The sequence below is a fragment of the Corallococcus sp. CA054B genome (assembly GCF_003611625.1).
Classification (GTDB): Bacteria; Myxococcota; Myxococcia; order Myxococcales; family Myxococcaceae; genus Corallococcus; species Corallococcus coralloides.
Genome location: NZ_RAVY01000004.1, coordinates 1 through 108,611, shown reverse-complemented (window position 1 = coordinate 108,611; position 108,611 = coordinate 1). Strand labels below are relative to the sequence as shown.

General features: G+C 68.8%; 120 protein-coding genes. 74 read left to right on the top strand and 46 right to left on the bottom strand.

Features of this window, described 5'->3' with window-relative positions:
• The first annotated feature begins 7 nt into the window (after positions 1–7).
• A complete protein-coding gene (locus D7V80_RS02085; RefSeq protein ID WP_120564408.1) occupies positions 8–394 on the top strand; it encodes a RidA family protein in 387 nt (128 codons plus the stop codon).
• A gap of 96 nt (positions 395–490) precedes the next feature.
• Here the strand turns inward: D7V80_RS02085 and D7V80_RS02080 are convergent, their stop codons facing one another.
• Positions 491–2,449, bottom strand: a complete 1,959-nt coding sequence (locus D7V80_RS02080) for a thioredoxin domain-containing protein (protein ID WP_120586546.1) — start codon at positions 2,447–2,449, stop codon at positions 491–493.
• Positions 2,450–2,700: 251 nt separating this feature from the next.
• On the opposite strand from D7V80_RS02080, the gene D7V80_RS02075 reads away from it, so the two are divergent.
• Positions 2,701–2,931, top strand: a complete 231-nt coding sequence (locus tag D7V80_RS02075) for a sulfurtransferase TusA family protein (RefSeq protein ID WP_120586541.1) — start codon at positions 2,701–2,703, stop codon at positions 2,929–2,931.
• Between the two features lie 19 nt (positions 2,932–2,950).
• Here D7V80_RS02075 and D7V80_RS02070 read toward each other — a convergent pair whose 3' ends face one another.
• Entirely contained in the window at positions 2,951–3,862 is a 912-nt protein-coding gene (locus D7V80_RS02070) for an ABC transporter ATP-binding protein (protein ID WP_120586540.1), read from the bottom strand.
• Positions 3,859–4,692 (bottom strand): ABC transporter permease subunit, encoded by an 834-nt coding sequence (locus D7V80_RS02065; RefSeq protein WP_233585071.1) that lies wholly within the window; start codon positions 4,690–4,692, stop codon positions 3,859–3,861. The genes D7V80_RS02070 and D7V80_RS02065 overlap by 4 nt, the downstream gene beginning before the upstream one ends.
• 203 nt (positions 4,693–4,895) lie before the next feature.
• On the opposite strand from D7V80_RS02065, the gene D7V80_RS02060 reads away from it, so the two are divergent.
• The gene (locus D7V80_RS02060; RefSeq protein ID WP_120586538.1) at positions 4,896–6,434 is read left to right on the top strand and encodes a penicillin-binding transpeptidase domain-containing protein; all 1,539 of its coding nucleotides are present in this window, start codon (positions 4,896–4,898) and stop codon (positions 6,432–6,434) included.
• A gap of 10 nt (positions 6,435–6,444) precedes the next feature.
• Here D7V80_RS02060 and D7V80_RS02055 read toward each other — a convergent pair whose 3' ends face one another.
• Positions 6,445–7,638 carry a DUF4388 domain-containing protein gene (locus D7V80_RS02055; RefSeq protein ID WP_014395778.1) on the bottom strand — a complete coding sequence of 398 codons (1,194 nt, stop codon included), beginning with the start codon at positions 7,636–7,638 and terminating at the stop codon, positions 6,445–6,447.
• A gap of 21 nt (positions 7,639–7,659) precedes the next feature.
• Here D7V80_RS02055 and D7V80_RS02050 point away from each other — a divergent pair, with 21 nt between their 5' ends.
• The 4 genes from D7V80_RS02050 to D7V80_RS02035 all read left to right on the top strand — a co-directional run bounded on the left by D7V80_RS02050 (position 7,660) and on the right by D7V80_RS02035 (position 11,633).
• The gene (locus tag D7V80_RS02050) at positions 7,660–7,938 is read left to right on the top strand and encodes a glutaredoxin family protein (protein ID WP_120586537.1); all 279 of its coding nucleotides are present in this window, start codon (positions 7,660–7,662) and stop codon (positions 7,936–7,938) included.
• Between the two features lie 120 nt (positions 7,939–8,058).
• Positions 8,059–9,012 (top strand): diguanylate cyclase domain-containing protein, encoded by a 954-nt coding sequence (locus tag D7V80_RS02045; RefSeq protein ID WP_199738335.1) that lies wholly within the window; start codon positions 8,059–8,061, stop codon positions 9,010–9,012.
• 46 nt (positions 9,013–9,058) lie between these two features.
• Positions 9,059–10,717 carry a sigma-54 dependent transcriptional regulator gene (locus D7V80_RS02040; protein ID WP_120586535.1) on the top strand — a complete coding sequence of 553 codons (1,659 nt, stop codon included), beginning with the start codon at positions 9,059–9,061 and terminating at the stop codon, positions 10,715–10,717.
• A 112-nt stretch (positions 10,718–10,829) separates the two neighbouring features.
• Positions 10,830–11,633: an NAD-dependent epimerase/dehydratase family protein gene (locus D7V80_RS02035; protein ID WP_120586534.1), complete on the top strand. Its 804-nt coding sequence runs from the start codon at positions 10,830–10,832 to the stop codon at positions 11,631–11,633.
• Positions 11,634–11,636: 3 nt separating this feature from the next.
• Here the strand turns inward: D7V80_RS02035 and D7V80_RS02030 are convergent, their stop codons facing one another.
• Positions 11,637–13,244 carry a sodium:proton antiporter gene (locus tag D7V80_RS02030; RefSeq protein ID WP_120586533.1) on the bottom strand — a complete coding sequence of 536 codons (1,608 nt, stop codon included), beginning with the start codon at positions 13,242–13,244 and terminating at the stop codon, positions 11,637–11,639.
• Between the two features lie 259 nt (positions 13,245–13,503).
• On the opposite strand from D7V80_RS02030, the gene D7V80_RS02025 reads away from it, so the two are divergent.
• Both D7V80_RS02025 and D7V80_RS02020 read left to right on the top strand, forming a co-directional pair.
• A complete protein-coding gene (locus tag D7V80_RS02025) occupies positions 13,504–14,070 on the top strand; it encodes a tetratricopeptide repeat protein (protein WP_014395784.1) in 567 nt (188 codons plus the stop codon).
• Between the two features lie 95 nt (positions 14,071–14,165).
• Positions 14,166–15,302 carry a 3-deoxy-7-phosphoheptulonate synthase gene (locus tag D7V80_RS02020; RefSeq protein WP_120586532.1) on the top strand — a complete coding sequence of 379 codons (1,137 nt, stop codon included), beginning with the start codon at positions 14,166–14,168 and terminating at the stop codon, positions 15,300–15,302.
• On the opposite strand, the gene D7V80_RS02015 is transcribed toward D7V80_RS02020, so the two are convergent.
• The 5 genes from D7V80_RS02015 to D7V80_RS01995 are packed head-to-tail and all read right to left on the bottom strand — an operon-like array spanning position 15,292 to position 19,283.
• A complete protein-coding gene (locus D7V80_RS02015; RefSeq protein ID WP_120586531.1) occupies positions 15,292–16,125 on the bottom strand; it encodes a prephenate dehydratase in 834 nt (277 codons plus the stop codon). The two genes, D7V80_RS02020 and D7V80_RS02015, sit on opposite strands and share 11 nt — an antisense overlap.
• Positions 16,118–17,257: a bifunctional chorismate mutase/prephenate dehydratase gene (locus D7V80_RS02010; protein ID WP_120586530.1), complete on the bottom strand. Its 1,140-nt coding sequence runs from the start codon at positions 17,255–17,257 to the stop codon at positions 16,118–16,120. The genes D7V80_RS02015 and D7V80_RS02010 overlap by 8 nt, the downstream gene beginning before the upstream one ends.
• Positions 17,258–17,297: 40 nt before the next feature.
• Positions 17,298–17,888, bottom strand: coding sequence for a DUF4291 domain-containing protein (locus D7V80_RS02005; protein ID WP_120586529.1), 591 nt, complete (start codon positions 17,886–17,888; stop codon positions 17,298–17,300).
• Positions 17,885–18,367, bottom strand: a complete 483-nt coding sequence (locus D7V80_RS02000; protein ID WP_120586528.1) for an EVE domain-containing protein — start codon at positions 18,365–18,367, stop codon at positions 17,885–17,887. Before D7V80_RS02000 ends, D7V80_RS02005 begins: the two co-directional genes overlap by 4 nt.
• Positions 18,368–18,383: 16 nt before the next feature.
• Complete coding sequence (locus D7V80_RS01995; protein ID WP_120586527.1) at positions 18,384–19,283, bottom strand: hypothetical protein; 900 nt, start codon at positions 19,281–19,283, stop codon at positions 18,384–18,386.
• Positions 19,284–19,812: 529 nt separating this feature from the next.
• Here D7V80_RS01995 and D7V80_RS41300 point away from each other — a divergent pair.
• Both D7V80_RS41300 and D7V80_RS41295 read left to right on the top strand, forming a co-directional pair.
• Positions 19,813–21,009, top strand: a complete 1,197-nt coding sequence (locus D7V80_RS41300; RefSeq protein ID WP_147446960.1) for a hypothetical protein — start codon at positions 19,813–19,815, stop codon at positions 21,007–21,009.
• Between the two features lie 47 nt (positions 21,010–21,056).
• On the top strand, positions 21,057–21,563 hold the full coding sequence (locus D7V80_RS41295) for a hypothetical protein (RefSeq protein ID WP_147446959.1): 507 nt from the start codon (positions 21,057–21,059) through the stop codon (positions 21,561–21,563).
• A 122-nt stretch (positions 21,564–21,685) separates the two neighbouring features.
• Here D7V80_RS41295 and D7V80_RS01990 read toward each other — a convergent pair whose 3' ends face one another.
• On the bottom strand, positions 21,686–22,549 hold the full coding sequence (locus D7V80_RS01990) for a hypothetical protein (protein ID WP_120586526.1): 864 nt from the start codon (positions 22,547–22,549) through the stop codon (positions 21,686–21,688).
• A 66-nt stretch (positions 22,550–22,615) separates the two neighbouring features.
• On the bottom strand, positions 22,616–23,605 hold the full coding sequence (locus D7V80_RS01985; RefSeq protein ID WP_158616532.1) for a WD40 repeat domain-containing protein: 990 nt from the start codon (positions 23,603–23,605) through the stop codon (positions 22,616–22,618).
• 33 nt (positions 23,606–23,638) lie between these two features.
• Between D7V80_RS01985 and D7V80_RS01980 the strand changes: the two genes are divergently transcribed.
• Positions 23,639–24,454 carry a tetratricopeptide repeat protein gene (locus D7V80_RS01980; protein ID WP_158616531.1) on the top strand — a complete coding sequence of 272 codons (816 nt, stop codon included), beginning with the start codon at positions 23,639–23,641 and terminating at the stop codon, positions 24,452–24,454.
• Here the strand turns inward: D7V80_RS01980 and D7V80_RS01975 are convergent, their stop codons facing one another.
• The gene (locus tag D7V80_RS01975; RefSeq protein ID WP_120586523.1) at positions 24,455–26,488 is read right to left on the bottom strand and encodes an amylo-alpha-1,6-glucosidase; all 2,034 of its coding nucleotides are present in this window, start codon (positions 26,486–26,488) and stop codon (positions 24,455–24,457) included.
• 290 nt (positions 26,489–26,778) lie between these two features.
• On the opposite strand from D7V80_RS01975, the gene D7V80_RS01970 reads away from it, so the two are divergent.
• A complete protein-coding gene (locus tag D7V80_RS01970; RefSeq protein ID WP_120586522.1) occupies positions 26,779–28,335 on the top strand; it encodes a phosphatidylserine/phosphatidylglycerophosphate/cardiolipin synthase family protein in 1,557 nt (518 codons plus the stop codon).
• A gap of 141 nt (positions 28,336–28,476) precedes the next feature.
• Here the strand turns inward: D7V80_RS01970 and D7V80_RS01965 are convergent, their stop codons facing one another.
• The gene (locus D7V80_RS01965; protein ID WP_014395799.1) at positions 28,477–28,668 is read right to left on the bottom strand and encodes a hypothetical protein; all 192 of its coding nucleotides are present in this window, start codon (positions 28,666–28,668) and stop codon (positions 28,477–28,479) included.
• Between the two features lie 407 nt (positions 28,669–29,075).
• Between D7V80_RS01965 and D7V80_RS01960 the strand changes: the two genes are divergently transcribed.
• The 10 genes from D7V80_RS01960 to D7V80_RS01915 all read left to right on the top strand — a co-directional run bounded on the left by D7V80_RS01960 (position 29,076) and on the right by D7V80_RS01915 (position 40,362).
• Positions 29,076–29,645: a polysaccharide biosynthesis/export family protein gene (locus D7V80_RS01960; protein ID WP_120586521.1), complete on the top strand. Its 570-nt coding sequence runs from the start codon at positions 29,076–29,078 to the stop codon at positions 29,643–29,645.
• Between the two features lie 80 nt (positions 29,646–29,725).
• Positions 29,726–30,874 (top strand): hypothetical protein, encoded by a 1,149-nt coding sequence (locus tag D7V80_RS01955; RefSeq protein ID WP_233585068.1) that lies wholly within the window; start codon positions 29,726–29,728, stop codon positions 30,872–30,874.
• A gap of 37 nt (positions 30,875–30,911) precedes the next feature.
• On the top strand, positions 30,912–32,321 hold the full coding sequence (locus tag D7V80_RS01950) for a Wzz/FepE/Etk N-terminal domain-containing protein (RefSeq protein ID WP_120586545.1): 1,410 nt from the start codon (positions 30,912–30,914) through the stop codon (positions 32,319–32,321).
• Between the two features lie 36 nt (positions 32,322–32,357).
• On the top strand, positions 32,358–33,095 hold the full coding sequence (locus D7V80_RS01945; RefSeq protein WP_014395803.1) for a CpsD/CapB family tyrosine-protein kinase: 738 nt from the start codon (positions 32,358–32,360) through the stop codon (positions 33,093–33,095).
• 109 nt (positions 33,096–33,204) lie between these two features.
• On the top strand, positions 33,205–34,572 hold the full coding sequence (gene exoE, locus D7V80_RS01940; protein ID WP_120586519.1) for a polyisoprenyl-phosphate hexose-1-phosphate transferase ExoE: 1,368 nt from the start codon (positions 33,205–33,207) through the stop codon (positions 34,570–34,572).
• A 119-nt stretch (positions 34,573–34,691) separates the two neighbouring features.
• Complete coding sequence (gene yvcK / locus D7V80_RS01935; protein ID WP_370452440.1) at positions 34,692–35,765, top strand: uridine diphosphate-N-acetylglucosamine-binding protein YvcK; 1,074 nt, start codon at positions 34,692–34,694, stop codon at positions 35,763–35,765.
• 36 nt (positions 35,766–35,801) lie between these two features.
• The gene (locus tag D7V80_RS01930) at positions 35,802–36,920 is read left to right on the top strand and encodes a GNAT family N-acetyltransferase (RefSeq protein WP_120586517.1); all 1,119 of its coding nucleotides are present in this window, start codon (positions 35,802–35,804) and stop codon (positions 36,918–36,920) included.
• A complete protein-coding gene (locus tag D7V80_RS01925) occupies positions 36,908–38,086 on the top strand; it encodes a DegT/DnrJ/EryC1/StrS family aminotransferase (RefSeq protein ID WP_014395807.1) in 1,179 nt (392 codons plus the stop codon). Before D7V80_RS01930 ends, D7V80_RS01925 begins: the two co-directional genes overlap by 13 nt.
• A gap of 80 nt (positions 38,087–38,166) precedes the next feature.
• Positions 38,167–39,363: a GNAT family N-acetyltransferase gene (locus tag D7V80_RS01920; protein ID WP_120586516.1), complete on the top strand. Its 1,197-nt coding sequence runs from the start codon at positions 38,167–38,169 to the stop codon at positions 39,361–39,363.
• 36 nt (positions 39,364–39,399) lie between these two features.
• On the top strand, positions 39,400–40,362 hold the full coding sequence (locus D7V80_RS01915; RefSeq protein WP_120586515.1) for a D-2-hydroxyacid dehydrogenase family protein: 963 nt from the start codon (positions 39,400–39,402) through the stop codon (positions 40,360–40,362).
• A 3-nt stretch (positions 40,363–40,365) separates the two neighbouring features.
• Here the strand turns inward: D7V80_RS01915 and D7V80_RS01910 are convergent, their stop codons facing one another.
• From D7V80_RS01910 to ccmA, 12 genes are all read right to left on the bottom strand, one after another.
• The gene (locus D7V80_RS01910; protein ID WP_120586514.1) at positions 40,366–40,920 is read right to left on the bottom strand and encodes a hypothetical protein; all 555 of its coding nucleotides are present in this window, start codon (positions 40,918–40,920) and stop codon (positions 40,366–40,368) included.
• A 3-nt stretch (positions 40,921–40,923) separates the two neighbouring features.
• Positions 40,924–41,433 (bottom strand): hypothetical protein, encoded by a 510-nt coding sequence (locus tag D7V80_RS01905; RefSeq protein WP_120586513.1) that lies wholly within the window; start codon positions 41,431–41,433, stop codon positions 40,924–40,926.
• 44 nt (positions 41,434–41,477) lie between these two features.
• Positions 41,478–42,437 carry a tetratricopeptide repeat protein gene (locus D7V80_RS01900; protein ID WP_120586512.1) on the bottom strand — a complete coding sequence of 320 codons (960 nt, stop codon included), beginning with the start codon at positions 42,435–42,437 and terminating at the stop codon, positions 41,478–41,480.
• A 3-nt stretch (positions 42,438–42,440) separates the two neighbouring features.
• Entirely contained in the window at positions 42,441–42,944 is a 504-nt protein-coding gene (locus tag D7V80_RS01895; RefSeq protein ID WP_120578278.1) for a cytochrome c-type biogenesis protein, read from the bottom strand.
• A 114-nt stretch (positions 42,945–43,058) separates the two neighbouring features.
• On the bottom strand, positions 43,059–44,294 hold the full coding sequence (locus D7V80_RS01890; protein ID WP_147446958.1) for a zinc ribbon domain-containing protein: 1,236 nt from the start codon (positions 44,292–44,294) through the stop codon (positions 43,059–43,061).
• Between the two features lie 156 nt (positions 44,295–44,450).
• Complete coding sequence (locus D7V80_RS01885) at positions 44,451–45,011, bottom strand: redoxin domain-containing protein (protein ID WP_120586510.1); 561 nt, start codon at positions 45,009–45,011, stop codon at positions 44,451–44,453.
• A complete protein-coding gene (locus tag D7V80_RS01880) occupies positions 45,008–47,032 on the bottom strand; it encodes a heme lyase CcmF/NrfE family subunit (RefSeq protein WP_120586509.1) in 2,025 nt (674 codons plus the stop codon). Before D7V80_RS01880 ends, D7V80_RS01885 begins: the two co-directional genes overlap by 4 nt.
• On the bottom strand, positions 47,029–47,523 hold the full coding sequence (locus D7V80_RS01875; RefSeq protein WP_014395816.1) for a cytochrome c maturation protein CcmE: 495 nt from the start codon (positions 47,521–47,523) through the stop codon (positions 47,029–47,031). Before D7V80_RS01875 ends, D7V80_RS01880 begins: the two co-directional genes overlap by 4 nt.
• 4 nt (positions 47,524–47,527) lie before the next feature.
• Positions 47,528–47,698 carry a hypothetical protein gene (locus D7V80_RS42110; protein WP_014395817.1) on the bottom strand — a complete coding sequence of 57 codons (171 nt, stop codon included), beginning with the start codon at positions 47,696–47,698 and terminating at the stop codon, positions 47,528–47,530.
• A gap of 2 nt (positions 47,699–47,700) precedes the next feature.
• Positions 47,701–48,414: a cytochrome c biogenesis protein CcsA gene (ccsA, locus tag D7V80_RS01870; protein ID WP_120586508.1), complete on the bottom strand. Its 714-nt coding sequence runs from the start codon at positions 48,412–48,414 to the stop codon at positions 47,701–47,703.
• 3 nt (positions 48,415–48,417) lie between these two features.
• On the bottom strand, positions 48,418–49,122 hold the full coding sequence (locus D7V80_RS01865; protein ID WP_120586507.1) for a heme exporter protein CcmB: 705 nt from the start codon (positions 49,120–49,122) through the stop codon (positions 48,418–48,420).
• Positions 49,119–49,784, bottom strand: a complete 666-nt coding sequence (gene ccmA / locus D7V80_RS01860; protein ID WP_014395820.1) for a heme ABC exporter ATP-binding protein CcmA — start codon at positions 49,782–49,784, stop codon at positions 49,119–49,121. Before ccmA ends, D7V80_RS01865 begins: the two co-directional genes overlap by 4 nt.
• Positions 49,785–50,194: 410 nt before the next feature.
• Here ccmA and exoL point away from each other — a divergent pair, with 410 nt between their 5' ends.
• The 5 genes from exoL (at position 50,195) to exoP (ending at position 55,982) form a co-directional block, all read left to right on the top strand.
• Entirely contained in the window at positions 50,195–51,448 is a 1,254-nt protein-coding gene (gene exoL / locus D7V80_RS01855; RefSeq protein ID WP_370452439.1) for a spore coat polysaccharide deacetylase ExoL, read from the top strand.
• Positions 51,445–52,962 carry a lipopolysaccharide biosynthesis protein gene (locus D7V80_RS01850; protein WP_120586505.1) on the top strand — a complete coding sequence of 506 codons (1,518 nt, stop codon included), beginning with the start codon at positions 51,445–51,447 and terminating at the stop codon, positions 52,960–52,962. Before exoL ends, D7V80_RS01850 begins: the two co-directional genes overlap by 4 nt.
• A gap of 103 nt (positions 52,963–53,065) precedes the next feature.
• Positions 53,066–53,596: a serine O-acetyltransferase gene (locus tag D7V80_RS43565; RefSeq protein WP_014395823.1), complete on the top strand. Its 531-nt coding sequence runs from the start codon at positions 53,066–53,068 to the stop codon at positions 53,594–53,596.
• A 34-nt stretch (positions 53,597–53,630) separates the two neighbouring features.
• Complete coding sequence (locus D7V80_RS01840; RefSeq protein ID WP_120586504.1) at positions 53,631–54,692, top strand: glycosyltransferase family 4 protein; 1,062 nt, start codon at positions 53,631–53,633, stop codon at positions 54,690–54,692.
• Positions 54,693–54,779: 87 nt separating this feature from the next.
• Complete coding sequence (exoP, locus tag D7V80_RS01835; RefSeq protein WP_120564455.1) at positions 54,780–55,982, top strand: spore coat polysaccharide biosynthesis glycosyltransferase ExoP; 1,203 nt, start codon at positions 54,780–54,782, stop codon at positions 55,980–55,982.
• Between the two features lie 65 nt (positions 55,983–56,047).
• Here exoP and D7V80_RS01830 read toward each other — a convergent pair whose 3' ends face one another.
• From D7V80_RS01830 to thiS, 6 genes are read right to left on the bottom strand one after another with little or no spacing between them, the layout of a single operon-like run.
• Complete coding sequence (locus tag D7V80_RS01830; protein WP_199738334.1) at positions 56,048–57,232, bottom strand: DUF4350 domain-containing protein; 1,185 nt, start codon at positions 57,230–57,232, stop codon at positions 56,048–56,050.
• Positions 57,229–58,113 (bottom strand): DUF4129 domain-containing protein, encoded by an 885-nt coding sequence (locus D7V80_RS01825; RefSeq protein WP_120586503.1) that lies wholly within the window; start codon positions 58,111–58,113, stop codon positions 57,229–57,231. Before D7V80_RS01825 ends, D7V80_RS01830 begins: the two co-directional genes overlap by 4 nt.
• A 6-nt stretch (positions 58,114–58,119) precedes the next feature.
• Positions 58,120–59,163 carry a hypothetical protein gene (locus D7V80_RS01820; RefSeq protein ID WP_120586502.1) on the bottom strand — a complete coding sequence of 348 codons (1,044 nt, stop codon included), beginning with the start codon at positions 59,161–59,163 and terminating at the stop codon, positions 58,120–58,122.
• 22 nt (positions 59,164–59,185) lie between these two features.
• Positions 59,186–59,800 carry a thiamine phosphate synthase gene (locus D7V80_RS01815; RefSeq protein ID WP_120586501.1) on the bottom strand — a complete coding sequence of 205 codons (615 nt, stop codon included), beginning with the start codon at positions 59,798–59,800 and terminating at the stop codon, positions 59,186–59,188.
• A gap of 2 nt (positions 59,801–59,802) precedes the next feature.
• Complete coding sequence (locus D7V80_RS01810; RefSeq protein ID WP_120586500.1) at positions 59,803–60,588, bottom strand: thiazole synthase; 786 nt, start codon at positions 60,586–60,588, stop codon at positions 59,803–59,805.
• A gap of 26 nt (positions 60,589–60,614) precedes the next feature.
• Positions 60,615–60,818, bottom strand: a complete 204-nt coding sequence (thiS, locus tag D7V80_RS01805) for a sulfur carrier protein ThiS (protein ID WP_120530083.1) — start codon at positions 60,816–60,818, stop codon at positions 60,615–60,617.
• A gap of 337 nt (positions 60,819–61,155) precedes the next feature.
• Between thiS and D7V80_RS01800 the strand changes: the two genes are divergently transcribed.
• From D7V80_RS01800 to D7V80_RS01785, 4 genes are all read left to right on the top strand, one after another.
• Positions 61,156–61,740 carry a hypothetical protein gene (locus D7V80_RS01800; protein WP_233585067.1) on the top strand — a complete coding sequence of 195 codons (585 nt, stop codon included), beginning with the start codon at positions 61,156–61,158 and terminating at the stop codon, positions 61,738–61,740.
• A gap of 219 nt (positions 61,741–61,959) precedes the next feature.
• Positions 61,960–63,093 carry a serine/threonine-protein kinase gene (locus D7V80_RS01795; RefSeq protein ID WP_120586498.1) on the top strand — a complete coding sequence of 378 codons (1,134 nt, stop codon included), beginning with the start codon at positions 61,960–61,962 and terminating at the stop codon, positions 63,091–63,093.
• Between the two features lie 64 nt (positions 63,094–63,157).
• Positions 63,158–64,165 carry a dipeptidase gene (locus D7V80_RS01790; protein WP_120586497.1) on the top strand — a complete coding sequence of 336 codons (1,008 nt, stop codon included), beginning with the start codon at positions 63,158–63,160 and terminating at the stop codon, positions 64,163–64,165.
• A gap of 36 nt (positions 64,166–64,201) precedes the next feature.
• Positions 64,202–64,582 (top strand): hypothetical protein, encoded by a 381-nt coding sequence (locus tag D7V80_RS01785; protein ID WP_120586496.1) that lies wholly within the window; start codon positions 64,202–64,204, stop codon positions 64,580–64,582.
• A gap of 11 nt (positions 64,583–64,593) precedes the next feature.
• Here the strand turns inward: D7V80_RS01785 and D7V80_RS01780 are convergent, their stop codons facing one another.
• From D7V80_RS01780 to D7V80_RS01765, 4 genes are read right to left on the bottom strand one after another with little or no spacing between them, the layout of a single operon-like run.
• Positions 64,594–64,953 carry a carboxymuconolactone decarboxylase family protein gene (locus D7V80_RS01780; protein WP_120586495.1) on the bottom strand — a complete coding sequence of 120 codons (360 nt, stop codon included), beginning with the start codon at positions 64,951–64,953 and terminating at the stop codon, positions 64,594–64,596.
• A 30-nt stretch (positions 64,954–64,983) separates the two neighbouring features.
• Positions 64,984–65,253, bottom strand: a complete 270-nt coding sequence (locus tag D7V80_RS01775) for a peroxidase (RefSeq protein WP_120580313.1) — start codon at positions 65,251–65,253, stop codon at positions 64,984–64,986.
• A 38-nt stretch (positions 65,254–65,291) separates the two neighbouring features.
• Positions 65,292–66,077, bottom strand: a complete 786-nt coding sequence (locus D7V80_RS01770; RefSeq protein ID WP_120586494.1) for an alpha/beta fold hydrolase — start codon at positions 66,075–66,077, stop codon at positions 65,292–65,294.
• A gap of 35 nt (positions 66,078–66,112) precedes the next feature.
• The gene (locus D7V80_RS01765) at positions 66,113–67,054 is read right to left on the bottom strand and encodes a magnesium transporter CorA family protein (RefSeq protein ID WP_120586493.1); all 942 of its coding nucleotides are present in this window, start codon (positions 67,052–67,054) and stop codon (positions 66,113–66,115) included.
• Between the two features lie 88 nt (positions 67,055–67,142).
• On the opposite strand from D7V80_RS01765, the gene D7V80_RS01760 reads away from it, so the two are divergent.
• Genes D7V80_RS01760 through D7V80_RS01750 form a run of 3 tightly spaced genes read left to right on the top strand, consistent with a single transcriptional unit; the run spans position 67,143 to position 70,320 of the window.
• The gene (locus D7V80_RS01760; RefSeq protein WP_120586492.1) at positions 67,143–68,285 is read left to right on the top strand and encodes a hypothetical protein; all 1,143 of its coding nucleotides are present in this window, start codon (positions 67,143–67,145) and stop codon (positions 68,283–68,285) included.
• Positions 68,282–69,127: an HAD-IIB family hydrolase gene (locus tag D7V80_RS01755; protein WP_120586491.1), complete on the top strand. Its 846-nt coding sequence runs from the start codon at positions 68,282–68,284 to the stop codon at positions 69,125–69,127. Before D7V80_RS01760 ends, D7V80_RS01755 begins: the two co-directional genes overlap by 4 nt.
• Complete coding sequence (locus tag D7V80_RS01750; RefSeq protein ID WP_120586490.1) at positions 69,124–70,320, top strand: class I SAM-dependent rRNA methyltransferase; 1,197 nt, start codon at positions 69,124–69,126, stop codon at positions 70,318–70,320. Before D7V80_RS01755 ends, D7V80_RS01750 begins: the two co-directional genes overlap by 4 nt.
• Positions 70,321–70,385: 65 nt before the next feature.
• Here the strand turns inward: D7V80_RS01750 and D7V80_RS01745 are convergent, their stop codons facing one another.
• From D7V80_RS01745 to D7V80_RS01735, 3 genes are all read right to left on the bottom strand, one after another.
• A complete protein-coding gene (locus tag D7V80_RS01745; RefSeq protein WP_193352564.1) occupies positions 70,386–70,808 on the bottom strand; it encodes a hypothetical protein in 423 nt (140 codons plus the stop codon).
• 80 nt (positions 70,809–70,888) lie between these two features.
• The gene (locus D7V80_RS01740; protein ID WP_120586489.1) at positions 70,889–71,317 is read right to left on the bottom strand and encodes a hypothetical protein; all 429 of its coding nucleotides are present in this window, start codon (positions 71,315–71,317) and stop codon (positions 70,889–70,891) included.
• Positions 71,318–71,353: 36 nt separating this feature from the next.
• On the bottom strand, positions 71,354–72,295 hold the full coding sequence (locus D7V80_RS01735; protein WP_014395845.1) for a hypothetical protein: 942 nt from the start codon (positions 72,293–72,295) through the stop codon (positions 71,354–71,356).
• A gap of 202 nt (positions 72,296–72,497) precedes the next feature.
• Here D7V80_RS01735 and D7V80_RS01730 point away from each other — a divergent pair, with 202 nt between their 5' ends.
• The 3 genes from D7V80_RS01730 (at position 72,498) to D7V80_RS01720 (ending at position 75,318) form a co-directional block, all read left to right on the top strand.
• On the top strand, positions 72,498–73,133 hold the full coding sequence (locus D7V80_RS01730; protein WP_120586488.1) for a serine aminopeptidase domain-containing protein: 636 nt from the start codon (positions 72,498–72,500) through the stop codon (positions 73,131–73,133).
• A gap of 158 nt (positions 73,134–73,291) precedes the next feature.
• Positions 73,292–75,106, top strand: a complete 1,815-nt coding sequence (locus D7V80_RS01725) for a S8 family serine peptidase (protein WP_120586487.1) — start codon at positions 73,292–73,294, stop codon at positions 75,104–75,106.
• Positions 75,103–75,318 carry a DUF5818 domain-containing protein gene (locus tag D7V80_RS01720; RefSeq protein ID WP_120586486.1) on the top strand — a complete coding sequence of 72 codons (216 nt, stop codon included), beginning with the start codon at positions 75,103–75,105 and terminating at the stop codon, positions 75,316–75,318. The genes D7V80_RS01725 and D7V80_RS01720 overlap by 4 nt, the downstream gene beginning before the upstream one ends.
• A gap of 36 nt (positions 75,319–75,354) precedes the next feature.
• Here the strand turns inward: D7V80_RS01720 and D7V80_RS01715 are convergent, their stop codons facing one another.
• The 6 genes from D7V80_RS01715 to dnaJ all read right to left on the bottom strand — a co-directional run bounded on the left by D7V80_RS01715 (position 75,355) and on the right by dnaJ (position 84,830).
• Entirely contained in the window at positions 75,355–76,551 is a 1,197-nt protein-coding gene (locus D7V80_RS01715; protein WP_233585065.1) for a type II CAAX endopeptidase family protein, read from the bottom strand.
• 82 nt (positions 76,552–76,633) lie between these two features.
• Complete coding sequence (locus D7V80_RS01710) at positions 76,634–79,189, bottom strand: 1-acyl-sn-glycerol-3-phosphate acyltransferase (protein ID WP_120586485.1); 2,556 nt, start codon at positions 79,187–79,189, stop codon at positions 76,634–76,636.
• A gap of 14 nt (positions 79,190–79,203) precedes the next feature.
• Positions 79,204–80,925, bottom strand: a complete 1,722-nt coding sequence (argS, locus tag D7V80_RS01705) for an arginine--tRNA ligase (RefSeq protein WP_120586484.1) — start codon at positions 80,923–80,925, stop codon at positions 79,204–79,206.
• 74 nt (positions 80,926–80,999) lie between these two features.
• A complete protein-coding gene (locus tag D7V80_RS01700; protein ID WP_120586483.1) occupies positions 81,000–82,700 on the bottom strand; it encodes a hybrid sensor histidine kinase/response regulator in 1,701 nt (566 codons plus the stop codon).
• Between the two features lie 138 nt (positions 82,701–82,838).
• Entirely contained in the window at positions 82,839–83,567 is a 729-nt protein-coding gene (locus tag D7V80_RS01695; RefSeq protein ID WP_120586482.1) for a HEAT repeat domain-containing protein, read from the bottom strand.
• A gap of 81 nt (positions 83,568–83,648) precedes the next feature.
• On the bottom strand, positions 83,649–84,830 hold the full coding sequence (gene dnaJ / locus D7V80_RS01690; protein ID WP_014395854.1) for a molecular chaperone DnaJ: 1,182 nt from the start codon (positions 84,828–84,830) through the stop codon (positions 83,649–83,651).
• A 121-nt stretch (positions 84,831–84,951) separates the two neighbouring features.
• Here dnaJ and D7V80_RS01685 point away from each other — a divergent pair, with 121 nt between their 5' ends.
• From D7V80_RS01685 to rplQ, 36 genes are all read left to right on the top strand, one after another.
• On the top strand, positions 84,952–85,686 hold the full coding sequence (locus tag D7V80_RS01685; protein WP_120586481.1) for a hypothetical protein: 735 nt from the start codon (positions 84,952–84,954) through the stop codon (positions 85,684–85,686).
• Positions 85,683–86,177: a ribosomal protein S18-alanine N-acetyltransferase gene (gene rimI, locus D7V80_RS01680; RefSeq protein WP_014395856.1), complete on the top strand. Its 495-nt coding sequence runs from the start codon at positions 85,683–85,685 to the stop codon at positions 86,175–86,177. The genes D7V80_RS01685 and rimI overlap by 4 nt, the downstream gene beginning before the upstream one ends.
• Positions 86,178–86,398: 221 nt before the next feature.
• Complete coding sequence (gene rpsL, locus D7V80_RS01675) at positions 86,399–86,770, top strand: 30S ribosomal protein S12 (protein ID WP_014395857.1); 372 nt, start codon at positions 86,399–86,401, stop codon at positions 86,768–86,770.
• A 171-nt stretch (positions 86,771–86,941) separates the two neighbouring features.
• The gene (rpsG, locus tag D7V80_RS01670; RefSeq protein ID WP_014395858.1) at positions 86,942–87,412 is read left to right on the top strand and encodes a 30S ribosomal protein S7; all 471 of its coding nucleotides are present in this window, start codon (positions 86,942–86,944) and stop codon (positions 87,410–87,412) included.
• Between the two features lie 109 nt (positions 87,413–87,521).
• Complete coding sequence (gene fusA / locus D7V80_RS01665) at positions 87,522–89,603, top strand: elongation factor G (protein WP_120586480.1); 2,082 nt, start codon at positions 87,522–87,524, stop codon at positions 89,601–89,603.
• A gap of 139 nt (positions 89,604–89,742) precedes the next feature.
• A complete protein-coding gene (tuf, locus tag D7V80_RS01660) occupies positions 89,743–90,933 on the top strand; it encodes an elongation factor Tu (protein WP_120586479.1) in 1,191 nt (396 codons plus the stop codon).
• A 195-nt stretch (positions 90,934–91,128) separates the two neighbouring features.
• On the top strand, positions 91,129–91,437 hold the full coding sequence (rpsJ, locus tag D7V80_RS01655; protein WP_002633608.1) for a 30S ribosomal protein S10: 309 nt from the start codon (positions 91,129–91,131) through the stop codon (positions 91,435–91,437).
• A 51-nt stretch (positions 91,438–91,488) separates the two neighbouring features.
• On the top strand, positions 91,489–92,112 hold the full coding sequence (gene rplD / locus D7V80_RS01650) for a 50S ribosomal protein L4 (protein ID WP_120586478.1): 624 nt from the start codon (positions 91,489–91,491) through the stop codon (positions 92,110–92,112).
• Positions 92,109–92,402 carry a 50S ribosomal protein L23 gene (locus D7V80_RS01645; RefSeq protein WP_120523548.1) on the top strand — a complete coding sequence of 98 codons (294 nt, stop codon included), beginning with the start codon at positions 92,109–92,111 and terminating at the stop codon, positions 92,400–92,402. Before rplD ends, D7V80_RS01645 begins: the two co-directional genes overlap by 4 nt.
• Positions 92,403–92,439: 37 nt before the next feature.
• The gene (gene rplB / locus D7V80_RS01640; protein WP_120586477.1) at positions 92,440–93,285 is read left to right on the top strand and encodes a 50S ribosomal protein L2; all 846 of its coding nucleotides are present in this window, start codon (positions 92,440–92,442) and stop codon (positions 93,283–93,285) included.
• 13 nt (positions 93,286–93,298) lie between these two features.
• The gene (gene rpsS / locus D7V80_RS01635) at positions 93,299–93,586 is read left to right on the top strand and encodes a 30S ribosomal protein S19 (protein WP_014395864.1); all 288 of its coding nucleotides are present in this window, start codon (positions 93,299–93,301) and stop codon (positions 93,584–93,586) included.
• Between the two features lie 35 nt (positions 93,587–93,621).
• Positions 93,622–93,966: a 50S ribosomal protein L22 gene (rplV, locus tag D7V80_RS01630; protein WP_014395865.1), complete on the top strand. Its 345-nt coding sequence runs from the start codon at positions 93,622–93,624 to the stop codon at positions 93,964–93,966.
• A gap of 41 nt (positions 93,967–94,007) precedes the next feature.
• On the top strand, positions 94,008–94,670 hold the full coding sequence (gene rpsC / locus D7V80_RS01625) for a 30S ribosomal protein S3 (RefSeq protein WP_120586476.1): 663 nt from the start codon (positions 94,008–94,010) through the stop codon (positions 94,668–94,670).
• 64 nt (positions 94,671–94,734) lie between these two features.
• Positions 94,735–95,154, top strand: a complete 420-nt coding sequence (gene rplP / locus D7V80_RS01620; protein ID WP_014395867.1) for a 50S ribosomal protein L16 — start codon at positions 94,735–94,737, stop codon at positions 95,152–95,154.
• A gap of 74 nt (positions 95,155–95,228) precedes the next feature.
• On the top strand, positions 95,229–95,435 hold the full coding sequence (gene rpmC, locus D7V80_RS01615; RefSeq protein WP_014395868.1) for a 50S ribosomal protein L29: 207 nt from the start codon (positions 95,229–95,231) through the stop codon (positions 95,433–95,435).
• Positions 95,436–95,518: 83 nt separating this feature from the next.
• On the top strand, positions 95,519–95,845 hold the full coding sequence (gene rpsQ, locus D7V80_RS01610; protein WP_169821648.1) for a 30S ribosomal protein S17: 327 nt from the start codon (positions 95,519–95,521) through the stop codon (positions 95,843–95,845).
• A 65-nt stretch (positions 95,846–95,910) separates the two neighbouring features.
• Complete coding sequence (rplN, locus tag D7V80_RS01605; RefSeq protein WP_014395870.1) at positions 95,911–96,279, top strand: 50S ribosomal protein L14; 369 nt, start codon at positions 95,911–95,913, stop codon at positions 96,277–96,279.
• A gap of 42 nt (positions 96,280–96,321) precedes the next feature.
• Positions 96,322–96,651 (top strand): 50S ribosomal protein L24, encoded by a 330-nt coding sequence (gene rplX, locus D7V80_RS01600; RefSeq protein WP_014395871.1) that lies wholly within the window; start codon positions 96,322–96,324, stop codon positions 96,649–96,651.
• A gap of 176 nt (positions 96,652–96,827) precedes the next feature.
• Positions 96,828–97,481, top strand: a complete 654-nt coding sequence (gene rplE / locus D7V80_RS01595) for a 50S ribosomal protein L5 (RefSeq protein WP_014395872.1) — start codon at positions 96,828–96,830, stop codon at positions 97,479–97,481.
• Between the two features lie 24 nt (positions 97,482–97,505).
• Positions 97,506–97,691 carry a type Z 30S ribosomal protein S14 gene (locus tag D7V80_RS01590; RefSeq protein WP_014395873.1) on the top strand — a complete coding sequence of 62 codons (186 nt, stop codon included), beginning with the start codon at positions 97,506–97,508 and terminating at the stop codon, positions 97,689–97,691.
• Between the two features lie 168 nt (positions 97,692–97,859).
• A complete protein-coding gene (gene rpsH / locus D7V80_RS01585; protein ID WP_014395874.1) occupies positions 97,860–98,258 on the top strand; it encodes a 30S ribosomal protein S8 in 399 nt (132 codons plus the stop codon).
• Between the two features lie 64 nt (positions 98,259–98,322).
• Entirely contained in the window at positions 98,323–98,889 is a 567-nt protein-coding gene (rplF, locus tag D7V80_RS01580) for a 50S ribosomal protein L6 (RefSeq protein WP_014395875.1), read from the top strand.
• Between the two features lie 108 nt (positions 98,890–98,997).
• The gene (gene rplR, locus D7V80_RS01575) at positions 98,998–99,354 is read left to right on the top strand and encodes a 50S ribosomal protein L18 (RefSeq protein WP_014395876.1); all 357 of its coding nucleotides are present in this window, start codon (positions 98,998–99,000) and stop codon (positions 99,352–99,354) included.
• A 22-nt stretch (positions 99,355–99,376) separates the two neighbouring features.
• Positions 99,377–99,898 (top strand): 30S ribosomal protein S5, encoded by a 522-nt coding sequence (rpsE, locus tag D7V80_RS01570; protein ID WP_014395877.1) that lies wholly within the window; start codon positions 99,377–99,379, stop codon positions 99,896–99,898.
• Positions 99,899–99,900: 2 nt separating this feature from the next.
• The gene (rpmD, locus tag D7V80_RS01565; protein ID WP_120586475.1) at positions 99,901–100,170 is read left to right on the top strand and encodes a 50S ribosomal protein L30; all 270 of its coding nucleotides are present in this window, start codon (positions 99,901–99,903) and stop codon (positions 100,168–100,170) included.
• 16 nt (positions 100,171–100,186) lie between these two features.
• On the top strand, positions 100,187–100,714 hold the full coding sequence (rplO, locus tag D7V80_RS01560) for a 50S ribosomal protein L15 (protein ID WP_014395879.1): 528 nt from the start codon (positions 100,187–100,189) through the stop codon (positions 100,712–100,714).
• 131 nt (positions 100,715–100,845) lie between these two features.
• Positions 100,846–102,192: a preprotein translocase subunit SecY gene (gene secY, locus D7V80_RS01555; RefSeq protein WP_120586474.1), complete on the top strand. Its 1,347-nt coding sequence runs from the start codon at positions 100,846–100,848 to the stop codon at positions 102,190–102,192.
• Positions 102,193–102,282: 90 nt separating this feature from the next.
• Positions 102,283–102,933, top strand: a complete 651-nt coding sequence (locus tag D7V80_RS01550) for an adenylate kinase (RefSeq protein WP_120586473.1) — start codon at positions 102,283–102,285, stop codon at positions 102,931–102,933.
• 99 nt (positions 102,934–103,032) lie between these two features.
• On the top strand, positions 103,033–103,791 hold the full coding sequence (gene map / locus D7V80_RS01545; RefSeq protein WP_120586472.1) for a type I methionyl aminopeptidase: 759 nt from the start codon (positions 103,033–103,035) through the stop codon (positions 103,789–103,791).
• 150 nt (positions 103,792–103,941) lie between these two features.
• Entirely contained in the window at positions 103,942–104,160 is a 219-nt protein-coding gene (infA, locus tag D7V80_RS01540) for a translation initiation factor IF-1 (protein WP_002614803.1), read from the top strand.
• A 70-nt stretch (positions 104,161–104,230) separates the two neighbouring features.
• Positions 104,231–104,347, top strand: coding sequence for a 50S ribosomal protein L36 (gene rpmJ / locus D7V80_RS01535; RefSeq protein WP_043321360.1), 117 nt, complete (start codon positions 104,231–104,233; stop codon positions 104,345–104,347).
• 55 nt (positions 104,348–104,402) lie between these two features.
• Complete coding sequence (gene rpsM / locus D7V80_RS01530; RefSeq protein WP_014395883.1) at positions 104,403–104,786, top strand: 30S ribosomal protein S13; 384 nt, start codon at positions 104,403–104,405, stop codon at positions 104,784–104,786.
• Positions 104,787–104,861: 75 nt separating this feature from the next.
• Entirely contained in the window at positions 104,862–105,302 is a 441-nt protein-coding gene (gene rpsK / locus D7V80_RS01525; RefSeq protein ID WP_014395884.1) for a 30S ribosomal protein S11, read from the top strand.
• Positions 105,303–105,371: 69 nt separating this feature from the next.
• Positions 105,372–105,998, top strand: a complete 627-nt coding sequence (gene rpsD / locus D7V80_RS01520) for a 30S ribosomal protein S4 (RefSeq protein WP_120574782.1) — start codon at positions 105,372–105,374, stop codon at positions 105,996–105,998.
• Positions 105,999–106,241: 243 nt separating this feature from the next.
• On the top strand, positions 106,242–107,264 hold the full coding sequence (locus D7V80_RS01515; protein ID WP_014395886.1) for a DNA-directed RNA polymerase subunit alpha: 1,023 nt from the start codon (positions 106,242–106,244) through the stop codon (positions 107,262–107,264).
• A 191-nt stretch (positions 107,265–107,455) separates the two neighbouring features.
• Positions 107,456–107,875, top strand: coding sequence for a 50S ribosomal protein L17 (rplQ, locus tag D7V80_RS01510; RefSeq protein WP_014395887.1), 420 nt, complete (start codon positions 107,456–107,458; stop codon positions 107,873–107,875).
• A 132-nt stretch (positions 107,876–108,007) separates the two neighbouring features.
• Here rplQ and D7V80_RS01505 read toward each other — a convergent pair.
• On the bottom strand, positions 108,008–108,611 hold a 604-nt coding region (locus D7V80_RS01505), incomplete at its 5' end, for a hypothetical protein (RefSeq protein WP_233585064.1).

Genomic DNA, 108,611 nt, shown 5'->3' with positions numbered 1-108,611 from the left:
GTGCTGCATGGCGCGCAAGGCAATCCACTCCGACGACGCCCCCAAGGCGATTGGCCCCTACTCCCAGGCCGTGCAGGTGGACGCCGGGAAGATGACGTTCCTGTCCGGCCAGATTCCCCTGGACCCGAAGACGATGGAGCTGGTCCCCGGTGACGTCGTCGCGCAGGCCGAGCAGGTGATGAAGAACCTGCAGGCCGTGCTCGCCGCCAGCGGCCTGGACTTCAGCCACGTCGTGCGCTGCACCATCTTCCTCACCAACCTGGGTGACTTCGCCAAGGTGAACGAGGTGTACGCCCGCGCCTTCTCCGGCTCTCCGCCGGCCCGCGCCACCGTGCAGGTGTCCGCGCTGCCGCGCGGCTCCCAGGTGGAGATCGACGCCATCGCCGTCTCCTGAAGAAGCCGCACCCCGGCAAGTCGCTGGAAACACGAAGGCCGCCGGTTCCCGCTGTGGGAGCCGACGGCCTTGGTGCTTTTCAGGAGCGGGGGAGGGCTACTTCGCTTCCGCCGCCATCGCCACGCCGGCCTTCTTCAGCTCCTCGTCGATGACCTTCTTGAAGGCATCGAAGGGCTGCGCACCGACCAGCGTGCGGCCGTTGATGAAGAACGTCGGGGTGCCGTTGGCGCCCTTGGCGGAGCCGTCCGCCATGTCCGACTCGATCTGCTTGTCGAACTTGCCCGAGTCCAGGTCCGCCTTGAACTTGTTCACGTTCAGGCCCAGCTCCTGGGCGTACTTCTCCAGGCTGGCGCGGTCCAGGGCGCGCTGGTTGGCGAAGAGCTTGTCGTGCATCTCCCAGAACTTGCCCTGCTCGTGGGCGGCCATGGAGGCCACGGCGGCGAGCTTCGCGTTCTGGTGGAAGGGCAGGGGCTGGTGCTTGAAGGCGAACTTGACCTTGCCCTTGTAGGCCTTCTCCACCTGCTCGATGGTCGGCACGGCGCGGCTGCAGAACGGGCACTCGAAGTCGGACCAGGCGACGATGGTGACGGGCGCGTTCTTCGGGCCGCGCACCGGGGCATCGCCCACTTCCACCTTCTGCACGGCCGGCTCGGCGGGCGCCGCGGGGGCGGCCGGAGCGGCGTTCACGTTGTCCTGGTTCAGCTTGGCGTAGAGGTCCTCCGCCTTGGTGCCGGCGGCGAGCGCCTTGTCGGCCTTGGCGATCTCCTGGTCGATGAGGGGCTTGAAGGCCTCGAAGGGCTGCGCGCCGGAGAGGAAGCGGCCGTTGATGAAGAAGGCCGGGGTGCCGTTGGCGCCCACCGCGCTGCCCGCGGCGGAGTCCGCGTCCACCTTCGCGGCGATCTTGCTCGACTCCAGGTCGGCCTTGAACTTGTTCATGTTCAGGCCCAGCTCCTGGGCGTACTTCTCCAGGCTGGCGCGGTCCAGGGCGCGCTGGTTGGCGAAGAGCTTGTCGTGCATCTCCCAGAACTTGCCCTGCTCGTGGGCGGCCATGGAGGCGGCGGCGGCGATCTTCGCGTGCGGGTGCATGGGCAGCGGCTGGTGGCGGAACACCACGCGCACGTCCTTGCCGTAGGTCTCCTTGATCTTGTTGAGCGTCGGCACCGCGCGGCTGCAGAACGGGCACTCGAAGTCCGACCACTCGACGATGGTCACCTTCGCGGTGGCCGGGCCGAAGGAGGGGGAGTCCGCGGGGATCTCGATCTTCTTCGCGGCGGCGGGGGGCTCCCCCTGCTGCTGGCCGGCCTTGGCCGGGGCGCGCTCGACGCCCTTCTCGATGGTGCGCGCGTACACCTGCGACGGCGCGACGCCGCTCTTCACCAGGGCCTCGGCCTTGGCGAGCTCCTCGTCGATGAGGGCCTTGAAGTTGTCGATGGGCTGCGCGCCGGAGAGGAAGCGGCCGTTGATGAAGAAGGCCGGGGTGCCGCTGGCGCCCATCTGCTGGGCCAGGGCCTGATCCTTGTCGATGGTGGCGCCCAGGCGGTCGTTCGCCATGTCCGCCTTCCACTTCGCCACGTCCAGGCCGATCTGCTTGGCGTAGCCCTCCAGGCTCTCCCCATCCAGCTTCTTGTTGTTGGCGAAGAGCAGGTTGTGCATGTCCCAGTACTTGCCCTGCTCACCGGCCGCGAGCGCCGCGAGGGCCGCGGGCCTGGCGTGCGGGTGGAAGGACAGCGGGTTCTGGCGCATCACGACGCGCAGCTTGCTGCCGTAGTCCTTCAGGAGCTGCTCGACGGTGTTGTGCGCGCGGCTGCAGAACGGGCACTCGTAGTCGGAGAACTCCACGATGGTGACGAGCGCGTTGACGCTGCCCTTCGTCGGGGCGCCGTCGACGGGCACCTTGAAGACGGTGGGGTCCACGGCGCGCGCGCCGGGCTTGTTGGCCGCCTGCGCGGCGGGGGGCGTATTGCCGGTGGTGGGCTTCGAGCCGGTGGCGGCACGGCCGCCAACGAACCCGAGCACCAGGCCGACCAGCAGGGCCACGATGACATTGGGCTTCATGGGTTGGGAATGCTCCTGCGCCATAGGTCCGACTCCGGGCCCCAAGCGGGTGTCTGGGTAGGGAAAGGGCGGGGTACTTAACAGAGGGAATTCCAGACACGCAAGCCGCGATGACCGCCTGCGTCCGCCTGATATCCAGAGGCCTCGAAGGGGCGGACAACGACGCTGGGGACACCAAAATTCCCTCTCAGCGCGCGTGTCGTGTCGCTTTGGCAGGCGGGGTTCCAGGCCCCGTGACAGGATGCGCGTGAATGGAAGCCGGTGTGCGCGTGGATACGTCCGGGGCCCTCTGCCCGGTGCCCATCCTGGAGATTGCCAAGGCGATGCGCCGCCTTGCGCCCGGGACGCTGGTGGAGCTCGTCTCCACCGACCGCGGGCTGGAGGCGGACCTGCCCGCGTGGTGCGACGCGACGGGCAACGAGCTCGTCCGCATGGAGCGCCGGGGTTCCCACTACGTGGGCTGGGTGCGCAAGGCGGGGTGAGCGTCCGTGGGGCGCGGGCCTACAGCAGCTGAAGGACGCGGTCCTCCAGGCGGCGGCCGCGGCTGACGCCGAGGATGAGCACCTGGTGCTGGAGGAGGTGGCCGACGGTGCGGCTGATGACCTCCTCGGCCTTGTGGGCCTGGCCGTCGAAGCGCACGCGCAGCACGTCCGTTCCCTCCATGCGTGCGTCGGTGACGCCGGGCAGGGAGGTGATTTCGGGAATGATGACGTCGCCCCGGGCAATCTGGACGCGGAACTCGGCGCCCTGGCCGGTGAGCTCCGACATGGTGCCGGCCTGTGCGAGCGAGCCCTTGTCGAGGATGGCGGCGGCGTCGCACAGCTCCTCCAGCTCCTGGAGGTTGTGGCTGGAGACGACCACCGTCTGCGTGCCCTTCATGTCCTTGATGACCTGGCGCACCTGCGCGGCGATGCGCGGATCCAGGCCGGCGGTGGGCTCGTCCAGGAGGACGAGCGGTGGGCGGCCCATCAGGGCCTGGGCCATGGCGGCCCGCTTGGCCATGCCGTGGCTGAGCGCCTGCGTCTGGACCTTCCAGGCCTCCATCAGGCCCACCTTCTCCAGGGCGCCGCGGGCCTCGTGTTCCGGCTGGGGCAGGTCCGACAGGCGGGCCCAGTACATGAGCAGCGCGCCCACCTCCCAGCCAGGGGGCAGCACCGCGTCCTGGGGCAGCGCGCCCACGCGGCCCTTGAGGGCGCCGGGCGAGGTGGGGGTCACGCCCATCACCTGGAGCGAGCCCTCGGACGGGTAGAGGTAGCCGCACATCATGGAGAAGGTGGTCGTCTTGCCGGCGCCGTTGGGGCCGATGAGGCCGAAGACGTCGCCCTGCCGCACCTGGAGGCTCACCGCGTTGACGGCGACCTTGGGGCCGAAGCGCTTGGAGACGTTGTTCAGCTGGATGGCCAGGTCGCTCACAGGTCCCTCGCGCGCAGGACGCCGTAGGCGCCGAAGAGGAAGATGGCGGCGAAGGCCGCGTAGGCCGCGCCGCTCATGGCGAACTCGGCGAGCTTCGGGTGCAGCAGGTTTCCCGAGTAGTACGACGGGGACAGGTAGCGCAGGAAGCGCAGCACGTTCTCATCGCTCACGGCGCGTCCCACGGAGTCCATCAGCCAGAAGACGAAGAGCAGGATGAAGTTGAAGACGAGGCTCACCGCGGGGACGCGGAAGAGGCTGGAGCACAGGGTGGTGAGCGCGACGTAGGCCAGCGAGAAGACGATGGTGGCGCTCCAGAACTTCAGGAGGTTGAGCACCAGCACCCCGAAGGCGAAGTCGTCGTTGATGATGCGCGCGTAGATGAAGATGGCCAGGTCGATGACCAGCACCAGCCCCACGAGCAGCGTGGCCTGGGAGAGGAACTTGCCCAACAACACCGACGAGCGGCGCGCGCGGACCGTGAGGTAGCGCATGGAGCGCGGACCCACTTCGCCGCTCACCTGGTCGAAGCCCATCAGCGCGATGTAGGCGGGCAGGAAGAAGAGGCTGATCTTGAAGACGATGAGCACCACGATGGGCACCTTCGCCAGCGCCTCCATCATCGCGGCGTCGTTGCTGGCGAGGAAGCCCAGCACCCCCTGGTGCATCTGCTCCGCGGCCTGCGTGGCCATCTCCGAGTCCCCGCCGGATTCGGCGAGCTTCGCGTTCACCTGGGTCTGCAGCTCCCGGGTGACGAAGCCCACCACGAGCAGCACCAGCGCGGAGAACATGCTGTAGAGCCCGAGCAGCACGATGGCCCGGCCGCTCTTCATGGCCCGACGCAGCTCGGCTCCCCAGATCACCAATGTCTCTTTGAGTCCGTCCAAGGTGCACAGGACCCTACCGGACCTCCAGGCACCTTCCCAGGTTTCTGGCGGACGAAGGCAGCAGTCGAGGAGGCAAGCCGTGGACAGCGCGCCCTCAGCGACTAGGATCCGGCGGCCTGCTCCCTGCCTCCCAAGGAGAGCCCCGAAGCATGACGATGCGCCGTCTCCTCGCCGCCCTACCGCTGTTCCCCCTCACGCTGCTCCTGGGCGCCTCCGCGCCCGGGCCGGACGTGAACACCGCGCCGTCGCCCGCCGCCCCGTCGGATGCCCAGGCCCTGGCGCAGTCGGTGACCGCCCTGGGAACGGACGCGGGGCCCGTGGGCGCCCGCGCGCTGGTGGAGAAGGTGGAGGCCGAGCAGCGCGCCCAGGCCGCTGCTCCGGACGCGGGGGCCGCCGCGAGCGTCGCGCAGGCTCCGGGCGCTCCAGACTCCGGGACTGCCGGTGAAGCCGCGGCGGAGACTCCGCCCGAGGACTCGCGCCCGGTGGATGCCCGCGCGCTGGCGGAGGCGCTGGCCGCGAAGGACGCCGCCGCGCTGGAGCCCGGGATGGTGCCGCCGATGCCGGTGCCCTCGCGGGAGAAGGCGCCGCCGTTCGGCAAGCTCCAGGGCCTGCCGCGCGCGCAGGACCTGGTGGCCCGCGCGAAGCTGGAGGGCAACAAGCTGGTGGTGAAGGGCGGCAAGAGCGCGCCGGATCAGGTGCTCACCATCGACCCCGGCCTCCAGGCGTCGCTCACGAAGATCATGCAGAACTACCAGGTGCCCTACGGCGCCGCGGTGGTGCTGGAGCCCTCCACCGGCCGCGTCCTCGCGATGGCGGAGCACTCGGAGGCGAAGCCGGAATTGCGCGGGCTGCCCATCCGCGCGGTCTACCCGGCCGCGAGCATCTTCAAGATCGTCACCGGCAGCGCACTCCTGGAGGCCGGCGTGTCGCCCGACACCGAGTCCTGCTTCCACGGCGGCAAGCGCCGCCTCAACGAGCGGCAGCTGGAGGACACCGAGCGCGACGGCGCCTGCTATTCGCTGGCGCTGGCCATGGGCAAGAGCGCCAACGTCATCTTCGCCAAGCTGACCAGCAAGCACCTGACCGCGGACTCCCTCAAGCGCATGGCGGCACGCCTGCGCTTCAACCGGGAGATCCCCTTCGCCCAGCCGCTGGACGTGTCGCTCGCGTACATCCCGGAGGACGGCTTCGCGCTCGCGAACACCGGCGCGGGCTTTGGCGACGTGTACCTGTCCCCGCTGCACGGCGCGCTGCTGGCGTCCGTGGCCGCCAACGAGGGCCGCTGGGTGGACCCCGTGCTGGTGGAGCCGGAGCCCTTCATGCCCCTGCCGGAGCCGGAGCCCGTGCTCACGCCCGCCGCCGCGCACGAGCTCACGCGGATGCTGGAGGAGACCGTCACCCACGGCACCGCGCGTGGCGTCTTCCGCGAGCGCGGCTTCCAGGTGAAGGACGCCGTGGGCAAGACGGGCACGCTCGCGGACCGCGAGCCCTTCCGCGACTACTCGTGGTTCGTGGGCTTCGCGCCCAAGGACAACCCGCGCGTGGCCGTGGCCGCCCTCATCGTGAATGATCCGAAGTGGCGCATCCGCGGCTCCTACCTCGGCCGCGAGGCCCTGCGCCTGGCGCTGGAGCGCATCCCCGCGCCGGTGGAGCTGACGGCCCCCGCGGGCGCCGCCGGTAAGCACTGAGGCGCAAACGTCAGGACAGCGGACGCGCGGTGAGCTTCACCAGCCCCGTGTCCACGAAGCCCTGGAAGAACTTCAGGGCCTCCAGCTCCTGGAGCGGTGACACGTGCACGATGGCGGCCACGTCCCGCCGCCCGTCGATGCGCGACAGCAGGTAGCGCTCCGGTGACGTGAGCGGCAGCGTCTTCAGGTGCGCGGGCGTCACCATCAGCGCCGGCACGCGCGAGGGCTCCATCAGCGCCTTGCGCAGCTCCGTGAGCAGCCTGCCTTCCGCGTCGCGCAGCAGCTTCGTGGTGTGCTCGGTCGGCGCGATTTCGTGCGCGCGCCGGGCCAGCGCCTCGCCGTCGCGCAGGTTGCCCGCGTCCAGGAAGAGCTGGGCGGCCTGGAGCACCTCGTCGGAGGAGGACTCGGAGCCGATGACGCCGCCCGAGTCCAGGTCGTCCTCGTCCTCCTCCACCACCACGACGGTGTGCGCGCCGGGCTCCGGGGAGGGCAGGGGCGCCTCGTCCGACACGCGCAGCGCGTCCTGGCGGTAGAGCGCGTACAGCCGCTGATAGAGGAAGAAGTCGGTGGCGTGCAGCGCCAGCGCCATGCCGTCGATGCTGAGGCCTTCCTTCGCGAGCTGCACGATGCGCTCGTCCATGCTGCCGGCCTTGCGGTCCGTCAGCTTGCGCTCGTCCACCTCCAGGCGCACGCGGCCGGAGGGGAACACCGCGCGGATGGCCTGCCACGCCGTCTCGCGGAACTCGCCCTCGCGGTGCACGTCCAGCAGGTCCACGCTGACGTCCAGGCCCTCCAGCTCCGGCGCGACGTCCGTGGGGCGGAAGTCGAAGCCGCCTTCCTCCCAGGTGAAGGCGTCCAGCAGCATCTCCCGGAACTTGTGGGAGAGCACCGTGCGCACGGTGGCTTCCGACACCGTGCCCGTCATGATCAGGATCTTCCCCAGCAGGATGTGCGTCTCCGCCTGCGTGGAGAACGCGCGCTCCAGCTGATCCTCCGTCAGGTGACCCTGGTTGATCAGGAACTGGCCGAAGTACTCGCGGGGCTGGTTGGAGCTGGCGGTGATGACGTGGCCGTCGCGCAGCAAGAGCTGCTTGCGCACGTCTCCCCGCTCCACGTTCAGGGTGCCGGTGGCCCGGCGATTCCCGAGGTGGACGACCAGGTCCTTGAGGGGCATCGTCGAAAAATCACCACACACGCCGCGCATCGAGCGCCCATCCTGCAACGCATGCGAGTCGATATCTACTCGAAACCCCGGTGTTCCCTCTGTGAGAAGGCCCTCGCCGTGGTCGTCGAAGTGCAGGGCCGGTTGCCGTTCGAGCTCTACGTCACCGACATCCTCCAGAGCCCGGACCTCTTCGAAACCTGGCGTTACGACATCCCCGTGGTCCTCATCGACGGGGTGCCCGCCTTCAAGCACCGCGTCGACGCGGAGACCCTGGAAGTCCGGATCCGCGAGGTGATGAATGGCATACCCATTGCTAAAACCGTGGGCCAGGATGGGTAACGAAGTGCCCTTCCCTAAGAAATCCGGGGGGATACGAAGGGCGCAGAAGTGACGGGGCTGTAAATCTGGGCAGGCAGGCAGGGTGGTGGGGAAGAAAATGCTGGAAGGGAGGGCACGGCGGTGGGTGTGAAGCGCAATCGAGCGGGAAAGTCGGGCCAGCCTCCTACAGTGCTGCTGGTGGAGCCTCGCGCGGAGGACCTGGAGCGCACCCGGGCGCTCCTGGGGGAGTCCGGCTTCCGCGTGGTGCCCCTGACGCGCTTCGACGCGGCGGTGCCCCTGTTCGAGGTGATCCGCCCGGACGCGGTGCTGCTGGCCGCGCAGCCGCCGGACTTCGCGGCGATCCAGACGGCGCGGCGCCTGCGCCAGGTGGGCAAGGGCACGGTGCCGATGATGTACCTGGTGGATTCGCACGACCGGGACGCGTGGCGCTTCTGCGTGGAGAAGGGGCAGTGCGTGGACGTGGTGCCGCGCACGGTGGATGGCGCGGAGCTGTCCATGAAGCTGCACGCGCAGATGCGGCTCAAGCAGTCGGTGGAGCGCGCGGCCGCCGGTGAAGAGGCCGGCACGGCGCTGGCGCTGCACGACCCGGTGACGGGGCTCTACAACCGGCCCTTCCTGCTGGCCCTCATCGGATTGGAGGCCCGGCGGACGGAGCGTTACGGCGGGACCTTCTCGGTGGTGGCGGCGGAGGTGACGGGGTGGAGCGCGCTTCGCAAGGAGCACGGCAAGAGCATGGCGGAGCGGCTGCTCGTCTACAGCGCGGTGGTGCTGGGACAGACGGTGCGCGAGGCCGACGCGGTGGCGCGGGTGGGGGACAGTCAGTTCGCCATGCTGCTGCCGGGCACGCCCGCGGAGGCGGTGCCGGAGGTGCTGGCGCGGGTGGAGGCCCGGTTCGAGGCCGCCCGGTTCCAGATGGAGGGTCGCGTGGTGCGTACGGCGCTGGCGCTGGGGGCGGTGAGCTTCCCGGACACGGTGGGGGCTCCCACCCAGCTGCTGGGCGCGGCACTGCAGACCTTGAGGCGTACACGCGAGCTTCGGCGGGCAGCCGGTCCAGCCCGTCTGATGTCGGTTTGATTCAGTTCACGAGGGTTTGATGCACAGGGCGAGCGGAGGCGTGGGGATGGATCGGATCGCGGTGCTGGTGGTGGATGACGAGGAGTCGGTGCGCACGTTCCTGTCCGAGTTGTTGGGCAGCTCGGGGTACCAGGTGCGCTGTGCGTCCAGCGGTTCGCAGGCGCTGGAGATGCTCTCTGGCGGCTCGTTCGACGCGGTGCTGCTGGACGTGGTGATGCCGGAGATGAGTGGTCTGGAGGTGCTGCGCCGCTACCGGAGCACGGGTGGCACGGCGCCGGTCATCGTGTTGAGCGCGCTGTCGGGCGCTGACGACGCGGTGCGCGCGCTGAAGATGGGCGCCTCCGACTATCTGGCGAAGCCCTTTGGCAACGATGAGCTGCAGGACGTGCTCGCGCGCGCCCTGGGGACCCGCGTGCCGGAGCGTCAGGCGACCGCGCCCGCCCCCCGCGTGGTGTTGACGCCCGCGGAGGCCGCGGCGGAGGCCCGCGTGCTCATCTCCACGTCGCCGGCCATGCGCCGCGCGCGGGCACTGGTGGAGCGCATCGCGGACACGGACGTGCCGGTGCTGCTGCTGGGTGAGTCCGGCACGGGCAAGGAAGTGATTGCCCGCGAGATTCATGCGCGCAGCCAGCGCCATGGCCGGCCGTTCATCAAGGTGAACTGCGCTGCGCTGCCGGGGGAGCTGCTGGAGAGCGAGCTGTTCGGCCACGAGCGCGGCGCCTTCACGGGCGCCACGGCGGAGAAGCCGGGCAAGTTCGAGCTGGCGGATCAGGGCACCATCTTCCTGGACGAGATTGGCGAGATGGCCATCCGCCTCCAGGCGAAGCTGCTCCAGGTGCTGCAGGACGAGGAGTTCTTCCGCGTCGGCGGCAAGAAGAGCGTCCGCGTGGACAGCCGCGTGGTGGTGGCGACGAACCGCGACCTGGAGAAGGAGATCGCGCTCGGCAACTTTCGCGAGGACCTGTACTACCGCCTCAACGTGGTGGCCATCCGCCTGCCGCCCCTTCGCGAGCGCCGTGAAGACGTGGTGCCGCTCACCGACCACTTCCTGAAGAAGTACGGCCGGGGCTTCATGACGAACGTGTCCGAGCTGCCCTCGGAGGTGCTCCACGCGTTCAGCGACTACGAGTGGCCGGGCAACGTGCGCGAGCTGGAGAACATGGTGCGCCGGCTGTGCGTGCTGAAGGACCCGACCCTGGTGCTGGATGAAATCCACGCTGGGGGCCGTGCTCCGGCGAGCGCCCCGTCGCTGCCCACGTCGTTCGGTGGTGGGGACGACTTCATGCCGCCTCCGTCGCGCCACATGGACGAGTCCGCCCGCGTCTTCGCGGCGCCGCCGTCCGCGCTCGCGACGGCATCGGGCTCGGGGGTGCAGGTGCTGGAGATGCCTGCGCGCGGCGCGCTGACGCCGGTCCCGGTGGCGGAGGCCACGCCGTTCAACGCCGTGGCGCCGCAGCGCTACGCGAACCCGTTCGACGCTCCGCAGCCTCCGCCTCCGCCTCCTCCGGCCGGGGAGCTGTCGCTCAAGGACATTGGCAAGCGCGCGGCGATGCTCGCGGAGCGCGAGGCCATCCTCGCGATGCTCCAGCGCACCGCGTGGAACAAGCGCCGCGCGGCGGGCAAGCTGCGCATCAGCTACAAGGCGCTGCTCTACAAGATCAAGGAGTGCGGCATCATCGACCCGCGCGCGAGCGCGGAGTTCTGAGCCGCGACTGACGACGTGAGGTGGCGGCCCTTCTTCCGGATGACGGGAGGAGGGCCGTTGCCTTTCGCGCCGGGCCTTGCGCGGAGCGGGCGTTGACCGGTATCGCGGGGCCATGACCGCTCCGCTCCTCCTGCTTGGCTGTGGTTACACGCTCACGCGCTTCGCGGTGGCGGAGGCCCGCGCGGGCCGGGAGGTCCTGGCCACGACCCGGGATGCCGCGCGCCGCTCGGTGCTGGAGGGCGCGGGTGTCCACGTCGTATCGATTGACGACGCACTGTCACGGGCAGCGGGCGCGCACGTCGTGGACTCCGTTCCTCCGGACGCCGGGCTGGATGCCCGCTTCGCTGAGGCACTGTCCCGCTCGCGGCCCTCGCGGTTCGTCTACCTGTCGTCCACGGGTGTCTATGGCCCCGCTCGTGGACACGTGGATGAGTCCACGCCGGTCGACAGGACCTCCGCGGTCTCCCGTGCACGACTGGAGGCGGAGGACCTCTTCCTTCCCCTGGGGGCGAGCGTCATGCGCATCGCGGGCATCTACGGCCCGGGGCGCGGCACGTCCGGGCGCTTGAAGGCGGGCACGCTGCGCATCCCGGACTCCGGTGGAGGACGGCTGTCGCGCATCCACGTGGATGACCTGGTGGACGCGGTGCGCGTGGTGCTCGAACGCGGCGCGCCCGGCGAGGTGTACTGCGTGGCCGACCGCCGGCCCGCGACGCAGGAGGAGACGGCTTCGTGGCTCTGCCAGCAACTGGGCCTCCCCATGCCGCCGCGCGTGCCCTTCGAGTCCCTTCATGAGTCCCTGCGCGGCGACCGCGCCATCAGCGCCGCGAAGCTGGAGGCCCTGAACTGGACACCTCGCTACCCGGACTTCACCACTGGCTTCCTCGCCGCCATGGAGGAAGAGGCGCGCGGCTGAGAACTACTCGGGTGACTCCGCCCGGAGGAGCTGTTGCAGGTCGAGCTCTGACCAGTCCAGCTCCTGCTCCACCTGCTGGAACGCCGCGTCCCCGATGGTGCCGTTCGCCCGCAGCTCCGCCAGCTTCCGTCGGCTCGCGGCCATCGCGGTGCGCACCATCCCCGCGTCCGCGGTGGGGGGCCCCCAGGGAGAGCTGGGGCTCGCGGGGCCCATGAGGGCGTGTTCGTCCAGGAGCTGACGCGCGCGCCGCAGCTGCAGCTCGTACCGGCGCCGGACCAGGGTCGCCATCTCCGTGCCCGGTGAATCCTGCGTGGCCTCCAGCCCCGCGCGCAGCGTCTCCACCCGTGCGAGCCGCACTTCGTGGTCCACCTCGCCGTCGTCGTCCAGCTTCAGCCGCGTCATCAGGGGCTTGAGCGTCATCCCCTGCACGACGAGCGTCCCCAGCACCACGGAGAAGGACGTGAAGAGGATGAGGTCCCGGTGGGGGAAGGCCGCGACGCCGTCCTGCCCCGTGGGCAGCGCCAGCGCCGCCGCGAGCGTCACGATGCCTCGCATCCCGCACCAGCCCACCAGCACGGCCGCGCTCGGAGAGAGCGTGACGGGGCTGGCCTTTGACTTGCGCTGCCTCCAACGGTTGAACGCCGCCGCGCCCATCACCCAGGCGATGCGCGCGAGGATGGCCGCGCCCGTCACCACCGCCGCGATGGCCGTGTACTCCAGCCACGTCTCCCAGTCGAAGCGCGCGACGATGCCCTTCAACTGGAAGCCCACGAGCACGAAGGCCAGCACGTTCAACACGAACGTCGCCACCTCCCACACCGCGTAGGACGGGATGCGGATCCGCGCGGGCGTCACCACGGAGGCCGTGCGGGAGATGGTCATCGCGTAGACCACCGTCGTCAGGATGCCGGACAGGTGCAGCCGCTCCGCGAGGATCCACACCGCGAACGTGCTGCCGAACTGGGTGATGACGGCCGTGGACACGTCCTCGACGCTGGCGTTGATGCGCAGGCTCACCCGCGACAGAACGACGCCCAGGAGCACGCTGGCCACCGTGACGACGAGCAGCGTGGGCACCGCGCTCCAGCCCAGCACGCCGCCCGCGGCCACGGCTCCCAGCGCGAGCCGGTAGATGAGCAGGGCGCTCGCGTCGTTGAAGAGGCTTTCACCCTCCAGGATGACCATCAGCCGGTGCGGGGGCTTCAGCTGCTTCAGCACCGCCGTGGCCGCCGCCGCGTCCGGAGGCGCGACGATGGCGCCCAGCGCGATGGCCGCGGCCCAGGGCATCGCCGGCACCATCCACTTCACCGCCACCGCCACGGCGATGACCGTGAGCACCACCGCCCCCAGGGCCAGGCTCGCCACCGGCCGCCAGTTCGCGCGCAGGTCGCGGGGGGACGCGTCGAACGCCGCGTCCAGCAGCACCGGCGCGACGAACAGGGTGAGCGCCAGCTCCGGATCCAACACCAGCTCTGGGCTGCCCGGCACGAGCGCCAGCACCGCCCCGGCGAGCGCCACCAGCGCGGGGTAGGGCGTGCCCAGCCGCCGTGACAGCGCCGCCAGTCCCGCGCCTCCCAGCAAGAGCGCGATGACGATCTCGAACACCAGCATGAGGGCCTCGGGGAGATGTCCACCCTGGACTTCCGGCGACGTAGCGCAGGAGGGCCCACGGGGGACAGTGGCGAATTCCGGACGGCGGAAACCTGCGTCATGAGGAAGGCCGCCCGCGTCATCAGCCGAACGCGATGGATGCCATCAGCCGGAAAAGGGGCGCACCTTTGCGAGGCGTGGGCCCCCGGTGACAGGCTTGCCCTTTCGGGTCGCGTGAAGCGCGCGGCCCTGCGCACCCTGTCCAATGGGGGAACCGAAGATGTCCAGGTCGTTGCTGTTGGCGTCGTTCAACGAGGGCGTCCATCGTTCCATGGCCGGCAACCACGAGGCCGCGGTCCAGTCGTTCGATCAGGTCCTCGCCGTGGATCCACGCCACTTCCCCGCGCTCACCGCGAAGGCCTTCGCCCTCAAGCAGTTGGGGCGCAACGAGGAGGCCCTCAAGGGCTTCCAGCGCGCCATCGAGCTGGACCCCTCCGCGGCGGACCCCCACCGCGAGGCCGCGCTCTGCCAGCTGGAGCTGGGCGAGCCGGAGGCCGCCTCCCTCCTGATGCACCGGGCGGTTCAACTCAACCCCACCCCCGGCTACCGCGAGGCCGCCGCCATCGAGGTCTACCACCTGGGTAACACGCTGCTGACCCAGGGCCGGCGGCCGGACAAGGCCCGCTACCGTCTGGCCCGTCAGGTCTTCGAACTGGCGCTGGAGCTGTCGCCCGCCTACGTGGAGGCGGCCAAGGCCCTGGCGGACGTGTGGGAGCACCTGGGCGACCCTACCCAGCGGGAGCACTACACCCAGCTGGCGACCCGGCTGCGCCCCGCCTCCTCCTGAGGCCGCTCTCATCAAAGTTTTACAAAAGCGGAGGGAAAGGGCGGGAGGCCGGTGTTGAATGCCGAAGCGGCCCCCCCACCAGGAGAACCCTTCGCATGATCGTGATGCTCGAGCCGGATTCCCCGGAATCCGTCGTGAACGCCGTCCTCCAACTTGCTTCGCAGTACGAGGGCGTCACCCCGCGTGCCCATGTGGTCCAGGGCGCCGAGTCCACCATCACCGAGCTGTACCTGTTGGGCTCCACGTCGCAGGTTCCGCTGGAGCCTTTCCAGCAGCTGCCCGGCGTGCGCCAGGTGGTCCGCGTCTCGCAGAAGTACCGCATCATCGGCCGGCACGGTGGTCAGCGCACCACGGCGGGCTTCGAATACAACGGCGTCAACTTCGACGATAACTCGGTGAACCTCTTCGCGGGCTTGTGCGCGGTGGATTCGCTGGAGAGCGTGGACTCGATGATGGCGGCGCTCGCGCGCTGCGGCATCAACACCACGCGCATGGGCGCGTACAAGCCGCGCACCAACCCGTACGAGTTCCAGGGCCTGGGCGCGAAGTGCCTGCCCTGGGTGTTCGACTCCGCGGGCAAGCACGGCATCAAGGTCGTCGCGATGGAGGTGACGCATCCGCGCCACATCGACGAGATCAACGACGCGCTGAAGAAGTCGGGGGCGCCCACGGGCGTGATGCTCCAGGTGGGCACGCGCAACGCGCAGAACTTCGAATTGCTCAAGGTGATTGGCCAGCAGCGCACCTTCCCGGTGCTCTTCAAGCGCGGCATGGGCATCACGCTGGAGGAGTCCCTCAACGCGTGCGAGTACGTGGCGAGCGAGGGCAACCCCAAGATTGTCTTCTGCCTGCGCGGCGTGAAGACGCACCTGGGCGACCCGCACCGCAACATGGTGGACTTCGCGCACGTGCCGGTGGTGCGCCGCCTCACGCGCATGCCGGTGTGCGTGGACCCCTCGCACGCCATTGGCCGCGCGGAGGCCCCGCCGGACGGGCTGCCGGACATTTTCCACGCCATTGGCCAGGGCCTCATCGCGGGCGCGTCCATGGTGCTGGTGGACTTCCACCCGACGCCGGAGAAGGCGCTGTGCGACGGGCCGCAGGCGCTGCGCCTGGAGCAGCTGGCCGCGCTCCAGCGCTACACGAACATCGTGCGCTCCGCGTACACGGAGGCCGTGCGCAACGGCGACGGGACGCAGGCCGCCTCTCCGGCCCAGGCCATCAGCCGCTGAGCGCGTAGCTGCCCAGCACCCGGAGCGACGTGCACGCGCTCCGGGCTTCGCCCAGGGCCGCCTTCACGGGCGCGGTGTCCACCGCGCCCTCCACGTCCAGGCACCAGCGGTAGTCCCAGGCGCGGACGCCGCCGGGTCTCGACTCCAGCCGCGCGACGTTCACCCCGTGCGTGGCGAAGGCCGTGAGCACGCCCGCGAGCGCGCCAGGGCCGTTGTCGAGCGTGAGCACCAGGGACGTCTTCCACCGCGAACCCAGGTTGGGCGGCACGGCCGGGCCCACCGCGAGGAAGCGGGTGGCGTTGTCCGGCGAGTCCGCGATGCCTTCCGCGAGCACGTTGAGCCCGTAGAGCTCCGCCGCGGTCCGGCTGGCGATGGCCGCCGTGCCCTCCAGCGCCTCCTGCGCCACGCGCCGCGCCGCCACGGCGGTGTTCGCTTCAGGCACGGGGTGCAGGTGGTGCTTTCGCAGCCAGCCTCCGCACTGCGCCAGCGCCTGTGGATGCGACAGCGCGCGCGTGAGGCCCTCCAGCGTGCGGCCCGGCGGCGCGAGCAGGCAGTGGCGCACGGGCAGGCGCAGCTCTCCGGAGAGGGCTGGGGTGAACTCCAGGAGCAGATCCACCACCTCCGCCACCGGTCCCGCGAGCGCGCTCTCCATGGGCACCACGCCGCCGTCCACCGTGCCATCGGCCACGGCCTCGAAGACGGCGCGGAAGGTGGGGCAGGGGATGCGCGTCACGGATGCGCCGAAGAGGGCGCCCGTGGCCTCGTCGCCGTACGCGCCGCGCTCACCTTGAAAGGCGATGCGGCGGGGGGCGGCGTCAGCCATCGATGGGCTCCGCGCGCGGGTAGGTGCCCAGCACGCGCAGCGACGACGTGAGCGGGCGCAGGTCCTCCAGCGCCGCCGTCACCGAGGCGGACGCGGCGTGGCCCTCCACGTCCAGATAGAAGCGGTACTTCCACGGCGCGCCCGGGATGGGGCGCGACTCCAGCTTGGAGAGGTTCACTCCGCGCTGCGTGAGCCGTTGCAGCACCTGGCCCAGCGTACCGGGTCGGTGCTCCAGCACCACCAGCAGCGACGTCTTGCACGGCACGTCCGGCGCGAGCGGCGTGGGCTGGCGCGAGACCTCCACGAAGCGCGTGAAGTCCGAGCCGGGCTGCAGGTCGCTGGCGAGCACCACGAGCCCGAAGCGGCTCGCCGCGGACTCGCTGGCGATGGCGGCCACGGTCTTGTCGTTGCGATCCGCGACCATCTGCGCGGCGACGGCGGTGTCTGGCCCAAGCACGGCGCGCGCCCAGGGCACGTGCGTGCGCAGGAAGTCCTCGCACTGCGCCAGCGCCTGCGGATGGGACAGCACCTCGCGCAGGTCCTCCAGCTTCGCGCCCTTCACGCCCAGCAGCCGGTGGTCCACCTGGCTCACCACCTCGCCGGTGATGACGCCATCGCCCGCGGCGAGCACGTCGTACGTCTCATTCATGCTGCCGGCGGTGGTGTTCTCGATGGGCAGCAGGAGCACGTCCTGCTCGCTCTGCTTGAGCGCTTCCACGGCCTGTCGGGCGGTGTCGAAGCCGGTGAGGAGCACGCCGCCCGGCCGGTGCCCGTAGCGCTGGCGGGCGGCCAGGTGGCTGTAGGAGCCCTCGACGCCCAGGTAGCCCACGCGCAGGGGCGTGGTGTCCAGGCGGGTGACCAGGGCCTGCTGGCGGGCCACGGACATGTCCAGGATGACGCGGTAGAGGCGCTCCACTTCGTGCGGATCCAGGCCTCGCTCCGCTGCCCGGCCGCGCAGCTTGCGCAGGAGCAGGTCCTCGCGCTGCGGGTCCCGGAAGGGCCAGGCCGTCACCAGCTTGGCGCGCGCCACGTCGTCGGCCAGGGCCATGCGCCGCTGGAGCGCATCGAGGACGTCCTCATCGATGCGTTCGATTTGGGTCCGCAGGGTCTCCAGGGAGGGGATGTCCGCCATGCCCGGAACATAACAACTCGCGTCGAAGGCGCGGGGCCCTTCACATCCCCAGGCGCCGGGCGAGCTCCGGAGGCACGGGGTAGACGGACTCCTTCGGCAGGTGGCGCGTGGCCTGATCCGCGCGGCCGTCGTCCAGGTGCTTGCGCAGCTTCTGGACCAGGGGCGTGAGGTCGGTGATGGACACGGTCCAGTCGTCCACGAAGCGCTGGATGACGGCGCGGCTCAACCCCACCTGGATGCTGTCGTGGGGCAGGCCCGCGCCGCGCAGGCTGCGCTCCGGGTCCCACTGGATGTGGACGGGCGCGCTGTCGAAGGCCTTGCGCCATGCGTCCGGCGAGCCGTGGGCTTTCGGCTCGAAGCCGGTGAGGACGCCGGAGGACAGGGCCTCCTCCCAGCCGGAGCGTTTGATGCGCACCGCGAGCGTGCGCTCCTGGCCGCTCTTCCTGCCCCAGTTGGAGCGGTGCATGAGCCACAGGAAGCTGGGTTTGATCCACGTCATCCGGCCCACGGAGAAGGGCGGGCCGAACTTCTGCTGCTTCACGGCCACGTCGGCGATGGCGTCCGAGTAGGCCTGATACACGACGATGGAGGCTCGGTCGAAGTCGGCGCGGACTTCGCGGGCTGCGCTCATGGACGGGCTCTGGGTTTGGCTTTCGGCTTGGGTTTGGCTTTGGCGGCGGAGGTCGCCGGGAGCTTCGTCTTGCCCATCTTGAGGACGAGCTCGAAGTGCTCCACGGGGGTGGGCGTCACGCTGAGGCGGCTGCGGGTGATGAGCGGGAAGTCCTTGAGCGCGGGCGTGGCCTTGATGGTGGCCAGCGTGACAGGCGTGGTGAAGGCGACCACGGGGCCCACGTCCACGGAGGCCCAGTCCTCGCCGGGAGCGGTGGGGTCGGGGCCCGGCTTGGAGAGGACGCACGCCACGCCGACGACGGCCTTGTCCTCATTGGAGTGGTAGTAGAGGCACAAGTCCCCGGGCGTCATGGCCCGGATGTTGTTGCGCGCCTCGAAGCTGCGCACGCCCGTCCACTCCGTCCTGCCGTCCTCCTCCAGCTTCGCGTACGCGTAGACGGAGGGCTCGCTCTTGATCAACCAGTACCGCGGAGTCGCCATGGCGGCGCACCCTAGCTCAGGGAGGCGTTTCGCGCGCCAGCGCCGCGCCCTGTTGCTTGAAGAGCTCGAAGACCCGCTCCTCGTCCATCGCCGCGACTTCACGCCGTGTGGGATCCGCTTCCGTGTAGCCCACACGCCGGGCCGCGTCGTCGAGTCCTGGGAAGCGTTTGCGCGCCTCGGCCCAGAGGGCCCGGTCGTCCTGGGCCATGGAGCAGGGAAGGGGGATCAGGATGCTGGCGCTCAGCCCCGGGGAGAGTGCATCCGGCAGCTCGTTGAAGGAGAGGACCGCTCCCGGAGGAAGCGGCATGGGGAGCTCCGTCCGTGTGAACACCCCCACCACGGGCAGGGTCCGGATGACGACGCCGTCCAGCGGTGTCCGAGTGGAGCGCGCGGGCTGGCCGTAGGTCAGGGCCGACATGTCGATCTGCACGGGGCAGAGGTCCGGATGGACGGACAGCATGAGGTCATCGCCCTCGCGGATCTCGACCTCAAAGTCGCGGGAACCGTCGACGGTCGAGTCCTTCAGGAAGACCGCATGTCGACCGGTGGGGACCGGAAACGCGAGGTGATGGTCGGCGTGGAGCACCGGCGTCACGGGCTGTTCATCCACTCGCAGGACGATGTCGCGGTCAGGTTGTGGGCCCGTGGCCACGACGTGGAGGCGCCCACCCTTGGGAGGGTCATCGCTGTAGCTGATCGAGGACAGCCCCCACAGCACCAGCACCGCCGCGAAAAGCCCCAGCGCCACCTTCGCGTAGCCTGGAGAGCCAGAGGGGTCGTCTGGCTCCCGTGGGGTGGGGCCGGTCGTTGGCGCGGTGATGAGGGAGAACACCCACCACACCAGGAGGACCACGACCAGGATGGCCAGGACCTCCAATGCGTTGCCGTTGATGATGTACCGGATGAGCCTGAGCATGGTTCCCCCCCCTGAAGCGGCGTCCGGGTGTTTCATGGCATGTCTGGATTTGGAGCGTCAAGACGCGCGCCCGTGCCCTTAAGGCGGTGTTTCGCGCGCCTGGGGTTCGTCTTACGTCATAGCCACGTCGCGCAGGAGCGATGGGCAGTTGCACCCACTGGTATAGCGAGTTGGTCGGTTCGCACGCGAGCACGCCGTCTTCCGCGAAGCCTTCGCTCTCAGCTGATTCAGATGAGGGGATACTTCGGCCTCTGATGCGCATCTCCTCTTAGGCATAGGGGCGGAGGGCGCTTCCCGCCCAAGGGCTTTCTCAACAGCCTGCTAGTTCGATAGATTGGTTCAGATGGTACCTCCTCATCCACTCGACGAACTTCGAAAGGCGATCTCGGACGCAGTCGCCACGATTAAGTCCTACGACGTGCCAGAATATGCCGCCCGCCTCGGCTTGCCCACGGGAGACACCGCAGAAGCGTTCAGTGGAAAGGCTCGCTTTGTCCTGAAGCGCCTCCCATTCGATGAGGATGCGCTCGTGAAGATCGCAAACCAAGTCCTACAAGATATACCGGGTGGCCACTACAACCTAGAAGAGGAACTTTGGAAGCGCCAGGAGCAATCGGGACGCTCGCGTATCACCGAAGTTACACGCCGCGCTCTGCTTGATGAGCTTGCACTCCGATTTGATGTCCAGTCAATCGGAGGCAAAATTGAAAGCGTCGACCTGTTCGCTCGCAACTGGCCGCTCGGCACGATGTTGTCATTCGATCCTCGGTATTCGAACGCCGTAGGCGACTTCAGCAAGCATATATTGTACAATGATGACTGGGATATTGAGACTGTGTTCTCTCGATTGAACTTGCTTCATTGTTCTGAGCGGCGGTTTCTGGGGTTTCTTGAACAGCTTGTTCACCCAAGAGCACGAGACGGTGATGAACAAGCAGCCTTGGTCGTGTCGCTCAATGTGCACCTCGCCATTGATGGCTTGGAGCTACGCGAGTCTGAACAGATTTCCGGACGCCCGGTCTTTCGAATCGCGCCGAAGCGCTCCGGCGTTTCAGGCCGACCTAAGAACATTATCTTCGGCGCAAACGGTCCGAAACCAGAAATTATATTTCGGGATGCGGTAAATAACGACGTGGAGATTGTGAGGCACGCGCAGTACTGCCTCATCTACGATGAGCCAATCGGTCCTGATGGCCTGGCATGGAAAGACCTCGTGAACTGGTGGGCTTCAGCAAAGAGTATGGAGCCCAATGCCCGTACAACAGCAGAATCGTTGTACCGCCGGCTCGAAGCGTCGCTGGCATCACCTCCGGAGCGCGTGCTTTTCCGTGCCTACTTCAAGGAGTTTGTGCGGAACATGCAAGGGCGAGCGCCCGCCCTTATTCCACAGGTCTATTTGCACTTGGACCCATTCATCAGGCGAACCGATCCGAAATTCCTTGCTCGGCAGCGCATGGACTTCCTTTTACTCCTGTCTGCGCGAGACCGAATCGTCATTGAAGTCGACGGCAAGCAGCACTATGCCGATGAGGACCGAGCGAGCCCCGCAAAGTATGCCAAGATGGTCGCGGCAGATCGGGAGCTTCAGCTGGCCGGTTATTCGATTTTCCGGTTCGGGGGAGCTGAACTCGACGAGGTCGATGGACCAGCTCGCGTTACAAGCTTCTTCCGCGGGCTGTTTGAGCGTTTTGGTATTCAAAAAGCGCAGCTATCCCGCAGTCGATGAAAAGAAGCGCATCGATTTAGCCCAATAGGAGCGTCGGAGGAAAAGCCATGGCGGACGTGAGAGAGAGCTGTGCACGGGCAGAGGAGTGGGTTCGCGAGAACGCATTACCAGTGCAGTTCCCTGGTCGAACGTTCTTCAAAAAGCGTCTCTCGCTTAGTGATGGCGGTACATTTGAGTTTGACGCCGTCGCAGACGATGAGAGCGTAATTGGATTGGTCTCCACGAGCACTTGGAAGACAGTCACTGGGAATGCCAATACCGGGGCCATCAGGAAAATTCGATCTGATCTCTTGCGCTTTACTCAGCTTCCAAATTCAAGCTCAATCCTGGTACTCGGATTTACGGAGTTCGCTACGGCAGAGGGGTTTCTGCGCGAAAAGAACAGAGGGAAAATCTCTAGTCGAGTCGAGATCATCCACTTCCCTTTGCCCAAAGATATTCAACTGCTCGTGGAAGCTGGTCGGGTGGAAAGTCGGAGCGAGCAGCGCACTCGACCGGTGGCTGCGATCAATGTCGAGGCGCTGCCTGCGCACCTCAGGAAGTATGTGAAGTAGGCTTGGTCTCAGATCCATAGCAGTCCCCTTTTTGAAGCTTCCCCTTGGAGCCCAGTGAGCAGCCGAACAGGCTAACTCCGAGGGAGAGACGAAATAAAGGGATGCATCAGCCTTTCCCTGGATCAGTGCGGTGGTTCGCGCGCCTGGGCTTCACCCCAGGTGGTTTTGGCGTCCTTGTAGCCCGCGCGCCAGGCCCACACCTGCACGATGGGGATGCTCGTGCGCACGGCGGCCCAGGCGCTCTTGTTGTCCTGCGCCTGGGGGCAGGGGATGGGCGTCAGCAGGCTGGGGCTCGGACCTTCGGAATGGATGGCGGGCAGCTCCGCGACGTCGAGGAACGCGTTCGGCGGAATGCGGACCGGCGTCAAGGTCTCCGTGAAGCGCGCCAGCACGGGAAGCGCGGTCCGGTCCTGCCGCAAGGGTTGGCCGTACTTCAAGGTCGCCATGTCGACCTGCACGATGCACAGGTCCGGGCTGGTGGAGAGCATGAAGGCTTCGCCTTCGCGGACCTCGACCTGCAACCTACGGCTGCTGCCGCCGACCGCGGGGTCGTAGAGCCCGACGCGATGGGAGCCGCTGGGAACCCGATAGGTGAGGTGCCGATCGACGCGATGGAGAGGCTCCACCCGGTCGTCATCCACGGACACGTGGAGATTGCTGCCCACGACATGGATGAAGCCTCCCTTGTCGCGGGTCAGGTAGAGGGCGCCGCCAACCACCGCCACCGCCGCGAGAACTCCCAGCTCGCGCTTCGTGATCCACTCCGTCTTCAGGACCTCATCCGTGGGCGGTGGGGGTGAGGCCTCGTACGCGCCGAGCAGGGTGTCGCTCGTTGGAGGGGGACCCTGGGTGAGCCGGAAGTATGCCCACCTTCCGGCGAGCGCCACCGTCGCGAAGACCCCGGCCCCCACGGGGTTCCCCGCGCGAAGCAGCAAGACGGTCGTGACGAAGACGAACCAGAGGAAATTGTTACGACGGAAGTTCATGGCTTCCCCCCGAAGTGGCCTTCCCGCCACCTCAGGGTGTTTCATGGCACGTCTGGTTTTGGAGCGTCAAGAACCGGGGTCCACAGCCCACAGACCCACGGTCCCGTCACCCTGGGCACAGGCGATGAAGCGGCCATCGGGTGAGAAGACCGCGTCGCCTGTAGTGAGCTCACTGTCGTCCGAGTGGCTGAACAGCACCTCACCGGTATCGAAGTGGTAGAGCGCGAAGCCATGGGTGTCACTGGAGGAGACCATCAACTCCCCATCCGGGCTGAAGTCGAGGTTGCTCACGTAGTGACGGTAGTCGTTGAACGTCCTCAGGACGCGACGCTCATACACATCCATCACCACGACCTCGTGGACGCCTCTCGCGACGAGCAGCGGTCGCGTGGGATGGAATGCAACGCCCGCCGCGAACTGAAACCCCAGGGGCTGAACCCAGGGATGGGAGCTCGCCTTCAGGTCCCAGAGGTAGAGCGCCGCCTGGTCATGATCGTAATACGTCACGATCACCGCCGCGAAGCGTGAGTCCTGGGAGAATGCACACGCCTTGACCTGGACGTGCCACTCAACGCCTAGCAGGTCACGAACGCGTTTCCAGCCCGCCACGTCCCAGAGGAGGGCCTCGCCACGTTCCAGGATGGCCAGCAGCATGCCGTCCCGGGACATGGCCAACCCGGTGGCGGGCGCGGAGAGGGTCTCCTCACGCCAGAGCGAACCGTCCGTCGTGGAGAAGGCCATGAGCCGGGGCCGCCAGGTGACAGCGGCCTCCGCGACGGGCGGCCCGGCGGTCACGATGTGATTCGAGCCGTGGAAGAGGGCCTCGATGGGCTCCATCTTCAGCTCCACCGAGCCGCTGGCGACGTCCGTTGCCATGTCCAGGTCCCACCACCGCAGGCGGGAGTCGGCTTTCGCGAGCAGCCGGGTGCCTGACGGGTCGAAGCAAAGCCTCTCCCAGCGGACGGAGTCGAGCTGGGAACCCAGCTGCCGCACACGCTTCAGGCCGGACGCATTCGTCGAGGTGATGACCGCACGGGTCAGGTCTGTCAGGCTCATGTCGTGTAGGCCGGAATGGAAAAGCGCGTGCGAATGAAGACTCCACCCGTCAGGTCCCTGGCGGACGTGGCCATGGGCAAGGCGTGGACGATCGAGGAGACGCGGCCTGACGACCGAAAGGCCCTCTTCGAGGCGTACCTCGCGGCGGCGCGGCTCGGGAAGATGGAGGCCATGACGAACGTGGGACTCCATTTCCTCTACGGGGATGGCGTCCGGCGTGATCCGAAGCGCTCCCGGATGTGGACGGAGAAGGCAGCCGCGCTGGGGGACGATGTCGCGGCCTTCAACCTGGGGCTTGCGTATTACTTTGGAAGAGGGGTCCGGAAGAACAAAGGGCTCGCGGAGGCATGGTATCGCCTCGCCGCCGCCCGGGGATTCGCGGTCGCCGAGGGAAACCTGGTGGATATCCTGTTCGCGAGCCCCGAAGCCCATCAGCTGAAGGAGGCGGTCCGGATCTATCGGAAGAACGCACGACAGGGAGACCCGGTTGCCGCATACAACCTGGGCCTTGCGTATGAGCAGGGAAAGGGTGTCCCCAAGAGCCTGAAGAGAGCCAACGCATATTACGAAACGTCCGCGAAGGGAGGTTACGCCGATGCCCAGCTGGCCTTGGGCTACAATTATTCCAATGGCGTGGGTCTTCCCACGGATGCCATGCGTGCCTTTGGTTGGTTTCGATTGGCGGCGAAGCAGGGGAGCGCCAAAGCATCCTTCAACCTGGGGCTGATGTTCGCGAACGGCGAGGGAGTGCCCGTGTCCAAGGCGCGAGCCCGGCGTCACTTTCATGACGCCGCGAGCCTGGGGCATAAGAGAGCCGCCAGATGGCTGCGGAAGCTCGAGAAGGCCTGATCACCCTACATTGGTCTTGCTGAACACCCGCAGGGCCTCCGCCACACTCCAGGCCTGGGCGAAGCAGCCTCGCGGGCGGTAGGGCTCCGTCGCGTCGAAGATTTCGGAGATCTGCCCGATGCCCGCGTGCGACAGGTGGTCCTCCATTCCAGACAGCAGGGCCCTCGCGGCCTTGATGTCCGGGGAGACCTTCAACGTCGCGTCCACGTAATGCCCGATGAGCCAGCCCCACACCGTGCCCTGGTGATAGGCCGCGTCGCGGGCCCGCAGGTCGCCGTCGTACTTCGGTTTGTAGTCCTTGCTGCCCGGCGCCAGGCTGCGCAGTCCTACCGGCGTCACCAGCTCGCGACGCACCACCTCCAGCACCTGCGCCCACTTGTCTCGCTTGAGCACCGGATGCTTGAGCGAGATGGCGAAGACCTGGTTCGGCCGCACGCTTGCGTCCTCGCGGCCGTTCTCTCCGTCCACCACGTCGTAGAGACACCCGCCCGCTTCGTTCCAGAAGCGCTGGTTGAAGCTGCCCTGTGCCTTCTCCGCCGCGCCCCGGTACGGGCCCGACTCCAACCCCAGCCGCTCCGCCCAGCCCGCCATCAGCCGCAGGGCGTTGAACCACAGTGCGTTGATCTCCACCGCCTTGCCCCGGCGCGGCGTCACCACCCAGCCCTCCACCTTCGCGTCCATCCAGGTGAGCTGGTAGCCCTCCTGCCCCTGCCGCAGGAGCCCGTCCGCCGGATCCACGCCGATGTGGAAGCGCGTGCCCTTCTGGTGGTGCGCCACGATGTCCTGCAGGGTTGGGAACAGGTCCCGCAGCAGCGCTTCGTCTCCTGTCTCCTCCAGGTAGCGGTCCACCGCGTGGAAGAACCAGAGCGTCGCGTCCGCCGTGTGGTAGACGCCCTCGTTCTCTCCGTCCGGGAAGTAGTTCGGAATCAGGCCGTCCCGCACGTAGTGCTCGAACGTGCGCAGGATGGCCGCCGCCTCGCGGTAGCGCCCCGTGGCCAGCGTCAGCCCGTCCAGGCTGATCATCGTGTCCCGGCCCCAGTCCGTGAACCACGGGTAGCCCGCGATGACGCTCCTTGCGTCCAAACCCATCGACCGCGCCCACGCGGCGTCCGCAGGCCTTGGCGGATCGATGATGAACTGGTCCGCCGCCAACACCAGCCGCGCCGGCACTCCCGTGCGCGCATGCTCCGGGGCGCGCTCCAACAGGCGCTCCTGTCTGCCCAGCTCCCGCTCGAATACCTCCTTGGGATTCCGCTCCAGCAGGTGCCCCGGCGCCTCCGTCGTCAGCCCGAAGTAGAGCGTGCCCCCGGGCTTCAGCGTCGCCGTGAAGTAGCCCGGCGAGTGCTGCACCTCCGTGAAGTCGTAGCCGCGCGCCTTCTCCGTCCTCAGGTGCTGGGGCCTGGAGGTCTCCGCCAGGCTCACGTACGGCGTGGGCCCGTCCGAATACAGCCGCATTCGCTGGAGCGGACCGTCCTCGCCGTTGCGCAGCTCCACCAGCGGGCCGCGCAGCGTGACGATGGCCTCTGCCACTCCCTTCAGCAGCGGCCCGTCATGCGGGCGCAGCACCGGGTATGGCCGCAGGTGCAGGGTCACCTCCGGACCGGACAGGTGCTCCCAGGCGAGGAACACCGTGTCCTCACCGTGCACCATCACGCAACGGCGCCTCAGCCGCGCGCGCCCCACCGCGTACTCCCAGACGGGAATCAGCCCCTCCAGACGGAAGTGCCGCAGGTGCCTCGCGCCGTCTTCCAAAGTGCTGCCGTCGTCGTGCTCCTCGGAGGTGAGCCGGTAGCGCTCCCCGTCCACCAGCGCCGTCTCCTCCAGCCTCGCCATCAGCACCGTGCGGCCCAGCTTCTCCAACGTGGGGATGAACAGGCCGTGATAGCGGCGCGTGTTGCATCCCACCACCGTGCCGGAGGCGTAGCCTCCGCGGCCGTTGGTCAGGAGCCACTCGTGATTCACGCCGTTGCTGAAGTCAGCGCCGTCCGGAAAGTCGAAGGACAGGCGGGGCAGGGCAGGGGCTGGTTCGTTCACGCCTTCGTCTCCTCCTCGCCCGTCTCCCTGGGCGGAGACACGCGGGAAAGGGTAGGAAGCAGGTATCCGTCGGACATCGCCCTCGCGGAGAAGTTGCTCATGCATGCCCGCGCCACACAGCGCATCCCCTGGCCCCCGGGCTCGAGGGGAGAACAGCCGGGCAGCCAGGCCCTCGACGCCAGCGCGAGCGCGCTGGAATCCCGTCACGCGGAGCCCTTGCGACCGTCCCCTGGGAACCGCACCTCACCCAGAGCCTTCGGGCGCGCCCCGATTTCCCGAGGAGACACGCCATGGCCATCGTGAAGTCATCGGGCATCAGCGGCCGGCAGCACAACCTGGCCGAACAGGTGTTCTCCCGCGCCGCGGGCGCGCCGCTCGTGATGGGCAACGACGTGCGGCTCCTGCGCGACGCACGCGAGAACTACCCCGCGTGGCTGCGCGCCATCCAGCAGGCCGAGCGCTCCATCCTCTTCGAGAACTACATCATTGAAGACGATGACGTGGGCCGCGGCTTCGCGGAGGCGCTGGCCGCCCGTGCTCGCGACGGCGTGCAGGTGCGCGTCCTCTATGACTGGCTGGGCTGCCAGGGCCCCGCGTCCCGCAGCTACTGGCGCTTCCTGCGCGAGGCGGGCGTGGAGGTGCGCTCGTTCAATCCCTTCCAGTTCGACCGGCCCCTGGCGTGGCTGGGCCGCAACCACCGCAAGACCCTCACCGTGGACGGAGAGGTGGGCTTCGTCTCCGGGCTGTGCGTGAGCCACAAGTGGGTGGGCGACGCGGAGAAGGGCGTGGCCCCGTGGCGTGACACCGGTTTGGAGATTCGCGGCCCCGCCGTGGCGGACCTGGTGCGCGCCTTCGCCCAGGGGTGGAGCACCGTGGGCCCTCCTCTGGATGAAGAGGGCTGCCTGTCCGCTCGCGCCTCCCTGCCCATGGGCGACGTGTCCCTGCGCGTGGTGGCCGGCGTGCCCTGGAGCGCGGGCCTCTTCCGTGTGGACCAGCTCATCGCGTCGCTCGCGCGCAAGCGGCTGTGGCTCACCGACGCGTACTTCGTGGGCACCGCCACCTATGTCCAGGCGCTCCGGGCCGCGTCTCGCGACGGCGTGGACGTGCGGCTGCTCGTGCCCGGCAGCAGCGACATCCCCGCGCTGCGCCCGCTCACCCAGGCTGGCTACCGCCCTCTCTTGGAGGCCGGCATCCGCGTCTATGAATGGAATGGCACCATGCTCCACGCCAAGACGGCGGTGGCGGATGGCACCTGGGCGCGCGTCGGTTCATCCAACCTCAACCCCGCGAGCTGGCTAGGCAACTCCGAGATTGACGTCGCCGTGGAGGACGCCCCCTTCGCCCGGTGCATGGAGGACATGTACCTCCAGGACCTGGAGCACGCGACGGAGGTGGTGCTCAGTGGAAGGGCGCGCCGCATGATCGCCGCGCCTGCGCTGCCTCGCCCGCAGCGGGGCGCCCATGGCGGGCGGGGCAGCATGAGCCGCGCGGCCGCGGGCGCGGTTCGCCTGGGCAACACCGTGGGCGCCGCCGTCACCAACCACCGCGAATTGGGCCGCACCGAATCCAAGGTCGTCTTCGGCGCGGGCGTGGTGCCGCTGGCCCTGGCGGGCGTGGCGCTCTACTGGCCCCATGTCGTGGCCGTGCCGGCGGCGCTCGTGGGCGCCTGGGCCGGCGTCGCCCTGTGGAGCCGGGCCCTGCGCCTGCGCCGCCAGGAGGTCCAGGGCTCCGAACAGCAGCCGCTGCCGGAGCAGGAGGTGTCGCCACGCCCCGCCATCCCGGAGCCGCGCGCGCTGCCGGAGGCGCACGCCTCCCACGCTCCGGAAGCCGAGCCCCGCCAGCCTTGAAGTGAAGGGGAGGGCAGGGCCCGGACACGACAAGGGCCCACGGGCCGGCAGCGGGAGGAAGCGCCTGGCTTCCCAACTCGCTGTTCCGGCCCGAAGGCCCTGTGCTTCCTACAGCGCTTCAGCCTTCGCTGGCGCGTGGGCTCAAGCCTGCTTCGCGACGCCCGCGGGCTCCGCCGCCTTGCCGCTCAAGAGCGAGCTACCGCCGTACAGGGCCAGGCCCACCATGCCCAGCACGCCGGCTTCGATGCTGTTGCCCAGTGAGGCGCCCATCAGCCCCACGATGCTGGTTCCAAGCATGAAGACCACCCCCACCGCCCCTGCCACCTTGCCCATCCGCTGTCCCCCTCTGAACTGAATTGGACCCCTGAACCCCTACCGCTGTCCGACGCCCAATCCCTTATCAAGACCCGTGCCAGGGCCCTGGCACGAGGAGCCCAGAGGGAGCCCGGAAGTACGTGGAAGGTACAGGGCTCACGTTGGGCAATCCTCTTCCACCCCGTGGAAGCGATCGGCAGAAAGCACAGGGGCGAACACCGGGGTGGGACCGGAATTTTTCCCGGATGCGCCGATGTGCGCCTGATGTGGCACGCCGTAACCCACTGCATTCCAAGGGTTTTCCCTCTCCCCGGCCGCTGGCACACGCGCTGCTAAGAGCCTCCGCCAGAAGCGAGCCACCCAGCCCTTCAGGGCGTGTGAACGGTGGATCGCGCGGAACATCAGTGAACGAAGGAGAGCGGAAGATGGGAATGCGGCGCACGGGGTTCTGGACGGTGATGGGGATGCTCCTCCTGTCGGGTTGTGCTCACCAGCAGACGCTGAAGGTCGACAACGCGGATCAGCCCTACCGCATCGGCCGCGAGGACGTGCTCGACGTGAGCGTGTGGCGCGATGCGGAGCTGTCGCGCACGGTGCCGGTGCGTCCCGACGGCTTCATCTCCATTCCGATGGTGGGTGAGATTGAAGCCGCGGGCAAGACGCCCACGGAGCTGGCCGAGGCGCTCAAGTCGGGCCTCCAGCCGTACGTGCAGGAGCCGCGCGTGACGGTCATCGTCCGCGAGGTCAACAGCAGCCGCGTCTTCGTGACGGGTGAAGTGGCCCACCCGGGCGCCTACCCGCTGCGCGGCCGCGTGTCGCTCCTGCAGGCCATCGCGCTGGCCGGCGGCTTCACGGACTTCGCCAACTCCGACGGCATCGTCGTCATCCGCACGGACGGCAAGGGCGGGCAGATCCCGGTGCGCTACAGCGACCTGGTCTCCCCGGACGGCGAGAGCGTCATCCTGCGGCCGGGTGACACCGTCGTCGTCCCGTGAAGCGGGACGGGCGAGCGGACAGCAAAGACAGACAACGGGAAGCAACGAACGTGGGCGTGGGTCAGGACGGGAGGGCGGCGGTGAGGGGCAACTGGAAGCGGGCAGTGATTGCAGGCTGTCTCATCGCCGCGCCGGCCGCGCAGGCGGCCACCATCCTGGAGCCGCGGCTCCGCCTCACGGCGGAGGAGCGCTTCGACAACGACATCCGTCTGGGGGGAGCCGGCACCAACGGACAGTTCATGACGAAGCTGTCTCCGCGGCTGGGACTGGACGTGAAGAACGAGCAGCTGACGCTCGAGTCCTTCTACGCCACGGACCTGCTCGCGCGGCACGGCTCCGGGAAGACGACGGTGGACCACCGCGCGGGCGTGGGCTTCCGGGACGTGCTGTCCCGGCGGCTGCGGCTGGATGCCAGCGCGCGGGTGTTCCGCGTCACCGACCCCACGTCGCTGCCGCGTGACGGCCTGGCGCGCTCCACGGCGCCCACCTTCTATGCGCAGACGAAGGTGGGGCTCACCAGCCGCGTCACGGAGCGCATGGACGTGCGCGGCAACTACATGTTCGAGGCGACGCGCATCATCGAGCCGGGACGGGTGGCGGGCTACGCGCACACCCCTTCGGTGGAGCTGTGGTACCGCACCACGCGCCGGCTGTCCCTGGGCGCCGAGTACCGCTACCAGGGCTTCCTGTACGACCAGGACTACAGCCAGGCGCACGGCGCTTCCGCGGCCCTGCGCTACCGGCTGACGCGGCCCACCACGCTCACCCTCCGGGGCGGGCCGGTGCGCTACCTGCCTTCGGACGCGACGCGCGGCGGGTGGCTGCCCCGCGTGGCGGTGGAGCTGGTGCGCGAGGGCGAGCGCAGCGACTTCGGCGCCGCCATGGGGCACGACCTGGTGGGCGCGAGCGGTTTTTCCGGCGCGGTGTGGGCGGACTACGCGTCGGTGATGGGGGCGCATCGGTTCACGCAGAAGCTGTCGGCCTTCGCGGCGGCCAGCTTCTTCCGGAACGGCAGGGCGCCCGGTGAGTTCTACACGGAGTGGCGCAACACCACGAACGTGTCGCAGGGCTATGCAGTGGGTGGAGGCGTCGAGTACCGGCTGAGCCGGAAGCTGGCGCTGCAGGGCGCGTTCGACCGCATCGCGCAGGTGGGTGCGGGGGATGTCGCTGGGGCGGGGGACCTGACACGCAACGTGTTCGCCCTCCGTCTGGTCATGACAGCTTGGTAGGCAACCTTTGAGAGCTACGAGGATGGAGGAGCGGATCATGGAGCGTGGGATGACGGCGGACCAGTTGCTTTCGGCGCTGTGGCGCCGCAAGGCCCTGGTGGGGGCGATCGCTGCAGCAATCTTCGTGTTGGGTGCGGCCATCGTGATGACCCGGCCGAGCATTTATGAAGCGTCCGTGGTGGTGCGTGTGGAGCCGCAGCGCCCTGGCGAGGAGATGGTCCAGCGCACGGTGAGCGAACTCATCGAGCAGCGGCTCGTCACCGTCCGCCAGGAGCTCCTGGCGCGGCCGGTGCTCCAGAAGGCCATCGAGGAGATGAACCTCTACCCGGAGCTCGTGTCCGATAAGGGCATCGAGGCGGCGGTGGAGCAGATGCGCAAGGACCTCACCGTGCGCGTCGAGGGTGAGACGGCCTTCGAGCTCACCTACGCGGGCCGCGACCCGCAGGTGGTGGCGCAGGTGGCCAACCGCCTGCCGGCCATCTTCTCCGAGGAGACGCTGAAGATCCGCCAGACGCAGGCGGCCCGCGCCACCGACCTCTTCACCGAGGAGATGGTCGCCATGGGCAAGGCCGTGTCCTCCTGGGAGATGAAGATCTCCAAGTTCAAGGTGGACCACCTGGGCGAGCTGCCCGAGCAGATGGAGATGAACATGCGCGGCCTGGAGCGCATCAGCGCCCAGCTGCAGACGAAGTCCGAGGAGCTGCGCAGCGCCGAGGCGCGCCGCTCCGACCTGGCCCGCGCCCGCAACGCCGCGGACAGCGAGGCCGGCCGCCTGGAGGCCACGGAGAGCGGCCTGTCCCGCACCCTCACGCAGGCCAAGACGCAGTGGACGTCCGACCATCCGGAAGTGAAGCGCATGGAGCGTGAGCTGGGTGACATCAGCGCCCAGCGCAAGGACGCCGAGGGCCGCATGTACGCCGAGCGCAACGAGCGCACCCGCGTGGCCACGCTCATCACCAACATCCAGAAGGACATCGTGGACCTCCAGAAGCAGGCCGAGGCGTACCAGGCGCGGCTGAACAACACCCCGCGCTGGGCCCAGGAGCTGGCGGTCATGAACCGGGACTACGAAATCGCCCGCACCAAGTACCAGAGCGTGGTGAGCCGCAAGGTGGAGGCGGAGATCGCCCAGGAGCTGGAGGCCAAGAGCGCCAAGAGCCTGTTCAATGTCATCTCGCCCGCCGGGGTGCCTTCCTCGCCTGCTCGCCCGGACCGCATGACGGGCCTGCTCATCGCCGCCCTGGTGGCCCTGGCGCTGGGGGTCCTCACCGGCACCGTCCTCGAGATGCGCGACGACAGCCTGCGCGATGGCACCGAGGTCCGCGAGCGCATCACGCTGCCTGTCCTGGCGGTGGTCCCGAACATGCAAGGCAAGACGGAGAAGCGGATCTTGATGCCGATGGCTGGGAGCAAGAACAGCGTCTCCTCGCCTACTTCCCTGAACTAATTGCCGACCCCATACGGAAAGGATTGGAGAACTCAGATGGATTCGACGATGGAGCGGGCCGGTAACTTCCTCCCCCGCGTGGATGACAGCGCGGCTTCCTCGAACGCAGTGGACCGCCGGGTGGTGACGCTCACGGCCCCTGCCTCCGCGGCCGCCGAGCAGTACCGCACCCTGTATTACCGCCTGGAGCGGATGCGCGAGCAGCGCCCGATGAAGGTGGTGGCGCTCACCTCCGCGATGCCCGGCGAGGGCAAGACGGTGACGAGCGTGAACCTGGCCCTGGCCGCCGCCCGGGCGAACCCGGAGCGCCGCATCCTGCTGGTGGACGCGGACCTGCGCCGGGGGCAGGTGGCCCCCACGCTGGGCATGCGCAACAAGGTGGGCCTGGCGGAGCTCCTGGCCGGTGAGTGTGACGTGCGCGACGTGGTGCGCCGCTTCAACTCCACGCGGCTGGCGGTCATCCCCGCCGGCGCCACGCCGGAGGAGAGCACCCAGGTGCTGGCCTCCGCCCGCATGAAGCAGTTCCTCAAGGCGGTGCGCGAGGGCTTCGACGAGGTGTACGTGGACCTGCCGCCGACGCTGCCGTTCGCGGACGCGGCCATCCTGGGCCACCAGATGGACGGCGTGCTGATGGTCATCCGCGCCAACGTCACCCCCTCCAAGGTGGTGAACCAGGCAGTGGAGCAGCTGGCGGGCGCGGCGCTGGTGGGCTGCGTGCTCAACGGGGCGGAAGTGAACGCGACCCCGTACCTGAAGAACTACGTGAAGAAGTAGCAGTCGGTTGTCGAGTGAAGTGATTCGTGGCCCGACCCGCTCCTCGCACCGATGAGGTGCGATGGGCGGGGGGCCTGGAGCGGCGGCGGGTTGGGGTTGGAGGAGTCACGTGCTTCGCGTTTTCCACCACTATTTTTCAGCCAAGAAACTGACGTTCTTCCTCGCCGAGTCCTCGGCGATCGCGCTGGCCTGTGTCGCGGGTGCCGCGGCCTGCGCGGCCCTCTTCGCGCCCCTGGGTTCCCAGCCCCCGTTCGCCACGATGTGGCCGACGCTGGTGGGACTGGGCCTGGCCTTCGTCGTCACCTTCCAGTTCACGCTGTACCTGTTGGACCTGTATGACCTGCGCATCGCGGCCGAGGACCGGACGCGCGGCTACCGCTTCCTCAAGGCCGCGGGCGTCACCGCGATGGTGGCGGGCGGGGTGATGCTGCTCCTGCCGCTGGCCCTGCCGGTGGTGCTGCCCCCGGGGACGCTCCTGGGCGGCGCGATGGGCGCCCTGGCCGGCACCCTGGTGGTGCGCGTCTCCATCCGGGCGCTGGTCGGCGAACCCGACGCGGTGCTCGTCGTGGGGGATGGCCTCAAGGCCCGCGCGGTGGCGAGCGCCATTGAAGACGGCGGCGAGGGCTCCTTCCGCGTGGTGGCCCTGGTGGACCCGCGTAAGGTGGAGGAACCGCTGGACGCGATGGCGGCGCGCCTCAACGCCTCCTACGTGGTGCAGGCCGCGGATGACATGCGCGGCGCCAATTGGGTGGACTCGCTCTTGCGCTGCCGGCTGGACGGGCGGCGGGTGTACGACGCGGCGGGCTTCTGCGAGCGCGTGCTGCGCCGCATCCCGGTGCAGTTCCTGCGCGCCAGCGACTTCGCCTTCGCGGATGAGATGACGGTGTCGCCCCTGCGCCGGGCCTTCAAGCGCGTGTTCGACGTGGCGGTGGCGTCGCTGCTCCTCCTGCTGGCTTCGCCCTTCCTCATCCTGGTGGCGCTGGCCATCAAGCTGGACTCCAAGGGCCCCGTCTTCTACCGGCAGGACCGCGTGGGCCTGGGCGGCCGGGCGTATCCGCTCTGGAAGTTCCGCAGCATGCGCACCGACGCGGAGAAGAACGGCGCGGTGTGGGCGCGCTCCAACGACGACCGCGTCACCCGGGTGGGCAAGTTCATCCGCAAGACGCGCATCGACGAGATTCCGCAGGTGTTCAACGTGCTGCTGGGCCACATGAGCTTCGTGGGCCCTCGTCCGGAGCGCCCGGTGTTCACCGAGCAGCTCAAGCAGCAGATTCCGTTCTACGGCGTGCGTGAAGCGGTGAAGCCGGGCATCACGGGGTGGGCGCAGATCCGCTACCCCTACGGCGCTTCGGTGGAGGACGCGCGCAACAAGCTGGAGTTCGACCTGTACTACGTGAAGAACGGGTCGCTGTTCCTGGACGTCGGCATCATCTTCCACACGGTCCGGCACGTGCTGTTGGGGCGGGGTGCCCGGTAGGAAGGTTCAGTAGCAGGCGTTGATGACCGTCCGCGGCCTCCGGTTGTCGGGGGAGGCCGGGATGCCAAGGGTGGGTAGCCATGGATTGGGATGGGCGAGGGGGTCGGAACATGGTGGGCATGGACGTGGACGCACCGTTCTCAGAGCAGTGGAGCCAGGACGACGCGCGCAACAAGCAGCAGGGCGTGGAGCGCAACGAGCTGCTGCAGGCGCCGAAGAACCGTCCCACGCGCATCGTCGCGATGGGCGGCGGTACGGGCCTGCCCATGGTGCTCAAGGGGCTGGCCCGCCGCGCGGCCCCCAAGGGCGGCCAGCCAGGCGTGGACATCACCGCGGTCGTGGCGATGAGCGACGACGGCGGCAGCTCCGGCCGCCTGCGCCGCCAGCACGGCGCGCTGCCCCCGGGCGACATCCGCAACTGCCTGGTGGCGCTCGCGGGTGGCAAGAGTGCACTGAAGGACGTGTTCCAGTACCGCTTCGGCGGCGCGAAGGGCCTCGCCGGCCACGCGGTGGGCAACCTGCTCATCGCCGCGCTCGCGGAGCTGAAGGGCGACTTCCTGGAGGCGGTGCGGCTGTCCGGGGAGCTGTTGGGCGCGCAGGGCCTGGTGCTGCCCAGCACGCTCGCGTCGGTGCAGCTGGTGGCCCAGATGCATGACGACACGGAGGTCGTGGGCGAGCGCAACATCTGCCGCGCCCAGGGCCGGGTGCGCCGCGTGTCGCTCAGCCCCCGCTCTCCGCCGCCGGTGGACGGCCTGCTGGAGGCCATCTATTCGGCGGACCTCATCGCCATCGGGCCGGGCTCGCTGTACTCGAGCGTGCTGCCCAACCTGCTGGTGGACGGCGTGGCCCAGGCGCTGAAGGAGACGCGCGCGCTGAAGGTCATGGTGGCCAACCTGATGACCCAGCCGGGCGAGACGGACGGCATGAACTGCCTGGACCACGTGCAGGCCGTCATCGACCACGTGGGGCCGGTGCTGGACGCGGTGCTCGTCAACGGCCGTGCGCCTTCGGAGGAGTCCATCCAGCGCTATGCGCGCAAGGGCTCCTACATGGTCACGGCGGAGACGCGGGAGCTCCTGTCCTCCGGCGTGATTCCGGTGCAGGCGGACCTTCTCAAGGAAGGTTCCAAGATCCGACACGACAGCCGCAAGGTCGCTGCCTGCCTGCTGAAGATGGCGCGCAGCGGGTTGTAGGCCGCGCTGCCCATCACCACCTTGGGGCCCGCTCACATGGAAGCCATTCAACTTTCGGCCGCCTCCCAGGTCGTGGAAGTCAACGACCGGGCGGCCTTCATGTCCCTGGAAGCCGAGTGGAACCAGCTCGTGGAGGCGACCTCCCACGAGCTGTTCTACCGGCATGAGTTCCTGCGGCTGTGGCTGGACAACTTCGCCGCCGGGGCGCGCATGCGCGTGCTGCTCCTGCGCGGCGAGGATGGAACGCTCACCGCCGCGCTGCCGCTGGTGGAGGAGCGCACGTCGATGTACGGCGTGCCCGTGCGCCAGCTCACCTCCGCGGCCAACGCGCACTCCTGCCGCTTCGACATGCTGGCGCGGGAGCCGGATGCCGCGGCCCAAGCCTTCCTCGCGCACCTGCGCGCGACGGGCGGCTGGGACGTGCTGCGGCTGACGGACGTGCCGGACGGCGGCGTGGGCTTCCGCCTGCTGGAGGCCGCGAAGCAGGGCGGTCTGCCGGTGGGCGAGTGGGAGTCATTGCAGTCTCCCTACGTGCCGCTGCCCGCGAAGAAGGACGCGTACTTCGCGAAGCTGCCGTCCAAGTTCAAGGCCAACTGCCGCCGCCGGCGCCGCAAGCTGGAGGAGAAGGGGAAGGTCACCTTCGAGCGCGTCTCCGGCGGGCTGGACCTGGAGGGCACGCTGGAGGAGGGGCTGCTCCTGGAGCAGAGCGGCTGGAAGGGCGCGAATGGCACGGCCATGGCGCAGGACGCGAAGACGCGCGGCTTCTACACGGAGCTGGCGCGGGACGCGGCCTACCGCAACCGGCTGGCGCTGTACTTCCTGCGCGTGGACGGGCGCGCGGTGGCGTTCCAGTACGGCCTGGAGTTTGGCGGGCGCTACTTCCTGCTGAAGCCCGGCTACGACGAGTCCCTGAAGGAATGCAGCCCGGGGCAGCTCCTGATGGAGGAGGTGCTGGGGGACTGCCTGGACCGGGGGCTCACCGAGTTCGATTTCCTGGGGCCAGACATGGTGTGGAAGCGCGACTGGACGGATCAGGTCCGCCGGCACACCTGGCTCTACGTGTTCAACGACACCGCCTTCGGCCGGGCCCTGTGCGCGGCGAAGTTCCGGTGGGTACCGGCGGCGAAAGAGGTGGTGGCGCGATGGAAGAAGTGAAGACGACCGACAAGATGTTCGTGCCGTCCCTGCCCACGCTGTGGCCGGGCATGCTGATGGCCCCGCCGCGTCCGGGGGCGCTGCCGCCGTTCTCGTCTCCCAACGCGCGGTACTTCTACTTCGCGCGCAACGCCGTCTGGCTGACCATCAAGATGCTGCGCCTGGACGGCGGCGAGGTGCTGATGCCCGCCTACCACCACGGCGTGGAGGTGGAGGCGGTGGTGGACGCGGGCGCCATTCCGCGCTTCTACCGCGTGGGCAGCCGCTGGGACGTGGACGTGGCGGACGTGGCGAAGCGCATTACGCCGAAGACGCGCGCGCTCTACCTCATCCACTACGCGGGCTTCCCGGGGCCGGTGGACGCCATGCGCAAGCTGGCGGACGAGCACGGCATCCCGTTGATTGAAGACTGTGCGCTGTCGCTCCTGTCGTCGGACGGCGCGACGCCGCTGGGCACCACGGGTGACGTGGGCATCTTCTGCCTCTACAAGACCCTTCCGGTACCCAATGGGGGTGCATTGGTCGTCAACGGCAAGCGTTCGTACAGCCTGCCGGAGCCGCCGGCGCCGCCGCTGGCGTCCACCTTCAGCCACACCGTGTCCGCGCTGCTGCAGAACCTGGAGCTGCGCGGCGGGGCGGTGGGCCGGGGGCTGCGCGGCCTGGTGCGCTCGGTGGGGCACGGCACGGTGAAGGCCGCGAGCATCGAGCGGGTGGCCACGGGCACGCAGCACTTCGACCGGCGGCACGTGGACCTGGGCATGAGCCCGCTGACGAAGCGGATCGCCCTGGCGCAGGACCTGGAGTCCATCGTCGAGGCGCGCCGCCGCAACTACTTCCTCCTGCTGGGCCGGCTGCGCGACGTGTCTCCGCCGCTCTTCAACCAGCTTCCCCCGGGCGTCAGCCCCCTGTTCTACCCGATGGTGGTGCAGGACAAGGAGCTGCTGCTGGCGAAGCTGCGGGAGAAGGGCATCGACGCCATCGACTTCTGGAAGCGCTTCCATCCCGCGTGCGACCCGTCAGAGTTCCCGGAGGTCGCGCAGCTGCGGCGGACCATCCTGGAGATTCCGTGCCACCAGGACCTGTCGCCGGAGGTCATGGGGCAGGTGGCGGACGTGGTCCGGGAGGCGCTGAAGTCCGAGCGCCGGCCGAGCAAGCGCGCGTCGTGAGGGAACAGGGGGTGGCTCCCGGGTTGCAATGGCACTCGGGGGCCGGGGCAGTGCTTCGGGAAAGGCATCAGGGTGACGCGGTGATCCGCGAAGACGAGTTGACGTCAGGGCCGAGGTTGACGCCGCGGCTGGACGTGGCGGCGGTGGGCAGTGCTTCGCAGCTGGCGGGGATGCGGGCGGAGTGGAACTCGCTGCTGGATGCGAGCACGGCCGGTCCGTTCAACGCGTGGGAGTGGCTGTATCCGTGGTGCCGGCGCATCGCGCCCGACGTGCGGCCGCTGGTGCTGACGGCGCGCGACAGGCTGGGCACGCTGGTGGGCCTGTTGCCGCTGGGCCTGGAGCACCGCTGGGTGAACGGCGTGCCGGTGCGGCGCCTGGGCTTCCTGGGTGAGACGCACGTGGGCAGCGACTACCTGGACGTGGTGGCGCGCAAGGGCCGCGAGGCGGAGGTGTCCCGGGCGTTCTTCAACGTGCTCCAGGGGCTGCGCGACGAGTGGGACGTGCTGGATTTGACGGACCTGCGCGAGGGGTCGACGACGCTCGGCGTGGCGCGGGAGGTGTTCGGCGACGTGCGCGTGACGGAGCGCTACGTGTGCCCGTACGAGACGCTGGTGCCGGGCGAGCCGTTCGACGCGTTCCTCAAGCGCACGGGCCGCCGGGACAACTACCTGCGCCGGCGCAAGTGGCTGGAGAAGCAGGACGGCTATCGCATCGAGCGGACGGACGCGCCGGGTCAGCTGGCCGGGCCGATGACGGACTTCTTCCGGCTGCACGCGCTGCGCTGGTCCTCGGATGGCGGTTCGCAGGGCATCAAGGGCGCGGGGGTGGAGGCGTTCCACCGCGACGCGACGCAGTGGCTGGCCGAGCGCGGCCGGCTGCGGATGTACACGATGAAGGTGGGCGGCCAGGCGGTGGCGTCCGTGTACGGCATCCTGCATGGCCAGACGTTCGTGTACTTCCAGTCCGGCTATGACCCGGCGTGGCGCAACCGCAGCGTGGGCCTGGTGCTGGTGGGCGAGACGTTCAAGGACGCCATCGAGATGGGCCTGACGGAGTACGACTTCCTGCGAGGCACGGAGACGTACAAGTCCGACTGGGTGACGAAGCAGCGCCAGACGGTGTCCCTGCGCGCGCACGGCGCGGGCTTCGCGGGCACGTGGTTCACGCGCTCCGAGGAGTGGGCCCGCCAGACGCGCAACGCGGTGAAGGGCGTGCTGTCGGATGAGCTGGTGGAGAAGGTGCGCCGGTTCCGGCGGCGGAAGGCCGCGGTGAATTGACGTTCCGGGGCGGCGCGGCGGATCCTGGCGGGTGCCATGGAGAAGCTGCGCTGCGCCGTCCTGGATGACTATCAGGGTGTTTCCACGAGGCTCGCGGACTGGTCGTCCGTGAGCGGACAGGTCGAGGTGACGGTGTTCCGCGAGCACTTCTCCGGTGAGGAGGAGCTGGTCGCGGCGCTGTCGCCGTTCGACCTGCTCGTCGTCATGCGGGAGCGCACGCCGTTTCCGAATGCGCTGCTCGAGCGGCTGCCACGGCTGCGGCTGCTGGTGACGACGGGGATGCGGAATGCGTCCATCGACGTGGCCGCGGCCACCGCGCGCGGCGTGACGGTGTGCGGGACGGCGAGCGCGACCGAGCCTCCGGTGGAGCTGACGTGGGCGTTGATCCTGGCGCTCGCGAGGAACGTGGTGGGGGAGAGCACCGCGTTCCGGCAGGGCGGCCCGTGGCAGCACTCCGTGGGCGTGGACCTGCACGGGAAGCGGCTGGGGCTCCTGGGGCTGGGGAAGATTGGGAGCCGGGTGGCCCGCGTGGGGGCGGCGTTCGGGATGGATGTGGTCGCGTGGAGCCCGAACCTCACGGACGCGAAGGCCGCGGAGGTGGGCGTGACGCGGGCCGCGTCGAAGGAGGCGCTCCTGGAGACGAGCGACTTCGTGTCCATCCATCTGGTGTTGGGGGAGCGCTCGCGCGGGCTGGTGGGACGTGCGGAGCTCGCGCGGATGCGGCGCTCTGCGTACCTCATCAACACGTCACGCGCGGCCATCGTGGATCAGGCGGCGCTGGTGGAAGCGTTGCAGCAGGGTGTCATCGCGGGCGCGGCGGTGGATGTCTTTGAAACGGAGCCGGTGCCCGCGGACGACGTGCTGCGGAGACTGCCGAACCTGCTGGCCACGCCGCACCTGGGCTATGTGTCCCAGGGGAACTACGCGACGTACTTCCGTGAGGCCGTGGAGGACATCCGCGCGTTCCTGGATGGTGCGCCCATCCGCAAGCTGGGGTGAGGCTCAGGGGAAATTCTCTGGCCTGCTGGTGAAGAGCGCGTGGAAGAGCGTCGTCTTCGGGGGGGACTTCCAGCCCACGAAGACAGGAGCTGGATGGTTGGCGATGTCAGGGGGCAGCCGGCTCAGTCCCATCGTGGACTCCATGAGTCTCGCCATCGTGACCGCGGGCTCTACCGCGGGAGGCTCCAGATCAAGCTGCCGCAAGACCTGGCGCTCGCCAAATTCAATCAGGGCCCGGTACACGGTGTAGACCGGCGCGATGATGCTGGCGCAGCCGACATAGACCCAGTGCGAACCGGGCTGCTCACGACCACGCCTTGGGTAGATGACGCACCAAAAGCATGCGTTCGAAATCGCGGTGATGTTGCCGACGCCCTTCTCTGGGAACGCCTTTCTGAGTTGTTCGATCAGGACGTCCCAAGGGCCCGGTTCTGCCAACTTCGTCTGCCAGAGCGCATGGAGCAGATGTGCTTCGGGGCTGGGTTCCTGATTGGGATCTTCCTGCGAGGGCCAGTAGGTCCGCGCGATCTCCAACAGCTCCTCAGTGGATGGAACCATGGGCTACATGCCTCCGCGAGTGGCCGGCCTTGTAGGTGTCACCATCACGGGCTTGATGCCCTTGGTGCAGACCTTCGTGACTTGCGCACCCACGATGGCTGCGCTGAGGGTCAGGTCATAGAAGGTCTTGAACTCTTCGCAGGCCATCCCGATGGGTGTGGCGGGCGTTGCCGTGGACAGGGTTGTCTTCGCGGCTTGATTGGCACAGCTCGCGGAAAGGCTCTGTGCCTGTTCGGTGGAGATGAACCCCATCGCTCTGGTGGCGATGGGCATCTCCACGCCGAACCTGCAATAGACCAGCTCTCCCGTATCGCGGGCGATGCCGACATGGAGGCACGCTGCACGCCAACCGCCCGCGTTCTTACCGTTCCACTTCACCACGTCATGAAAGACGAAGTGACGGGGGCGCAGGGCGCCCTCCACGTACGTCGCGGAACCGCCTGTCGTGCAGGCGGATGACAACGCGACGATGCACAGCGTGCCCGCAGCCTTCCAGACGCCGGATGCACCCATGGCCCACCTCCAGGGGTGACACACTCACGGCGCTCAGCCTACGCCTACTGCTGGCCGACCTCCCCGCGCAGCTGGGCGATGGCAGGAGCCAGCTGCGGCGGCTGCATGTTCTTGGGCACTTCCACCGTGAAGCGTTCGAAATGCTCCAGCGCCCCAGCCTTGTCGCCCCGGCGCAGCGACAGGCTGCCCAGGAAGATGAGCGCCTCCTGCGCGTCCGGCCACGTGTCCACCAGCTCCGTCAGCTCGGCTTCCGCGCCCTGCAGGTCACCCTGCGACGCCGCGCGCAGCACGCCCCGGTGCACCCGCAGCTCCACGTTGAACGGATCCACCGCCAGGCCCTTCAGCGTCACCTTCAGCGCTTCGTCGAACTGCTGCTGACGGATGAGCTCGTGGCTCAGCATCGACGCGGCCTCCACGTCGCCCGGGTTCGACGCCAGCCGCTGACGCGCCTGCTCCAGCTCGTCGTTCACCTCGGGCATCTGCTGCATCTGCTGCTGGGCCATGCCCGGCGGCGTCGCGCCCGTGCCCATCTGGCCTTCCTCGCGCGGCTTCTGCTCGGACACGAGCAGGTAGCCCAGGCCTCCGAAGAAGACCACCACTCCCGCACCCCACATCGCGCCCACCATCTGCGGGTTGCGCGCCGCCCAGCCCGTGGGTGCCGGCACGTTACGCGCGGGCGCCTTCACCCCCGCCGCCTGCCGCTTCTGGTGCTCGTCCTTCGCGCGCAGCGCCGCGGCCGCTTCCTTCTCCAGCCGCGCCTTCTCCGCCGTGTAGTGCTCCGCGGTGAAGTGGTGCTTCTCCGCCTCCAGCGTGCGCAGCTGCTCGATGAGCGACTGCGCCCGCTGCGCCAGGTCGTCCGCCGTGCCGTCCGCCTTCGCAGCGGTGTCCTGCGGCAGCGCGCTCCCCGTCTTCATCTTCATGTAGAGGAGCCACGCGGCCGCCAGCACGAAGGCGACCGAGAGGACGATGATTCCGGGCAACCAGTTGGTGGGCTCGGGCTGCATGGCTTAGCGCTCCAGCTCCCGGCGCACGGCCTGGAGGTAGGGGTCCGCTTCGTCCGTGGACGGCGCGGGGGTGGAAGGGGAGGGGACCGGCGCGGCTTCCGCGGGCGCGGCGCCCTCGGGCAATGGTTGACGCTGCTTCAGGATGACGAAGAGGCCGCCCAGCACCAGCGCCACGGGCCCCAGCCACACGAACCAGTTGAAGCCCTCCGCGCGCGGCTCCAGCAACACCCACTCGCCGTAGCGCGCCACGAAGTAGTCGACGATTTCGGTGTCCGTCTTTCCGTCGGAGACCAGCTCGCGCACCTTGTCCAGCTGCGCGCGCGCCATGGACGACGGGCTGTCCGCCACCGACAGGCCCTGGCACACCGCGCAGCGCAGCTTCTTCGCCAGCTGCTGCACCCGCGCCTCCTGGGCCGGCGCGAGCGGTTCACTCGCGGCCTGCTGCGGCGCGAACTGCCCCGTGGCAAGGCTCAGGGCGAGGGTCAACGAGACGAGGACGGCATTCATCGGGGGCTCCAGCGGGGGCCGTCCCTAACTACCGCCCCCTGACGGGTATTGCACACGGAATCCTGGGCCGCACGCCCGCCGCCCGGGCAGCCCTTCCGACTGAAAGCCGGCAGCCTAGCCCCGGTAGCCCGAGTCGGGCTCGGTCTCCAGGTCCTGGTCCGGGTCGTACGGGTCGTCCTCCGGCGGCAGGAACTCGGCCGGCTCGTCGCGGCCCAGCGCCTGGCGCACGGCATGAAAGCCCACCGCCCCCAGGCCCAGGAGGAACGCGATGGGGCCCACCGCGAGCTTCACCCCCGCGAGCGCCCAGAGCAGGCTCACGCTCACCGCGCCCACCGGCGCCCACTTGAGGAAGGCCGGGCGCTCCACGTCCGGCCGGAGCGCCGCGAGCACCAGCACCGACAGCAACACCAGCAGCGGCAGCTCCGACACCGGCAGGTCCCAGCCCGAGCGCGACGCGATGCCGCCTCCCGCGCTGTAGAGCGAGTCGTCCGAGGGCCGCGTCGTGGGAATCACGCGCAGCTCGGGCGGCACGCCGCGCACGCTGCCCGGCACCGGCGCGTTGTCCGGCAGGGGCGAGCCGTCCGCCATCACCTTGCCCCACGGCAGGAAGAGCGCCACCACGCACACCGCCACGCCCGCCAGCGCCAGCACCCGGGGGAAGCCCAGCAGCGAGCGCAGGTCGAAGTCGCGCGCCACGCCGTCCGGCTCCGCGATGACCAGCTTGTACTGCTCCACGGCGATGAGCGCCGTCCCCGCCGCCCAGATGGGGAAGAGCAGGTTGAACCCGGACAAGAGCCGCACCGACAGCGCCACCAGCAGCAGCGTGAACGCGGCGGGGATCTCCGGCCGCATCAACACCAGCGGCACGGAGTCCACCCAGCCGGGCGCGTTGCCGTCGCGGCGCAGCTCCCGCGCGACGAGCGACACGCTGCCCACCAGCGTCAGCAAGGTCCCCAGCACGCCCACGCTGGGGAAGAACGGCAGGATGGACAGCACCAGCGAGAACGCCACCAGCCCCACGCCCAGCACGCTCTGCGAGTGGCCGGGCACGTCCTTCAGCCAGCGGGGGCCCGTGTACGGATCCTCGTCTTCGTAGGCCTCGTCCTGCGCAGGCCGCGCCTTGGAGCCGCGCGGGGGCGGAGCGCCGCTGCTCTGTCGCCGGGCTTCCTCCTCCTCGTCCAGGATCTCCGCCGCATAGGCCGGCTCGGTCATGGGACGGCTGGGGCGGTTGCTCCTGGCGCTGCTGGCTCGGGGCGGGGGCGCGGGACGCGCGGGCATCTTCGCGCCGCAGTTCTCGCAGTACATCAGGCGGACGTCCGCCGCGCTTTCACCGCACTCGGGGCACTGCATGGGGAGCCCACCTCGCTGGAGCAGGGGCCGGGGGCAGCCCTCGCGAACAACGCCGACAGCAGGGACTTACTACGGATTCCAGGGCTCCCGCGAGGCGGCCCCGGGACTCCCTCTGGAGCTCCCGGGCGCCTGCCTTCCAAGCGGGCTCAAGTTGACTCAGTTTTGACGCGCGGCTTCCGCCGTCGGATGGGCTGCCGGCTGGGTCAGCTCCTGCACCCGGGTGGCCAGCGTCTTCGGGTCGATGGGGCCCACGTGCTTGCCGCGGATGATGCCCTGCGCGTCGATGAAGTACGTCTCCGGCACGCCCGCGACGCCGTAGTCCACCGCCATGCGCGAGCGCTCGTCCATCAGCTGCGGGAAGCTCGCGCCCATGCGGCGCAGGAAGTCGCGCGCGTTGGGCTCCGTGTCCTCGAAGACGACGCCCATGAACACGGCCTGGGAACCCATCTCGCGCGCGCCCCACTCGAGCACCGGGTGCTCGTACTTGCAGGGCCCGCACCACGAAGCCCAGAAGTTGATGACCACCGGGCGGCCCTTCAAGTCCGCCAGCTTCACGGGGTCGCCGCCGTCCAGCGGCTTGAGCGTGAAGTCCGGCGCGGCCGTGCCCTTCAGCATGAAGGGCACCTCGTGCGGGTTGCGCCCGAAGCCCTGGAAGAGGACGAAGAGCAGCGCCGCCCCCACGGCGGCGAACAGCAGGGGAAGCCGCCAGCGCTTCATGCCGCACCCCGCTCGGCGTCCGTGCCCGGCAGGGGAGGCGCCGCGCCCACCGGCGCCGCGTCCGCGCGCAGCACCGCAGCCCGGCGCGCGGGCCAGACGGCGATGAGCGTGCCCAGCATCAGGAGCGGCAGGCTGTACCAGATCCATCCCACCAGCGGGAACACCCAGACGTTGAAGCTCGCCGTGCCCGTCGTCTCGCTGAAGGCCATCAGCGAGATGTACAGGTCCTCCTTCGGCGACTCACGCACCGCGGGCGTGCCCACGGGGTCCGTGCTCCGCTCGTAGTAGTTCATGCGCGGGCGCATCTCCCTCACGTCGCCGTTGGGCGCCGTCACCTCCACGCGCGCGGCGACGTAGGTGCGGTGCGGCTCCTCGCCGCTGGACAGGCCCAGGTACTTCAGCTGGTAGCCGTCCAGCATCATGGTGCCGTCCTTCTTCAGCGTGCCGGACGTGTGCTTCACGTACGCGCTGGAGGCCGCCACGGCGACGATGATGATCACGATGCCCAGGTGCACCACGTAGCCGCCGAAGCGCCGGCGCGCCTTGCTCGTCGCGGTGGTCAGCGCCGTGACGAAGCCCTCCTTGCGCTCGGTCATGCGCACGCGCACCGGCACCACCAGCTCGCGCAGGGTGATGAGGGTGACGAAGCCCGCCAGGCCGAACGTGAGCAGTGGGTACACGCCGCGAAGCCCCGCCGCGTAGCAGGCGAGGGTGATGGCCACGCCCACCGCCGCGGGGATGAGGAACTGCCGGCGCAGCGTGGCCTTGTCCGGCGTGCCCCACGGCAGCACCGGGCCCACGCCCATGAGGAAGAGCACCGCGATGCCGCCCGGCACCGCCATCTTGTTGAAGTACGGCTCGCCCACGCTCACGCGGATGCCGCGCACGGCCTCCGACACCAGCGGGTAGAGCGTGCCCAGGAGCACCGTGAAGGTGATGGCCACGAACACCAGGTTGTTCACCAGGATGCTCGCCTCGCGGGACATCAGCGACGACAGCCGGCCCTCCGGCGCCAGCAGGTGGCCGCGCGTGGCCAGGAGGCCAATGCACACCACCAGCAGGACGGCGATGAAGACGAGGAACGTGGGCCCGATGTCCGACTGGGTGAACGAGTGCACCGAGTTGAAGATGCCGGAGCGGGTCATGAACGTGCCCAGGATGGTGAGCACGAACGACGCCAGCGCGAGGCTCAGCGTCCACAGCTTCAGCATCCGCTTGCGCTCCTGCACCATGGTGGAGTGCATGAACGCCGTCGCGGTCAGCCACGGCAGGAACGACGCGTTCTCCACCGGGTCCCACGCCCAGTAGCCGCCCCAGCCCAGCACGGCGTACGCCCACCACGAGCCCAGCACGATGCCCAGCGTGAGGAACATCCACGCGATGAGCGTCCAGCGCCGCAGGGGCGCCATCCACGCTTCGCCAATCTCCCCGCGCAGCAGGCCCGCGATGGCGACGCCGAACGGCACCGTCATGCCCACGTAGCCCGCGTAGAGCATGGGTGGGTGGATGACCATCAGGAAGTGGTTCTGCAAAAGCGGGTTGGGGCCCGGACCGTCCGCCGGCACCGGCGACACGGCGCCCCAGGGGTTGGCGGGGCCCGCGATGAGGAAGGCGAAGAAGACGCCCACGGCCAGCATGGTGCCCAGCGCCAGCTGCATGTAGCGCGCGTGCTCCTTGCGGTGCACCCAGGCGAACGCCGCCAGGTACACGCCCATGATGAGGCCCCAGAAGAGGATGGAGCCTTCCAGCGCGCTCCACAACGACACGATGGTGTAGAGCAGCGGCGTCGCGCGGCTGCCCACCTGGGCCACGTACTTCACGCTGAAGTCGTGGTTGATGAGCGCTTCCACCATCACCAGGTTGCTGCCGATCATGCACGCGGCGAAGCCCCACACGGCGCGCAGCACCCAGGGGTAGCTGGCGTCGTTGCGGCGCATGCCGCCCACCAGCCCCAGGATGGCGCCGAAGGCGGCGAAGGCCAGGCCCGCGAGGACCAGCCCATAGCCCAGCATTCCGTTCACGGCGCCCCCGGCGGCGTCACGGTCGCCGTGGTGGCGCCTTCAGCCAGCGTGTCCTGCCACTTGCGCGGCTCCTCGCCTTCCTTGGGCGCGCGGTACTCGTTGGAGTGGTTCACCATCAGCCGGTTCGACGTGAAGACGCCGGACTTGTCGTAGGTGCCCTCCACCACGACGCCGATCTTCTCGCGGAACATCTGCGGGGGCGTCTCCAGCGAGCGCACGTGCACGCTCTTGGCGTCCGCCTCCGGGCCGTCCGCCACGCGGAAGTCCAGCGTGGTGTGGGACTCGTTCCACTGGATGCTGCCCGGCTGCACCACGCCGCCCAGGCGGATGGTGGCCGTGTAGGCCTTGTCGCCGTTGGAGATCAGCTCCGACGGGCTCCAGTAATAGACGAGGTTGTCCCCGATGTTGCCGAAGGCGATGAAGCCAAGGCCGGCGCCGGCGAAGAGCAAGGCTCCCAGCGCGATGAGACGGTTGCGGTTGACGGGCGTCATGGGCTCACTCCTTCGAATCGGAAGCGGCGCGGGGACGGCGCGCCCAGAGGGACACCGAGTAGAGCACGAAGGCGGCCACGGTGATGCCGTAGCAGGCCCACACATAGCCCCAGCCACCCTGGAGGCGGCCACTGCCCACCTGGGCCAGGAGCATCAGCGACGTCAGCGAGGTCATGTTCAGGCCACCTTCGAGGAATGGGACGCGCGCAGCGCGGGGTCATCCGTGGGCAGCGCCTCCGGCAGCGCCACCTCCGCCTTCCGCTCCGCGAGCGCGGTGCGGTAGCGGTGCACCATGAAGACGATGAGCAGCGCCAGCATGCCGAACGCCGCCACGCGCAGGGGCAGCACCATCTGCGGGTCCACCGTCTTGGGGCTGGACTGCACCTGGTGGAGGCTGCGCCACCAGCGCACGGAGAACCACACGATGGGCAGGTTGATGGCCCCGATGATGGCCACCACCGCGCTCCACACCGCGCGCTTCTCCGGGTCTTCGACGAAGCGACGCAGCACCAGGTAGCCCGTGTAGGAGACCAGCAGGATGGCCTCCGACGTCAGGCGCGGGTCCCAGGACCAGTACACGCCCCAGGTGGGGCGGCCCCAGATGGCGCCGGTGATCATGCCCAGCGTGCCGAAGAGCAGGCCGACCTCCGCGGAGGCCTCCGCCATCGCGTCCGTCTTCCACGACTGACGCATGAGGTACGTCACCGCGGCCACGAAGTTGATGAACATGGCCAGCATGGCCATCCACTGGAGCGGCACGTGGACGTACATGATGCGCTGCACCTCGCCCATCTCACGGTCCGGCGGTGCCCACGCGAGGCCCAGCCACCAGCCCGCGCCCAGCAGCGCCAGCGTCACCGCCGGCAGGCCAAACTTGACGAACTTGTTCATCCTTCAGTCCTCGATGACCCGGGGAAAAAGCAAGAAGCCCACGCCCCAGTAAATCAGATTGAACCCCAGCAGCAGCCCCTGCCATGAGCCCAGCTGCTGCATCGGGTCACCCTGGAGTACGAGCGTGGTCCCCTTGGCAGCGGACAGGAGGGCCGGGATGACGAGCGGGAACAATAGCAGAGGCAGAAGCACATCCCGGGCCCGGGCATTGCTGGAGATGGCCGCGTACACGGTCCCCGGGGCGCTGAGCGCCAGGCTGCCCAGGACCAGGATGCCCGCCAGGTCACCGACCCCGGTGACGATGCGCACCCCATAAAGGGCCACCATCACCGGCACAAGCACGACCGCCAGCGCCAGCAGCAGCAGGGCGTTGCCCAGCGCCTTGGACAGGAAGATGGCGCGCGCGTCCGCCGGGGCCAGCCGCACGCCGTCCAGGCAGGCGTTCTCCGTCTCCACGCGGAAGGACTCGCCCAGGGACAGCACGCTGGCGAAGAGGATGGCCAGCCACAGGTAGCCGCCCGCGTTGCGCTCCAAGAGCTTCGTGTCCGGGCCCAGCGCGAAGGAGAAGAGCAGCAGCGTGGCCATGGCGAAGAACACCAGCGCGTTGAGCCGCGCGCGGGTGCGCCATTCGATGAGCAGGTCCTTGCGCAAGAGGACGAGCGTCGTCGTCAGCAGACCCGGGCGGCGCTTCGCGTTCGGGGCGCTCATGCCACCACCGCCCGGCCGTCCTGCAGGTGCAGCCGTTCCTCGCACAGGCTCAGACCCTGTTCGATGAGGTGCGTGGCCAGCACCACCGTGGTTCCGCCCGCCTTCAATTCCGCGATGACGCCCTCCATGTCCTGGATGCCCGCCGGGTCCAGCTCACCGAAGGGCTCGTCCAGGAGCGCCAGGGCAGGGGCCTTCATCAACAGCCGCGCGATGGCCAGGCGCTTGCGCATGCCCGCGCTGAAGCCTCGCACCGGGCTGTCCGTGCGGCGGGTGAGGCCCACCCGGTTGAGCAGCGCGTCCGCGACGTCCTGCGGCGCGTCCACGCCCAACAGGCGCCCCAGCACCATCAGGTTCTGCTGCGCGGTGAGGTCCTCATAGAGGAAGCTGGCGTGGGACAGGAGCGCCACGTCGCGGCGCACCGCCTCACGGTCCTTCACGGCGTCGCGGCCCAGCACCTCCACGCGGCCCGCGGTGGGACCGAGCGCGGTGGCGACGAGGCGCAGGAGCGTCGTCTTCCCGGAGCCATTGTGACCGGTGAGCAGCAGCGAACGGCCCGCGGGCAGCGCGTAGGTGAGCCGCGCCAGCGCCCACCGGCGTCCATAGCGCTTGCTCACGTCATGGAGGGCGAGCGCGGGCGCTGATCCAGAGGGGAGAGGGGGCATCGGCGGGCCGTTTCGTAGCCTTAAACCCCGTTGTTCACCAGTGAAACCCCTGGGGTCGCCCGCCGGAGGACAAGAAGTTTTTACGCCTGCTTCTTCCGCTGCTTTCGCCGGGGGACTGAAAGGTTTTCGCCACGGGTGGGCGCGCGACTGCCCTGGTACACCCAGGTACGACCTCCGAAGGGGGGTTCCTGCCCTCCAGGGCACGGGGTTTCCCGGGGTTACGGGTGATTTCCACCACCTACCTGCCCTGGCATCCAGCATGCACACAGGCGGCGCGGGGCCCGGTCCATTGGGGGGAGCGGGCAGACGGCGAAAGCCGCGAGGGAGGCGTGATGGCAGGCAGGGTGTTGCGGCGGGCGGCGAAGGCGGCGGCGGCGGGATTCCTCCACTACAGCGGGGCGCGCAAGGCGATGGCGGCGTACCGCCGTTCGCAGTCGGGGGGCCGGCGCATCCTCATCGTGAGCTACCACTGCGTGGTGAGCGACTTCACCGGGGAGCTTCAGCGCTCCATCCCGGGGCTGCTCATCTCCCAGGAGACGTTCCGCCGTCACCTGGAGCAGGCGCACGCCGCGGGCTTCGAGCTGGCGAGCATTGGCGACGCGGTGGACGTGATGGCGGGCCGCCGCACCGCGAAGAAGGACCTGTTCGTGGTGACGTTCGATGACGGCTACCGCGACGTGTACCGGTACGCGTACCCGGTGCTGAAGCAGATGGGCGTGCCGGCCATCACCTACCTGCCCACGGCGTTCATCAACACGGACAAGCGCTTCAACCACGACCGGCTGTTCCACCTGCTGCGCCGCGTGCAGGAGCGCCGCTTCCGTCCGGACTACGACACCATGCCCAGCCCGTCGGTGGAGCTGCTGGGGCCCATCCTCACCGGGCAGAAGACGACGTCCGCGGCGCTGGACGACTTCATTGGCGAGCACCCGACGCGCGTGCTCACGGGCATCATCGATTCGCTGGAGCAGCAGCTGGGCGGCGGCGCGGACCTGGTGCCGGAGCAGGGCGACGTCATGAACTGGGACGAGGTGCGCCAGATGGCGCGCGACGGCTTCGAGTTCGGCGCGCACACGCTGGGCCACACCGTGCTGACGCTGGAGCCCACGGCGGTGGTGGAGAAGGAGATCGTTGAATCCAAGGAGACCATCGAGCGCGAGGTCGGCGTCCAGGTGAAGGACTTCGCGTACTGCAACGGCTGGTACTCGGATGAGATGATCCGCGTGCTCAAGCAGAACGGCTTCCGCTCCGGCGTCACCACGGAGGACCTGCCCAACCGCGTGGGCGGCGACCCGTTCGCCCTCAAGCGCAAGGTGATGTGGGAGAACTTCAGCCTGGGGATGATGGGGGACTACTCGTCGTCACTCACGGTGTGCCAGTTCGATGACTGCTTCGGCGTGCTGGGCATGAGCCACCCGGTGCTGGGCCACCGTCCGCACGTCCTCGCTCCGGCCGTCAGCGGCACCACCAACGTGCTGGTCCAGGAAGCGGTCGCCGCGGAGGCCGCGCTCGCCCGGGCGACGCCGGTGGAAGTCGTGGACGCGACAGCTCCGGTGCTCGTGACGGAGCCGCGGGTTGCGGCCGCGGTGACGGGTGCGCAGGTCGTGGTGGCGCCGAACGTGGCCCTTGCCCCGGAGGCGGCGAAGCCGGAGGAGCTCCAGTGAGTGCGTCACCCAAGCCGGCCCAGTCCCCGTCGTTCCTGGGGCGGGCCGGCCCGTTGGTGTTGGCCCGGTTGTTCACCGCCGGGCTGACGCTGTCCATTCCGCTCGTGCTCGCCCGGGTGCTTCACCTGGACGAGTACGGCACCTACTACCAGCTGTTCCTCATCGCCACGACGCTGTCGTACGTGCTGCCGTTCGGCGTGGCGCAGAGCCTCTACTACTTCCTGCCCCGCGCGGAGGCGAAGCGGCCGTACCTGGGCCACGCGCTGCTCTTCGTGACGGGCGCGGGCGTGGTGGCGGCGGGGCTGGTGTGGTTCTTCCTGGGCCACGTGGCGGCCTACTTCAACAACCCGGCGCTGATGGAGCACCGCGCGGCGCTGGCGCTCTACACGGCGTTCTTCCTGGGCAGCTACCCGCTGGAGATTTCGCTCACCAGCCAGGGGAAGACGAAGGCGTCCGCGGTGGTGTACCTGGCGTCGGACGCGGTGCGCTCCGGCGTGATGGTGTTGCCGCCGCTGTTGGGCTTCTCCCTGCACGGGATGATGATCGCCGTGGCCTGCTTCGCGGGCCTGCGCTACGCGGCCACGTGGGTGGTGTCCCTGCGCGGATCCACCGGGCCGCTGGTGGACTGGAAGCTGTTCAAGGAGCAGCTGGTGTACGCGGCGCCGTTTGGTGCCGCGATGTTCCTGGCCATCCCCCAGCAGAACGCGCACATGTACGCGGTGGCGGGCGTGGTGGCCCCGGCGGTGTACGCGCTCTACCGGGTGGGCTGCTTCCAGCTGCCGGTGGTGGACCTGCTCTACACGCCCACCAGCGAGGTGCTGATGGTGCGCCTGGGCGAATTGGAGCGCGAGGGCCGGCTGGAGGAGGGCGTGGAGGCCTTCCGGGAAGCGGCCGGCAAGCTGGCGTACGTGTTCCTGCCGTTCGCGGCGTTCCTCTTCGCGGCGGCGCCGGAGTTCGTGGGGGCCATGTTCGGCCAGAAGTTCCTGCCCGCGGTCCCCATCTTCCGGGTGAGCGTGCTGGGCGTGGTGCTGTCCATCCTGCCCATGGACGGGACGCTGCGGGCCCGGGGACAGACGCGGGCCATCTTCGCGTCGTACCTGGTGAAGGCGGTCGTGACGGTGCCGCTCTTGTGGTTCGGCGTGAAGTACTTCGGGATGATGGGCGGCATCGCGTCCTGGGCGCTGGCGGAGATGGTGGGCAAGGGCATGCTGCTGATCCGCGTGCCCAGCGCGCTGTCCACGCCCGAGCGGAAGTTGGGGCTCAAGGACGTCATCCCGTGGCGGGAGCTGGCGCAGGCGTCGCTGGCGGCGTTCGCGGCGGGGGGGGGCATCTTCCTCTTGCGCTCCGGCGTGCATGACACGTGGGTGAACCTGCCGGCGGGTTTCCTGTGGCGGGTGCTGCCCCTGGCGGTGGCGGGGCTGCTCTTCGTGGTGGGGTACGTGGTGGGTCTGTATGCGCAAGGCGTTCGCCCGTGGAGCGCATTGCAGTCCCTCCGTCCCCGCCGGGCGGCCTGATTCACCGTCGGGTATTGCACGCGTGGGGGGCACTTCCCTCCCCACGCGTGGGTACCTACCTTCCAGGCGTCACGGATTTTGGGCGAGGGCGAGGAGAGGCGTGATGGGATTCGACGCGATGACGTTGTACCGGATGGCGCATGGGCTGAAGAAGCGCGGGGTGCCGTTGCTTCCCGCCGTCCTTCGCAAGGCCATCTACTACCTGCACAGCTCCTACATCCCTGAAGACGCGGAGCTCGGCGAGGGGACGCAGTTGGGCTACGGCGGCATTGGCGTGGTCATCCACAAGGCGGCGAAGGTGGGCCGTCACGTCCTCATCTCGCAGCAGGTGACGATTGGCGGACGCTCCGGGTTGGAGGGCGCGCCGGTGATTGGCGACTACGTGCGCATCGGCGCGGGCGCCAAGGTGCTGGGCAACATCCACGTGGGCGACTTCGCGGTGATTGGCGCCAACGCGGTGGTGGTGAAGGACGTGCCGTCGGGCGCGGTGGTCGCGGGCGTGCCCGCGAAGGTCATCCGCCAGGACGCGGATCCGCTCACCACGTACCAGCGTGAGATGGGCCTGCTGCCCCAGCGGACGCCGCCGAAGCTCACCCAGGTCCCACGCCCCTCCGCGCAGGCTTCGGCGCGCTAGGCACTTCGCTTCGTTGGAGAAGGGGGCTTCCTTCATGCGCGTGCTGCTCGTCGGGGACTACCCGCCGCCGTACGGGGGCGTGGCCATCCACGTCCGTCAACTCCATCAATTTCTGCGCGACCGCGGGGTCGAAGCGAAGGTGCTCGATATCGGGAAGGGTGGCCGGCCGGCTCCGGACGTCCTCCCCGTGCACGGCGCCGCCGCCTTCGGCCTGCGGCTCGCGGGATTCACCTCCGCGGGCTGGACGGTCCACCTGCACACCAGCGGCAACAACCCGAAGGCGTGGGTGCTGGCGGCGCTGGTGGGCACCATGCCCGGGCCGCGCTCGCCGCGCGTCATCACCCTGCACTCGGGGTTGATCCCGGACTACCTGGCGGAGTCGCAGGCCCGGCGCGTGTTCGCGCGCACGGCGCTGGCGGGCTACGCACGGGTGGTGGCGGTGTCCCCGGCGGTGCGCGACGCGGTGGTCGCGTGCGGTGTGCCGGAGGAGAAGGTCGTGGTGCATCCGGCCTTCTGCGGTTCGCAGGTGCGGCCCGGTCCGGTGACGCCGGAGGTGGAGGCCGCGCGGGCCCGGCGCGGTCCGCTGCTCTCGATGGCGCACCACCCTTCGCCCGTGTACGGGCGCAAGCAGATGCTCCGCGCGCTGAAGCTCATGGCGGAAGAGCACCCGGGCGTGGGCCTGGCGCTGTTCGGCCCGGGCACGCGCTCCGAGGAGTTCATCCGCGACGCGCGCGAGCTGGGCGTGGCGGGGCTCCTGGAGGACCTGGGCGAGCTGGAGCACGCGAAGGCGCTGGGGCTCATTTCCCAGAGCGACGTCTTCATCCGGCCCACGACGCACGACGGGGACTCCATCTCCGTGCGCGAGGCGCTGGCGCTGGGCGTGCCGTGCGTGGCCAGCGACGTGTGCGCGCGGCCGGAAGGCACGCGCTTGTTCAAGGCCGGGGACGAGCGGGCGCTGGCGCAGGCGGTGCGCGACGCGCTGGCGGCGGGCCCGGCGAAGGTGACGGCTCCGGATGCGGGGCCGGTGATGCTGGACCTGTACGCGGAGTTGCTGCCGTCCGGCATGTCAGGTGCAGGAACCGTGAACGCGGCGTGACGGAGTGGGGACGGGTTGGGGCGCCTTCGAGGGAGAGGGCGCGCTTCAGGGCTTTCAGCACGGAACTTTTGACTTCAGGAGAAGACGATGCGGCGCAGTGAAGAGATGGACCTGTCGAAGCGGGCCCTTCGTGGGCGGGACCTGGTGGTGTTCTCCAACGACTGGGACGGGGATCCGCTGTCGAAGGTCCACATCATGCGGATCCTCTCGCGGGACAACCGCGTGCTGTGGGTGAACAGCATTGGCAACCGCGCGCCCAAGGCGAACGCGCACGACGCGCAGCGGATCATCAAGAAGCTGAAGACGTTCACCCAGGGCATCAAGGAGGTGGAGCCCAACCTCCACGTGCTCGCGCCGCTGGCGATTCCGTTCTACGGCTCGGAGACGGTGCGCCAGGCGAACCGCCACCTGCTGCGGCTCCAGGTGCTTCGCGCGATGAAGCAGCTGAAGTTCGAGCGCCCCATCTCCTGGAGCTTCCTGCCCGCGTCCGCCCCGGTGTCCGGCACGCTGGGCGAGGACTTCGTCGTGTACCACTGCGTGGACGAGTTCTCCGCGTTCAGCGACACGAACGGCAAGCACATCGCGGAGCTGGAGGAGCGCCTCTTGCGCCGCGCGGACATGTGCATCACGTCCGCGGAGCGCCTGTATGAGAACAAGAAGCGCGTGAACCCTCGCACGGTGCTGGTGCGCCACGGCACGGACCACGCGCACTTCGTGAAGGCGTGCGACCCGGCCACGAAGATTCCGGAGGACATCGCGAAGCTGCCCAAGCCCATCATCGGCTTCTTCGGGCTGGTGGCGGACTGGATTGATCAGGACGCCATCATCGCGTGCGCGAAGGCGCACCCGGAGGGCTCGGTGGTCATCGTGGGCAAGACGACGCCGGACTGCGACGACAGCCGCCTGCGCGCGGTGCCCAACATCCACATGCTGGGGCGCAAGCCGTACGCGGATCTGCCGGGCTACAACAAGGCGTTCGACGTGGCGCTCAACCCGTTCGTCATCAACGAGCTGACGCTCAACTCCAACCCGCTGAAGGTGCGCGAGTACCTGGCGTCCGGCCTTCCGGTGGTGTCGTCGGATCTGCCGGAGGTCCGCAAGGTGGGCCTGTGCCGCATCGCCACCACGCCCGAGGACTACGTGAAGCAGGTCAACGCGGCGCTGGCGGACAACCCGGGCCCGAACCGGGAGCGCGCGGAGAAGATCTTCCACGAGAGCTGGGAGGCCCGCGTCGCGGAGATCCGCCAGCACGTGGGTGAGGCGATGCTCGCGGCGGGCAAGAAGCTGTAGGTCCGTTCGGGCGGCAGGGGGGCGCGGGTCCGGAGCGTGTGAGCGCGCCGGACACCGCGCCTTCGTCATTCGCGCGGGTCGTCCCCGCGGCCCGTCACGCGGCGCTCCAGCAGGGCGTAGCGGCGGGCGAGGCGGGTGTAGTCGGCGGGGCGGATGGGGGTGCGCTCCTTCGTGCGCAGCAGGTCTTCCTTCGCGTCCAGGTAGTCGCGCGCGGGCACGCCGCAGGTCTCTTCCAGGAGGCGCGCGGCCTCCGCGTCCGGCAGTGAGGGGGCGATGCCCAGGCGCTCGTGCATCAGGCGTCGCAGGCCGGTGTCGAGCTCCGGCAGCAGCTCCGCCTCCACCTTCGCGCGGCGCATGAGCCAGCCCAGGGAGCGCACGTACTCGCGCGACGAGCGGTGCCGCTCCATGCGCACGGGCCGGGGGGCGCCGAAGCGCGTGCCTCGGGCGACGACGTAGACGAGCCCCACGGCGAGGCTCTGCGCGATGAAGACCCACAGGCCCTGGGCCAGGGGAGGGCGGGTGATGACGGCGTGGTGGAACTCGTCGAAGCGCAGGGGGCCGCGCGCGGCGAGCGCATCCCAGAAGCGCAGGTTGTCGAGCAGCTCCAGGCGCCGGTTCTCCGCGAGGTCCGGGCCCGCGGCGACGTAGACCTCGCCCTGGCCCAGGCCCCAGCGCCACAGCACGCCCGCGCCGCCCAGGCCCGCCAGCGGCACCGCGTCCTCGTGGTCCACGCGCAGGCTCCGGTCCCGGGCCACGCGCAGGAGCGACAGATCGCGCAGCGCGCCCGTGGGCAGCCACACGTCCACGGTGACGCCAGCGGGATCCACCCATTCGGAGGCCAGGCCCTGGTGGTTCGTTCCGGGCAGTGGGCCGGAGACGATGTGCAGCCAGTCCTCCATGCCCGGCTGGTGTTCGCCCAGCGCATGCGGAGACAGGTACACCAGTGTGCCGCCGCCCCGGACGAAGCGCTCGAGCGCGGCGACCTCTTCCTTCGTGATGGGCTGGGCCTGCGGCGCGGCGATGACCAGCGTGCGCGTGCCGGAGGGAATCGAGTCCAGGGATGACGTCTGCGCGCTGACGTCCCGTCCACGTTCCTCCAGGTAGACGAAGAGGGCCTTGAGCCCCAGCGGGCCCGGGTTCGTGATGGACGGCACGGGCGAGTCCGGCGGGGCCTCGTGCGAGGCCAGACCTACCGCCAGCGCCACGGCGATCATCAAGCCCAGGACGGCCGCGACGCGCGCGTTCCTCACGGCCGGACCTCCGCGAGCGAGCCGTGCAGCTGCTCCACGGACTCCACGAAGCGCGTCGCCTCTTCGCGTGACACCGGCTCCAGTGAATAGAAGGCCCGGTCGTACCAGCCGACCAGCCGTTCCACTTCACCCGTCACGCGCGCGGGGGCGCCTCGCGTGGGCAGCTCCGCGGCGAGCTCGCGGTTCGTCTTCACCCGGTCCGGCCGCGCCAGCTTGCGCTGCTCCAGCGTGGACAGCAGGCCCAGCAAGCCTTCACGGATGGCCTCGCGCGCGTCCTCCGTCTCCAGCGCGGTGCGCGCCCGGCCCAGGTGTTCTCCGGGCGTGTCCAGCTCCAGGGGAGCGGCTTCGCCCTCTACTCCCGGCGCGGTCACGGTCTTCCTGCTCCGGCGCCAGCGCACCCGCAGCACGCCGAACAGCACCACCGCCAGCGCCAGGCCCAGCATCACCGCGCGCGTGGCCACCGCGAAGCCCTGCGCGCCCCGGGATTCGAAGAGCCCCTCCAGCCAGTTCTGCAGCTCGCGCAAGAGGCGCGTCAGCAGGTCGCTGTTGCGCTGCCGGGCTCTCGCGAACTCCGGCCGGTCGAGGATGGCTCGCAGCCGCTCGGGTTCGCTCGTCACGCCGGGCGCCACGGCCGGCTCCGCGTCCAGGCGGCACACGGCCTCCAGGTACACGGTGAGCTGCCGGGCCCGCTCGGGCGCCGTCTGTCCGGAGGCTCCGGGCGGCAGGGGCACACCGTCCAGCGCCTCCACCAGCCGGTTCACCTCCGCGTTGAACGCATCCGGCCGTGCGCGCGCCGTGTCCTCGAGCCGGCGCGACACGGCCTCCCGGTCGGCGCACGGGGGCAGGGCGGTCAGCAGGAGGAGCAGGGGCAGGGCGGGCACGGGTTGTCAGGGGGACGGCGTCGCCGGCTCCGCGGTCGCGATCCGCCGCTCCAGGTCCAGGCCCTCGCGGCGCACGCGCATGTCCACGTAGAAGAACGCGGACACCACGAAGCTCAGCGGCGTGAAGAAGGACTGCCCCACCACCTGCAACAGCTCCGCGGGGACGAGCAGCGCCTGCGGGATGGCCGCCTGCGCCGCCGGATCCAACAGGTTGCCACCATAGGCCAGCCGGACGATCCACGCGGGCAGCCCCGACACCAGGCTCACCGCGATGAGGATGCCGCCCACCACCGTGGACAACACCATGGCCCGCACCGTGCCCCGGCCAAAGAAGCCCGGCTCGACGCGGCCCTTCAGCAGGGCACCGGATCGCTTGAACGCCGCCCACGCGCCCACGTCCTCCATCGCCAGCACGGGGGGCAGGAGCATGAAGCGCAGGAAGTACCAGAGCACCGCGGCCAACGCGCCCACGCCCAGCACGATGGCGCCGATGATGATCAACGCGATGCTCAGCACCGTTCCGCCGCCCGTGCCCCTGCCGGTGACGGCCGCGACCACGCCCAACCCCATGACGAGCGAGCCGGGCAGACACAGGAGGAGCGTCACCCCCGCGGCCCACGCGATGGACAGCAGATAGGTCGCGGTCAGGGTGCTCAGGCGCGACACGGCCCGTCGCAGACCTTCCGAGGGGCGCACCGGCTCACCCAGCCGCGCGGGAATCACGTACCGGGCCGCCGCCGTGGTGGCCACCCAGAAGTTCCACACGAGGAACACGTACAGCCCGACCATCAACCCCAGCACGAGGCCGGACTGGGCCAGTGCCTGCGTGGGGTCCGTGCCCGCGGGAGCCCCACCGAACCCGGGCAGCACGCCCACCGTGCGAGTCATCGCGACGGTGAACGCCTTGACCGCGATGTAGTTGAGCAGGTCGAACCCCAGGACCAGCACGAACAGGGGCTTCAGGTGCGCGCGCCAGAACGTCGCCGCACGGTCGATGATTTCTCCGATGGCGAGGGGGCGCAGCTCAACGGAGGTCGGGGAGGGCGTCACGGCCGCGCAGCATAGCGCCGCCTCAGTCGCGCGGGGGCCGGCATGCGTCCAGCAGCGCGCGGGCCGCGGCGAGCGGATCCCCGGCCTCCAGCACGGCGGAGATGACCGCGGCGCCCCAGGCCCCCGGCACCTCCCGGGCCCGCTCCGGCGTCATCCCCCCCAGCGCCAGGGCAGGGCAGGGCAGCCGCTTCGCGAGCCCGCTGAACCCGTGAGGCCCCAGCGTGTCGCGCGTATCCCCCGGCTTGGACCCCGGAGCGAACACGGGGCTCACCAGCGCCAGGTCCGCGCCCACCGCGCTTTCCGCCTCACGCGCGTCATGCACCGCCACGCTCACCCACCGGTCCGCGGGCAGGAACGGGCGCACGTCGCGGGGCGAAGGGCCGGAGGCGGGCAGATGCAGGTGCGCGCCCACGAGCAGCGCGACATCCAGCCGACCGTTCACGAACAGCGTCCGGCCCCGGCACACGTCCGCCAGGAGCCGCGCTTCCTCCAGAAACAGCCGTCCGGAGGCCTCCGGGTGACGGTGCTGCACGGCGACGTCCGGCCCCGCCTCCAGCGCCCGCTCCAGCGCGGTGAGCAACCGCGCCCGGGGCAGCCGCCAGTCCGTGATGACCACGAGGCGGGGCAGGGCGGGCACTGCTACTCCACGAGCCCTTCGATGGGGCTGGACGCGGAGCCGTACGCCTTGCGCGGGATGCGGCCCGCCAGGTACGCGTCGCGGCCGGCCTCCACCGCCTTCCTCATGGCCACGGCCATGCGCACGGGATCCTTCGCGCCCGCGATGGCGGTGTTCATGAGCAGCGCGTCCACGCCCAGCTCCATCGCGATGGCGGCGTCGGACGCCGTGCCCACGCCCGCGTCCACGATGACCGGCACCTTCACCACCTCACGGATGAGCCGCAGGTTGTGCGGGTTGCGGATGCCCAGCCCGCTGCCGATGGGCGCCGCCAGCGGCATCACCGCCGCGCAGCCCGCGTCCTCCAGCTTGCGCGCGGTGATGGGGTCGTCGCTGGTGTACGGCAGCACCGTGAAGCCTTCCTTCACCAGGATGCGAGCGGCCTTCACCGTCTCCTCGACGTCCGGGTAGAGCGTCTTCTCGTCGCCCAGCACTTCCAGCTTCACCCACTTGCTCATGCCCAGCTCTTCCGCCAGCCGGCACGTGCGCACCGCGTCCTCCGCCGTGTAGCAGAGCGCCGTGTTGGGCAAGAGGCGCATCTTGTTGCGGTCAATCCAGTTCATCAGCGACGCCTCGCCCGTCGCCTTCAGGTCCAACCGCCGCACCGCCACCGTGACGAGCTCCGCGCCCGACGCTTCGTGGCACTGCTTCATCACCTCGTGGCTGGGGTACTTCCCCGTCCCGACGATGAGCCGCGAGGTGAACGTCACCCCCGCCAGCGTGAAAGGCTTGTCCGCGATGCCGCTCATGACCGTCTCCTCTCCAGGGCCTGCGCTCACCCGCCACCCACGAAGGTGACGATCTCCACCCGGTCCCCGTCCTGGAGCCGGTGCTCGGGATGACGGGCGCGGCGCACCACCTCCGCGTTCACCTCCACCGCCACCCCCGGGCCACTGCCCAGCTCCAACAGCGCCAGCAGGGACGAAAGGGTGCTGCCCTCTGGCAGCGTCCGCGCTTCTCCGTTGACCCACACGTTCACGGCCTCACGGCTCCTTCCGGCCCCCCTTCGGACGGGGCCCGCCGCTGCCAGTACAAGGGCGGTTCTGCCCTGTCAACGCACAGCCTCCCCCACGCAACAGGCCTGCTTCAGCGCACGGGAACGGATTTTTCGCGCTCGTTTGCGTTTTGTTCCGCCTCCCCAGCAGGCAGGCGGCCTGGGCCTCCCTCGGGCGCGGGCCGCCCCTGCTCATGCCTCCCTGCGTTGCCAAGCGCTGTGCAGGTACGGGGGTAGCGACCAGTTTCTGCCCAACGCCGGGGAACAAATCACCGGCACTCAAGAACACACTCACAGGGGGCGGTCACACATGCGGAAGCTCATGATTGCGGTTACGGCGGTCGCGGGTCTGACGATGGTCACCGGCTGCAAGAAGGATGATGTCCAGGCCCAGCGCGAGGACGTCGCCGAGGCGCGTCAGGAAGCGGCGCAGGAGACGGCGGAGGCGCGTCAGGACGAGAGCCGGGAGCTGGCGTCGGCGCAGGAGAACGCCAACGAGGACGTCGCGGAGGCGCGCCAGGACGCGAACGACAAGATCGCCAGCGCCAACGAGGAGGTCCGTGACGAGGAGCAGGACCTGGCCGAGGCCCAGGCGAACCGCAATGAGGACCTGGCCGAGGGTGGCTCCGGCATGGCCGGCACCACCAGCGCCGCCGCGGCGACCACCGTCAACGGCCGCGTGCTGTCCAAGTCCGGTGACACGCTGACGCTGGTGGACAGCTCCAACAAGGAACTGAAGATCAAGACCAACGACAAGACCGCGCTGATGGACAACGGCAGCCGCGCGGTGAAGCTGGACGACATCCAGGAAGGCTCGCAGGTGCGCGCCTCCTACGTGATGGACGGCAAGGACATGGTCGCCCGCGACGTCACCCTGGTGGCGCCGGTGAAGAAGCTGGACAAGTAACCCCGCGCCTCACGCGCCTGACGTCCTTCCGGACTGGGGAAAATACTTGAAGGCGGCGGCTCCCACCCTCGCGGTGGGGGCCGTTTCCTTTTTAGTCGGGGAGATGCCCGGTGGGGTCGGATGGGGATGTCTGACCCGGGTGGTAGGACGCGGGCGTGAGGAGTTCCTCATGCCTTCCCACCCCCGGGAAGCGCCTCTTCGTCAGGAGCGTCACCCACGATGGCCACCCATCCCCCCGCGTCCTCCGCGTCCCGGCCCTTCATCCTCTTCACCACCGGGGCCACGTCCTATGAGCTGGTGCGCTACCTGGGGTCGCGCGCCGGAGGGGAGCTGCTGCTCGCCCGCCGGCACTACGCGCGCACGCCGGGCGGACTGGTGCTCATCAAGCGGCTGCGCGACGTGACGGATGACGTGGCGAGGGCGCGGCTGCGGGAAGAGGTGAAGCTGCTCATGCGGCTGTCCCACCCGGCCATCGCGCCGGTGTACCTGGTGCGGGTGCATGACGGCGCGCCCCACCTGGTGACGGAGTACGTGGACGGGCCGTGCCTGGAGACGCTGTCCAGCTTCGCGGCGCTGCGGCGGCGGCCCTTCTCGGAAGCGTTCGCCGCGTACGTGGGCGCGGAGGTGGCGGACGCGCTCCACCACGCCCATTCGCTGGAGGACGCGCGCGGCCTGCCCGTGGGCGTGGTCCACCGCGACATCAGCCCCCGCTCCCTGCGCGTGGACGTGCACGGGCGGGTGCGGCTGTCGGACTTCGCGCTCGCGTGGTCGCGGATGCCCGGGCGCGTGGTGACGGAGCCGGGGCTCGTGCGCGGGGACGTGGCCTATGCGTCGCCAGAGGCGCTGGAGGGCCTGCCGCTGGATGGCCGCGCGGACCTGTTCTCCCTGGGCATGGTGCTGCTGGAGCTGCTCACCGGACTGCACCTGCTGGACCTGGACGACGTGGAGCGCGCCGCCCAGCAGGCCCAGCCCGTGCCCGGAACGCGCGGGCTGTGCGCGGAGACGCCCAGCTGGCTCCCCGCGCCGCTGATGGCCGCGCGCATGGCGTGCCTGACGCCGGCCCACGTGGAGCAAGCCACGCGGGGGCTGTCGCCGGGCATGCGGACGGTGCTCCAGCGGGTGCTCCAGCGCGACCGCGACCTGCGCTTCCAGACGGGCGCGGAGCTGCGGGACGCGCTCCGGGGCCTGCTGAACGCGGAAGGGCGGCCCTATGGTCCCCCTGAAGCGCTGCGCGAGGTGTCGGAGGTGCGCACGGACGCGCTCGTGGACCCGGCGGGGGCGGCGGAAGCGGGGCTCCCGCTGGAGGACGACCTCTGGGATGGCTGCGATGACGACGGCGCGGAATGGACGTGAGGTGTGACAGCGGGAGGTCCCGGGGCGCTTGTCATCGCGGGAGGCCGTGACGAAGACTGCTGGCATGGGTGACGTGAAGGAACTGCACCGCCAGTGGTGCATCGCGGATGGACACGCGGATTCGCTGATGTGGAACCGCGACCTGTGCGAACGGTCGACGGAGGGGCACGTGGACTTTCCCCGCCTGCGCGAGGCGGGGGTGAAGCTGCAGTGCTTCACGCTGGTGACCCGGGGCTTCCCGTTCATTGGCGGCTTCCCGCTGTTCGCCGCGTGGCGCAAGTGGCCCCGCGAGGCGCGCGGCAGCGAGTGGACGCGCGCGCTCTGGCAGATTGAAAAGCTGGACGCCTTCTGCGCCCGCTCCGGGGACACCGTGCGCGTCGCCACCACGGGGGCGGGGCTGGAGGACAACCTCGCGCACGGGCGGCTGTCGGCGGTGCTGGGCGTGGAGGGCGGCCACGCGATTGAAGGCCAGGTGGGGCGGCTGGCGGAGCTGCACCGGCGCGGGGTGCGCTTCATGGGGCTCACGCACCTGTCCAACAACGACCTGGGCGGTTCGTCGTTTCCCATGATGGGCAACCGGGGGCTGACGCCGCTGGGGCACCAGGTGATGGAGGAGATGGCCCGCCTGGGGATGAGCGTGGACGTGGCGCACGCCTCAGAGCAGACGCTCACGGACCTCTTCGCGCATCCCACGGTGCGCTACTTCTGTTCGCACACCGGCGTGCGCGCGGCGGGCGGCGGCTGGCGCAACCTGTCCGATGCGGCCCTGCGCACCATTGCCCAGCGCGGCGGCGTGGTGGGCATCATCCTGGCGCCGGTGTACCTGGGCGGCGACACGTGGGACGACGTGGTCCGCCACGTGGAGCACGCCGTGGACGTGATGGGGGTGGAGGGCGTGGGCGTGGGCAGCGACTACGACGGCATGGTGGCGCTGCCCCGGGGCATGCGCGATGTGACGGATCTTCCCCGACTGACGGAGGCGCTGCTCAAACGACACCCGGAGTCCTGGGTGGAACGTGTGATGGGTGGCAACTTCCGGCGTTACTTTCGGGAGACGCTCGGCGGCGGTTGACAGCGAAAAACCTGTCGCGAAGAGTCGCCGGCACCCATGAACCGTCTTCCCCTCGCGCTCTTGTCCCTCGTCGCTTTCTTCCTTCTTTCCGGCTGTGGCGGGCCGGGTTCGGGCGACTCGTGTGACGGCGGCGAGTACGTGTGCCAGGACGACGCGCAGGCCCTGGAGTGCCGCAACGGCATCTGGCGCGCGCTCGCGTGCCGGGGGCCGCTGGGCTGCCGGGAGCTGGCGGACAGCGTGCGGTGCGACACGTCCCTCAACCAGGAGAACGACGGGTGCTCCATTGCCGCGGAAGGCAAGGGCGTGTGCAGCCCGAACGGCGCCGCGCTCCTCACGTGCCAGCAGGGCGTGCTGGTGAAGAAGGCGGATTGCTCGTCGTGCGCCGTGCAGGACTCGGAGGCCGTCTGCCAGCCCTGACTCCGGCGATGTCAGCGCTCTGGTTCCCCTCCTGACCTGGGTGGGGAACCAGGAGGGGGCGCGGGCAGGTAGCCCCCCGCGGCCATGCGCTTCCCGGACCGTTCATACATGGCCGGCGAGAGGCCCTGGACGCCGGTGCCGTCAATCCACCGGTTGTAGAAGTTGAAGAGGGCGCAGACGGAGACCGCGTCGTAGACGGCCTCGTCCGACCAGCCGGCCGCCTTCATGCGCTCCACGTCCTCGCGGCGCACGTCCCCCGGTGTGTCGTTGAGTTTGTCCACGAAGGCGAACAGCGCCTTCTCGGCCTCCGGGATGGGGGCCGTCTTCACCTCGTCCAGCACCGCCTGGACGTGCTCCTTGCTGCCCAGCAATTCCGCCGCGACCGCGGCGTGAGAGCCCGTTCAAAATACGCAGGCGTTGCGCCGCGACGTGTACGCGGCGATGAGCTCCCGCAGTCCGGCGGACAGCGGAGACGGGCCGCGCATCACCTCGTGGGTGAAGGCGGACAGCGCGTCCGTCATGCGAGGCTTGAACGCGAACAGGTGCCAGATGCCCGGCGGCGTCATGCCCCCGGCCCGCGCCATGGCGATCATCTTCCCGTAGTGCCCGTCGGACTCGTGCGACTCCACGTCGGGCAGGTACATGTTTTCCGGAGCGGGGGACTTCATCATCGCGCACTTCCCTGGCGAAAGGACGGGGACTCCGCCCATCAGGCCAGCGACGCGAGGAAGCTGTCCAGCACCGAGTTGAACGCCTCCGGCTGTTCCTGGTTGGGCAGGTGCGCCGCGCCGGGGATGACCTCCAGCCGCGCGCCCTGCACCAGGTCCGCCATCTGCTTCGCCTTCGCCAGCGGCGTCACGGTGTCGTGCTCGCCCACCACGACCAGCGCGGGCCCCGCGTAGCGCGCGAGCAGGTCCTTGCTGTCCAGCCGCAGCGCCATGCCCCGCTGCGCGGCGGCGATGGACTCCGGCGACACGGACAGCCCCAGCTTCGTCACCTCGCGGCCCACCGGTGAGTCCGGCCCCGCGTGGACCAGCTTGGGCACCAGCCCCTGGACGACGGACGCGGTGCCTTCCTTCAGTGCCTGCTGCGCGGTGGCCTCGCGCTTGTCCTTCCCGGCGGCGTCGTCCGCGGTGCACTGCGTGTCCGAAAGCACCAGCCCGCGCACCCGGCCCGGATCCTCGCGCAAGAGCGCCAGGGCCGCGTAGCCACCCATGGACACGCCGCCCACCACCGCCGTGTCGATGTTCAGCGCGTCCAGCAGCGCGAGCGCGTCCTGTGCCAGCTTGCGCATCTCCGTGGGGCCTTCGCCCAGCCGGCTCTGCCCGAAGCCGCGCAGGTCCGGCACGAGGAAGCGGTAGCGTCCGGACAGCGCGGCCACCTGCCGGTCGAACGCGGAGCCATCCAGCGGGAAGGCGTGCATGAGCAGCACCGGCAACCCCTGCCCCACGTCCCGGAAGTGCAGCGGAACCCCATCCACGGCGACCGTCAGCATGCGTGCCTCCTCGCGGCCCGTCGCAGGGGGCGGCGTCAGATCCACTTCTTGTACTTGAACCAGCCGACGAGCCCCAGGGGGAAGCCCACCATGGTCACCCACATGGCGGCGTACCAGCCCGGTCCCGTCAACTGTTCGAAGTTCTGCCCGAAGAAGCCCACGATGAAGGACAGGGGCAGGAAGAGGGTGGCGAAGATGGTGAGCTGCTTGCTGATGTCGTTGGTGCGTTGGGCCACCATGGACAGGTAGCCGTCCATCACGTTGCCCACCACGTCGCGGCTGGCGTCGATCTGCTCGTAGAGCCGGATGAGGTGGTCATAGACGTCGCGGAAGTACAGCGTCGTCTTCTCTTGAATCTGCGGGATGCCCCGGCGAGCCAGCATGCCCACCACGTCGCGCTGCGGGGACAGCACGCGGCGCAGCGTCACCAGCGCGCGCTTGAGCTGGAAGATGCGCTGCAGGTGCTCCGGGTCTGGCTCGGCGAAGATGGCGTCCTCCAGGTCGTCCAGTTGGTCGCCGAAGTCGTCCATGATGGGGAACTGCGCGTCCACGAGCGCGTCCGCGAGCAGGTAGAGGATGACGTCCACGCCCCGGCCCAGGGTGCCCGCGGGGTCGTCCTTCACGCGCCGCAGGACGGTGTCGTGGCTGGGCAGGCGCAGCGCGTGCACGCTGATGAGCCAGTCATGCGCGAGGAAGAAGTGATGCTCGTGCAGCGTGAGCTCCGTGACGTCCGGACCGCAGCTGAAGCCCTGCATCACGATGAACTGGTGGTGCGGGTATTCCTCCAGCTTGGGCCGCTGGTCCAGGTGCAGGCAGTCCTCCACGGCCAGCCGGTGCAGCTGGAAGCGGTCAGCCAGGCGGCCCAGCACCTCCGCGTTCGGCTCCAGGACGTCGATCCACTTGGGTCCCGGCTTTTCGAGCAGTTCTTCACCCCCCGAGACAGCCCTGCCGTCCTCCCACAGACAGACCTGGATCATTTCCGTGGACTCCCTGGCCCACCCCTCGGGCCCGGGACGCTTGCTAGAACTCCCCGGACGCGATGTCGAGGGGTAGAGTGGGGGCAACGTGTCCGCTGCCGCCGAGAATCCACCGCCGGCCTCCCTGACCCCGAGGCTCGAACAAATCCTCCAGTCGCTGCCCGACCGCGCCTTCGCCGCGCGGCTTCGAGCGGTGTATCTCGCCGCGGCCCAGGCCATCTCCCGGCTGAGCGACCTGGACCTGGTGAAGTACGAGACGCCCGTCGTCGACGCCAGCCCCGACCTGTCGCTCTGGGAGGAGATGGCGCCCGTCATCCGCGACACGGTGATGGACGTCAACGCGCTGCTCAACGTCATCCGGGAGCAGTTCCCCGGCACGCCGCCGCCGGCCGCGTCCAGCAAGGGGGCCGGAGACGTGCCCGCCATGCTCCAGGAGGGCATGGCCCGGCTGGCCCAGAGCATCACCCAGCTGGGCGAGGCCATGCGCAACCCGTCCGTCGTGAGCGACCGCTGGCAGCTGTTGGCGGAAATCCAACGCTTCCGGTCCGACTACCGCGAACAGATGAGCCAGCTCGTCTTCGAGTCCGCGAGCACCTTCGGCGAGGTGTCTCGCGCCCAGGTGGTGCCCGGCTACGAGGCGGAGGTGAAGGCGGCCGTCACGGTGCGCGCCATCACGTCCGACCTGTCGCGCATCGTCACGGCGCGGCTCAACAAGGTGCGCGACGCGAAGCCGGAGGAGGTGCTGTGGAACGCGCAGCAGCTCCAGACGGAGCTGGACGCCTTCGGCCGCACCGCCGCGTACCGGAACCTGCGCGCGCAGGACAAGCGCCACATCGTGGAGGCCCGCGCGGAGATTGGCGCGCTCGCGCTCGAGAGCACTCCCGAGCAGGGACGGCTGCTGGCGGTGACGGAAGGGCTGGAGGAGCTGGTGCGGAGCCTGTCCGCGGTGAACCAGCGTCAACTGCTCATCCTCCACGACCGCGAGGTGTGGGCCGCGTGCGGCGTGCGCCTGGAGCGCGCGCTGATGCAGTCGAAGAAGGATCCGGTCGCGTCCGCGAAGGCGCTGGCGGAGGCCGCGGCCAGCGCGCAGTCGCTCTATGGCCGGGACCCCACCATGGATGCGTTCCTGCGCAAGGCGCGCAAGCTGAAGCTCGCCACGCTCACGGGCCCGGAGCTGCTCTCCACCATCGAGTCCTTCCAGTCCCAGCTCGCGCAACTGGACGTGATGTGAAGACAGTGAATGGGAAGGCCGTGGAGCCGCGCCCCCTGCGGCTGGCGGACCTGTCCGGCGTGCAGGGCGTCTTCACCGACGTGGACGGCACGCTGACGACGGACCACAAGCTGCGCAGCCAGACGGTGCGCTCCCTGGAGCAGCTGTCCGCGGCCGGCCTGCGCGTGGTGCTGGTGAGCGGCCGGCCGGCGGGGTGGGGCGAGGCATGGGCCCGCCAGCTCCCCGTGGACGGCGTCGTCGTGGAGAACGGCGGGCTGTTCTTCCTCAAGGACGCCAAGGGGAAGCTGCGCAAGGTGTACCTGGAGCCTCCCGCCCAGCGCGTGGCGAACCGCCAGCGCCTGGAGAAGGAGGTCGAGCGCGTGCTCGCCCAGGTGCCCGGCGCGCGCCTGTCCGTGGACAGCCGCTACACGGAAGTGGACCTGGCGGTGGACTACAACGAGGAGGCCCGGCTGGGCGATGAGGGGGCCTCCCGAATCGAGTCGCTGCTGCGGGCCCGGGGCGTGACGGCGGTGCGCTCGTCGGTCCACATCAACTGCTGGCTGGGCCGCTTCGACAAGCTCTCCGCGTCGCGCCGCTTCGCCAAGGTGGCGTGGGGCGAGAAGCTGGACCCCGCGGACGGCCGGTACGTCTACGCGGGGGATTCTTTCAACGACGCTCCGATGTTCCAGGCGTTCAAGCTGGGCGTGGGCGTGGCCAACGTGCGCGCGGTGTTGGACCGCATCGATGCGCCGCCGGCCTTCATCACCCGGGCGCCCGAGGGGCGGGGCTTCGAGGAGCTGGCTTCAGCCCTCCTCGCCCGCCGCCGGACGGCCCGCAGTCGCAGTCGAGGAGTTTCAACGTGAATGTCGTGAAGCTGGAGCTGGCCCGAGGCCTGGGGCGTCACCTGCGTGCGGGGCACCCGTGGGTGTTCCGCAAGGCCCTGGAGCACACGCCGCGGATCCCGGCCGGCAGCGTGGTGGACCTGACGGAGAACGGGAAGTTCGTCGCGCGCGGGTACTACGATCCGCACTCGGCCATCGCGGTGCGCGTGCTCACGCGGGACTCGCGCGAGACGGTGGACTCGCGCTTCATCACCCAGCGCGTGCAGCGGGCCCTGGCCGCGCGCACGGCGCTCATCGACCTGAAGGACACGGACAGCTACCGCCTCATCCACGGCGAGGGCGACGGCCTGCCCGGCGTGGTGGTGGACCTGTACGCGGGCTGGGCGGTGATGAAGCTCTACTCCGCGGGCCTCACCCCGTACCGCCCCCTCATCGTGGAGGCGCTGAAGGCGGGCGTCCCGGGCCTCAAGGGCATCCTCGGCCGCGACGAGGTGGGACGCGACGACGTGGAGGAGGACGACGGGCGCGGCAGCGGGAAGATGCTGTGGGGCGAGGAGGCCCCGGAGCTCATCCCCATCCGCGAGCGCGGCGCCATCTTCCTGGTGGACGCGTGGAAGGGGCAGAAGACGGGCTTCTTCCTGGATCAGCGTGAGAACCGCCACCTCATCCGCCGGCTGGGACAGGGGAGGGACGTGCTCAACTGCTTCAGCTTCAGCGGCGGCTTCTCCGTGAACGCGGCGCTGGGCGGGGCCAACAGCGTCTTCTCCGTGGATCAGGACCCGGAGGCCATCGCGCTGGCGCGGGAGAACTTCACGCGCAACGGGCTGCCGGCGGCGAAGCACGACTTCCTCGCGGCGGACGTGTTCGCCCTCATCCAGTCGTTCAAGGAGGAGGGCCGCACGTTCGACCTCATCATCCTGGACCCGCCCGCCTTCGCGAAGAGCCAGCGCGCGGTGGAGGCGGCCGTGGACGGCTACGCGTCCCTCAACCGGCAGGCCCTGGCGCTGCTGCGTCCCGGCGGCCTGCTGGCCACGGCGTCATGCTCCGCGCGCGTGACGGGGGACATGTTCATGGGCGCCGTGCGCGAGGCGGGCTTCAAGGCCGGCGTGGACCTGGCGCTCGTGGAGGAGCGCTACCAGCCGCCGGACCACCCCGTGCGCCTGCAGTTCCCGGAAGGGAAGTACCTCAAGTTCTACGTGATGCAGTCGGTGTAGCGGCTCCAGTCCGGCCCCGGGGCGCGCCTGCCATGAGGCGCGCCTCCGGTGGTGCTCGGGAGTGCTCAGGTACCGAAGACCTTGTGGGCCACGCGGTCCAGCACGTCCTTGCCCCAGACGACGCTGGCCTTGCCCAGCCGGTCCAGGTCGCGGGTGAACTCGCGGCCGTCCGGCATGACTTCGTAGGTGCGGGTCAGGAACAGATTGCCGGTGTCGGGCTCGAAGTCGACGTTGCCGCCGCCGGTGTCCGTGCCTTCTTCCTGCTGCTGCTGGAAGCCCTCGATGATGCCGGGCTTGGGCGGTTCGCGGAACCGGTAGATGAGGGCGCTGCACTTGAGCGCCGGCGGCGACTCGACGTGCTCGAAGGCGTACTGGCCTTCGCCGTTCATCATGCCGCCCAGCCCCTGCTCGTTGAGGCCCTCCGTGACGCCAGCACCCTGCGTCTGGAGGTACCACTTCACCAGCTGCCGGGCCGCGTCGCGCGTCATCGGCCCCCCAGCGGGCGGCGCAGGACGCGCCAGGCCCATGGAGGACAGCAGCCACTGAATCTTGCTGGAGAACGTGCTGATCACTTCGCGGGGATGACGCGGTCCGCGACGCGGTTGAACACTTCGTCGCCCCACACGAGGCTGGCTTCCACGAGCCGGTCCACGTCTTCCTTGAACTGCTGCTCCGACGGCACCACGCCGTACGTGCGGCTCAGGAAGAGGGACTTGTTCTCGGTCTCGTAGTCCACCTTGCCGCCGCCGGTGTCCGTGCCCTTCTTCTCTTCGTCACGGAACCCGTCGATGACGCCCGGCCGGGGCGCGTCGCGGAAGCGGTAGATGAGGGCGCTGCACTTCAGCGCCCCCGAGTCCTTCACGTGTTCGAAGTAGACCTGCGCGTCGCCAAGCGCGGCGCCGCCAAATCCCTTCGCGTTCAGCCCGGAGGCCTGCGCATCGCCTCCGTGGGCCCGGATGAATGACTGCACCAGTCGCTGGGCATCTTCGAGCGTCATACGTGCAGTCATACCAGTCCGGACCCGGGATTAGAACTAGCCGGCGCGAGCCTGGTCGAACGGGACGCGCTGGTTGAGGTACGTGTCGTTGATGTTGTGCGCGCCGGAGAAGATGCTCTTCTCGGAGAAGTAGCGGATCTTCGCGTCCTTGCCCGCGTGCTTGAGCAGGTCCAGGGGGCCCTTGCCGCTGGTGCCCAGACCGAAGAGGCCCGGCACGGGGTCCTTGTCGTTGACGTAGTGGACGTACTTGGGGCCGTCCGGGTAGGTCGCCGCCGCGGCGCCGAAGGTCTCCACGGAGACCTTGCCCAGCTTCTCCTGCACCTGGGCGGGGGACAGCCCGTCTTCGATGCGCAGCCGCTTGGCCACGTCGTTCAGCGCGCGGCTGGTGATGAGGCCACCCTGGCTGTGCGCCATCAGGTGCACGTCACGGCCGGCCTTCAGCTCCGTGTAGAGCGAGTCCGCCAGCGTGTCCACGGCCGGGTTCTTGCCCTTGTCCATCTTGTCCGTGATGCACTGGCCCAGGTCCTTGAAGAAGCCCTCGGTGGAGTTGTGGATACCGATGGTCTTCTGGCCCGTCTTGTCCGCGATGGCCTGCATCGTGGTCTCCTGGCCCGCCTTGTCCGTCATCATCCCGTTCACGTAGATGATGGTGCCCGGCTGCTTCACGCCGCCCTTGGGCTCGTAGGCCGGAATCTGGCTCAGCGGGGTGCTGGCGTCGAAGGCCTGCCCACCCTTGCCCATGATCTTGCCGTCATAGGCCTTGTCCTTCGCGCCGGCCGGAGCCGTGAACACGGCCGCGGGGGCCGCGGTGCGCACCGCGCTGTTCGACGCCTTGGTGTCGAAGCCGTCCTTCACGGTGTTGGCCGGCTTCGCCGTGGCCGGGGTGGCCGTCTTGGCCGGAGCGGCCGCGCCGGTCGTCCCCGAGGTCGTGGTGGTGCGCGCGATGTTGTTGTTGGAGGTGCGCCCGATGGTTCCCATGGCTTGAGGCTCCTGCGGTGTGCGGATTTTTGAAGGGGGAAGGGAAAGCTTGCTGCGTTGATCCATTCTCACCCGAAGCGCCGAAAAGTTGCGAGCAGGTCACGGAATGTGTGCAACGCGCTGCGACACGGGACGTCCGGCAGGGGACGCCAGACGGGAATCCAGCCCGAGCGCATCCGGGAGGACGGCTTAAGGTGGGGGCATGGTCCAGAAAGGTCAGTTCCTGGAGCGCTCCACGCTCATCCCCGTGGGTTCGGACGGCACGGTGATGGAGGGCACGGTGCACCGGGGCCAGAAGTCGCCGCCGCTGCTCATCCTCCCGCCCCGGCCGGAGGAAGGGGGCGGAATGGATCACGTCCTGGCGGCGGAGCTGGCCTTCGCGGTGGCGCGGGCGGGCTTTCCCACCCTGCGCTTCAACCACCGGGGCGTGGGGGCCAGCCAGGGCGTCCGGGGCACCGGCGGGGCGTTGGTGGAGGACGCGGAGGCGGCGATGCGGGTGGTGCTGGAGAACGCGGGGACGACGGCGCTCGCGGTGGCGTCCCTGCACGGCGGGGCCCGGGTGGCGCTGGCGCTCCAGGAGCGGCACCCGGCCGTGGGCGGACTGTGTCTGGTGGCGCCGGATGTGGACCCGTTGTCACTCGTGCGACTGTCGTGTCCGCTGCTGGTGATCGTGGGGGCGGAGGACACCCGGGTGCCCCGGGCGGCGCTGGCCGCGGCTGTCGCGGAGGCCGGGGGCGATTTAGAGGTCATCGACGATGCCGGGGCGACCTTCCATCGCAACCTTCCCCAGGTGGGGCGGGCGGCGGCGGCATGGCTCCAGCGCCTGGCGGGCGGGTAGGGCGTTGGCGTGCAAACCGTTGGACTTCTTCACCTTTCTTCATCCCCGGCGCCTTGCACGGCCGGCCGGGGGGCGGACAGACTGAAAGCGCAGACCCAATCGTCCCGCCGTGCGTTCGTAGTGGGTCTTCGAGGCGTCTTCGTTCAAGGAGTGTCCCGATGCGGATGAGGCGATGGAACGTGGTTCTCGCGGCGCTGGCCCTGTCGGCCTCGGCGTGCGCTTCCGCGTCGCGGGAGCCGGAGGCCCCGGCCGGGCAGGACCTGGCGGCCGCGCAGGCGGAGGTGTCCCGGGCGGTGGCGGAGGGCTCGGACGACGTGGTGTCTGGCGCCATCGTGGTGGACTTCAAGGACGGCACCACCAAGGAGCAGTTCGACGCCTGGGAGCAGGAGTGGGGCGTGGACCTGGAGTTCAACTCCCTGGAGGGCCCCCGCACGGGCGTCACGCTGGCGGTGGGCGTGGACGGCGTGGAGGACGTGCTCCAGCGCATCCGCCAGAACCCGGCGGTGGAGTCCGCCGAGCCGCTCATGCAGGTGCGCACCAGCTACACGCCGAACGACCCCCAGTTCGAAGCCCAGTGGAACCTCCGGATGATCGACATGCCGAAGGCCTGGGACGGCAACCGGGGCAAGGGCGTGGTGGTGGCGGTCATCGACACGGGCATCGCCTACGAGGACCACGACGACTTCAAGCAGGTGCCGGACCTGAAGGGCGTGTCGTTCGTGAAGGGCTATGACTTCGTCAACGACGACGAGCACGCCAACGACGACCACGGCCACGGCACGCACGTGGCGGGCACCATCGCGCAGGCCACCAACAACGGCGAGGGCGTGGCGGGCGTGGCGTTCGACGCGACGCTGATGCCGCTCAAGGTGCTGAACCACTTCGGCAGCGGCACCTCCGCGGACATTGCGGACGCCATCCGCTTCGCGGCGGACCACGACGCGAAGGTCATCAACATGTCGCTGGGCGGTGGCCTGTACTCGCAGGTCATGGCCAGCGCGGTGGACTACGCGCGCAAGAAGGGCGTCACCGTGGTGGCCGCGGCGGGCAACACCGGGCGCGGCCGGGTGGAGTTCCCCGCGGCGTACCCGGGCGCGGTGGCGGTGAGCGCGGTGGGCCCGTCCGGCACGCGCGCGCCGTACTCGTCCTATGGCAAGGAGCTGGACATCGCGGCGCCCGGTGGTGACAAGAGCCGGGGCGAAACGGGCGGCATCCTCCAGAACACCATCGACCCGCGCGACCCGTCGCGCTCCATCTACGCCTGGTACCAGGGCACCAGCATGGCCGCGCCGCACGTGGCCGCCGTCGCCGCGATGCTCTACGGCGCGGGCGCCACCTCGCCGGACGAGGTGGAGCAGGCGCTCTACGCCGGCGCCAGGGCGGCGGAGAACCAGGCCTGGACGGAGGAGTACGGCCACGGCGTCCTCAACGCGAATGCCTCGCTGAAGGCCTTCAACGGCGCTTCGCCCCGGTGGCCGTCGCTGGGCTGGGCCGCGGCGCTGCTCGCGCTGGTGCTGCTCACGCTGCGCGGTCGCGAGCGTCCGGGTTACCTCAACGTCCTCTTCCGCCCGGCGTTCCTCGTGCCGCTCTTGCTCTCCACGGTGGGCTTCTTCTTCCTGCGCACCTGGTTCGCGGGCGCGGCGGGCACTGCCCAGGACGTGGTGAGCGTGGCGTCGCTGCCCATCCCGGACTGGCAGCGGATCATCTTCGGCCGGGGGGCGGTGAACCCGCTGTTCTACAGCGCGCTCATTCCCCTGGTGCTGTCGTTGCCGGCCATCGCGTGGCGGGGCTTCCGGCCGGCGGTGGGCGGCCTGGCGTTGGGCTTCGCGGGCTTCCTGGCCTACGCGGCGTGGGTGGGCGCTCCGGCGCTGGCGTGGATGCCCTTCACCTTCCTGGCGAAGCCGTGGCTGGGCTTCAACACGGTGGTGTGCCTCGTCATCGCCCGCGCGATGCTCAAGAGGGAGGACGCGTGAAGCTCTCCGGCACGGTGCAGTACCAGGACCTGGAGGGCGGCGTGTGGGTCCTGAAGGCCGATGACGGCCGGACGTACCAGCTCGCGGGCGGTGACCGGAAGATCAAGAAGGACGGTCAGCGCATCTCCGCCGAGGGCAGTATCCAGCGCGACGCCGTCACCGCCGCCATGGTGGGGCCGGTGTTCCACGTCAGCTCGTACAAGCCGGAGTAGCAACGGGGTGCCCGGGGGGAGCCATCCCTCCGGGCGTCAGAGTTGGATCTCGGGCTTGCTCTTGGCTTTGAGCTTGCCCTTGCCGGGGCCATACGCCTCCGACTGGCGCAGCCGCTCTTCTTCGTAGGCCTCCATGGGCACCTCGCCCCTGCGTACGGCGTCGCGGAGCTGCCGCATGGCCTTGCGCTCGGCCTTGAGCGCCGGGTCCGCGTCCTTGGGCAGCGGCTCCACCGGGTGCTGGACGTCGTAGACGCTCAGCGACACGCCACGTCCATCCACCAGGCCCAGCCCCACCAGGGACAGCGTGGCCGCCGTCACCCAGGGCAGCAACTGGACGGCGAAGAGGGGCACGGGCTTCGTGGCGCGCACCTCCTCGTCGCCGGGCGGAGCGCCGCGTCCCCACACGGACGGGAAGTGCCGGGACGCGGCGCGCAGGCCCAGCAGCGCCGTCCAGCCCACCAGCGCCAGACCCAGCACGGCGCGCCAGTCCGTCACGTCATCCGTCGCCCCGTCCTTCGCGAGCCCCGAGTGCGTAGCGATGAGGAACAGCGCCGACGACACGATGTTGTTGGCCGCGTGCGCCGCGATGCCCGGCCACAGCGAGCCGGTGCGCCAGAAGAGCCAGCCGAACAGCAGTCCCAGCTCCGCCCGGGCGAGGAATCCCACCGGGTCCAGGTGGAACGCGCTGAACACCACGGACGAGATGATCAACGCGCGCCACGGGGACGCGGGGGCCGGCGGCGTCAGGGAGCGCTGGAAGAGGCCGCGGAAGAAGACCTCCTCGCACAGCGGCGCGGCCACGGACACGCCGCCCAGGAGCAGCGCCAGCTCCACCGGTGACTGGCCCTCGAAGAGGCGCGAGGCGTCGAACATCTCCCGCAGCCACGCGGGGGCCACCTTCTGCGCGAGGAACTGCACGGGCACCACCACGGCGACGAAGTTCGCCACGCCCAGCAGGAAGCCGAACAGGGTGGGTGCGCCCAGGAACGGCGTGAGGCCCACGTACGCGGCGGGCCGGTACCCCGAACGGCGCACCATGATCCACGCGAGGCCCAGGAAGAGGAACACCTCCGTGAACCACACGCCGAAGGCGGGGTTGAGCAACTGGGTGACGGCGCCCACCGTCACGAAGAGCCCGAAGGCCAGGGCCGCGGCGAGCACGGGGTGGGGCGGCGACAGCGGCGCGGGGGCCTCCGCCGGCCGCGGGTCGCTGGAAGGGGAGGCTTCGTCCACCGTGTCGTCTCCTGCCCCCTCTCCGTCTGGCGAAAGAGGGGTGGGGTGCCGCGTTCGCTTCCAGGCGCTGCGAGGCGCTTCGTCAGGCCCGGTGGAGGTAGCCGCGGATCTCCTCCGCGAGCGGGTTCTTCCGGGGGAGCTCCGCCGCCGAGGCCGGGTCGCCCAGCCGCAGCTTCTTGTCCTCTTCCACGAGGATGCGCTGATCCAACAGGTACTCCACCGCGTTCTCCAGCGTCGTCTTCGCCAGGGACTCGGCGGCGGTGATACGGCCGGCGTTGTACTCGCCGCGCCCCGTCTCCAGCGCCAGCTTGACGAACGTCTTGCGGTCGGTGGCCACGCCCGCGGCCACGTCCGGCAACGTCATGGCGGCCAGCAGGTAGGCCTCCAGGAAGTCGCGCAGCAGATCCGCCAGGAACTCCAGGTCCGGCTGGGCGTGGGCCTCCGGCGCGCGCGTGAGCGTGTCACCGTCGTGGATGACCAGGCCCATGCGCACGAGCCGCTCCACGCACTCGGCGAAGATGGTGTCGAACGACGCGCCCACCCGGTAGATGAACTCCACCTTGAAGAGACGTGACAGGAACAGCGCGCGGGCCTTCACGGAGTCGTACGGTGCGGGCGTGCCCGCGAGCAGCGCGTTGGCCACCAGGCTGCGCGCGGCCACCAGGTTCATCAGCGTGTTCTTGTAGAAGGACATCTCCGGGCGGCGTGAGTCCTCCACCTGGTAGCTGACCTCACCGCGCGCCTCCTGCGTGCGCACCATCTCGTCGGAGATGAACTCGCGCATCGCGTCCTGGATGGGGCCCAGCGTCTCCGGGTTGCTCGGCGCGTTGGCCAGCTCCTTGGACAGCCGCGCGCCGTCCTCGGAGGCGATGCGGCGCAGCAGGCTGATCCGGTCCGTGAGCTCGCGCTGGGTGAGGCCGCGCCGGCGGTGGGCCAGCAGCGACGCGCTCACCAGCGCGTGCGGCGTGACGGTGGACACCTTGCTGATGCCGTACATCACGCGGTTGCCCAGCGCGCGCACCAGGCCCTTCTTCTGCTCGTCCGTCACCGGCTCCTGCGGCGACAGGCCACGCGCCTTCATGAACTCCACCAGAGACAGCGGCTCATCAAACGTCAGGTGGATGCGCCCGTAGCGCGCGGCCAGCACCTTGGGCGCGCTCAAGAGGGCCTTCAGGTCCTCCGGCTTCTTCTCCCCGCCGGCCAGCTCCTTCGAGTAGCTGTCGGACTCCACCACCTTCTCGTAGTCGATGGAGACGGGCACGAAGTAGAGGTCGTTGCGCGCGCCGTCCAGCACCGCTTCGACCTGCCACGTGAGCATGCCCAGCTTGGGCGTGAGCAGCTTGCCCGTGCGCGAGCGGCCACCCTCCGGGAAGAACTCCTGGTGGATGCCGTCGTGCACCAGCTTCTTGATGTACGCCTTGAAGGACGCGGCGTAGACCTTGTCGCCCTTGAACGAGCGGCGCAGGAAGAACGCGCCGCAGCGGCGGAACAGCACGCCCAGGGGCCAGAAGGACAGGTTCGCGCCCGCGGCCACCAGCGGCGCGGTGTAGCCCCTGTTCCAGAGCACCCAGCTCATCACCAGGTAGTCCACGTGGCTCTTGTGGCTGGGGCAGAGCACCACCGGCGCCTTGCCCGCGGCCTTGAGCGCGCGATGCAGGCCGGCCTCGTCCACGCCGATTCCGTCGTAGATGCGGTTGAACACCCACTCCAGCACCGGCGCGATGAGCGCCAGCACGGACGGGTTGGGCTTGGCCGCGATGGCCTCCAGGTTGCGCTGGGCCTCGCGGTACACGCTGGACGGCTTGCGGCCCGTGGCGGCGGCGTGCTCGTCCAGCACCTTGCGCAGCTGCCGGTCGCGCAGCGTCTCCTCGATGAGCCGGTCCGTGGGCTTCTGCGGCGGACCGAACACCGCGCGCGTCTCACGGGCGAGGAACACGTGCAGCGTGCTGCGCACCTTGCGCGCCAGCACCTCGTCGCTGACGCCCGGGTTCTCCTCGATGAACTTGCGCAGGTCGATGGGCTCTCCCACGCGGAACTGCGCGCGCTTGTAGTTGCGGAAGAACGCCACCATGGAGTGCACGAAGCCCGGCGCCTCCGGGCTTCCGAACAGCGCGTCGCGCCAGCCCGGCTTGAGCTTCGCGGGGCGCTTCTCCCAGACGAACAGCTCCGGCACCAGGAACACCGGGCGCTCGGAGCCGCGCGCCAGCCGCACCAGCTCGGGGAAGGGGTCCTCGCGCGTCTCCTTGCCGGAGGCGTGCAGGAGCGCCGTGCGGCGCAGGAACACCAGGCCGCTGCCGCCCTGCTCGCGGGCATAGCGGAAGCGCTCCTCCACCGCGCCGCCCTGGGCCGTCTGGCGCCAGGGTTTGGTGAACCACGGCCGCAGGTTCACCACCGCGCGGATGGGCGGCATGGCCCGGCGGACCATGGCCCACGCGATGTAGAGGAAGTTGATCCACGCGGTGGTGCGCATGACGTGCACCACGAAGCCCCGGGCGCTGAGCGCGCGCAGCTCGTTCTCGGCCTCCGGCGGGAAGTGCACCCCGTCGAAGTACCGAGCCCCGAGCACCCGGGACATGGGACCGAATTCCTCCTTCAAAGCCTCTCCTTGCGTCGCGGTCTGCGCCAGCGCGGTGTCCAAAGCAGCCCCCCAGGCTACATGTTTTCCGGCGTCGGGATGCCCAGCAAGGTGAGCCCCGCAGCCAGCGTGATGCGCGTTGCGTCCGTGAGCGCCAGCCGGGCCGCGCGCACCGCGTCATTCCCCTCCACGAGGATGCGCTTGTCGCGGTCCTTGTTGCCGGCCGTGTAGTAGCGGCTGTACGCCGCCGCCACGTCCAGCAGCAGCCGCGCCACCAGGCTGGGCTCGTACTGCTCCGCCGCCGCCTTCACCGTGTCCGGCAGCCGCATCAGCTCACGCACCAGGGCCTGCTCCTCCGGGAGCGTGAGCAGCGCGGGGTCGTAGCCCGTGGGCACGCCGCCGCCCTTGCGCAGCACGTTCGCGCTCCGGGCGTGCGCGTACTGGAGATAGGGCCCCGTGTGCCCCTCCAGGCTCGTCACCTCGTCCCAGTCGAACGTGTAGTCGCTGGCGCGGTTGTGCTTGAGGTCGCCGAAGACGATGGCGCCCAGGCCGATCTGCTCCGACAGCGCCTCCGCGTCGGTCGTCTCCAGGTTGCCCTGCGCGACGTTCTCCTTCACGCGCTGGAGCACGCGCTCCTTCGCCTCGTCCAGCACCTGATCCAGCTCCACCACCTGGCCCTTGCGCGTGCTCATGCCGTGGATGCGGCCGAACGGCACGTGCACGCACTTGTCCGCCCACGGCTGGCCCATCTCCTTCAGGGTGCGGAACACCTGCCGGAAGTGCAGCGCCTGGTCCTGCGCGACGACGTAGAGCGACTTGTCGAAGTTGAAGCGCGCGTGGCGGTCCTCGGCGGCGGCCAGGTCGCGCGTGGCGTAGAGCGTGCTGCCGTCGTTCTTCTTGAGCAGCACGGGCGGCTCGCCGTCCGCGTAGGGCATGTCCACGATGATGGCACCCTGGGACTCCTTCACGCCGGGCTTCTTCGCGATCTGGTTGATGACCGCGTCCATCTTGCCCTGGTAGCGGCTCTCGCCCTCGATGTGCTCGAAGTCGATGCCCATGCGCGCGTAGACGCGCTTGAAGCCCTTGAGGCTCGTCTCCCGGAACTGGTTCCAGAGCTTCATCGCCTCCGTATCGCCGGCTTCCATGCGGCGGAAGAACTCGCGGGCCTTCTCGTCGAAGGCCGGGTCCTCACCGGCGCGCTTGTTGGCCTGCACGTAGACCTGGACCAGGTGCGCCATGTCCTCCCGGAGTTCCTCCTTGCCGAACTCCTGGAAGCCCACGGCCACCAGGCCGAACTGCTTGCCCCAGTCACCCAGGTAGTTGATGCCCTCCACGCGCCAGCCCAGCGCGCGGTACAGGTTCGCGATGCAGTGGCCCAGGAACGTGGTGCGGATGTGGTGGAAGCCAATGGGCTTGGCGATGTTGGGCGACGAGTAGTCGATGACCACCGTCTTGCCCTTGCCGTCCTCCGCGTCGCTGCCGTAGGCGAGCCCCGCCAGGCGCACGCCGTCGATGACCTCCTGGGTGAAGGGGAGGGGAAGGAAGCGCGCGTTGACGTAGGGGCCCACGGCCTTGACCTCCAGGCCCGGGACCTGGAGCGCCTGCGCGAGCTGCGCGGCGATGGCGGGGGGCGCCTTCTTCTGCGCCTTGGCGAGGGGGAAGGTGGCGAAGCTCAGGTCGCCGTGCGCGGGATCCGCGGGCTTGACCTGGGGCTCGATGTCAGCGGCGGGGACACCCAGGGCCCCGGCGAGGGCCTGGGCGAACGCGGCGCGATAGCGGCTATAGACAGAAGTGCTCATGGACCGCGCGGATACTACCCAAGGCGGGGCGCCTTCCATCCACCTCTTCTGTGGGGAAGGCGCCGGAGCGTCGTTCAGGGCACGGCAGGACCGCGGCTCTTGGGACGCACCACCGAGGCCACGGTGTCCAGCAGCTTGGGCAGCTTCAGCGGCTTCTCGAAGTACCCGTCGATGCGGTCCGGCCCTTCACCCGAGGTGAGGGACGCGACGTCGCTCGCGCCGGAGATGATGTAGACGACCACGTCCGCCAGCGACTCCGTGGTGCGGATGTAGTGGAGCACGGAGCGTCCGTCCTCCCCGGACAGCCGCAGGTCCAGCAGCACCATGGCCGGCCGGATGTGGGACAGGATGGAGCGCGCCTCGGCGGCGCCGGAGGTGGCCATCACCCGGTAGCCCTCCTGCTCCAGCACCTGCTCCAGCACCTCGCGGCAGTCCACGTCGTCCTCCACCAGGAGGATGCCGCCCGCCTTGGGCGCGGCCTGGTTCACGTCCGGGGCGCTCACAGCGCTCGCGAACAGGGGCAGGACCATCTGGAACGTGCTGCCCTCGCCCAGGATGCTGCTGGCGTCCACGCGGCCGCCGTGCAGCGCGACAATCTTGGCCACCAGCGGCAGGCCCAGGCCCGTGCCCGGTGGGCGGGGCATGCCCGGCTGCGCGCGGTAGAACGAATCGAACACGTGCTCCAGCGCTTCGGCCGTCATGCCCTGGCCGGAGTCCTTCACGGTGAGGACGCCCAGGCCCTCGCTGGATGACACGCTCACCTCGACGACGTCGTCCGTCTCGCTGTGGTGGATGCCGTTCTCCACGAGGTTGTGGATGGCCTCGGAGATGCGCTCGCGGTCGCCCCGGACGAACACCTCCGGGCAGGGGGGAATCACCACGCGCACGCGGCTGTGCTCCGCGACGGCGCCCAGCCCCCGCACCACCTCTTCCGCCACGGCCTTGAGGCCAAAGGGGCGCTGGTTGAGCTGCATCTTCCCGGACGACAGCCGGGACATCAGCACCAGGTCGTTCACCTGCTGGAGCAGCCGGTCCGCGTTGCGATCGCAGATCTGCACCGCGCGGCGCTGCCCGTCCGTCAGCGTGCCCAGCTTCTCCCGGCCCAGCATGGCCAGATAGGCCTTGATGGTGGTGAGCGGGTTCTTCAAGTCATGGGACACATTGCCGAGCAGCTCCTCGCGGTTCTGCTCCAGGCTCTTCAGGCCCGCGATGGCCGTCTGCAGGTCCTTGTTGCGGCGGGCGCTGTCGTCGCGCAGCCGGGCCACTTCGTAGGCGGCGGTGAGCTGCGACGCCAGCGACTGCATCAGCACGTCGGACGCCTTGCGGCGCGCGCCCAGCACCACGAGCACGCCCGTCACGCCCTGAGGCCCCTCCAGGGGCACGGCGACGGTGTCGTCCTCGCGCAGCAGCACCTTGTCGGTGAAGCACCGGCCCACCACGCCCTCGCCCGGGACGGCGGCGGTGACGCGCTCGTCGTAGCGTCCGCGCACGTGCTCCACGTGCAGTTGGTTGCGCGACGGGAAGTGACGCGCGACGTAGCAGACCTTCGGCTTGAGCAGCGTGTGGAGCGTCTGCAGCTGCGCGCGCAGGGCCTCGGTGGGGCCCGCGTTGTCGGTAAGCTGCCGGCCCATCTCCAGCAAGGCCTGGGCAGCGGCATCGGTGTCCACCGGTGGCGGCGGTTTCGCCGCGCGCTTCGGTGCGGCCTTCTTCGCGGTGATGGCGGGGCGCAGAGGGACTACCTCTGCGAGCTGCGGACCCTTCTTCTTCGATGGCACGCGTGAATCCTGCTTCATGTCTCGCGTGGGAGGGAACCGCACCGAAGCCCGGTGCCCTCCACCAACGCCGAGCATGTCAGGTGCCCGACAGCCCCCCAGCCCCGCTGTCCGCTTCCCGGGCCAGGGTACTGGAATGACTCAGGGCCGGCGCTGGATGCGGCCGTCCTTGTCCAGGCTGTAGGGCTCCACGAGGGCGGCCTGCACCTTCTCCTGGTAGCCCTGCACGGCGAAGCCGCTCTCCGCCAGCGCCGCCAGCGCCACGGTCTGCACGCGGCGCGCGGTGTCCTCGGAGGTGAGCAGCTTGAGCAGGGGCTCGCGCGCCGGCTCGTGCTTCAGGGGCCCCAGGACGTTGATGGCGGCGATCTTCACGTCGTCGGACATGTCCTCCAGGAAGGGGAGGACGGCTGGGGCCACGCGCGGATCCTGCTTGCCCAGCACGTGGTGGAGCAGCACGACCTTCTTTTCCGGGTCGCGCGTGTAGCGGGTGGACAGGTGCTGGAGCGTGTCGGTGATGACGCCCATGAGCGCGTCCTCGGGCAGCAGCTCCTGGAGGATGCGCAGCGCCCAGGACGTGGCCTGATCGCTCGCCTTGAGGAAGGCGCTCACCGGCGCGACGGCGTCCTGGCCGAAGTGCTTGATCAGCTCGAACGTGTGCTCCTTCTCGTCCGCGTCGGTGGTGAGCGGGTCCACGGTGATGGTGAACCGGCTGAGCAGCACCGTGACGGCCTCGGGGAACTTCATCTCCCCCAGCTGCTGCAGTGCCTTCTGCCGCGTGGACGGCTCCCCGTACTTCTGGGTCACCTTGGACTTGAGCTTGAGGGCTTTTTCGGGGCCCGAGCCGCCCGTGAGGAAATCAAAGAGACCCATAGGTACGTACCCGCTCCGGATTCGGAAGAGTGGAGGCGCCATGTAGGACGGTGCGCCTTCCAGGACAAGTGGCAACGACAACTACAACGCTAGCTCCCGGCGAACGTCGCCCCGGTAGGCCCGCGCCAGCGTCTCCGCGGCGGCCCGGACCTCGTCCGTGGCCTCCTCGGGGACCTTCACCTGGAGCAGCAGGTACATGTCGCCCGGAGTGCCGCCCCGGAGCGACGGCACGCCGCGACCCTTGAGCCGCATCTTGCGGCCGGATTGTGAACCTGCGGGCACCTTCAGCGTCACCTCCCCCTGGAACGTAGGCACTCGCACCTCGCCGCCCAGCAGCGCCTCGGACACCGTCACCGGCAGGTCCAGATAGAGGTCGTCGCCCTCGCGGCGCACCAGCGGATGCTCGGCCACCTCCGTCTCGATGTAGAGGTCCCCCGGAGGGCCCCCCTGGATGCCCGCCGCGCCCTGGCCGGCCAGCCGCACCTTGGACCCCGTGACGACGCCCGCCGGAATCTTCACCGTCAGCCGGGTCGTCTCCTCCTTGATGCCGCTGCCGCCGCACTGCGAGCAGGGCTCCGGCGCCTTCCCGCTGCCGCGGCAGGTGGGGCACACGCCGGACCCGCCGAACATGGCGCCGCCCCGCCGGGCCCGGCCGGTGCCGTTGCAGGTGGGGCACGTCACGAGCTTCCCGGTGTTGCCCTCGCCATGGCACTTGGAGCAGCGGCCCGGCCGCTGGAGCGTCAACGTGCGCTCGGTGCCGGTGACGGCCTCCGCGAGGGAGATCTGCACGCGGGTCGTCAGGTCATCGCCGCGCTCGGCCGCGGTGGACCGGCTGCCGCCCCGGCCCCGGCCGAAGAGGTCGTTGATGTCGAAGCCGCCGGCCCCGCCGCCTCCACCCGAGCGCCCGAAGATGTCGTTGAAGAGGTCCCCCAGGTCCACGCCCTCGGTGCTGAAGGGGATGCCGCCGCCCCCGCTGCCCCCGGCCGCCTGGGCGGCGCGGTACTGGCGATAGGCCGCGGCCTTCTTCTCATCGAAGCCGATCTTCTCCGCGTCCTCGCCGAACTCGTCGTAGAGCGCGCGCTTCTTCGGGTCGCCCAGCACCTCGAAGGCGGTGTTGATGCGCTTGAACTTCTCCTCCGCCCCCTTGTCGCCGGGGTTGACGTCCGGGTGGTGCTGGCGCGCCAGCTTCCGGAAGGCCTTCTTGAGGTCGTCCGCCGAGGCCGTCCGTGGCACGCCCAGAATCTGGTAGTAGTCGTCAGCCATAGGTCTTTACGGTGGTGCAGTACCCGACAAGGGAGAACGTAACCAGCGGTGCGGTGAGCGCCAGCACGGGATGTCCGGACAGCACCGCGATGGTTACAGTCGCCGCACGATGAGGAAGGCCATGCCAGCACCGCGCGCCCGCCGGAAGGCCCCCCTGTGGCTGGCATGCGGGCTGCTCCCTGCGGCTCTGGGGATCGCCCTGGGGTCCGGGGTGACCGCCCACGCCGCCCCCCCGCCGCCCGCTCCCGCCGTCGAAGAGGGCAGGGTGGTGGACCGCGTCGTGGCGGTCATCGAGGGCCAGGTCCTCACCCAGAGCGAGCTGGAGATGGAGGCGCGGGTGGCACTGATCCAGCGAGGGGCCGTGCATGCCGCCGCCCTGCCTCTGGACGAGCAGACGCTCCGGGGAGCCCTGGAGCTGTCCATCAACCAGCGCCTCCAGGTCCTGAGCGCGGACCGCCTGCAGGCCTTCCCGGCGGAGCCGGCGGAGGTGGAGGCCCGGCTGGACGCCGTCCGAGCGCGGCTGGGAGGAGAGGGGGCGCTCCAGCGTTTCCTGGACCGGCATGGCGTGGACCGGAATGCCCTGGAGGCCGTGCTGGCGCGGGGCCTGCGGGCGGAACGAATCCTCGACAGCCGCGTCCGGTTGAAGGCACAGGTGAGCGAGGCGGAGGTCCGTCACCACTATGACGCCCACCGGGACCTGTACCCCGGTGAGTTCGACCAGGCGGCGCGCACGGCCATCCGCGAGGAGCTGGTCCGGGCGCGCTACGGAGAGCTGGCGGCCCAGGCTCTGGCTGAAGTACGCAAGTCGGCGCAGGTGCGGCGGGTGGCGCCCTTCGCGCGGGAGGCACGGCGATGAGACGGCTGCGGGACGACGGGACGCCCGATAAGGGAAAGGGCTTCCTGATCCGGCAGATGACCGTGGACGACATGCCGGCGGTGATGGCGCTGGAGAAGGCGTCCTTCAAGAACCCCTGGTCCACGGAGCTGCTCGGGCGCGAGCTCCAGCACGACTGGTCCACCATCCTCCTCGTGGAGGAGCCCCTGCCCGAAGGCGGCGTCGCCCTGCTGGGCCTGGCCATCTTCTGGATCGTCCACGACGAGGTCCACGTCCTCAACGTCGCCACCGCCCCCGTGCACCGCCGCCGGGGCGTCGCGCGCACCGTGATGGAGGAAGTCCTCCGCCGGGGCGTGGCCCGCCGCTGCTCCCTGGCCACCCTGGAGGTGCGCCGGGGCAACGAGTCCGCCCTCAACCTCTACCGCTCGCTGGGCTTCCGGCCGGTCGGCATCCGCCCGAACTACTACGTGGACGAGGGCGAGGACGCGATCGTGATGGTCCTCGACTTCTAGGGCCGTAAGGGAGTAGAGCGTCCGCCCGTTGTCGTCGTCCCAGGTTTTTCGGGTGTGAAGGGATGCACCCGGGTCCTCTGGCCGGTTCTGGCCCAGGGGCAAGCCATGCTTGACACCCGGGGGGCCCTCCCTATACTCGCGGGCCTTTTGTGTAGCCTGTAGGTAGATATGCTCCGCTTTCGTGTAGCCGGACGCGGGGTTCCCACGAAGAAGAGGTTTCAGTGCCGACCATCAGCCAGCTCGTCCGCAAGGGCCGCGAGAAGCTCAACATCAAGGGCAAGAGCCCTGCCCTGAAGGAGTGCCCCCAGAAGCGCGGTGTTTGCACGCGCGTCTACACCACGACCCCGAAGAAGCCGAACTCGGCCCTCCGCAAGGTGGCCCGCGTGCGTCTCACCAACGGCATCGAGGTGACTTCCTACATCCCCGGCGTGGGTCACAACCTCCAGGAGCACTCGGTGGTCATGATCCGCGGTGGCCGTGTGAAGGACCTTCCGGGCGTTCGCTACCACATCATCCGCGGCACGCTGGACTCCGTGGGCGTTGCCGGTCGCAAGCAGAGCCGCTCCAAGTACGGCGCCAAGCGCCCGAGCTAGTTTCGGTTCTCCCGCGCGTCGTTGGCGCGGAACACCTTCGCGGTACCTGAAGCAGTGTTGGACGCTGGCCCCACACCCTGGGGAGTGTCCCTGGAAGTTCCAAGCAGTCGTTCTTGAAGCCCCTGAACAAGGCTTTCCTCCGAGCGAGGAGAGTGGGGCGTAAGGGAAGAGATGCCTCGTCGTCGCGTAGTCGCCAAGCGGAAGATTCTCCCGGATCCGAAGTTCCAGGACCGGCTCGTCACCAAGTTCGTCAACGACCTGATGCGCAAGGGGAAGAAGTCCATCGCGGAGGGCGTGTGCTACGGCGCCTTCGCCCTCATGGAGGAGCGCGCGAAGGAAGACCCCCTCAAGACGTTCAAGAAGGCCCTGGACAACGTCAAGCCCGTCCTCGAGGTGAAGAGCCGCCGCGTCGGTGGCGCCACCTACCAGGTTCCCGTGGAGGTCCGTCAGGACCGTCGCGTCGCGCTGGGCATGCGCTGGATCATCTCCTACGCCAAGGCGCGCGGTGAGAAGACCATGCAGGAGAAGCTGGCCGGCGAGATCATGGACGCCGCCAACAACCGCGGGAACGCGGTGAAGAAGCGTGAAGACACGCACAAGATGGCGGAAGCCAACAAGGCCTTCGCTCACTACCGCTGGTAGGTCCCGAAAGGGGCTTCGCGGTTGCCGCCCGGATGCGCTGCCAGCGTCCGGGCGGTTTCGTTTATCTGCCCTGGCAGAAGCCTAAGAGAAGTCCGGAAGGAACCGAGTCATGGCCCGTGAGTTCCCCCTCGAGCGCTACCGCAACATCGGCATCATGGCGCACATCGATGCCGGCAAGACGACCACCACCGAGCGGATCCTGTTCTACACAGGCGCCATCCACAAGATGGGCGAGGTGCACGAAGGCACCACCACCACGGACTGGATGGTCCAGGAGCGCGAGCGCGGCATCACCATCACCTCCGCGGCCATCAGCGCCTTCTGGGAGCGGATGGGCCAGCGCTACCGCGTGAACATCATCGACACGCCGGGGCACGTGGACTTCACCATCGAGGTGGAGCGCTCGCTGCGCGTGCTCGACGGCGCCATCGCCGTGTTCGACGCGGTCAACGGCGTGGAGCCGCAGTCGGAGACGGTGTGGCGCCAGGCGGACCGCTACAAGGTCCCGCGCATCTGCTTCATCAACAAGATGGACCGCGTGGGCGCGGACTTCGAGATGTCCGTCGGCACCATCAAGGAGAAGCTGGGCGCGCGTCCCGTGCGCATGCAGCTGCCCCTGGGCAGCGAGGACAAGCTCAAGGGCGTCATCGACCTGGTGCGCATGAAGGCGCTGGTGTTCCAGGACGCGGAGCAGGGCAGCCGCTTCGACATCGTGGACATCCCCGAGGAGTACCAGGAGGCCGCCGCGGCCGCGCGAGGGGAGCTGCTGGAGGCCGCCGCCGAGCAGGACGACGCGCTCACGGAGAAGTTCCTCAACGGTGACGAGCTCACCGAGGACGAGGTGCGCGGCGCCATCCGCAAGGGCTGTGTGGGGCTGAATCTCTTCCCGGTGTTCTGCGGCTCGTCGTTCCGCCACAAGGGCGTGCAGCCGCTGCTGGACGCGGTGGTGGACTACCTGCCCAGCCCGCTGGAAGTCCCGCCGATCCACGGCAAGACGCCCAAGGGCGAGGACGCCATCCGTGAGACGCGCGACGACGCGCCCTTCAGCGCGCTGGCGTTCAAGATCATGAACGACCCGTCCTTCTCCTCGCAGACGCTGACGTTCCTGCGCATCTACTCCGGGAAGCTGGAGGCGGGCACGGCGGTGTGGAACTCCGTGAAGGGCAAGCGCGAGCGCGTCAGCCGGCTCGTGCAGATGCGCGCGGACAAGAAGGACGAGCTGACGGAGTGCTACGCCGGCGACATCTGCGCGGTGGTGGGCCTGAAGCTGGCGACCACGGGCGACACGCTCTGTGACGACAAGCAGCCCGTCATCCTGGAGCGGATGGAGTTCCCGGAACCCGTCATCGACATCGCCATCGAGCCAAAGTCCACCGCGGACCAGGACAAGATCATCCAGGCCCTGCAGCGACTGGCCATGGAGGACCCCTCCTTCCGCGTGCGCACCAACGAGGAGACGGGCCAGACGCTGATCGCCGGCATGGGCGAGCTGCACCTGGAAATCATCGTCGACCGGCTCCTGCGCGAGTTCAAGGTGGACGCGAACATCGGCAAGCCGCAGGTGGCCTACCGCGAGACGGTGACCACGACGAAGGACGCGGAGGGCAAGTACATCCGCCAGGCGGGCGGCAAGGGGCAGTACGGCCACATCAACCTGCGCGTGTCCCCGAACGAGCCCGGCAAGGGCTTCGAGTTCGTCAGCACCATCACCGGCGGCGCCGTGTCCAAGGAGTTCGTGGACGCCGCGCGCGACGGCGCGAAGGAGGCCATGCAGAACGGCCCCGTCGCCGGCTACCCCATGGTGGACGTGAAGGTGGAGGCCTACGACGGCTCCATGCACGACGTGGACTCGTCGGAGATGGCCTTCAAGATCGCCGGGTCCATGGCCTTCAAGGACGCGGTCCGCGCGGCGAACCCCGTCCTGCTGGAGCCCATCATGGCCACGGAGGTCGTCACCCCGGAGGCCGCCATGGGCGACGTCATCGGCGACCTGAACGGCCGGCGCGGCAAGATTCTGGGCATGACGCCCCGGCCTGGCGGCGTGCAGGCCATCCAGGCGGAGGTGCCCCTGGCCGCCATGTTCGGGTACTCGACCGACCTGCGGAGCAAGAGCCAGGGAAGGGCGACCTACACCATGCAGTTCAAGCACTACGCACCGGCGCCGAAGTCAGCGCTCAACCCGAGCTACTGACCTCCCGCCCGCCAGGGGAGCCGCCGGGCGAATTCTGTTGACGTTCCAGCAGCTTTGAAGCACACGCAGCACCCCTCGGAAGTTCTCCCGAAGTCCTATACCGCCGGGGTTGCACCGGCGGCGTCGTGAGGAGCGGTTCATGTCCAAGGAAAAGTTCGATCGCAGCCTGCCCCACGTGAACATCGGAACGATTGGGCACGTGGACCACGGCAAGACGTCGCTGACGGCGGCCATCACCAAGGTGCTGGCGAAGACGGGCGGCGCCACGTTCCTGGCGTACGACCAGATTGACAAGGCGCCGGAAGAGCGCGAGCGCGGCATCACCATCTCCACGGCGCACGTGGAGTACAAGACGAAGAACCGTCACTACGCGCACGTCGACTGTCCGGGGCACGCCGACTACGTGAAGAACATGATCACGGGCGCGGCGCAGATGGACGGCGCCATCCTGGTGGTGTCGGCGGCGGACGGCCCGATGCCGCAGACGCGCGAGCACATCCTGCTGGCGCGCCAGGTGGGCGTGCCCTACATCGTGGTCTTCCTGAACAAGGTGGACCTGCTGGACGACCCCGAGCTGCGTGAGCTCGTGGAGATGGAAGTCCGCGATCTGCTCAAGAAGTACGAGTTCCCGGGCGACACCATCCCCATCATCCCTGGCTCCGCGGTGAAGGCGCTGGAGGGTGACACCAGCGACATCGGCGAGCCGGCCGTCCTGAAGCTGATGGAGGCGGTGGACGCCTACATCCCGACGCCGCAGCGCGCGACGGACAAGCCCTTCCTGATGCCGGTGGAAGACGTCTTCTCCATCGCCGGCCGTGGCACGGTGGCGACGGGTCGCGTGGAGCGCGGCATCATCAAGGTGGGCGAGGAAGTCGAAGTCGTCGGCCTGCGCGCGACGCAGAAGACGGTGGTGACGGGCGTGGAGATGTTCCGCAAGCTGCTGGACGAGGGCCGGGCGGGCGATAACATCGGCGCGCTGGTCCGTGGCCTCAAGCGCGAGGACATGGAGCGCGGCCAGGTGCTGGCGAAGCCGGGCAGCATCACGCCGCACACGAAGTTCAAGGCGCAGATTTACGTGCTGTCGAAGGAAGAGGGCGGCCGCCACACCCCGTTCTTCAAGGGGTACCGTCCGCAGTTCTACTTCCGCACCACGGACGTGACGGGCACGGTGAAGCTGCCGGACAACGTCGAGATGGTCATGCCGGGCGACAACATCGCCATCGAGGTGGAGCTCATCACCCCGGTCGCGATGGAGAAGGAGCTCCGGTTCGCTGTTCGTGAAGGCGGCCGCACGGTGGGCGCGGGCGTCGTGGCGGAAATCATCGCGTAGTTCTCAGGCTGCCAGCTCTCCGGGAGGGCCCTTGAGGGCTGTTCCGGGGAGCCGGTGGAAATCCAGTTGCAACCCATGGGGTGTGGTGGTACACACCGCGCCCCTTCGTTCCGAAGAAACGGTTCTCTGAAATCCAGGCGTTGACGGGCGTACCGCCTCACGGTTCCCAGAGGTCGTTCAAAGAGGTTCTTGCGAATGGCGACACAGAAGATCCGCATCCGGCTGAAGGCGTACGACTCGAAGCTCCTGGACCAGAGTGCTGGGGAGATCGTCGAGACGGCCAAGCGCACGGGCGCCAAGGTGGCCGGTCCGATCCCCCTGCCGACGCGCATCAACAAGTTCACCGTGTTGCGTTCGCCGCACGTGGACAAGAAGAGCCGCGAGCAGTTTGAGATCCGCACGCACAAGCGCCTGCTCGATATCCTCGAGCCGACCCAGCAGACGCTGGACGCGCTGATGAAGCTGGATCTGTCTGCCGGCGTTGACGTCGAGATCAAGTCCTAGGAAGCGGGATGGCGTCGGAGTGGTTTCACTCTGACCCCCGAGGAAAGTGCCATGGCGAAGTTTGACGTAGTCGACCTGGATTTGAAGAAGGTGTCGGAGATCGAGCTCTCCGACGAGATCTTCGGCGCTGAGCCGAACACCCACCTGTTCTACGAGGTGGCGAAGATGCAGCAGATCAACCGGCGCCGGGGCACGGTCGGGGTGAAGAACACCTCGCTCGTCAGCGGCGGCGGCAAGAAGCCCTGGAAGCAGAAGGGCACCGGACGCGCCCGCCAGGGCTCGATCCGCGCCTCCCACTGGGTGGGCGGCGGCAAGGCGATGGCCCCCAAGGCCCGTGACTACTTCTACCGGCCGCCCCGCAAGGTCCGCCGCGGTGCCCTGCGCGCCGTGCTGTCCCTGCGCGCCCGGGAGAAGCAGCTCATCATCGTGGACGGCTTCAAGCTGGACGCCCCGAAGTCCAAGCAGGCCTTGGAGGTGCTCACGCGCCGTCTGAAGCTCCAGAACGCGCTGGTCATCGACGAGCGTGGCAACACCAACCTGCACCGCAGCGTGCGCAACCTGGCGAAGTTCGACGTGCTGCCGCCCGAGGGTCTCAACCTCGAGTCCGTGCTCAAGCACTCGCACGTCGTCCTGACTTCCGCCGCCGCGAAGGCGCTCGAGGGGTCCCTGTCATGAACCTGAACGACGTCATCAAGGGCCCGCTCATCACGGAGAAGCTGGACAAGGCCCGTGAGAAGTTCCGCCAGTACTCGTTCATCGTGGACCGCAAGGCCACGAAGCACGACGTGTCCCGCGCGGTGCAGTCCCTGTTCAAGGTCACGGTGGAGGGTGTTCGCACCAACATCGTGCGTGGCAAGACGAAGCGGGTGGGCAAGAGCATCGGCCAGCGCCCCAACTTCAAGAAGGCGGTCGTCACCCTCAAGGAAGGTGACAAGATCGAACTCTTCGAAGGGGGAGCGGTCTGACGCCACTGGCGACAGATCCGCCTGAGAGGAACACACCATGGGCATCAAGAAGTACAAGCCGACAAGCGCCGCCCGCCGTCTGATGACGGTGTCCGACTTCGCGGACATCACCAAGGACTCGCCGGAGAAGGCCCTGACCGAGCCGCTCAAGCGCTCGGGTGGCCGCAACGTTCACGGCCACATCACCCGTCGTCACCAGGGTGGCGGTCACAAGCGTCGCTACCGCACCATCGACTTCAAGCGTCGTGACAAGGACGGCGTGCCGGCCAAGGTGGTCGCGGTCGAGTACGACCCGAACCGCACGGCCAACATCGCCCTTCTGCACTACGCGGACGGCGAGAAGCGCTACATCCTGGCCCCCGTGGGCCTGAGCGTGGGCGACACCGTGTTCGCTGGCGCCACCGCCGACATCCGGCCGGGCAACAGCCTGCCGCTGCAGAACATCCCGGTGGGTACGGTCATCCACAACGTGGAGCTGAAGCCGGGCCGTGGCGCCCAGGTCATCCGCTCCGCCGGGACCTCGGGTCAGCTGATGGCCAAGGAAGACCGTTACGCCCAGGTCCGCATGCCTTCCGGCGCCGTGCGCAAGGTGCTCATCGAGTGCCGCGCCACCGTCGGCCAGGTGGGCAACATCGAGCACGAAATCATCCGTATCGGTAAGGCGGGTAAGAGCCGTTGGCTGGGCATCCGGCCCACCGTCCGCGGTCTGGCCATGAACCCTGTCGACCACCCGCACGGTGGTGGTGAGGGTAAGTCCGGCCAGGGTAACCCGCACCCGGTGTCTCCGTGGGGCAAGAAGACCAAGGGCCTCACCACGCGCACCAACAAGCGCACCGACAAGTTCATCGTGAGCGGCCGCCGCCAGGGCGCGCGCAGCCAGTAAGAGGATTTGAAACATGGCTCGTTCGATCAAGAAGGGTCCGTTCGTAGACGATCACCTCCTCAAGAAGATCGAGGGGATGATCGCGGCGAACAAGAAGGCGGTCGTCAAGACCTGGTCCCGGCGCTCCACGATTCTCCCTGAGTTCGTGGGTCACACCTTCGCCGTGCACAACGGCAAGAAGTTCATTCCGGTGTTCGTGACGGAGAACATGGTGGGCCACAAGCTCGGCGAGTTCGCTCCTACGCGCACCTTCGGCGGGCACTCGGCGGAGAAGAAGGTCGCCAAGGCCCCGGGCAAGTAGCCCGTACCTACGCCTGAGAGCCTGAGGAGATGACCATGGAGTCGACTGCACATCTGCGTCACCTGCGCATGAGCCCGCGCAAGCTGTCCCTCGTCGCGGCGCTCATCCGGGGCAAGCCCGTCGAGGCCGCCCTGAACATCCTGAAGTTCACCCCGCGCGCTGCTGCGCGGCCGGTGGAGAAGCTCATCAAGAGCGCCGTTGCCAACGCGACGGACCTGTCCAAGGGCCAGGTCGACGTGGATACCCTCTACGTCAAGACCATCTCCGTGGACCAGGCCGCCACCCAGCGCCGGTTCATGCCGCGCGCCATGGGGCGCGCGACGCCCATCCAGAAGAAGTCTGCCCACGTCCACGTCGTGCTGGCCGAGGCCAAGAAGTAGGACCCGTCGGGCCCTGCCCGGACGCACCAAGGAGATTCAGTTTGGGACAGAAAGTACATCCGATTGGGTTCCGGCTCGGCGTCATCAAGACCTGGGACTCCAAGTGGTTCGAGCACAAGAACTACGCTCAGTGGCTCCACGAAGACATCCGCATCCGCGAGTTCGTCAAGAAGTCGCTGAACCACGCGGGCGTGTCCAAGGTGGAGATTGAGCGCGCCGCCAACAAGGTGAAGGTCAACGTCCACACCGCGCGTCCGGGCATCGTCATCGGCAAGCGCGGCGCTGGCATCGAGACCGTCAAGAAGGACCTCCAGCAGTTCACCAAGAACGAGGTCTTCCTGAACATCGTCGAGGTCCGCAAGGCCGAGACCGACGCGCAGCTCGTGGCGGAGAACATCGCCACGCAGCTCGAGCGCCGCATCGCCTTCCGCCGCGCCATGAAGAAGGCGCTGCAGACCGCGATGAAGTTCGGGGCCAAGGGCATCCGCGTGGCCTGCTCTGGCCGCCTGGGTGGCGCCGAGATGGCCCGCTACGAGTGGTACCGCGAGGGCCGCGTGCCCCTGCACACCCTCCGCGCGGACATCGACTTCGGTTTCGCCGAGGCCAAGACGACCTACGGCAAGATTGGCTGCAAGGTCTGGATCTGCAAGGGCGAGGTCCTCCCCGGCAAGGGCGGCCACTCCCCCCAGGCCACCAACCGGTAAGACGCCCCTGTGGGGCGGGCCCTAAGAAGCCCGCCCTGCACGCGAGGCACGAAGGACATCGACCATGCTTCAGCCTGCTCGAACCAAGTACCGCAAGATGCAGAAGGGCCGCATGTTCGGCTCGGCCCACCGCGGCAGCGACCTCACCTATGGTGAGTTCGGCCTGGTGAGCCTCCAGCCGGGCTGGATCACCTCGCGCCAGATTGAGGCGGCCCGTATCGCGATGACCCGCCACGTGAAGCGCGGCGGCAAGATCTGGATCCGGATCTTCCCGGACAAGCCCATCACGAAGAAGCCCGCCGAAACCCGTATGGGTACCGGTAAGGGTGGCGTGGAGTACTACGTCGCGGTCGTCAAGCCGGGACGCGTGCTCTACGAGATGGAGGGCATGACGCAGGAGATCGCCACCGGTGCGCTGAAGCTGGCGCAGGCGAAGCTGCCGGTGCTCACCAAGATCGTGCGCCGCAGCGAGCTCTCGCTGTAGTCACGCACCGCCGGGACGGGCGCTCCACCTGGTGACAGGGGAGGGCGCCCGCATCCCGCGCCGAGGAGACCAAGATGGCGACTGCGAAGGAACTGAAGGAACTGTCGACGGACGACCTGCAGAACCGCGCGAAGGAACTGCGCGACACGCTGGTCCAGGATCGACTCAAGCGTCGGACCGGCTCGCTGGACAGCCCTGCTGAGGGCGTGCAGCACCGCCGTGATCTGGCCCGCATCCTCACCGTCCTGGGCGAGAAGGCCCGGGCCGCGAAGGCGGGGTAGTAGTAGCAGTGCATCCGCGGGCATCCGGGCTCACCCGGGTGTCCGTGGCCATCCGGGCAGAGGGCCCGGGTGCATGACAGACAGTGAGAACCAACATGGCTGAAGCGACCGAAACGCCCGCTGCCGAGACCTCCACCCGGGGTCGTCCCAAGACCCGCGTGGGCATCGTCACCTCCAACAAGATGCAGAAGACGGTGGTCGTCACCGTCCAGCGTCGTGCTCCCCACCCGAAGTACGGGAAGATCATGAGCCTGCGCGAGAAGTACAAGGCGCACGTCGAGGATCACGACTACCCGAAGAAGGTCACCATCAACGAGGGTGACCGGGTGCGCATCGCCGAGACCAAGCCCGCTTCGAAGGACAAGCGTTGGCGCGTGGTCGAGGTGTTGGAGAAGAGCAAGAACGTCTAGGTAGGCCACACCGCGTCCGTGCGCCATGAAGCGCGTGGACGGGTTCGAGCAAGAGGAGACTTCACATGATTCAGATGCAGAGTGTGCTCGATGTGGCCGACAACTCGGGCGCCAAGAAGGTGTTTTGCATCAAGGTTCTCGGCGGCTCCAAGCGCAAGTACGCCTCCATCGGCGACGTCATCGTCGTGTCGATCCGCGAGGCCCTGCCCAACTCCAAGGTGAAGAAGGGTGACGTGGCCAAGGCCGTCATCGTCCGCACCCGTCGCGAGGTGGGTCGTGCGGATGGCAGCTACATCAAGTTCGACGGCAACTCGGCGGTCCTCATCAACAAGGACCTGGAGCCCATCGGGACGCGCATCTTTGGGCCGGTGGCCCGTGAGCTGCGTGCCCGCAAGTTCATGAAGATCATCTCGCTGGCGCCCGAGGTCCTCTAAGAGGACGCAGGCCTGACGGCGAACAGCCAGAGTGAGGAAGCCATGCAGAAGCTGAAAGTCGGTGACACCATCCAGGTCATCTCCGGGTCTGAGCGCTCGGAGAAGACGCCGGCGACCAAGCGCGGCAAGGTGCTGAAGGTTGACCGGGAGGCGGGCCGCGTGACGGTCGAGGGCCTGCGCCTGGTCAAGCGCCACCTGCGCAAGACGCCGCAGTCCCCCGAGGGCGGCATCATCGAGAAGCCGGGCACCATCGCGCTCTCGAACGTCCAGGTGGTCTGCGCCAAGTGCGACAAGCCGACCCGCGTCGGCATCCGCAAGGAGGGTGAGTCCTCCAAGCGGTTCTGCAAGCAGTGTGACGCCCTGATTGACTAGGGGGCGGTGTTCGGGCATGTATGCGCGCCCCTTGCCCCACCTCGTGGTGGAGCAAGCGGGCGTGCACGTCCAGAGGGCTGAAATGGTTGAGCCCTCTGGGTGTTTCCACGTTCTAGACGCAGGACTGATCGGGCGCGCTGGGTCCATGACGGCGTTCCGAAGCAGGGGAATGAAAGATGGCTGACGAGAAGAAGGCCGACTCGAAGGAAAAGAAGAGCAAGAAGCGCGGCAAGGAAGAAGCCAAGAAGGTCGGCTTCGCCGCGAACATCGAGGAGGGCCTGAAGGCCCGCTCGGCGCGCCTCAAGGACCGCTTCCGCGCGGAAGGTGTTCCTGCGCTGATGAAGGAGCTGGGGCTCGGGAACCCCATGGAAGTGCCGCGGCTGGAGAAGATCGTCGTCAACATGGGTCTGGGCGAGGCGCTCGCCAACAACAAGATCCTGGAGTCGGCGGTGGACCAACTGGCTGCCATCACCGGTCAGAAGCCGGTCGTGACGCGCGCGCGCAAGTCCATCGCGAACTTCAAGCTGCGCCAGGGCCAGGCCATCGGTGCCGCCGTCACGCTGCGCGGCGACCGCATGTTCGAGTTCATGGACCGCCTCATCACCGTCGCGCTGCCGCGCGTGCGTGACTTCAAGGGTGTGTCCCCCAAGGCTTTTGACGGGAAGGGCAACTACACGCTCGGCGTGCGCGAGCAGATCATCTTCCCGGAAATCAACTACGATCAGATCGAAAAGGTGAAGGGGCTCAACATCAGCTTCGTCACCACCGCCCGGAACGACGAGCAGGGCCTCGCGCTGATGCGTCACTTCGGCATGCCGTTCCGTCAGTAACCGAGCCCAGGACTCCCATCGATCATGGCCAAGCTCTCCAAGATTGCCCAGGCGAAGCGCAAGCTGAAGTTCCCCGTGCGTCAGTACAACCGCTGCGGTCTCTGCGGTCGTCCTCGCGCCTTCCTGCGCAAGTTCAAGATGTGCCGTATCTGCCTGCGTCACCGCGCCCTGCGCGGTGAGATCACCGGCGTCACCAAGTCGTCCTGGTAGACGTTGGACCCGGACCCTCGTCCCTGCCCTGAAAAGGGCAGGGCGGTGCCCGGTTGAAGTAGAAGGGAAGTGGCGGTCGTCGCGAACCCCCGGGATGGGCCCGGCAGGCGCGGTGGCCGCGAATGCGGTGAGTCCCCTGGGGGCCGCTGCTTTGCTTGAAGGTGCTTCATGCCGGTCAATGATCCCGTCGGCGACATGCTGACCCGCCTGCGCAACGCCTCGCGTGCGCGGCACGACAAGGTCGTCATCCCCCACTCGAAGCTCAAGGTGGAGATCGTCAAGGTCCTCAAGGACGAGGGCTACATCGGGGATTTCACCATCCACGAGGTCGCGCCGCAGAACGAGATCACCGTTCAGCTGAAGTACGGCCCGGACCGCAGCCCGGCCATCACCGGCATTCGCCGTGTGTCGAAGCCTGGTCTGCGTCGCTACGTCGCGGTGCGCGACATCCAGCCGGTGCTCGGTGGCATGGGCATCTCCATCCTCTCCACCTCGCGCGGCATCTTGGTGGACACCGAGGCCCGGAAGCAGAAGGTCGGCGGCGAGCTGCTCTGCACGGTCTACTAGCCAGGAGCCTGGGTGAGGCGCCCCGCGAGGAGCGCGCCCCGGGCGACGACAGCACGAGGCAATCATGAGTCGGATTGGAAAACTGGCGATCAAGCTTGGCGACAAGACGAAGGTCAACGTCGCCAACCAGCAGGTCAACTTCGAAGGCCCCAAGGGCAAGCTGTCCGTCAAGCTCCCCGCCAAGGTGAAGGTGGAGGTGAAGGACGGCCAGGTGACGGTGCAGCGTGAGGATGACTCGCGCGAGGCCCGCAGCCTGCACGGCCTGACGCGGACCATCCTCGCCAACGCGGCGAAGGGCGTGTCCACGGGCTTCGAGAAGCGTCTCGACATCCGCGGCGTCGGTTTCCGCGCGGAAGTGAAGGGCAAGGCCATCCACTTCTCGCTCGGCTACTCCCACCCGGTGGTGTTCAACCTGCCGGAGGGCGTGACGGCGGAAGTCGACAAGACCTCCCGCACCGAGGACAGCCTTCCCACGGTGGGGCTCACGCTCCGCTCGGCGGACAAGGAAGTCCTGGGTGCCACGGCGGTCAACATCCGCTCGCTGCGTCCGCCGGAGCCCTACAAGGGCAAGGGCATCAAGTACGCCGAGGAGCGCATCCGTCGCAAGGAGGGCAAGACCGGTACGACCTAGTCGTCGCCGCGTCTTCGCCGAGCATTCAACCCCGCCGGACCTTGAGGTCTGGCGGAATCATCCGGCGGCGGAAGGCCGCATCGCCGCCGGACGGAAAAGGAAGCAGCCATGTCCAAGACTGTCGATCAGCGCCTCAAGAGGAAGAACCGCATCCGCAAGAAGCTCTCCGGAACCACGGAGCGCCCGCGGCTGTCGGTCTACAAGAGCCTCAAGCACATCTACGCGCAGGTGGTGGACGACTCCACCGGCCGCACGCTGGCGTTCGCTTCGTCCCTGTCCAAGGAGCTGAAGGGCAAGGACGAGGGCGACAAGAAGGCCGACGCGAAGCGCGTGGGCTCCCTCATCGCGGAGAAGTGCAAGGCCGCCAACGTCGATGCGGTGGTGTTTGACCGCAACGGCTTCCCTTACCATGGGCGCATCGCCGCCGTGGCTGACGCCGCGCGCGAGGCCGGCCTGAAGTTCTAGGTACCAGAAAGGAATTCCTCAAGTGGCAACTCCGATCAATCCGAACGATCTGGACCTGACCGACCGCGTGGTGAACATCAACCGCGTGGCCAAGGTGGTGAAGGGTGGCCGCCGGTTCTCGTTCGCCGCGCTTGTCGTGGTGGGCGATGGCAACGGTCACGTGGGCGTGGGCCTGGGCAAGGCCAACGAAGTCCCCGAGGCCATCCGCAAGGGTGGTGAGAACGCGAAGAAGAACCTGTTCCGCGTTCCTCGCATGGGCCACACCATCCCGCACGAGATCCTGGGGCACTTCGGTGCCGGCTGGGTGCTCCTGAAGCCTGCCTCTGAAGGTACGGGCGTCATCGCCGGTGGTGCGGTGCGCGCGGTGCTGGAGGCGGCGGGCATCCGCAACATCCTGACCAAGAGCCAGGGTTCGCGGAATCCTCACAACGTGCTGAAGGCCACGGTTGCGGGCCTGAAGCTGCTGCGTAGCGCGGAGCAGGTCGCGCGGCTGCGTGGCAAGGACGTCGAGACCCAGAAGCTCGCGGGCGAGGCGAGGGGCTAGTCATGGCGCTCAAGGTTAAGCTGACGAAGAGCTTCTCGGGGTCTTCCGAGGACATGCTGGCCACCATCAAGGGCCTCGGTCTGAAGAAGTTCGGCGACGAGCGGCTGTTGAAGGACACCCCGGCGGTGCGCGGCATGGTGTTCAAGGTGAAGCACCTGGTCTCCCTGGAGACGGTCAGCCAGGAGGCCCCGGCGCCCAAGCGCCGCAAGCCCCGGAAGATTGTCGCCCGGGACCGCGCCCTGGAGCGCCTGGCCGCCACGGCCAAGGCCTGAGAACTGAGGATCCAACATGAGCATCCTGACCAATCTGAAGCGCCCTGAGGGCTCCTGGCACCGCAAGAAGCGCGTGGGCCGTGGCCAGGGTAGCGGCCTGGGCAAGACGGCCGGCCGCGGCGGCAAGGGCCAGAAGGCCCGCTCCGGCAACATGCGGTTCGAAGGCTTCGAAGGCGGCCAGAGCCCGCTGCAGCGCCGCCTGCCGAAGTTCGGCTTCAACCCGCCCAACCGCACCACCTACGCGGTGGTGAACCTGGGCGACCTGGAGCACACGTTCGACGCTGGCGCCACGGTGGACGAGGCCGCGCTGAAGCAGGCGGGCCTGGTCAAGGGCCGTTATGATGGCGTGAAGGTCCTGGCTCACGGCGAGCTCGCCAAGAAGCTCACCGTGAAGGTGAACAAGGTGTCCGCGGCGGCTCGCGAGAACATCGAGAAGGCGGGCGGCTCCGTGGAGGAGCTCCCTCTGGTGGCGCACAAGCCGGAGTCGGCCGCCAAGGCCCACGCCGGCAAGGGCGTCAAGGCTCCTCGCCAGCCCCGGGCGTAGGCGTGACCGGCGCGCATCACGGTGATGTGGTGCGCGCCCCCAGCCTTGTGTAGGCTTCCGCGCCCCTTTCCGGAACCGGAGAGGGGCGTTTGTTGTTGCTGGCAGAACCTCTTGAAGAGGATGGCATTACCGTGGCCTTGAACGCCTTCGCCAACGTCTTCCGCATCGCGGAGCTGCGCAGCCGGCTTGCGTACACGCTCGTGCTGCTGTCCGTCTACCGCATCGGCATCTTCATCAACACGCCGGGCGTGGACCGCTCCGCGATGAACGCGTTCATGGACGCCCAGAAACAATCGGGCGGCCTCGTGTCGCTGTTCAACCTCTTCTCCGGCGGCGCGCTGGAGCAGATGTCCATCTTCGGTCTGGGCATCATGCCGTACGTGAGCGCCTCCATCATCATCCAGCTCCTGGCGGTGGTGGTGCCCAGCCTGGAGCGCCTGCAGAAGGAAGGCGCCGCGGGCCGCCAGAAGATCAACCAGTACACGCGCTACGGCACCATCGCGCTGTCCATCGTGCAGGGCGTGGGCATCTCGCGCTGGCTGGCCTCGCTGGGCCGCTCCGACGCGGGGCAGGGTGGCTTCAACCAGGTGGTGGTTCCCAACGACAACCTCTGGTTCACCTTCATGACGGTGGTCAGCCTCACGGCGGGCACTGCCTTCATCATGTGGCTGGGCGAGCGCATCACGGAGCGCGGCATCGGCAACGGCATCTCGCTCATCATCTTCGCGGGCATCGTGGCTCGCGTGCTGCCCGGCGCGAAGACGCTGCTGGACCTGACGACGCAGGAGATCGTGAACGTGGCCGCGGTGCTGGGCCTGATCTTCTTCATGCTCCTCATCATCGGCGTGGTGGTCTACGTGGAGCGGGGCATGCGGCGCGTGCCCATCCAGTACGCCAAGCGCATGGCGGGCCGGCGTATGTTCGCGGGTCAGGCGACCTACTTCCCCATGAAGGTGAATGCCTCGGGCGTGATTCCCCCCATCTTCGCCGGCGCGGTGCTGTCCTTCCCGGCGACCCTGGGCGCGTGGTTCCCCTTCCTGCAGGGCTTCCAGCGCAGCATCGAGGGCAACCTCTGGGTCTACAACGGCCTGTTCGTGCTGCTGGTGGTGTTCTTCTCCTACTTCTACACGGCGCTGACCTTCCGGCCGGATGACGTGGCGGACAACATCAAGAAGCAGGGTGGCTACATCCCCGGCATCCGCCCGGGCCGCCAGACGGCGGAGTTCATCGAGCGCACGCTCAACCGCCTCACGTTCGGTGGCGCCATCTACCTGGCCATCATCTGCGTGATTCCGTCGGTCATCAGCAGCGTGCTCGGCGTGCAGTTCACGTTCGGCGGCACGGCGCTCCTCATCGTTGTGGGCGTGGCGCTGGACACGGTGCAGCAGATCGAAGGCCACCTCATCAGCCGCAACTACGAAGGCTTCGCGGGTCCGCGCGGTCCGCGCATCCGCGGCCGGGTTCGCGTGGCGGCCTGACAGCGGTCGGTTGTGTTCCGGGCGCCTCTCCCCAATGGTGGGGAGGGGCGCCTCGTCGTTCAAGGGTGGACGTAGGTACAAAGGAGCGACATGAACCTCATCCTCTTGGGGCCGCCGAACGCCGGGAAGGGAACCCAGGCGAAGAAGCTCTACGCGGACTTCCAGATCCCGCAGATCTCCACCGGCGACATCCTGCGCAAGGCCGTCAAGGATGGCACGCCGCTGGGCAAGGTGGCCGGGCCGCTGATGGCCGCGGGGCAGTATGTCCCGGACGATGTCGTCATCGGCATCGTGGAGGAGCGGCTGAAGGAGTCGGACGTGGCCCAGGGCTTCGTGCTCGACGGCTTTCCCCGCACCCCGGGACAGGCGGACGCGCTGGACCGGATGCTGGAGCGGCTGGGCAAGCAGCTGAATGCGGTCGTGTCGCTCGAGGTCCCGCACTCGACGCTGGTCGAGCGTGGCTCCGGCCGGCGCGTGTGCCCCAATGACGGGGCCGTCTACCACGTCACCCAGAGCCCTCCGAAGCGGGCGGGCCTGTGCGACAAGTGCAGCACGGAACTCGTTCAGCGTCCGGATGACACGCCGGAAGTCATCGAGAGGCGCCTGCAGAAGTACGACGCGGAGACGTCCCCCCTGAAGGACTTCTACGCGAAGAAGGGGCTGCTCAAGAGCGTGGACGGCGTCGGGTCTCCGGAGGGCATCTACGAGGAGATCAAGAAGGCCGCTGGTCGTCCTGCCTGAGCCTGGGGCAGCCAGCGAGGCGAGGGCAGGGCTGGTCCGGACTGCCGCCCCACCGGTCACGGGTTCCTGACAGAGCAGCGGGCCGGTAGGAAAAGGGGCATGAACCCGGTGGAACTCAAGAGTCCGGATGAGATCGCCCTGATGCGGGACGCGGGGCGGATCGTTTGTGAGATCCTGGACGAACTCGAGAAGGCAGTGGCCCCGGGTGTCTCCATCTGGGAACTGGACGTCCTGGCGGAACAGCTCATCGCCAAGAAGGGCGCCCGGTCGGCGTTCAAGGGCTACCACGGGTTTCCGGGCGTTCTCTGCGCCTCCGTGAACCAGGAGGTCGTCCATGGTATCCCCGACCGGAAGCGCCGGTTGGTGGCCGGGGACCTGATGAAGCTGGACTTCGGGGTGGTTTACCGGGGCTTCTTCGGGGACTCGGCGCGCACGGTGCCGGTGGGGAAGGTGACGCCAGAGGCCCAGGCCCTGGTGGACGCCACCCGGCAGTCCCTGGAGAAGGCCATCCAGGTGATGCAACCGGGCAACCGGATTGGCGACATTGGCCATGCGGTGCAGAGCCACGTGGAGGCGCGGGGGTTTTCCGTGGTCCGGGACTTCACGGGGCACGGGATTGGCCGGAAGCTGCACGAGCCGCCGCAGGTGCCCAACTACGGGCAGGCGGGCTCCGGGATGAAGCTGCGGCCAGGCATGGTCCTGGCGGTGGAACCGATGGTGAACCAGGGGACTCCCGACGTGGAGGTCCTGGAGGACGAGTGGACGGCCGTCACCGTGGACGGCAAGTTGTCCGCCCACTTCGAGCACACCATCCTGATCTCGGAGCGGGGGCCGGAAGTGCTGACCCGGCGTCGATGAGGGCCCCCAGACGCCGGGTGAAATAGGGTGATGTCAGAGGGTGTTGATAGAGGTCCAGATTTCAGATCGCGCGGCGCTTGCTACTTACGGACCAAAGTGTTATCCCGCCGCGCTTCCAGAAGGTTCGTGGTCCGGGAAGAAGGTTGACGCTTGCCGAAGGATGATTCCATCGAAGTCGAGGGGACCGTCATGGAACCCCTACCGAACGCGATGTTCCGCGTGGTGCTGGACAACGGCCACAAGGTGCTCGCGCACATCTCGGGTAAGATGCGGATGCACTTCATCCGTATCCTTCCGGGCGACAAGGTGAAGGTCGAGTTGTCGCCGTATGACCTGACCCGTGGACGGATCACGTACCGGGCCAAGTAATTCGCGCCGGCCGCCTGTGCGGACCGGCTGTTGTGCTTTTCACCGCTGCTGAAGGAAGGAAGTTCGCTCCATGAAGGTTCGGGCGTCCGTCAAGAAGATCTGCGACAAGTGCAAGGTTGTTCGCCGCAAGGGCATCGTGCGCATCATTTGCGCCTCCAACCCCCGGCACAAGCAGCGCCAGGGCTAAGAGTCCTTAAGGGACTCTTGCCTCAGACCAACTCCACAACGAAGGAAGACCGAAGATGGCTCGTATCGCCGGCATCGATCTGCCGCCCAACAAGCGTGCGGTGATCTCGCTTCAGTACATCTACGGGATCGGTAACAAGACCGCGCACGACATCATCGAGGCGGCGGGCATCGATCTCACCACCCGGACCAAGGACCTCACCGAGGACCAGGCTCGAAAGATCCGCGAGATCATCGAGGCCAACTACAAGGTCGAGGGCGACCTCCGGCGTGAGGTGACCATGAACATCAAGCGGCTGATGGACCTGGGTTGCTACCGGGGTCTGCGTCACCGCAAGGGTCTTCCGGTCCGCGGCCAGCGCACCCACACCAACGCGCGCACCCGCAAGGGTCCCAAGCGCGGCATCGTTCGCGCGAAGCCGGCCGCTCCGGCCCGCTAAACCCTCTGGCGCCCGCTGCTTCGCTTCGTGTGAGGCGCGGGCGTTGATCACCTACTCCCAGGAGCAGCGATTCACATGGCTGACGAGATCAATACCGCCGCCGCGCCGGCCGGTGCCGAGGGTGGCGAGACCCCTGCGGCGAAGAAGAGCAAGCGCAAGGGCAAGAAGAACATCCTCAACGGCGTGGTCCACATCCAGTCCACGTTCAACAACACCATCATCACGATCACGGACGTGTCCGGGAACGTGATCTCCTGGTCGTCGGCCGGGGCGCGCGGCTTCAAGGGCAGCCGCAAGTCCACGCCGTTCGCGGCGCAGGTGGCCGCTGGCGACGCCGCGGCGAAGGCGATGGAGCACGGCCTGAAGACCGTGACGGTGTTCGTGAAGGGCCCGGGCGCGGGCCGTGAGTCGGCGCTGCGCGCGCTGGCCGCCGCCGGCCTGAAGATCAGCCTCATCCGCGACGTGACGCCCATCCCGCACAACGGCTGCCGTCAGCCCAAGCGCCGCCGCGTCTAATCACCGCTTCGGGCCGGGGACCCGCCTCGCGGCGGGCCTGGCTCCAGACCATCTGCAAGGAGAGTTTCCGTGGCTCGTTATACCGCGAGCGCCTGCCGTATCTGCCGGCGCGAGAACCTGAAGATGTACCTCAAGGGCGACCGTTGCTACACGGACAAGTGCGCCATCGAGCGCCGCCCCTATCCCCCCGGTCAGCACGGCCAGGGCCGCGTGAAGTTCTCCGGCTACGGCGTGCAGCTGCGCGAGAAGCAGAAGGTCAAGCGCATGTACGGCCTGCTCGAGAACCAGTTCCGCGGGTACTACCACCGCGCGTCCGCGGCCAAGGGCAAGACGGGTGAGAACCTGCTGCAGCAGCTGGAGCTCCGTCTGGACAACGTGGTGTTCCGCATGGGCTTCGCGGACACGCGCAACGAGGCGCGCCAGCTGGTGCGTCACGGTCACTTCCAGGTCAACGGCCGCCGGGTGAACATCCCGTCGTTCTCCGTGAAGCCGGGCAGCGCCGTGGAAGTGGTGGAGAAGAGCCGCAAGGTGCTCCGCATCTCCGAGGCGCTGGAGACGGTGGACCGCCGTGGCGTTCCCCAGTGGATCGACCTGGACAAGAAGTCGTTCAAGGGCACGGTCAAGACGGTCCCGAACCGCGAGGACCTGACCATGCCCATCCAGGAGCAGCTCATCGTCGAACTGTACTCGAAGTAAGCAGGGATGCCGGGCCCGCTTCGGGTGGGCCCCTCCCGCGGTGGACGCCCTGGCCGACAAGGCCGGGGCGTTGTCGCTTTGTCGCTTTGTCGCTTTGTCGCTTTGTCGCCTGTCGTTTCGTCGTCTGGATGGCGCGTCCTGCGCGCTCCGGGCGAGCTTGTTACGCAGTCCCCCCGCGTGCCCGTCCTCCCGTCACCCTGACGGGGAAGTGGGTGATGGCGCACGACCAGAGGAGCAGTCCCCATGGCCGACACGTTTGTTGCGAAGAACTGGCGCGACCTCATCAAGCCGCGCCGCATGGAAGTGGACCAGGACTCGCTGAGCCCCACGTACGGCAAGTTCGTGGCGGAGCCGCTGGAGCGCGGCTTCGGGACGACGCTGGGCAACTCGCTGCGGCGGGTGCTGCTGTCGTCGCTGCAGGGCGCGGCCATCACCTCCGTGAAGATTGAAGGCGTGGACCACGAGTTCACGACCATCCCCGAGGTGGCCGAGGACGTCACGGACGTCGTGTTGAACCTGAAGGAGGTCCTCCTCCGGATGCACACGAACGAGACGAAGACGCTGCGCATCGAGGTGGAAGGCCCCAAGGAAGTGAAGGCGGGCGACCTCATCGCGGACCAGGACGTGGAGATCCTGAACCCGGGTCACCACATCTGCACCGTGTCCGAGGGTGGCAAGGTGCGCATGGAGCTGACGTGCCGCCGGGGCCGGGGCTACGTGCCGGCGTCCACCAACAAGGTGCCGGGCGCGCCCATCGGGACCATCCCCATCGACTCGCTCTTCTCGCCCATCCGCAAGGTGAACTACCAGGTCACCAACGCGCGCGTCGGTCAGGTCACGGACTACGACAAGCTGTCGCTCGAGGTCTGGACGGACGGCTCCGTGGTGCCGCAGGACGCGGTGGCGTACGCGGCGAAGATCATCAAGGAGCAGCTCACGGTCTTCGTGAACTTCGACGAGACCGAGGAGCCGGTCGTCGCCGAGGCGCCGAAGGAAGAGGCCAAGCTCAACGAGAACCTGTTCCGCTCGGTGGACGAGCTGGAGCTGTCGGTGCGTTCGGCCAACTGCCTGCAGCAGGCGAACATCAAGTCCATCGGTGACCTGGTCCAGCGCACCGAGGCGGAGATGCTCAAGACGAAGAACTTCGGCCGCAAGTCCTTGAAGGAGATCAAGGAGATCCTCGCGGAGATGGGCCTGTCCCTGGGCATGAAGCTGGAGAACTGGCCGCCGAAGAACGCGCCGGCTCCCGCGGCCCCCAAGGCCTAGAGCGTCGTCATTTCCTGAAGCACCTGCCTTGGCTTCCCACCGACACGGCTTCACGGTGGCGCGAAGGCAGGGGGCCCTGGTACACAGGGCCCGATTCAACGGCGGCCCTGGTGTCGGGGCCGTCCTTCCCACCCGGTACCTGATACGGCCGGAGTGGTGGGGCTCTCAAGAAGAGGCCCCGGAGCACGCGCATGCGCCACAAGGTCGGACAAAGGAAGCTGCACCGCACCACGAGCCACCGTCTCGCGATGCTGAACAACATGGTCACGTCCCTGCTGGAGCACGGGGCCATCCGCACCACCGTTCCCAAGGCGAAGGAAGTCCGTCCGCTGGCCGAGCGCATCATCACGCTCGCCAAGCGCGGTGGCCTGTCCAACGTGCGCCTTGCTGCCCGCACCGTGAAGGACCGCACGGTCCTCCAGAAGGTGTTCAGCGAGTACAAGGAGCGTTACGCCTCCCGTCCGGGTGGCTACACCCGCATCGTGCGCCTGGGCTTCCGCCGGGGCGACGCCGCGGAGATGGCCCTCATCGAGCTGGTGGACCGTCCCGCGAAGGCCCCGGCCGCCGCTGAGACGACCGAGGCTCCCGCCGAGGCGAAGTCCGAGGGTTGAGCCGTTCCCCCTGCCCGGGTCTCACGTGAGTGAGGCCCGGACGGGCTGAAGAAGCACAAAGGGCGCCTTCCTGCTTCAGGAGGGCGCCCTTCGTGTTTCCGGCGTCTGGAGAGGCCCGCTCGCGGCGGCGGGCTACTTCTTCGGCGCGAGGAGGCGCTGCCACTCCTCCTGGAGGGAGGGCGTGAGGTCGGCCTTGTCGTCCGCGCTCTTCATCGTCAGCGCCTGGAAGCGGAGGTCCGCGGGCGCGGAGCCGCCGCTCTTCCCCAGGAGCTGCTTGGGCGTGATGGTGACGAAATTTCCGGGCTGCACCTCCGCCACCACCGCCTTGTACTCGTTGTTCACGGTGATGATGACGTCGCGCCAGACGTCCTTGCTCTCGTTCCAGATGGTGACGGAGGGCCGGTCCAGCTTGTCGCTGAGCACCAGGCGCGCGTCCATGTCACCTGTGTCCATGGAGCTGCCCGGGCACGCGATGCCGAGGCTGGCGACGGACAGCACGAGCCAGCCCGCGATGATGCCGGCCTTGTACTTGAAGAAGCGGTCGCTCGCGCGGAAGTCCGCGAACTGCTCCTTCAGGATGGAGAAGGCGTTGAGGAGGACGTTGGACGTCTCCTCGGCGACGCGCTTGCCCAGCGGGCCTTCCGGCTTCGGCTTCTCCAGCGGGGCCGTGCGGGCGGCGCTCACGGCGCGCATGCCGGGGCTGGTGGCCGCTCGGGGCTGGGTGCCGGGATTGGAG

What these genes read in the sequence shown, in the direction of transcription:
- D7V80_RS01775 (WP_120580313.1), bottom strand. Translation starts at nt 65,253, where the DNA reads ATGATGAAGTCCCCCGCTCCGGAAAACATGTACCTGCCCGACGTGGAG.
- D7V80_RS01800 (WP_233585067.1), top strand. Translation starts at nt 61,156, where the DNA reads ATGATTGCGGTTACGGCGGTCGCGGGTCTGACGATGGTCACCGGCTGC.
- D7V80_RS01915 (WP_120586515.1), top strand. Translation starts at nt 39,400, where the DNA reads ATGGAGAAGCTGCGCTGCGCCGTCCTGGATGACTATCAGGGTGTTTCC.
- rpsM (WP_014395883.1), top strand. Translation starts at nt 104,403, where the DNA reads ATGGCTCGTATCGCCGGCATCGATCTGCCGCCCAACAAGCGTGCGGTG.
- D7V80_RS01765 (WP_120586493.1), bottom strand. Translation starts at nt 67,054, where the DNA reads ATGATCCAGGTCTGTCTGTGGGAGGACGGCAGGGCTGTCTCGGGGGGT.
- D7V80_RS02060 (WP_120586538.1), top strand. Translation starts at nt 4,896, where the DNA reads ATGACGATGCGCCGTCTCCTCGCCGCCCTACCGCTGTTCCCCCTCACG.
- D7V80_RS01965 (WP_014395799.1), bottom strand. Translation starts at nt 28,668, where the DNA reads ATGGGCAAGGTGGCAGGGGCGGTGGGGGTGGTCTTCATGCTTGGAACC.
- rplX (WP_014395871.1), top strand. Translation starts at nt 96,322, where the DNA reads ATGCAGAAGCTGAAAGTCGGTGACACCATCCAGGTCATCTCCGGGTCT.
- D7V80_RS01890 (WP_147446958.1), bottom strand. Translation starts at nt 44,294, where the DNA reads ATGCAGTGCCCCGAGTGCGGTGAAAGCGCGGCGGACGTCCGCCTGATG.
- exoL (WP_370452439.1), top strand. Translation starts at nt 50,195, where the DNA reads ATGGCGGCGTACCGCCGTTCGCAGTCGGGGGGCCGGCGCATCCTCATC.
- D7V80_RS01945 (WP_014395803.1), top strand. Translation starts at nt 32,358, where the DNA reads ATGGATTCGACGATGGAGCGGGCCGGTAACTTCCTCCCCCGCGTGGAT.
- D7V80_RS02050 (WP_120586537.1), top strand. Translation starts at nt 7,660, where the DNA reads ATGCGAGTCGATATCTACTCGAAACCCCGGTGTTCCCTCTGTGAGAAG.
- D7V80_RS01795 (WP_120586498.1), top strand. Translation starts at nt 61,960, where the DNA reads ATGGCCACCCATCCCCCCGCGTCCTCCGCGTCCCGGCCCTTCATCCTC.
- D7V80_RS01550 (WP_120586473.1), top strand. Translation starts at nt 102,283, where the DNA reads ATGAACCTCATCCTCTTGGGGCCGCCGAACGCCGGGAAGGGAACCCAG.
- rplF (WP_014395875.1), top strand. Translation starts at nt 98,323, where the DNA reads ATGAGTCGGATTGGAAAACTGGCGATCAAGCTTGGCGACAAGACGAAG.
- D7V80_RS01785 (WP_120586496.1), top strand. Translation starts at nt 64,202, where the DNA reads ATGAACCGTCTTCCCCTCGCGCTCTTGTCCCTCGTCGCTTTCTTCCTT.
- rplP (WP_014395867.1), top strand. Translation starts at nt 94,735, where the DNA reads ATGCTTCAGCCTGCTCGAACCAAGTACCGCAAGATGCAGAAGGGCCGC.
- D7V80_RS02085 (WP_120564408.1), top strand. Translation starts at nt 8, where the DNA reads ATGGCGCGCAAGGCAATCCACTCCGACGACGCCCCCAAGGCGATTGGC.
- D7V80_RS42110 (WP_014395817.1), bottom strand. Translation starts at nt 47,698, where the DNA reads ATGACCTCGCTGACGTCGCTGATGCTCCTGGCCCAGGTGGGCAGTGGC.
- D7V80_RS01930 (WP_120586517.1), top strand. Translation starts at nt 35,802, where the DNA reads ATGGAAGCCATTCAACTTTCGGCCGCCTCCCAGGTCGTGGAAGTCAAC.
- D7V80_RS01895 (WP_120578278.1), bottom strand. Translation starts at nt 42,944, where the DNA reads ATGAATGCCGTCCTCGTCTCGTTGACCCTCGCCCTGAGCCTTGCCACG.
- rplE (WP_014395872.1), top strand. Translation starts at nt 96,828, where the DNA reads ATGGCTGACGAGAAGAAGGCCGACTCGAAGGAAAAGAAGAGCAAGAAG.
- D7V80_RS01735 (WP_014395845.1), bottom strand. Translation starts at nt 72,295, where the DNA reads ATGGGAACCATCGGGCGCACCTCCAACAACAACATCGCGCGCACCACC.
- D7V80_RS01980 (WP_158616531.1), top strand. Translation starts at nt 23,639, where the DNA reads ATGAAGACTCCACCCGTCAGGTCCCTGGCGGACGTGGCCATGGGCAAG.
- D7V80_RS01970 (WP_120586522.1), top strand. Translation starts at nt 26,779, where the DNA reads ATGGCCATCGTGAAGTCATCGGGCATCAGCGGCCGGCAGCACAACCTG.
- yvcK (WP_370452440.1), top strand. Translation starts at nt 34,692, where the DNA reads ATGGACGTGGACGCACCGTTCTCAGAGCAGTGGAGCCAGGACGACGCG.
- D7V80_RS02015 (WP_120586531.1), bottom strand. Translation starts at nt 16,125, where the DNA reads ATGGCTGACGCCGCCCCCCGCCGCATCGCCTTTCAAGGTGAGCGCGGC.
- D7V80_RS43565 (WP_014395823.1), top strand. Translation starts at nt 53,066, where the DNA reads ATGGGATTCGACGCGATGACGTTGTACCGGATGGCGCATGGGCTGAAG.
- D7V80_RS02010 (WP_120586530.1), bottom strand. Translation starts at nt 17,257, where the DNA reads ATGGCGGACATCCCCTCCCTGGAGACCCTGCGGACCCAAATCGAACGC.
- ccmA (WP_014395820.1), bottom strand. Translation starts at nt 49,784, where the DNA reads ATGCCCCCTCTCCCCTCTGGATCAGCGCCCGCGCTCGCCCTCCATGAC.
- exoP (WP_120564455.1), top strand. Translation starts at nt 54,780, where the DNA reads ATGCGGCGCAGTGAAGAGATGGACCTGTCGAAGCGGGCCCTTCGTGGG.
- rplO (WP_014395879.1), top strand. Translation starts at nt 100,187, where the DNA reads ATGAGCATCCTGACCAATCTGAAGCGCCCTGAGGGCTCCTGGCACCGC.
- D7V80_RS01865 (WP_120586507.1), bottom strand. Translation starts at nt 49,122, where the DNA reads ATGAGCGCCCCGAACGCGAAGCGCCGCCCGGGTCTGCTGACGACGACG.
- rplD (WP_120586478.1), top strand. Translation starts at nt 91,489, where the DNA reads ATGGCGAAGTTTGACGTAGTCGACCTGGATTTGAAGAAGGTGTCGGAG.
- D7V80_RS02005 (WP_120586529.1), bottom strand. Translation starts at nt 17,888, where the DNA reads ATGAGCGCAGCCCGCGAAGTCCGCGCCGACTTCGACCGAGCCTCCATC.
- D7V80_RS01645 (WP_120523548.1), top strand. Translation starts at nt 92,109, where the DNA reads ATGAACCTGAACGACGTCATCAAGGGCCCGCTCATCACGGAGAAGCTG.
- rplQ (WP_014395887.1), top strand. Translation starts at nt 107,456, where the DNA reads ATGCGCCACAAGGTCGGACAAAGGAAGCTGCACCGCACCACGAGCCAC.
- rpsH (WP_014395874.1), top strand. Translation starts at nt 97,860, where the DNA reads ATGCCGGTCAATGATCCCGTCGGCGACATGCTGACCCGCCTGCGCAAC.
- rimI (WP_014395856.1), top strand. Translation starts at nt 85,683, where the DNA reads ATGAGACGGCTGCGGGACGACGGGACGCCCGATAAGGGAAAGGGCTTC.
- D7V80_RS01515 (WP_014395886.1), top strand. Translation starts at nt 106,242, where the DNA reads ATGGCCGACACGTTTGTTGCGAAGAACTGGCGCGACCTCATCAAGCCG.
- D7V80_RS01840 (WP_120586504.1), top strand. Translation starts at nt 53,631, where the DNA reads ATGCGCGTGCTGCTCGTCGGGGACTACCCGCCGCCGTACGGGGGCGTG.
- tuf (WP_120586479.1), top strand. Translation starts at nt 89,743, where the DNA reads ATGTCCAAGGAAAAGTTCGATCGCAGCCTGCCCCACGTGAACATCGGA.
- rplR (WP_014395876.1), top strand. Translation starts at nt 98,998, where the DNA reads ATGTCCAAGACTGTCGATCAGCGCCTCAAGAGGAAGAACCGCATCCGC.
- D7V80_RS02000 (WP_120586528.1), bottom strand. Translation starts at nt 18,367, where the DNA reads ATGGCGACTCCGCGGTACTGGTTGATCAAGAGCGAGCCCTCCGTCTAC.
- D7V80_RS01910 (WP_120586514.1), bottom strand. Translation starts at nt 40,920, where the DNA reads ATGGTTCCATCCACTGAGGAGCTGTTGGAGATCGCGCGGACCTACTGG.
- D7V80_RS02025 (WP_014395784.1), top strand. Translation starts at nt 13,504, where the DNA reads ATGTCCAGGTCGTTGCTGTTGGCGTCGTTCAACGAGGGCGTCCATCGT.
- map (WP_120586472.1), top strand. Translation starts at nt 103,033, where the DNA reads ATGAACCCGGTGGAACTCAAGAGTCCGGATGAGATCGCCCTGATGCGG.
- rplV (WP_014395865.1), top strand. Translation starts at nt 93,622, where the DNA reads ATGGAGTCGACTGCACATCTGCGTCACCTGCGCATGAGCCCGCGCAAG.
- D7V80_RS02065 (WP_233585071.1), bottom strand. Translation starts at nt 4,692, where the DNA reads ATGAAGAGCGGCCGGGCCATCGTGCTGCTCGGGCTCTACAGCATGTTC.
- fusA (WP_120586480.1), top strand. Translation starts at nt 87,522, where the DNA reads ATGGCCCGTGAGTTCCCCCTCGAGCGCTACCGCAACATCGGCATCATG.
- rpmJ (WP_043321360.1), top strand. Translation starts at nt 104,231, where the DNA reads ATGAAGGTTCGGGCGTCCGTCAAGAAGATCTGCGACAAGTGCAAGGTT.
- rpsG (WP_014395858.1), top strand. Translation starts at nt 86,942, where the DNA reads ATGCCTCGTCGTCGCGTAGTCGCCAAGCGGAAGATTCTCCCGGATCCG.
- D7V80_RS01740 (WP_120586489.1), bottom strand. Translation starts at nt 71,317, where the DNA reads ATGACGCTCGAAGATGCCCAGCGACTGGTGCAGTCATTCATCCGGGCC.
- D7V80_RS01985 (WP_158616532.1), bottom strand. Translation starts at nt 23,605, where the DNA reads ATGAGCCTGACAGACCTGACCCGTGCGGTCATCACCTCGACGAATGCG.
- D7V80_RS01590 (WP_014395873.1), top strand. Translation starts at nt 97,506, where the DNA reads ATGGCCAAGCTCTCCAAGATTGCCCAGGCGAAGCGCAAGCTGAAGTTC.
- D7V80_RS02075 (WP_120586541.1), top strand. Translation starts at nt 2,701, where the DNA reads ATGGAAGCCGGTGTGCGCGTGGATACGTCCGGGGCCCTCTGCCCGGTG.
- D7V80_RS01685 (WP_120586481.1), top strand. Translation starts at nt 84,952, where the DNA reads ATGCCAGCACCGCGCGCCCGCCGGAAGGCCCCCCTGTGGCTGGCATGC.
- D7V80_RS02035 (WP_120586534.1), top strand. Translation starts at nt 10,830, where the DNA reads ATGACCGCTCCGCTCCTCCTGCTTGGCTGTGGTTACACGCTCACGCGC.
- D7V80_RS01885 (WP_120586510.1), bottom strand. Translation starts at nt 45,011, where the DNA reads ATGAAGCGCTGGCGGCTTCCCCTGCTGTTCGCCGCCGTGGGGGCGGCG.
- D7V80_RS01725 (WP_120586487.1), top strand. Translation starts at nt 73,292, where the DNA reads ATGCGGATGAGGCGATGGAACGTGGTTCTCGCGGCGCTGGCCCTGTCG.
- D7V80_RS01695 (WP_120586482.1), bottom strand. Translation starts at nt 83,567, where the DNA reads ATGGGTCTCTTTGATTTCCTCACGGGCGGCTCGGGCCCCGAAAAAGCC.
- D7V80_RS02055 (WP_014395778.1), bottom strand. Translation starts at nt 7,638, where the DNA reads ATGCGCGGCGTGTGTGGTGATTTTTCGACGATGCCCCTCAAGGACCTG.
- rpsK (WP_014395884.1), top strand. Translation starts at nt 104,862, where the DNA reads ATGGCTGACGAGATCAATACCGCCGCCGCGCCGGCCGGTGCCGAGGGT.
- rpmD (WP_120586475.1), top strand. Translation starts at nt 99,901, where the DNA reads ATGGCGCTCAAGGTTAAGCTGACGAAGAGCTTCTCGGGGTCTTCCGAG.
- D7V80_RS01990 (WP_120586526.1), bottom strand. Translation starts at nt 22,549, where the DNA reads ATGAACTTCCGTCGTAACAATTTCCTCTGGTTCGTCTTCGTCACGACC.
- D7V80_RS01745 (WP_193352564.1), bottom strand. Translation starts at nt 70,808, where the DNA reads ATGACGCGCGACGCGGCCCGGCAGCTGGTGAAGTGGTACCTCCAGACG.
- D7V80_RS02040 (WP_120586535.1), top strand. Translation starts at nt 9,059, where the DNA reads ATGGATCGGATCGCGGTGCTGGTGGTGGATGACGAGGAGTCGGTGCGC.
- rpmC (WP_014395868.1), top strand. Translation starts at nt 95,229, where the DNA reads ATGGCGACTGCGAAGGAACTGAAGGAACTGTCGACGGACGACCTGCAG.
- D7V80_RS01905 (WP_120586513.1), bottom strand. Translation starts at nt 41,433, where the DNA reads ATGGGTGCATCCGGCGTCTGGAAGGCTGCGGGCACGCTGTGCATCGTC.
- D7V80_RS01770 (WP_120586494.1), bottom strand. Translation starts at nt 66,077, where the DNA reads ATGCTGACGGTCGCCGTGGATGGGGTTCCGCTGCACTTCCGGGACGTG.
- rplB (WP_120586477.1), top strand. Translation starts at nt 92,440, where the DNA reads ATGGGCATCAAGAAGTACAAGCCGACAAGCGCCGCCCGCCGTCTGATG.
- D7V80_RS01810 (WP_120586500.1), bottom strand. Translation starts at nt 60,588, where the DNA reads ATGAGCGGCATCGCGGACAAGCCTTTCACGCTGGCGGGGGTGACGTTC.
- ccsA (WP_120586508.1), bottom strand. Translation starts at nt 48,414, where the DNA reads ATGAACAAGTTCGTCAAGTTTGGCCTGCCGGCGGTGACGCTGGCGCTG.
- D7V80_RS01875 (WP_014395816.1), bottom strand. Translation starts at nt 47,523, where the DNA reads ATGACGCCCGTCAACCGCAACCGTCTCATCGCGCTGGGAGCCTTGCTC.
- D7V80_RS01925 (WP_014395807.1), top strand. Translation starts at nt 36,908, where the DNA reads ATGGAAGAAGTGAAGACGACCGACAAGATGTTCGTGCCGTCCCTGCCC.
- argS (WP_120586484.1), bottom strand. Translation starts at nt 80,925, where the DNA reads ATGAGCACTTCTGTCTATAGCCGCTATCGCGCCGCGTTCGCCCAGGCC.
- D7V80_RS02080 (WP_120586546.1), bottom strand. Translation starts at nt 2,449, where the DNA reads ATGAAGCCCAATGTCATCGTGGCCCTGCTGGTCGGCCTGGTGCTCGGG.
- D7V80_RS01960 (WP_120586521.1), top strand. Translation starts at nt 29,076, where the DNA reads ATGGGAATGCGGCGCACGGGGTTCTGGACGGTGATGGGGATGCTCCTC.
- D7V80_RS41295 (WP_147446959.1), top strand. Translation starts at nt 21,057, where the DNA reads ATGGCGGACGTGAGAGAGAGCTGTGCACGGGCAGAGGAGTGGGTTCGC.
- D7V80_RS01950 (WP_120586545.1), top strand. Translation starts at nt 30,912, where the DNA reads ATGGAGCGTGGGATGACGGCGGACCAGTTGCTTTCGGCGCTGTGGCGC.
- D7V80_RS01995 (WP_120586527.1), bottom strand. Translation starts at nt 19,283, where the DNA reads ATGCTCAGGCTCATCCGGTACATCATCAACGGCAACGCATTGGAGGTC.
- D7V80_RS01730 (WP_120586488.1), top strand. Translation starts at nt 72,498, where the DNA reads ATGGTCCAGAAAGGTCAGTTCCTGGAGCGCTCCACGCTCATCCCCGTG.
- D7V80_RS01790 (WP_120586497.1), top strand. Translation starts at nt 63,158, where the DNA reads ATGGGTGACGTGAAGGAACTGCACCGCCAGTGGTGCATCGCGGATGGA.
- dnaJ (WP_014395854.1), bottom strand. Translation starts at nt 84,830, where the DNA reads ATGGCTGACGACTACTACCAGATTCTGGGCGTGCCACGGACGGCCTCG.
- rpsJ (WP_002633608.1), top strand. Translation starts at nt 91,129, where the DNA reads ATGGCGACACAGAAGATCCGCATCCGGCTGAAGGCGTACGACTCGAAG.
- D7V80_RS02030 (WP_120586533.1), bottom strand. Translation starts at nt 13,244, where the DNA reads ATGCTGGTGTTCGAGATCGTCATCGCGCTCTTGCTGGGAGGCGCGGGA.
- D7V80_RS02020 (WP_120586532.1), top strand. Translation starts at nt 14,166, where the DNA reads ATGATCGTGATGCTCGAGCCGGATTCCCCGGAATCCGTCGTGAACGCC.
- rpsS (WP_014395864.1), top strand. Translation starts at nt 93,299, where the DNA reads ATGGCTCGTTCGATCAAGAAGGGTCCGTTCGTAGACGATCACCTCCTC.
- D7V80_RS01900 (WP_120586512.1), bottom strand. Translation starts at nt 42,437, where the DNA reads ATGCAGCCCGAGCCCACCAACTGGTTGCCCGGAATCATCGTCCTCTCG.
- rplN (WP_014395870.1), top strand. Translation starts at nt 95,911, where the DNA reads ATGATTCAGATGCAGAGTGTGCTCGATGTGGCCGACAACTCGGGCGCC.